The organism is Curtobacterium sp. RIT-PI-V (assembly GCF_025642935.1).
GTDB lineage: Bacteria > Actinomycetota > Actinomycetes > Actinomycetales > Microbacteriaceae > Curtobacterium.
Window position 1 is genome coordinate 55,279 of sequence record NZ_JANZKM010000001.1, and the last position, 113,282, is coordinate 168,560.

The following is a 113,282-nucleotide window of genomic DNA, read 5'->3' on the forward strand; positions in this document are numbered from 1 at the left end:
GTCGGCCACTCGCTCGCGGTGATCATCGCGCAGGCCGACTCGGTGCCGTTCCTGGCCGACGAGGCCCGCATCCGCGAGGTCAGCGCGACCATCGCCAGCACCGCCCGCAGCTCGCTGCTCGAGGTCCGGCAGGTCCTGGGGCACATCGACGGGTCCGGGGAGACGACCGATCCCGGCTCGCTCGAGGAGATCGTGCAGGGCATCCGCGACGCCGGAGTCGACGTCGACCGCACGGTGCGGGGCGTCCCGGTCCCGCTCCGCCCGGACACCGGCACGGCAGCACGGCGCGTGCTGCAGGAGATGCTGACGAACGCGCTCCGGCACGGTGCACCGGGGCTGCCCGTCGTGGTCCGTGAGACCTGGCGGAGCGCCGACGTCGTACTCGAGGTCGAGAACGTCGTCGGTGACCGTACCACCGGTGGCTCCGGGCGGGGGATCGACGGCATGCACACCCGCCTCACCGCACTCGGCGGGTCGTTCGACGCCGCCGCGCTGGACGACGTGTTCGCCGCACGCGCCCGCATCCCGTTCGACGTCCAAGGGCGACCCGTCCGATGACCGAACCGATCAAGATCCTGCTCACCGACGACCAGGCGCTGTTCCGCGCCGGTCTGCGCGTGGTGCTCGACGCCCAGGACGACATGCAGGTGGTGGGCGAGGCCGCGGACGGCGCCGAGGCCCTCGCCCGCATCCGGGAACTCCGACCCGACGTGATGCTGCTCGACATGCGCATGGCCGGCATGGACGGCGTCGAGACCGTCCGCCAGCTGTTCTCCGGCGCCGTCGAGGGCCCGCTCCCCCGTGTCGTCGTGCTCACCACGTTCGGCCTCGACCCCGCCGCCGCGACCGCGATCCGGCTCGGTGCGAGCGGGTTCCTGCTCAAGGACGCCACCCCGACGTTCCTGTTCGCGGCGGTCCGGGCGGTCCACGAGGGCAGTTCCGTCATCGCGCCGAACGACCTCGCGCAGCTGTTCGGGGCCGACGTCGCGAGGGCACCGGCGCCGCAGCCACCCGAGTTCCAGGCGCTGACCGAGCGGGAGCGGGTGGTGTTCGGCTGGGCGTCGCGCGGGCTCTCGAACGCCGAGATCGCGACGAAGGAGTACGTCACCGAGTCGACCGTGAAGACCCAGATCTCGAGCATCCTCGGCAAGCTCTCGCTCCGTGACCGCGTGCAGCTCGTGGTCTACGCGCACGACCACGGGCTGGCGGGCACCCGCGACGGGTCCTAGCCCGCGGCGACCTCGTCGAGGATCGCCTCGACCGCAGCCGGGTCGTGCGCGAACCGACCGAGGAACAGGCCGCCGATCCGCCCTTGCCCACGGGTGAGCAGACCGGGTCCGGCGCTGCCCCCGTACAGCACGGTGCTCCCGCGCAGCTCGGGTCGCGTGGCGAGGTACTGCTCGATCCCCCCGAGCACCGCCACGATGTGGTCGTCCGGCGCCGGCGCGGGCGCACCGATCGCCCACACCGGCTCGTAGGCGACGGTCAGCGCCCCGGCCAGACCGTCCGCGACGGCCGTCGAGACACCACGGTCGAGCTGCGCGGTCACCTCCGCCACCGCTTCCGCTGCACCCGACCTGGGCCCACGCGAGCCGGTTCCGGCACGCTGCGGAGCTTGCGGAGCGGCGTGACGGCCGAGCTCGTGGGGAGAGGCCCGGGTCGTGTCCCCGACGCAGAGGAGCGGACGCAGGTGGTTGCGGAAGGCCGCGTGCACCTTCGCGGTGACGGTCGCGTCGTCCTCGTGGAACAGGGAGCGTCGTTCCGCGTGCCCGATCTCGACCAGGTCGACCCCGATCTCCCGCAGTTCGGCGCCCGAGACCTCGCCGGTGAACGCGCCTTCGTCGGCCCACGACAGGTCCTGCGCGGCGAGGAGCACCCCCGACCCGGCCAGCACGTCGCGCACGGGGACGAGCGCCGGGAACGTCGGCGCCACGAACAGCGTTGCCGCTCCCGACCGCGTCGCGGGGTGCCGCCGGGCGATCTCGGCGACGGCCGCCGCCCACTCCAGGGTCCGAGCATGCGAGAAGTACGTCTTCAGCGACACCCCGATGGTGATCACGGTGCGAGGGTCTCCACGATGAGCGCGAACGACACCGCTCCGGGGTCCGGTGTGCCGACGGCCTGCTCGGCGTGGGTGCGTGCGCGGCCCATCTTCGGCACGAGCGACGCGGTGGCGTCGGCGGCCTCGCGGGCGGCGCTGACGGCGTCGGCCCAGGCGTCCGCGAGCGACGCCCCCGCGTCGACCCGGGTGCGGAGCACCTCGTCGAACGGCACGAGCGCGTCGACCATGGTCTTGTCGCCGACGGTCGCGCCGAACGCGAGGACGGCGTCGGTGGCGGCGTGCACCGCGCGCTGGACCGTGGCGGCTGTCGGACGCTCCTCGTCCCCGAGGACGCGACCCAGTGCCTCCAGGGCGGCTCCCCAGATCGCACCGGACGTTCCACCGGCCTTGTCGGACCACGCGTCTGCAGCGATCCGCAGGACGGAACCCACACCTGCTCGGGCGGTTACTGCGTCCGTGGCTGCGGCCTCTGCGGCGTGCGCGCCGCGCTGCATGCCGATGCCGTGGTCGCCGTCACCCGCGACGGCGTCGATCCGGCCGAGCTCGTCGGCGTGCTCGTCGAGGAGCGCGCGAACGGCGGCGAAGCCGGCCGCAGCCTGCTCGCCGACCGCGCGCGAGTCGTCGCTCGCCGCGCCGATGGCGACACCCTCGACGTCCGCTTCCACGGTGGAGGGGTCGACGCGTTCCTGCGGGACGGCGCCGCCCTTGCGGTACGCGGGGGTGTCCGCGGGCGCTGCCCAGAGTTCCTCGAGTTCGGCGTCGAGCCAGAACAGGGTGAGCGAGACGCCGGCCATGTCGAAGCTCGTGACGAGTTCGCCGACCTCGGGCTCGACGATGACGACCCCTGCGTCGGCGAGCCGCTGCTGCACCGAGCGGTAGACGACGAAGAGCTCCTCGTACTTGACGCTGCCCAGCCCGTTCAGGATCGGGACGACGCGCGCACCGTCGGGTGTCATGCCGTCGGGCAGTTCGTCGAGCAGACGGGACACCAGCAGTTCGGCCAGGCCGTGCGCGGTGGGGACGTCCGTCTCGCTGATCCCCCGTTCGCCGTGGATGCCCATGCCGATGGCCATCCGCCCCTCGGGCACCGTGAACAGGGGTTCGTCGGCGCCGGGCAGCGAGCACCCGGAGAACGCGACGCCGAACGACCGGGTGCGGTCGTTGGCGCGCTCGGCGACGGCCGTGACCTCGTCGAGGCTGCGGCCCTGCTCGGCGGCGGCACCGGCGACCTTGAAGACGCAGAGGTCACCCGCGATGCCACGCCGTTCCTGGGCGCGGTCCGCGGGCGCACTCACCACGTCGTCGGTGACCCGGACCGTGCGGACCGGGATGCCGTCGGCCTCGAGCGTGCGGGCCGCGGCGTCGAAGTTCAGGACGTCACCGGCGTAGTTGCCGTAGCTCAGCAGCACCCCGCCACCGTGCTCGGCGGCCCGCGCGACACCGGCCACCTGCTGGGCGCTGGGACTGGCGAACAGGTTGCCCATCGCGGCACCGGCGGCCAGGCCGGGTCCGACGAGTCCACCGAACGCCGGGTAGTGGCCCGAGCCGCCGCCGATCACGACGGCGACCGTGCCGTCGGGGCTGGTGGTGGCGCGGGCGACTCCGCCGTGCACCTTCCGCACCCATCGCTCGTTCGCGGCGACGAAGCCGTCGGTCGCCTCGTCAGCGAAGTCCGCCGGGTCGTTGAACAGTCTGGTCACGCGTTCGTCTCCTTCGACGTCGTGGTGCGGACATGCGAGGTGTCGAGGAGATCATCCGCCTTCGACCCCCGGAAGAACTTCGTGCAGGAGATCATCACGGCCGCGACGAACGCCAGGACCCCGAGCGAGACGATCCCGAACGCACCGCTGTCGGTCGGCACCACCTCGTTGATCGCCGTGCGCATGATCGGGGCGACGAACCCGCCGAGGTTGCCGAGCGAGTTGATGAGGCCGATGCCCGCGGCCGCGGCGGCTCCGGTGAGGAACGCCGTCGGGTACGCCCACGTGATCGGGCCGACGGCCAGGAAGCTCGCGACCGCCAGCGTGATGAACACGATGCCCAGGATCGGTTGCCCGTTCGCACCGGCCCAGGCCGACCCGAGGATCGAGAGTCCGGTCGTGATGTAGAACATGGTCCCCCAGCGACGGCGGCGACCGACGGAGTCCGCCTTCGAGCCGACCAGGTAGCAGGCGACGAGTCCGACGAGCCACGGGATCGCGGACACCAGGCCGACCTGCCAGCCGACGTCCTGCCCGAGCAGTGAGGACACCTGCTGCGGCAGGTAGAACGTCGTGCCGTACACGGCGACCTGCAGGCAGAAGTAGATGATCGTGAAGTACCAGACCCGGCCGCTCGCCATGGCCTTCCAGATGCCCGTCGGACCGTCCGCGCTGCGGGCGGTGTCCTCGCGCTCCATGGCCGCCGTGAGCGACTGCTTCTCGCCCGGCTCGAGCCACTTCGCCTGCTGCGGACTGTTCGTCAGGAACACCAGGGCCGCGATACCGGCGAGCACCGCGAGGATCCCCTCACCGAAGAACATGACCTGCCAGCCGTGGAAGGGGGTCGCCTGGTCGCCGAAGCTCAGCAGTCCGCCGGACAGCGGGGCGCCGATCATCTGCGAGAACGGCTGCGCCAGGTAGAAGATCGCGAACATCCGCACGCGCACCTTGTTCGGGAACCACTCCGACAGGTACATGATCACGCCCGGGAACAGCCCCGCCTCGGTCACCCCGAGGATGAAGCGGAGGACGATGAACATGGTGTCGTTCGTCGTGAAGGCGAACAGCGCGGCGACGATGCCCCACGTGACCGCGATGCGGGCGAGCCAGAACCGGGCACCGAAGCGCTTGAGCAGCAGGTTCGACGGGATCTCGAAGATCGCGTAGCCGATGAAGAAGATGCCGGCGCCGAGCGCGAACGCCGCGTCGGAGATGCCGCGGTCGACGCTCAGGGCCTCTTCGGCGAACCCGACGTTGGTGCGGTCGAGGAACGCGACGAAGTACAGGATGACGAGCATCGGCATGAGGTGCTTCGTCGCCTTGCCGATGGCGGACTTGAGGCCGGGGTCGTTCGTCGACCCGAGCGCGGGGGCAGGGGGAAGTGACACGGGTTCGCTCCTTTGCGAGCACGGTGCGGTCGTTCTGGCGTCCGGCGGTCGGTTCGGTCGTCCGGACGGGAGGCACGGATCGCGTCGCGTGGTCGGCGCGCGTTCCGTGGGCGGCTGGCCCTAGTGCATGTACAGGCCGCCGTCGACGTTGAGCGTCTGGCCCGTGACGAAGCCGGCGTCCTCGCTGATCAGGTAGGCGATCGCCGCGGCGATGTCCCGCGGGGTGCCGATGCGCGGCAGCACGCCGTCCGCTGCCATCTCGGCCTTCCGTTCCTCGGAGAGGGTGCCGCCCATGATGTCGGTGTCGATCGGACCGGGGGCGATGGCGTTGACCGTGACGCCGCGCGGACCGAGCTCGCGGGCCAGGCCACGGGTCAGGCCGATCACGCCGGCCTTCGCCACCGTGTACGGGGTCTTGCTGAAGGTGCCGCCGCCGCGCTGCGCCGAGACCGACGACAGGTTCACGATGCGCCCGTAGCCGTGCTGCACCATCGACTCCGCTGCCCGCAGGCTGGCGAAGTGCACGCCGTCGAGGTTGATCGACAGCACCCGGTGCCACTCCCCCTCGGGCAGGTCGAGGTAGGCGTGCGCGGACGAGACCCCGGCCAGGTTCACCAGTGCGGTGACCGGACGGAGTTCGGTCTCGATCGTGTCGAAGGCCGCCCGGACCGCGGTCTCGTCGGCGACGTTGGCGCCGACGCCGACGGCCCGCACGCCGTGCTGTTCGCGGATCTCGGTGGCGACCTGCTCGCTGGCGGTCTGGTCGAGGTCGATGATCCCGACGTTCCAGCCCGCCGCGGCGAGGTGGTGTGCGGTCGCCCGGCCGATGCCCCGAGGCGAGGCCGCTCCGGTGAGGACGACGGTGTGGTCCTGGTTCTGCGTGTTCGTGGTCATGGTCGTTCCCGTCAGTGGATCGGTGCCGGGCCGAGCTCGTCGAGGAGCTTCTGCATCGCGACGTACGCCTTGTTGCGATAGGCGACGAGCTCCGGCGTCCGGTCGGCGGGCACTTCGAGGTACCCCGCGCCGGACTTCGTGCCGAGTTCGCCCGCGTCGACGTGCTGCTGCAGCGACGGCGGGGTGGCGAAGCGCTCCGGCCAGCGGGTCTGCAGCGACTCGAAGCAGAACGCGTAGACGTCGAGACCGGCCATGTCGGCGATCGCGAACGGGCCGAAGAACGGCAGGCGGAACCCGAACGTGGTCCGCACGATGGTGTCGATGTCGTCGGGGGTGGCGATGCCCTCGTCGGCGATCTTCGTGGCCTCCTCGAACAGCGCGTACTGCAGGCGGTTCAGCACGAACCCCGTCGAGTCCTTCACCCGCGCCGACTGCTTGCCGGTCGCGGCGACGACGGTCTCACCGACCGCGATCGCGTGCTCGTTCGTGGTCGGGTGCGGGATGAGCTCGACACCGGGGATGAACGGTGCCGGGTTCGAGAAGTGCACGCCGAGGAACCGTTCCGGGCCGACGACCGCCTCGGCGAGCGACTCGATCAGGATCGTCGAGGTGTTCGAGCCGATGATCGCGTCGGGGCGGGCGGCTTCGCTGATGCGACGGAGCGTCGCGTGCTTGATCTCGATCTTCTCGGGGACGGCCTCCTCGATGAAGTCGGCCGCGGCGACCGCTTCCTCGATGGAGGCGGCTGCGCTGAGGTGCGCGTCGACGCGTGCCACGGCGTCCGCGGGGAACAGGCCGTCCGCGACGAACTGCTCGGTCTCTGCGATGAGCCGGGCGCGGTTGGACGCGGCGATCTCGGCCGAGACGTCGGCGATCCGGACGGTGTGGCCGGCGAGGGCGAGGACCTGGGCGATACCGCCGCCCATGTAGCCGGATCCGACGACGGCGATGTCGAGGGTGCTCATCGGGTTGCTCCTTCGGTGCTGGTTGCTGCAGTCGTGGTCGCCGTCACCGTCGCGTCGAGCTTCGTCGTCGCGAGGACGGATCGGATGTACTGCTGGTTCGTGGCGCAGACGCCGAGGCTGTCCCCGCCGTACTGCTCGGTCATGACGATCCCGCGGAACCCGTCGGCGACGGCGTCGCGCAGGACCTGGCGGTAGTTGATGAGGCCCGTCTCCATGGTGCTCGGCGCGCTCGTCGCCCAGCTGCCGTCGCCGGCCTCGTCACGCGTGTAGTTCTTCACGTGCAGGTAGTTCGTGTGCGGCATGGTCTTCGCGAAGAGCTCCCGCCAGTCCTCGATCGGCCGGTGCAGGCGGATGAGGTTCGCGACGTCCGCGTTCAGGCCGACGTTGTCGAGCCCGATCTCCTCGACCAGGCGGACCGCGCTGTCGGCGGTACCGAGGTACGTGTCCTCGTACAGTTCGAGCGCCATCGGCAGTCCGACGCTCGCAGCGTGCTCACCGAGCTCCCGCAGGCGCTTGACCGCCGCGTTCCAGACCTCGGGGTCGTCCGGGTCCTTCGGGCCCTGCGCGGTCCAGAACCACAGCGCGCGCTTCTGGGCCTCGGTGAACGGCTGGTGCAGGCCCGTCGAGAACACCTGCATGCCCCACTCGGCCGCCGCGTCGATGGTGCGGTGGGCGTAGGCGAGGTTGTCCTCCTCGTGCCCGGGCTGGATGACGCTCTTGCGCTGCAGGTGCACCGAGGGGATCCCGATGCCGTGCGCCTTGGCGACGGCGAACAGCTCGTCGCGACGGGAGCGCTCGAGGTCCGCGGGGCGGATGTGGCTGTCGGCGAGTTCGGCGAGCGAGAACCCGGCGGCGGCGATCTGTGCGAACACGTCGTCCCATACCTCGGCCGGGGCATCGTGGAACGCGGTGCCGTCGCGAGTGACCTGGGCGAAACCGTGCAGACAGGCGGCGATCGGCCAGGTGTCCGACGTCCAGGTGGTGGGGTCCCAATCCTGGTCGACCCAATCCTGCGGTGTGCTCACGGAATGCTCCTTCGCATGTCGGGGTTCGGCAGTGAACCTCTTTCCTATAGGAAAGATACTCGCACCTCGACAGAGCGCAACCCCGGCGGGATCAGCTCGTGTGCGAAGCGTCCTCGCGCGACCGGAGCCGGACGGCGTCGATGTGGTGCCGCATCGCCGCGACCGCTTCGGCCGGCCCGACCGCGAGGGCATCGACCACCGCTCGGTGCTCGTGCACGGCGCGGTCGGTGTCGTCCCCGCCACCCTCGACGATCTGCCGCATACGGTGCACACGGGTCGTGATGATCTCGGACATCTCCTCGAGGAACGGGTTCCGCGTGGCATCGAAGATCAGCTGGTGGAACTGCCAGTCACTCCGGAAGAACCGGGCCATGAGTTCCTCGGAGGCCTCAGCCACACCGACCGCCGCGACCTCGTCGGCCACCGCAGCCTGCTCGTCGAGCGCCGTGCTGAGCCGCGCCCGCAGGGCGTCGACGTCACCGCGGGCCGCGAGCTCGACCGCGCCGCTCTCCACGATGAGCCGGGCGTCGAACAGCGCCTCGAGCTGGTCCCCAGCGAGGGGCGGGGACACCCGGTAGCCCTTGTTGGCCTCGCGGGTGACGAGGCCGGTGCGTTCGAGCTGCACCAGGGCTTCGCGCACGGGGGTCGGGGAGACGCCGAGGGTTCGGGCGAGCCCGTCGATCGACAGGCGCATGCCCGGTTCGACGTCGTGGCCCATCAGGACCTCGAGCACCCGGTCGTACACGCGGTCACGCAGGCCGAGCTGCGCGATGCGTTCGGTCCCGAAGCCGGGCATGGTCGTGGACATGGGTCGATCCTAGAGAATCCACGAATCTCAACGCCGTCACCTCCACTCAGTACAGCGCCGCGATCCCCCGCGACCTGCTCCGGGGTGCCCTCGCCGCCTTCTGACGGTCAGGACCGGACGCAGCTCACGGAACGCGCACGAACCGCGGCGCCCCGCGATCCCGCAACCGGAACCCGAGGTGCTGGTACAACCCGATCGCCCCGGTGTTCCCCGCGGCCGCGTGCATCAGAGGAGTCTCGCCACGCTCCCGGATCCCGTGCGCCACCGCGAGCACCAGCCGGCGCCCGAGCCCCTGGCCGCGGTACGCCTCGTCCGTGCACACCGCGCTGATCTCGGTCCACCCCGGCGGGTGCAACCGCTCCCCCGCCATCGCGACGAGCCGGCCGTCGCGCCGGATGCCGAGGTACGTGCCGAGCTCGATCGTGCGCGGCAGGAACGGCCCCGGCTTCGTCCGCTCCACCAGCGCCGTCATCTCCGGCACGTCGTCGGGCGTCAGCACGACGGCCTCGTCGTCGGGCGCCCCCTCGATCGCCTCGCCGGTGAGCTGCACGCCGCCGGCGCCCTCGACCGGCTCCCACCCCGACGGCAGGACGGCAGCGGCGCCGACGCCGAGCATCCCGCCCGACCCGAGCAGCGCCCGGACGTCCTCCCAGTCCTGCGGCGTGGGCTGCGCGGGGATGCCCGTCCACACCGACACGTCGGTCTGGTACCGCACGACCTCGCCACGGCGCTCGGCAAACCGCGCGTGGTGGCTGTTCAGTGCGGCCATCGCGGGCGCGTCGAGCACCCGCGTCGGGGTGCCGTCGTCGGCGATCGTCAGGTCGAGGGTCCGGAGCGCCTCGCCGCGGGCATCACCACCCCGGAACCCGAGGTCCTCGATCCGGCGGCGATCGCCGTCGGCCCACCCGGTGGTGTCCGCGACGACCCCGGAGGCGTAGTTGTTCGTGGCGCGTTGCACGACCTGCTCGACCTCCGCTGCCGAGGCCACGAGGACCTCTCCGGGTCGGGGCAGCGCGGTCGAGGTCGGCGCAGTCGTCGTCATCCCACCATTCTCCGCCGCGCCGAGCGCCGCCGGCGCATCGTTGCACCCCGTGACGGCGCGGTGCGAGCACCCCGCCAGCGCCTCACGCCAAGCGCGACGCCACGAACTCCACCATCCGCCGCACCAGCAGCGCCCGCGACGACGCCCGCCGGTACTCGTGCCCTTCACCCGCGAGCTCCAGGTACTCGACGTCGTGCGCCCGCTCCCGCAGCGCCTCGACCACCTGGTGCGCCTCGCCGATCGGGACGTTCGTGTCGAGCTCACCGTGCACGACGAGCAGCGGCGCCGTGACGTCGTCGATCGCCCGCATCGGCGACAGCGCCGCGAGCAGCGCTTCATCGTCGACGGGGTGCCCGTACTTCGTCGCGGCCGCCGAGGCGATCCACGGTTCAGTGTCCCGGTAGAACGTCGCGAAGTCGCTCATCCCGCACACCGCGACCCCGGCCGCGAACACGTCGGGCGTGAACGCCAGGGACGCGAGGGTCGCGTACCCGCCGTACGAGCGCCCCTCGACGGCGACGCGGGAGCGATCGGCGTACCCGTTGGTCACCAGGAACCGCGCGCAGTCGACGACGTCGGCGAGCGCGTTCCACCGCAACGCCAGGTCGTCGGCGTGCACGAACTCGTGCCCGTAGCCGGACGAACCGCGGATGTTCGGGGCGAACACGGTCACCCCGGCGGCGGCGAGCGCCTGGTGCTGCGGCGAGAACGTGGGTCGCTCCTGCGACTCCGGTCCGCCGTGCAGGTGGACGAGCGCTGCGCGCCGGACGGGAGGAACGTCCCGCGTCACGTCATCGTCATCCGCCACCGACGCGGCCGGCCCCACCGCCCGGTACAGCCAGCCGGTCAGCTCCAGTCCGTCACGGGCGGTGAACCGCTCGAGGGTCGGCTCGACCAGCTGCACGTCCGGCAGTGCGGGGACGTCGGTGACCCGGCTCCAGGTGAGCGCGTTCGTGTCGAGCCGCCAGAGTTCCCGTGGTCGGGTCGGTCCCTCGACGGCGAGCAGGACGCTCCGGCCGTCGCGGCTGAGCACCGGGTCGGTGACGACGTAGCCGGGCAGGTCGGGCACCGGGGTGCGCGAGGCGTCGTGGGTGTTGATGAGGTCGAGTTCGCTGCGCCCGTCGACGTTCCAGACGAGCAGCAGCGTGCGGCCGGCGTCGTCGGCGTCGAGGTACTCGAGTTCGGCGTCGGCGCGCTCGATGATCCGTCGAGACGTGCCACGCCAGCCGTGTGGCCCGACCGGCTGGGCGACGAGTCCGCGGCGGGGCAGGGCGGCCTCGGTGGCGACGTAGGCGACGAGGGGGCTGGTCTCGCTCGCGGGCGAGGGCCGCAGGAACGCGATCTCGGCGGACCCGTCGGGGTCGTCGGCGAACAGGGCGTGGCTCTCGTCGGTCAGCCGGTCGACCACGACGACGAACTCCTGGCCGCGCTGCCCGTCACTGAGCACGACGAGCCGTTCCTCCACCGACAGGTCGAGGATGTGGATGAGTTCGCCGACGGCCAGGTCGTCGCGGTCGCCGGACACCGGGTCGACCAGGTACGAGCGGGCCGGCTGCTCGGCCTCGGTCGAGGGCAGCGTGATGACGACCCGGTGCCCACTGCGGCTCCACGGGCCGAGTTCGGCGTGCTGGTACCGCGAACCGGCGATCTGCGCGGCGTCGGTGCCGTCCGGCCGGACCACCCAGACCTGCTGCTTCACGCCACCGTCGGTCGCGATCGCCACGGCGAGCCACTCCCCGTCGGACGACCACGACACCCGGATCACGGGGTCGTCGGACAGTGCGATCCGGACCGGTTCGGGCAGCTCGCCGTCGACGACGACGTCCTGCACGAACACCTCGGGGGTACCGTGCCGGTCGGACACGAACGCCACGCGCCGGGCGTTCCGGGTCATCGTGGGGCCCCACGACCCCCAGGCGACGGCGAGCCGCTCACCCAGGTCGGCCGCGGCCCTGGTCGTGACCGAGGGACGGACGTCGGCCGACGACGCGACGCTCGCCGAGCCTCCAGTCCGGATCGAACCCACGTTCACCGCACCCCCTGCTGCTGCAGCCACATCTCGATCAGGCCGAGCTGCCAGAGCGCGTTCGCGCCGATCTCGGTCCTGGTGCTGTTCGGGTCCTGGAGCATCCGCTCGACCGTACCCGGGTCGAACAGACCGCGCTCACGTGCTTCCGGCGCGTGCAGTGCCGCGCGCACCCGCTCCAGGTAGGGGCCCTCGAGCTGCCGGATCGCGGGTACCGGGAACGACCCCTTGCTGCGGTCGATGACGCTGTCGGGGACGATGCCGCGCGACGCCCGCTTCATCACGCCCTTGCCGCCGTCCGACAGCTTGAGCGCGGGCGGGATCGCACCGGCGAGCTCGACGAACTCGTGGTCCAGGAACGGCACGCGGGCCTCGAGCCCCCACGCCATCGTCATGTTGTCGACGCGCTTGACCGGGTCGTCGACGAGCATCGTCATCGTGTCGCTGCGGAGTGCGGCGTCGACGCTCGTCTCCGCACCCGGAACCGCGAACGCAGCGTCCACGAACGCCGACGGGGTGTCGTCGTCGCTCTTCCAGCGCTCCCCGAGCAGCCCCTGCAGCGCGGGCCAGCGGCGGTCCATGAACACGGAGCGGTAGGCCTCGGCCGCCTGGTCGCGGGGGACGCCCGCGAGCGGCGGGTACCAGTCGTAACCGGCGAGCACCTCGTCGGCACCCTGGCCGGACTGCACGACCTTGACGTGCTGCGAGACCTCCTGCGACAGCAGGTAGAACGCGACGCAGTCGTGGCTGACCATCGGCTCGCTCATCGCGGCGACCGCACCGTCGATGCCGTCGAGCAGGCGCGTCGAGGGGATGTGGATGCGGTGGTGGTCGGTGCCGAAGTGCTCCGCGACCTGGTCCGAGTACTCGAACTCGTCGCCGGACTCACCGCCCGCCGCCTCGAAGCCGATGCTGAACGTGGCGAGGTCCTGCTGCCCGGCCTCGGCGAGCAGTCCGACGACCAGGGACGAGTCGATGCCTCCGGACAACAGCACGCCGACGGGGACGTCGGCCACCATGCGGCGCTCCACCGCGGTGCGGAGCGACCCGATGAACGCCTGCTCCCAGTCCCGGTCGGTCCAGTCGGCCTTGGCGGGGTCGCGTTCGAACCGCGGCTCCCAGTAGACGGTGTCGCGGGAGGTGCCGTCGCGCTCGACCACCCGGACGGTGGCGGGCGGGAGCTTGCCGACGCCGGACAGGATCGTGCGGGGTGCCGGCACGATCGAGTGGAAGCTCATGTAGGACGCGAAGGCGACGGGGTCGATGGACGTGTCGATGCCGCTGCCGGTCCTGCCCGCGCCGCCGTCCCCCGCCAGGATCGCCGGCAGGGAGCTTGCGAACCGGAGCCCACCGCGGACCTCCGCGACGTACAACGGCTTGATGCCGAGCCGGTCCCGCGCGAGCACGAGCCGGCCGCTGGCGTGCTCCCAGATCGCGATGGCGAACATGCCGATCAGGTGCTCGACGAAGGCCGCGCCCCACTCGGCGTAGGCGACGGCGATGACCTCGGTGTCCGACGTCGAGAAGAACTCGTGACCCTTGCCGCGCAGCTCGTCACGCAGCTGCTCGTAGTTGTAGACCATGCCGTTGTAGGCGATCGTCAGTCCGGCCCGGGGCAGCACCATCGGCTGCGCACCGGCGGTGGACAGGTCGACGATCGACAGCCGTCGGTGCCCGAGCGCGACCGGTCCGCGCGCCCACAGTCCGTCGCCGTCGGGGCCGCGGTGCACCATGCACCCCGTCATCCGTGCCACTGCTCCGACGTCCGGGGCCGTGCCGTCGAACCGGATCTCACCCGCGAGTCCACACATCAGCGCTCTCCCTCGGCCGCCGTCGTAGCGGCGGATCCCACGATCCACGTGTCCTTCGCGCCGCCGCCGCGCGACGAGTTCACGACCATGCTGCCCTCGGGTGCGACCCGGGTCAGCGCGACCTCGGCCAGGTGCGCGTCGTCCGCGCCCGTCCCGGTCAGGTAGACGAACGCGCGCAGGTCGACGTGCCGTGGGTCGAGGCCCGCCGGTCCGATGGTCGGGTGCGACGACAGCTGCACGACCTCCTGCCCGACCCAACCGGCAGGATCCGCGGCGATCGCACGCCGTCGCTCGGCGACCTCGGGGGCGCTCGCGCTCGGCCCGATCAGGACCCCGCGACCGCCTTCGCCGTCGACCGGCTTCGTCACGAGTTCACCCACGCGGTCGAGGACCGACAGGCGTTCACCCTCGATGCTCGTACGGTACGTCGGCACCGACTCGAGCAACGGCTTCTCGTCCAGGTAGTACCAGATCAGGTCCGGCACGTTGACGTACATCGCCTTGTCGTCGACGAGCGCGTTGCCGGGGGCGTTCGCCAGGTGGACGCGGCCGGCCTCGGCGGCGTCCAGGATCCCCGGCCCCGCGTCGAGGGCGCTGACGTCGCGGTCGATCCGCAGGTACAGCCCGTCGAGCACGTCGCCGGTCGTCGCGTCGACCACGCGTCCGTCACGGACGTCCAGGTCGGACCCGGCCAGGAGGCGCAGCCCGGCTCCGTCGGCCAGCCTGCGGTGCTCGAACCACGCGCCGGCGGCGGGGCCGTCGCTGACGAGCGCGAGCACCGGGTCCGGGTTGCCGGTCACCGCGGTCGCGTTCGTGCGGAGCGTCTCGCGTAGCCGGTCGGTCACGCCGTGCGGGTCGCGCAGGAGTGCCGGACGGGGCGCGTCGGGCACGACGTCGTCCATGAGCTCGCGGAGTGCGATGCCGTACGCCACCCCTGAGGGCGAGCGCACGTTGTCCTCGAGCACACGCCAGCCACCGAACTCGTTGCGCACCAGGTCGAAGCCGAGCACGGGTGCGCGCACCGCGTGACCGGGCAGGCGCGCAGCATCGGGGTCCCAGCCGTTCGCCCCGACGAACTGGTGCTCGTCCATCACCCCGTCGGCCACGATCCGCCGCTCGCCGTACACGTCGCGCAGGAACAGCTCGATCGCCCGTGCTCGCTGCCCGAGGCCGCGCTCCAGCTGCGACCACTCGTACGCGCTGATCGTGCGCGGCACCAGGTCGCACCCGAACGCCTGCACCCCGCCGTCCACGACGAAGCCGACCTCGTGCTCGCGGGTCCAGGCGTCGCGCGCGGCGCAGTGCTCGTTCGTGGTGTCGGCGTTCCAGGCGGTGAAGTACGTCGCCAGGTCGCGGAACGCCGGACGGGGGCGCGCACCGGGTCCCACCGCTTCGTCGCCGGCACGCACGCGGTACCCGGGGACCGCGACCGCAGGGCCCTCGTCGCGGCCGGACGGGGTGCCGGCGGTGTCCTCGACCACCAGGGCGACGACGTCGTCGAGCTCGCCGCGCTCGGCGTACGCGGTGCGCTGCCGATCGGTGGAGTTACCGCGGGCCAGGGTGTCCTCGAGCAGGTCCGTGACGGTGCCCCAGTCGCCGAGCTCCTCGAGTTCCGGACGCAGGCGGGACACCAGTTGCCGGACGGCGACCTCGGCGGGCAGGCGGTCCGGGTGCTGCCCGAGGCCGAGCAGTTCGCCGCTCAGCCCGGTGCGCGCCGCCTGCCACATCGCCGCACGGTGCAGGGGTTCGCTGCGGGGGTGCCACTCGGAGCCGGACTCGACGGCGATCTCGGCCTTCCGCACCGCGGCCCGGAACAGGCCGGCGATCAGGACCGCGTCGTCGACGATCGGGGTGGCGTCGCAGACCCGGAGTTCGAGCGTCGGGGCGTGCGACGACGGCCGCACGTCGAAGTACGCCATCTTCTTGTCGGCGATCACCCCCGAGGCGATCAGGTCGTCGAGCACCTTGTCGTACTCGGCCGCGTTCGACACCCGACCGAAGCTGCCGGCCGACGGCCACCGCTGCCAGATGATGCTGCGGAACGACGAGTAGCCCGTGTCCTGCCCGTTCCAGAACGGACTCGACGCGCTGAGGGCCAGCAGCACCGGCAGGACCGGGGCGACGCGCTGCGCGATCTGCACCGCCAGGTCACGGTCGCTCACACCGACGTGCACCTGCAGGCCGCAGATGAGCTGCTCGTCGACGAGCATCCGGTACTGCTCCTGCATCCGGCCGTAGCGCCCGCCGCTGGTCAGTTCGAAATCGGCGTACTCGGACCGCGGCGCGGTGCCCACCGATGCGATGGTCACCCCGGCCGGTGCGATCGCGGCGCTGAGCTCCCGGCGCAGGTCGACGATCACCCGCCGCAGGTCGTCGAGGGTGCGCACCACGGGGGTGTTCGTCTCGATGGTCGTGCGCTGCAGTTCCGCGCCGAAGCGGTCGGCGGGCAGCTTGGGCAGAAGGCGCGGGGCCTTCGCGGAAAGTCGGCCGGACTCGAGGTCGATGAGGTGCAGCTCTTCCTCGGCGCCGAGCGTCAGCTCTGCACTCATGGCTGGAACCTACGCGCGGCGGCTGTGGCGCGCGCCGCGGCACACCGCCCGACTCGCGTCCGTAACACGCCCGTCAATCGAGCGTCACGAGCACTGGTAGAGCACGACGTCACCCCGTGCGAGGTTGCACACTCCGTGCCTGGTTACGAGCGCGCACCGAGTGGCCAACCTCGCACCAGCCGCGAACCGTCAGCCCCGTGTCCGAGCCAGGCGGCGGTTCAGCGCACCGTTCAGCAGCGCCACGAGCAACCCCACCGCGAACACCAGCGTCCCGAAGCACAGCACCTGCGGCGGCATCCCGGCCTTCGCGGCGCCGTAGACGAACAGGGGGAACGTGACCGCGGGCCCGGCGACGAACGAGGTGATGACGTAGTCGTCGATCGACATCGCGAGCGCCAGCAGCCCGGCCGCGAGCATGCCCGGCGCGAGCAACGGCAGCGTCACGAGCCGGAAGGCCTGGAACGGCGTCGCGCCGAGGTCGCTCGCGGCCTCTTCGAGCACCCGCGACGTGCCGGAGATCCGGGCGCGGAGCACCACCACGACGTACGCGACGTCGAACGCCACGTGGGTGATGAGCACGGTCAGGAACCCGGTGCCGAGCCCCACCGACAGGAAGAACGACAGCGACGCCGACCCGACCACGATGGACGGCGCCGCGATGTCCGCGAACACCACGGCGTTCACGGCACCGCGACCGGGGAACCGGTACCGCTCGAGTGCCAGGGCCAGCGGCAGGCCGATCGCGACCGAGATGATCGCGGCCAGGAACGCGACGACGACCGAGGTGACGAACGCGGCGCCGAGCCCGGACACGTTGACCAGGTTCGCGTACCAGTACGTCGTGAAGCCGTTCCACGCGAACGACAGCCGGTTCGTCGGGGCGTCGTTGAACGAGTACACGATCATGTAGACGATCGGCACGAGCGTGATCGCGATGGTGACCCAGTAGACGATCGCGAGCCAGGGCCCGCGGCGGTTCACGCCGTGGCGGTGGACGACGGGCGACGAGGTGGTCACGGTGGACGGACGAGACGGTGCGACGGCGGTCATACGAGGTCCTCGAGGTCGTCGGTGCCGGAGACGCGGGCGTAGATGAACAGGATGATGCCGAGCACGACCATGAGCACGGTCGACAGTGCCGCGGCGACGTTGTACTGCTGGTTGCCGGAGTAGGCGTCCTGGATCGCCTGGCCGATCGTGTACGTGTTCGTGCCGCCGAGCAGCGCCGAGTTCACCGGGTCGCCGACGCTGTCGATGAACACGAGCAGGACGCCGGCGAAGATGCCCGAGCGGGACAGCGGCAGCGTGGTGTGCCAGAACGCCCGGAACTTGCCGGCGTACAGGTCGTTGGCGGCTTCGCCGAGTCGCGGGTCGATGCGTTCGAGTGCGGCGTAGATCGGCAGGACCATGAACGCCAGGTCGTTGTAGGCGTCACCGAAGATCACCGCGCCACCGGTGCCGAGGATGTGGAAGTCCTTGCCCGCCAGACCGATCGTCTGCAGGAACGTGACGACCGGGCCCTGCGACGCGAGCACGAACGCCCACATGTCGGTGCGGATGATGAACGACACCAGGAAGCTCACGAACACGAGCATGAGCAGCGGGTTCTTCCACCGCGGCGACACCCGGAACGCGATGAAGTACGCCACCGGGTACCCCACGATGATGGTCACGACTGTGGCAGCGGCGCCGTACCAGAGCGACCGGAGCAGGAACGTCAGGTAGGGCACCTGCGGGTCGATGAACAGGGAGCCGTAGATCCCCCAGTTCCACGTGAAGGTGTACCCGTCGTCCGGGTTGCCCGACATGAGCGAGACGATGAGCCCGGACACGAGCGGGATGACGAAGAACACGCAGAGGTACGCGGTCCCGACCAGCGCGAGCAGGAAGGGCGTACTGCGACGGCGCCCCCGACGGACCGGAGCCGGACCGGCGCCCGGTGTCGGTGCGGCGCCCGGGCCGGCGACCCCGACGGCCGTCACGACTGCACCACCGCGTTGAAGATGCCGTTCCACTCCGAGTACTCGTCGTAGTTCTCGAACACCCGGAACTCGTGCGACCGGTCCAGCACGTCGGAGTCCGGGAACACCAGCGGACTGTCCGCCACCGTCGCGTCGTCGAGCTCGTCGCGGACGTAGGCCTCGGCGCCGGGGACCGGGCACACGTAGTTGACCCAGTCCTCGACGATGCCGGCGATCTTCGGCGTGTAGTAGAAGTCCATCCACTCGAGGGCGGCCACCGGGTTCGCTGCCTGCCGGGGGATCATGAGGTTGTCGTGCCACATCATCTGGCCCTCCTCCGGCGTGACGAACTGCAGGTCCTCGAACCCGGACTGCTGCGCCTGGAAGACGTCGCCGGACCAGGCCTGGGTGATCCAGGTGTCGCCGTTCTCGAGCTTGTTGATGTAGCTCTGGTCGTAGAAGCCGGTCACGCTGGGGCGCAGTTTCCGCAACCAGGCCTGCGCTCTCCGCCAGTCCGCCGGGGTCGACGTCTCCGGGGCGATGCCGTTCGCGAGCAGTCCGAGGGAACCGAGCTCGGTGTTGTCGCTCATCAACCCGACGCGGCCCGCGAACGCCGGGTCGAGCAGGTCCTGGAACGACGTGATCTCGCGGTCGATGTACTTCGGGTTGTAGGCGATCCCGGTGAACCCGGTCTGCCAGACGACGGAGTGCTTGTTGCCGGGGTCGTAGGTCGGGTCCTTCACCGAGTCACCCGCGTTCGCCGCGAAGTTCGGCAGCCGCGAGTGGTCGAGCTCGCACACGAAGCCGTTCTTGATCATCTGCGTCAGTTCGAACCCGTTGGTCATCACGACCAGGTCGTAGCCGGTGGCGCCCTGCGCCCGCAGGATCGGCGAGACGGTCGCGTAGAACGTCGCGTTGTCCTGGATCACCGCCTGGTAGTCGACACTGATGCCGGTGGCCTTCTGGAACAGCGCGAGGGACTCGGACTTGCCGTGGTCGGAGTCGATGTAGAGCGGCCAGTTCGCGAAGTTCAGCTGCTTCGTCGCCTTGGCGTCCTTCCAGAACGCGGTCCAGTCGACGGCGTTCTCGGCGCCGGAGGCGGCTGAGCCCTTGATGCTGCACCCCGTGAGCAGCGCCGCGAGCGCGGCGGCTCCACCGCCGGCCAGCAGGCCGCGTCGGCTGACGCGCGCGGACGTCAGTCCGCGCAGCAGGTCCGGGCCGGGTCCCCCGCCGGTCACGCGAGCGATCCTGCCGTGGCGGGTGCGGACTGGAGGCCCGTGGCGGCGTGGGTGGTGACGGTCCGGTCGGACGCGGGGTGCGCCTCCAGGCCGAAACCGTGGTCGACGCCCCACGTGAGCCAGACCTCGGTGCCGGCCGGGATCCGCGGTCCGCCCTTGGAGTTCTGCGCGAAGACGGAGACGCGGCCGGCACCGGGGACGTCCACCAGGTACTGGGTGCTGACGCCGGAGAACGAGACGTCGACCACGCGGCCGGGCCCGAGGATGCTGCGGCCGGCTTCGGGGGTGGGCTCCGAGGTGCGGATCTTGAGCTTCTCCGGACGGACGCCGACGACGACGCTGCCCGTGGTCCGGACGGCGCGGTCGGCCGGGACGGCGATGGTGCCCGCCGGGGTCGCGACCACGAGCAGCGGGCCGTCGGCGCCGCGGACCTCGCCCTCGAGCAGGTTCGACTGGCCGAGGAAGTTCGCGACGAACGCGGTGCGGGGCAGTTCGTACAGGTCCTGGGGGCTGCCCATCTGCTCGATCCGACCACCGTTCATGACGGCGACCGTGTCGGCCATCGTCATCGCTTCTTCCTGGTCGTGCGTGACGTGCAGGAAGGTGAGCCCGACCTCGGCCTGGATCGTCTTGAGTTCGAGCTGCATCTGGTGCCGGAGCTTCAGGTCCAGCGCACCGAGCGGCTCGTCGAGCAGCAGGAGTGCCGGCCGGTTCACGATCGCGCGGGCCAGGGCGACGCGCTGCTGCATGCCGCCGGACAGGGAAGCAGGGCGCTTGTCGGCCGAGGCATCGAGCTCGACCAGGTGCAGGGCCTCGCGCGCCTTCGTCATCGGGTCCGGGATCCGTCGCCGCTTCAGGCCGAACGCGACGTTGTCGAGCACGCTCATGTGCGGGAACAGCGCGTAGTTCTGGAACACCGTGTTGACGGGCCGCTGGTACGGCTTCGTGTCGGTGACGTCCTCGCCGCCGATCGTGATGGTGCCGCTCGTGGGCTCCTCGAGCCCGGCGACCAGTCGCAGGGTCGTGGTCTTGCCGCAGCCCGAGGGGCCGAGCAGGGCGAAGAACGAGCCGGCCGGCACCGTCAGGTCGAGCGCGTCGACCGCGGTGTGCCCGGGGAACGACTTGGTGATCTGCTCGAGCCGGAGATCGGCTCCGGATTCGGCGAACGTGCCGGTCATTGCCATGGTGCCTCCTGCTGCTTCGGAAGGATCGGGGTCAGCCGATGTAGGACATGACGTGCTTGATGCGGGTGTAGTCGTCGAACCCGTACTGGGACAGGTCCTTGCCGTAGCCGGAGTGCTTGAAGCCGCCGTGCGGCATCTCGGCGACGATCGGGATGTGGGTGTTGATCCACACGCACCCGAAGTCCAGGTCGCGGGCGAAGCGCATCGCCCGCGAGTGGTCGGTCGTCCACACCGAGCTCGCGAGCCCGTACTCGACGTCGTTCGCGGCGCGCAGCGCTTCGTCCTCGGTCGTGAAGCGCTGCACGGTCTGCACCGGGCCGAACACCTCCTGCTGCACGATGCGGTCGTCCTGGCGCAGGCCGGACACGATCGTGGCCTGGTGGAAGTAGCCGACGTCGCCCTGCCGCCCGCCGCCGAGCTCGATCGTGGCGTGGTCGGGCAGGGTGTCGACGAAGGACCGGACCTGGGCGAGCTGGTTCGCGTTGTTCACCGGGCCGAAGTACGGGGTGGCCGTGTCGGCGCCGGTGGTCGCGGTCGCACGTGCTGAGGCGGCGAGCGCCGCCACGAACTCGTCGTGGATGCCGTCCTGCACGAGCACCCGGGTGGCGGCGGTGCAGTCCTGCCCGGCGTTGAAGAACCCCGCGGCGACGATGCCGGCGACGGCGGACGGGATGTCGGCGTCGTCGAACACGATCACCGGGGCCTTGCCGCCGAGCTCGAGGTGGGTGCGCTTCAGGTCGCCGGCGGCGGCGCGGGCGACCTCCGTGCCGGCGCGGACGGACCCGGTGATGGACACGAGCTGCGGGGTCGGGTGGTCGATCATCGCGGCGCCGGTGGTGCGGTCCCCGACCACGACGTTGAGCACGCCGGGCGGCAGGAACTCGGCGGCGACCTCGGCGAGCAGCAGGGTGGAGAGCGGGGTGGTGTCGCTCGGTTTGAGCACGGTGGTGTTCCCCGCGGCGAGCGCCGGGGCGAACTTCCACACCGCCATGTTGAGCGGGTAGTTCCACGGGGTGACCTGGGCGACGACGCCGATGGGCTCGCGCCGGACGAACGAGGTGTGGTCGGCCATGTACTCGCCGGCGCTGCGGCCCTCGAGGTTGCGGGCGGCGCCGGCGAAGAAGCGGATCTGGTCGACGGACAGCAGGATCTCGTCCTCGACCAGGGTGGCTCGGGGCTTGCCGGTGTCGAGGGACTCGAGGTCGGCGAACTCCGATGCCCGCTCTTCCATGGCGTCCGCGATCCGGTACAGCGCGAGCTGTCGTTCGCCGGGGGTCGTGCGGCGCCAGGTCGCGAAGGCGGTGCTCGCGCTCGTGAACGCGGCGTCGACGTCGGCAGCCGTGGACACGGGGGACGTGCCGTAGACCTGCTCGGTGGTGGGGTCGACCAGGTCGAACCGGGTGTCCGCGCCCGACTCGACGAAGGACCCACCGACGAAGTTGCGCACCTCGTGCGTCGTGGTCACCGTTTCCGTCGTGTCCAGCATGGCGGTGATCCTGACACGGATTCCGGCGGTTCGGAAGAAGGATCCGGAGGTTGTGGAGAACCGTAACAACGGAAATCGTCGCGAAACACGGTGTTCACAACGGAATCCCTTGCGCGGTCCGGACCTCGCTGCCATGCTGTCCGGCATGGCGGCAGCACCACGACGTCCGGGACCGATCGACGACACCTCGAAGCGGATCATCGAACAACTCCAGGCGGACGGCCGCCGTCCGTACGGCGAGATCGGCAAGGCCGTCGGTCTCAGCGAGGCGGCGGTCCGGCAGCGCGTCCAGAAGCTCACCGAGACCGGCGTCATGCAGATCGTCGCGGTCACCGACCCGATGCAGCTCGGCTTCCACCGGCAGGCGATGATCGGCATCCGGGTCAGCGGCGACACCCGAACAGTCGCCGATGCCCTCGAACAGCTGCCGGCGGTCGACTACCTCGTCATGACCGCCGGCAGCTTCGACCTGATGGTCGAGGTCGTCTGCGAGGACGACGACGACCTGATCGAACTGCTCAACGGCACGATCCGGGCCATCCCGGGCGTCGCCGGCACCGAGACCTTCGTCTACCTGCAACTCCGCAAACAGCTCTACGACTGGGGAACGCGATGACCATCTCCGAAACGACCAGCGGCCAGGCCACCGGCCAGTCCACCCGCCTCGGGTCCTACGACCCGTTCGCCCCGGTCGACGACGCCGACCTGCAGCGGAAGTCCCGGGACCACCTGTGGATGCACTTCGCCCGACACGGTGCGAACCAGGCCGGTGCCGACGTGCCGATCATGGTGCGCGGCGAGGGCCACCACGTCTACGACAGCCACGGCAAGGGCTACATCGACGGGCTGTCCGGCCTGTTCGTCGTCGCCGCCGGCCACGGTCGGAAGCGCCTGGCCGAGATGGCGGCGAAGCAGGCGGAGACGCTGAGCTTCTTCCCGATCTGGTCCTACGCGCACCCGGCGGCCATCGAGCTCGCCGACCGTCTGGCCGAGCACGCCCCCGGCGACCTCAACAAGGTCTTCTACTCGACGGGCGGCGGCGAAGCGGTGGAGACCGCCTTCAAGCTCGCGAAGTACTACTGGAAGCTCCAGGGCAAGCCCATGAAGCACAAGGTCATCTCGCGCGCGGTCGCCTACCACGGCACTCCGCAGGGTGCCCTGGCGATCACCGGCATCCCGGCGATGAAGCAGATGTTCGAGCCCCTGACGCCCGGCGGCTTCCGGGTGCCGAACACGAACTACTACCGCGCCGAGGAGATGGGCTTCCCTGGCGGTACCGAAGAGCAGTTCGGCTTCTGGGCGGCCGAGCGCATCCGCGAGATGATCGAGTTCGAGGGCCCTGACACCGTCGCGGCGGTGTTCCTCGAGCCGGTGCAGAACTCCGGCGGCTGCTTCACCCCGCCGCCCGGGTACTTCCAGCGGGTGCGCGAGATCTGTGACGAGTACGACGTCCTGCTCGTCTCGGACGAGGTGATCTGCGCCTTCGGACGGATCGGCACCATGTTCGCCTGCGACACCTACGACTTCGTGCCGGACATGATCACGTGCGCGAAGGCGATGACCTCGGGCTACTCCCCCATCGGCGCGACCATCATCAGCGACAAGCTCTTCGAGCCGTTCGCCAAGGGCGACACGACCTTCTACCACGGGTACACGTTCGGCGGGCACCCGGTGTCGGCCGCCGTCGCGATGGAGAACCTCGACATCTTCGAGGAAGAGGGCCTGCTCGCGAACGTGCGACAGAACGCGCCGCTGTTCAAGGCCGAGCTCGACACCCTGAAGGACCTGCCGATCGTCGGTGACGTCCGCGGTGACGGCTACTTCTACGGCATCGAGCTCGTCAAGGACAAGGCCACCAAGACGACCTTCGACGACGACGAGTCCGAGCGGCTGCTGCGCGGGTTCCTGTCGAAGGCACTGTTCGACGCCGGGCTGTACTGCCGGGCCGACGACCGTGGCGACCCGGTCGTGCAGCTCGCTCCGCCGCTGACCATCGGGCAGCCGGAGTTCCGCGAGATCACCTCGATCCTGCGGAGCGTCCTGTCCGAGGCCTCGTCGAAGATCTGATCGTGAGCGGCTACCGGGGCGTCTCGTTCTGGCTCGACCAGCTCGCGTCCACCGGACGCGACGACCTGGCGCCCCGACCGCCGCTCGACGGCGACACGACCGCGGACGTCGCGATCGTCGGCGGTGGACTGACGGGTCTCTGGACCGCTTGGTACCTGCACCAGGCCGACCCGGGCCTCCAGATCGTCGTCCTGGAACGCGAGATCGCCGGGTTCGGTGCCTCCGGTCGCAACGGGGGCTGGTGCTCGGCGCTGTTCCCGCGATCCGCCGAGTCCGTCGCGCGGGAGCACGGCCGCGACGCCGCACTCGCGCTGCGCCGAGCGATGCGCGACACCGTCGACGAGGTCGGCCGCGCAGCGGCCGAAGCCGGGGTCGACTGCGACTACGTGAAGGGCGGCACCGTCCTCTACGCGCGCTCGGCCGTGCAGGAACGCGCGGCCCACGACGAGGTCGCCTCGTCGGCCGAGTGGGGCGACGCCATGACCTGGCGCGCGGCCCGGCCCGGCGACGCCGCCGGATCCGCGGGGGTCGCGTGGACCCCGGACTGCGCGCGGGTGCAGCCCGCCGCGCTGGTGCGTGGCCTGGCGGCCGCCCTGGAGGCCCGGGGCGTCCGGATCGCGGAGCACACGCCCGCCTCGTCGTGGGACCACGGGCGTGTGGTCACGTCGCGTGGGACCGTCACGACCGGCGCGGTCGTCATCGCGGTCGAGGGGTACGGCGCACAGCTCGAACAGACGAAGCGGCGGATCCTGCCGCTCTACTCGCTCATGATCGCCACGGCTCCGCTGCCCGCGGCGGTGTGGGACCGCATCGGCCTGGAGCACGGGCAGACGTTCTCCGACTACCGGCACCTGCTCGTGTACGGCCAGCGCACGGCGGACGACCGACTGGCGTTCGGCGGACGCGGAGCCCGCTACCACTGGGGGTCCGCGATCACCCCCGGCTACGACCGGGTCCCACGTGTGTTCGAGCACCTGCGGCGGTCGCTGGTGGAGTTGTTCCCCGCCGTCGCCGACGCCCCGGTCACCCACACGTGGGGCGGCCCGCTCGGGGTGCCGCGCGACTGGTGCGCGTCGGTCACCTGGGACGGGCACGTCGGCACCGCCGGCGGCTACGTCGGCGACGGACTCTCCACGACGAACCTCGCCGGGCGGACGCTCGCCGACCTCGTGCGCGGAGTCGCGTCGCCGCTCACCGCGCTGCCGTGGGTGAACCACCGATCGCCCGACTGGGAGCCCGAGCCGCTCCGGTTCCTCGGGGCGAACGCCGGGCTCGTGGCGACCGACCTGGCCGACCGCGAAGAAGCCCTGACCGGACGGCCGAGCCTGGCGGCGAGGCTGATGGCACCCCTGACCGGAGGCCACTGATGGCTGCGCTCGATGCCGACGTCGTCGTCGTCGGGGCCGGGGTCGCCGGGCTCGCCGCTGCCCGGGCGCTCGCACTCGACGGCCAGCGGGTGGTCGTGCTCGAGGCCCGCGACCGGATCGGCGGCCGCACCTGGACCGACACCGAGCTCGGCGTGCCCGTGGACCTCGGCGCCTCGTGGATCCACGGCGTCGACGGCAACCCGCTCTGGGCCCTGGCTCCCCGGTTCGGCATCGAGACCGTCGAGTTCACCGTCGGGAGCTTCCAGTTCGACGGCCGGCCGATCGCGTGGCACGGGCCCTCCGGCGCGCCGCTGTCCGAGGCGTCGGCCTCGGCGTTCGTCGCGGACCTGCACACCGTCGACGTCGCCCTGGACACCGTCGTCGCACACGCTCCACCGCCCTCGACGTACGCGGCCGCCGTCGACACCGTGCTGCGGTCCCTGCAGTGGCAGGGCGACCGGGCCGCGCGGGTCCGCGAGTACACGGCGCACCGCTCCGAGGACCTCTGCGGCGCACCCGTGACCGTCCTCGACGCCCGCGGCCTCGAAGAGGAACACGTCCCCGGCGACGAGGTGGTGTTCCCCGGCGGCTACGCCCAGTACGCCGCCGCCCTGGCCGAGGGGCTGGACGTCCGACTGTCCGCGGTCGTGCGGTCGGTGACGCAGTCCGCGACGGGTGTCGTGGTCGGACTCGCGGACGGTTCGTCGGTCACGGCGGACGACGTCGTCGTGACCGTCCCACTCGGGGTGCTGCAGGCCGGTGACGTGACGTTCGACCCACCGCTCGCCGAGACGGTCACCGGTGCGATGCGCCGGCTCGGGATGGGCGTCTACGACAAGGTGTTCCTGCGGTTCCCGGAGCGGTTCTGGGGCGAGTCGTGGGTGGTCCGCCAGCAGGGGTCGGCCGGTGTCGACTGGCACTCCTGGTACGACATGTCCCGCGTGACCGGAGCGCCCGTACTGGCCGCACTGGTCGGTGGGACCGGGGCCCGACGAATCGAGACCCTGCCGGACGCCATGATCGTGGAAGAGGGCATCGGCGGCCTGCGGCGGATGTTCGGCCCCTCGGTCCCCGAACCCGAGGCGTTCCGGATCACCCGGTGGGCCGACGACCCGTTCGCACGCGGCTCCTACTCGTACCTGCACGTCGGGGCGTCACCGGACGACCACGACCTGCTCGGCACGGTGTCCGGCCGGGTGCAGCTCGCCGGCGAAGCCACGTGGGGCGACGACCCGGCGACCGTGCACGGCGCCCTGCTGTCCGGACTGCGGGCGGCCGGGCGGTTGCTCGGCTCCGAGGTCGACCCGCTCGTGCTCGCGACGCCCGTCGGCGGCTGATCCGCTCAGTCGAACGCCGGGGTGTCGACCGAGCACGTCACGGGTTGCCCCGCGGCCGCGGTCTCCGTGGCGATCTCGCGCTTGCCGTCGAGCAGGATCCGGCAGGTCGCCGTCGCACCCCGCGCCGGGGTCGCCCGGACCGAGGCGCGTTGCTCGGCGAGGACGATCGACTCGTGCTCCCAGGTGCCCGTCCTCTGCGTGCCCGTCTTCTGGGTGCCCGTCTCCTGCGTCCCGAGTCGGTGCACCTCCGGGGCGTCTCCTCGCTTCTCGGCGCCCTCGACGCGCACGTCGGTGAGCGCGGCCCCGCTCGGCTGGTCGACGCTGACCTCGTAGGTCACGGACCAGGCATCGCCCGTCTGCTGCTGGACGAAGCTGCACCCGGTCGCGAGCACCGCGACGGAGCTGGCGACCACAACGGCGGCGAGGAGACGGACGGTGGGACGGTTGCGTTCGGACATGCCATCAGCCTGCGCACCGAGCGCCCGCGGATCGTCCCCCGGGCGACGCGTCCCCGTGCGACGACGGATCGATCCCGGGTCCTCCGAGCGGTTGACATCGGCTCCGTCCGCCCTGGCGGTCAGTACCGTCGACCCGGCGTCCGCGCAGGTCCTGTTCAACGTGCTGCTCTTCGTGCCCCTCGGTGCTCTCGCCCGGCGCGCGCCTCGCTCCGCTCGTGGGACTGCTCGCCGGGTCGGGCGGGCCACCGACGCGGACGCCCCGCGCCCGGTCACCGCGGTGTGGGCGACCCGCGGCCGGCGCGGGTTCGCGCTCGCGGTGATCCGGGCGGACGTCGAGGACGACCGGGTGCCGGCGCGCGTCGACTGAGCGGCTCCCGACGGGTGCCCCGCGCCGGCAAGAGCGCGGGACACCCTGAGCTCAACCCTTGCGCCACACGTCGTGCAGGAACCGGGCCAGGGTCACGAGCAACGTCGCGATCCCCAACCACGGCACCTGACGGCGTCGACGCGGTTCGTCGTCGGAGGACATCCGAACCACCTTCCGTGTCAGCGCCGGCGGACACGAAGAGCAGGGGCCGAGGGACGTGCGACCCGACGGTGATCGAGTTACACTGGTTCCGAGTTCAAGCTCGGGACGCGTTCTGTCCCTCGTTCTCCACTCGGAGAGCAAATCGAAGCCCATCGCTGTTGTCCCAGCGGTGGGCTTCATCCTTACTCGGGCCACGCTCCGGCGGTGACGCGGCCCACCACCAGCCTACTGATGTTCCAGGTGCCGGTGAGAGCGTCACGGGTGTCCTACTGACCGGACACTCACGGATCGTACGGGCCCGGAACGACGTTCGAGTGCCACACTCGGAGCCGTGACGACGACGCGGACCGCACCCCGGCACGAGCACCGCGCGCCGGTGGCGATCGCCGTCCTGGTGAACCTCGGGCTCAGCCTGTTCCTGCCGAGCGAGGTGCTGTTCTTCCCGTCGTGGGTGGTCCCGGTGCTCGGCGTCCTGCTGCTGATCCCGCTCGTCGTCTTCAACCCGCGACGCCTGACCCGCGAGACGACCTGGTCGCGGTGGGTGTCCTTCTCGTTGGCGATCCTGATCACCGTCGCGAACCAGCTGACCGTGGTCCGGACGATCGAGGTGCTCCTCGGTGGCCACGCCGACGGCGGTGCCGTCCTGCTCACCGCCCTGCAGGTGTGGGTGAGCACGATCATCGCGTTCGGGCTCGTGTACTGGGAGCTCGACCGGGGCGGGCCGGTGGCTCGTCGCCGGCCGGAGCTGTGGACGAGCGACGAGGCCGACTTCCAGTTCCCGCAGGAGACGGACCCGAAGACCGCTGCGTGGCGACCGGTCTACCTCGACTACCTCTACGTCGCGATGACGAACATGGTCGCGTTCAGCCCGACGGACACGATGCCGATGACCGTGCGCGCGAAGATGATCATGGCCTACCAGGCACTCGGCGGGTTCATCCTGCTGGCGCTCGTGATCTCTCGCGCGGTGAACATCATCAGCTGACCGCACTCCCGACGAGTGATTCCGACACGTCCCAGAGGCGAGCGGCGTCGTCACCGCGGAGCAACGGCGCCCACGGCTTCCGACGGCCGGCCGGTCCGCCGAGCTGACCGGGTCCGGTCGGACCGACGAAGCACCCGTCGAGGTCCGTGTCGGTCGCCGCGAGCAGGGCCGGCTCCGCCGCCGAGGCGGGCGTCCCGACGAGGAGCCGGCGCGCCGACAGCCAGCGGATCAGCCGGACGGCCACGGTGTCGCCCGAGCGTCCGATCTCCGGGCGTGCGGCGAGCAGGCTCGTCGGAGCGACACCCGGGTGGCTGACCGCACTCGTGATCCCCCACCCACCGGCCCGGCTCCTCCGACCGAGCTCGAGGGCGAAGAGCGCGCACGCGAGCTTCGACTGCCCGTACGCCCGCGCGACGTCGTAGTCCCGCTCGGACTGCAGGTCGTCCCACCGGATCGAGGCCCGCTGCGCCGCCACGCTCGACTGCATCACGACCCGACCGTCGGCGGCACGGAGCAGGGGGAGCAGGGCGCCGACGAGTGCGACGTGCCCGAGGTGGTTCGTGCCGAACTGCAGCTCGAAGCCGTCCTGGGTCGTCTGCCGCTCCGGCGGGTTCATCACGCCGGCGTTCCCCACGAAGACGTCGATCGGCGTGCCCCCGGACCGCAACCGCTCCCCGAGCGTCGACACGGACTCCAACGAGGAGAGGTCCAGGTCCTCGAGCAGCACGGAGGCATCCGGGTGCTGCGCGGTGATCCGGGCGACGGCCGCCGCTCCCTTGTCGCGGTTGCGCACCGGTACGACCACCTCGGCCCCGGCGCCGGCGAAGCGCGCGGCGATCTCCAGTCCGATGCCGTCGCTCGCCCCGGTCACCAGGACCCGGCGTCCGCTGAGGTCCGGGAGGGTGAGTGGTTCGTTCCGTGCCATGGTCGGCCTCTTCCGTCGTGGTGAGCACCCGATCCGGCACCCGAGACGATCGTTGCGGTGCCGTGCACACGGAACCACGGCCTGACGATCCGTGGCTGCGGTCGACGCCCCGGGAGAGGATGGGGCGCATGATCGACCGAGCGTCCCTGGCGGACTTCCTCCGCAGCCGTCGGACGGCCCTGCAGCCGGAGGACGTCGGGCTGCCCCGGGGCCAGCGCCGTCGCACGAGCGGGCTGCGGCGCGAGGAGGCGGCGCTGCTGAGCAACATGTCCGTCGACTACTACGCGCGGTTGGAGCGGGAGCGCGGCCCGCAGCCGTCCGACCAGATGCTCGCGTCCATCGCGCAGGGACTGCGGCTCACGATCGCCGAGCGCGACCACCTCTTCCGCCTCGCCGGACACGAGCCACCGGCGGCCGCCTCCGGCGGGGACCACGTCAGCCCGGGGATGATGCGCATCTTCGACCGGCTGGCCGACAGCCCTGCCGAGATCGTCACCGAGCTGGGCGAGACACTGCAACAGACGCCGCTCGCCGTCGAGCTGACCGGTGACGCCCGCGGCCGACGAGGCGACGACCGGAGCATCGGCCACCGATGGTTCGCCGACCCGGGGTCCCGCGACGTGCACCCGGTCGAGGACCATGCGTTCCTGTCGCGGATGTACGCCTCGGGGCTCCGGGGCGTCCTCGCACGCCGAGGCCCCGGTTCCCGAGCAGCGCGCCTGGCCGACCACCTGCTCGGGACGAGTGCGGAGTTCCGCGACGTCTGGGCACGTCACGAGGTCGGCGTGCGACCCCGTGACGTGAAGCGGTACCGCCACCCGGAGGTCGGCCTGCTCACGCTGCAGTGTCAGGTGCTGAACGACCCCGAGAGTTCCCAGACGCTGCTGGTCCACACCGCGGAGCCCGGCAGCGAGAGCGCGGAGCGGCTCCGGCTGCTGTCCGTGATCGGCGCGACGAGCACGCGACGCTGACCGCCGGGCCGTCAGGAGCCGTGTGCCTCCTCCGACACCGGCTGCCACTCGCGCCAGGTCGCCAGGCGGGACTCGTAGTCCTGCTCCGCGATGCCGAGCGGCGCCTTGCCGAAGAAGACCCGCAGGGGCGGCTGCTCGGCGTCGACGACCTTCAGGATCGCCGAGCGGGTCGCCTCGGGCTTGCCGGGGTCGGCGGCCGACGGGCGCTTCGACGCGGCTTCGCGGACGTCGGCGTACGCGGCGATCTGGGCGCTCTTCTTCGACGACGGCCCGGACCAGTCGGTCGAGAAGCCGCCCGGCTCGATGAGCGTCACGTGGATGCCGAAGCCTGCGACCTCCTGCGACAGGGACTGCGACAGCCCCTCGAGCGCCCACTTGGACGCGTGGTAGGCGCCGACCGTCGGGAACGCGCTGATCCCGCCGATGCTCGACACCTGGATGACGTGCCCGGAACCCTGCTCGCGCATGATCGGCAGCGCGGCCTGGGTCACCCAGAGCGCCCCGAACAGGTTCGTCTCGAGCTGGGCGCGGACCTCGTCCTCGGTGAGTTCCTCGACCATGCCGAAGTGGCCGTAGCCGGCGTTGTTCACGACGACGTCGAGCGAGCCGAAGTGCTCCGCCGCACGCTGCACGGCCGCGAAGTCCGCGGCACGGTCGGTCACGTCGAGCTGCAGTCCGAGGAACGTGTCCGGGTACTGGTCGACGAGTGCCTGCACGTCGTCGGTGTTGCGGGCCGTACCGGCGACGGAGTCTCCACGTTCGAGGGCGGCTTCCGCCCACTCGCGGCCGAAGCCCTTCGACGCTCCGGTGATGAACCAGGTCTTGCTCATGCTGTCTCCTCCTGAGATCTGACGCGATCAGGCAACGCTCCCCGCTTCCGTGGCACCTGGAGGTCCGGGTGACGGACGCGGCAAGCGGACACCGGCGCACCGTGCTCAGGGCCGCGGTGCCGCGAACTCCAGGTTGACGTCGTCGGGGTCCTGCACGGACAGGATCACCAGGCCGAACGGCGGCAGGTCGGTGACGTCGCCGTGTTCGATGCCGGCGGCGTCCAGTCGCTCGACGGCGGCGTGCAGGTCGTCGACGGACCCGACGCGGAACGACACGTGGTCGAGGCCGACTCGGTCGGGATCGAACCGGTCCTCGGCGGGGGCGACCGGTCGCAGGCCGAGCGTCTGCCCGCCGAACGTGAACGAACAGCCGCCGTAGGTCCGCCACGGGTCGTCGTGGATCGTCGGGTCGTCGATCTGGTCGCTGAAGTCGCTGCCGGGCGGCATGCCGAACAGCTGCTCGTAGAAGGCCTTGCTGCGGCGGATGTCGGTGACCGTGAGGCGCACGTGCGAGAAGCCGAGCGGCGTGACGATGGGTTCGCTCATCACCCCACCCAACTCCCCCTGGGCCTTGCGCTCGTTGACCACACGATCAACAATGGCGGGATGGACGTCGTCATCGCTCCCCCGCACCCGTCTCCGCTCCACCAGGACACCGGCACCCCCCGCCGCACGACCCGCGTCGCCCTCGTGCAGATGCGTTGGCTCGAGGACCCCGCTGCCCACCGCGCACAGCTCGCCGACGGCATCGCCACCGCCGCGGCCAACGGCGCCACGGCCGTGTTCCTCCCCGAGCTCACCCTGCGCCGCTACCCCGGCGACACCCCTGCCAGTGGTGTCCCGAAGGACCTCGCCGAGTCGCTCGAGGGCGGCCCGACGGTGGCCCTCGCCCGGGCACAGGCGATCGAGCACGGGGTCTTCGTGCACGCATCGCTGTACGAGCGGCCTGCCGACGACGACCAGCCCGACGACCCCCGCGGCTACAACACCGCTGTCCTCGTCGCCCCCGACGGCACCCTGGTCGGCCGGACCCGCAAGACCCACATCCCGATCAGCGCCGGCTACTACGAGGACACGTACTTCCGCCCGGGAACGGACGACGACGCCTTCCCGGTGTACGAGCCGGCGGGACTCGGCGCGCGCCTCGGGCTGCCGACCTGCTGGGACGAGTGGTTCCCCGAGGTCGCCCGGTCCTACGGCCTCGCCGGGTCCGAGGTCCTGGTGTACCCGACGGCGATCGGCTCCGAGCCGACGTTCCCGGACTTCGACACCGCGCCGATCTGGCGGCAGGTCATCGTCGCGAACGGCATCACCGCCGGCCAGTTCATGGTCGTGCCGAACCGGTGGGGTGACGAGGGCGACATCACCTTCTACGGGTCGTCGTTCATCTCGGACCCGTTCGGCCGCGTGCTCGCCGAGGCGCCGCGTGACGCCGACGCCGTGCTCGTGGCGGACCTCGACCTCGACGCCCGGACGGAGTGGCTCCGACTGTTCCCCTTCTACGTGACCCGACGACCGGACCTCTACGCGGGGCTCGTCGACCCGGTGGACGAGGACCGCCACGCGTTCGGCGCACGAGACGCGATCGACGCGGCCATCGGGGTGGCGGCGACCGACGAGATCGACGCGGCCGAGGCCGTGGCGGCGACCGACGCCGGACCGGAGGCGCGCGCATGACGTGGGTGATGCCTCCCGAGACGGCTCCGCAGGAACGCACCTGGATGGCGTTCCCACGCCCCGGCCTGACGCTCGGCGACGACGCGGCGAGCGCCGAGGCGGCGCGACGGACGTGGGCGGCCACGGCCAACACGATCAGCGAGCACCAGCCCGTCACGATCGTCGTGGACCCGGTCGCGCGAGCCGACGCGCGTCGCCTGCTGTCGACCGCGGTCCAGGTGCTCGAAGCGCCCCTCGACGACTTCTGGATGCGCGACATCGGGCCGACGTTCGTCGTCGACGACGTGACCGGTGAGCTCGGCGCCGTGGACTGGGTCTTCAACGGCTGGGGCGCGAACTCCTGGTCGACGTGGACCCGCGACGGCGAGGTCGCCACCATGGTCGCGGCCGCCGCCGGTGCGCATCGGATCCCCTCGCTGCTCGTGAACGAGGGCGGAGCGATCCACGTCGACGGCACGGGCACGGTCCTGGTGACGGAGACCGTGCAGCTCGATCCGCGACGGAACCCGTACGCCGACCGCGAGCGCGTCGAACTCGAGCTGGCCCGGACGATCGGCGCGACGGACGTGGTCTGGCTGCCCCGCGGCCTGACCCGTGACTACGACGGGTTCGGCACCCGGGGCCACGTCGACATGGTCGCGACGTTCGCGGGCGCGTCGAGTGACACCAGCGACATCAGCGCCACCAGCGACACCAGCGACACCAGCGCCACCAGCGCCACCACGACGTCCCGCACGATCCTGCTGCACGCGCAGCCCGACGCCGGCCACCCGGACCACCTGGTGATGCCGCAGATCCGTCGGGCGCTCGAGCAGGCCACTGACGCCACCATCGTCGAACTGCCGGCCCCGTCGACCCTGACCGACGACGACGGCCCGGTCGACTGGAACTACGTCAACCACGTGGTGGTGAACGACGCTGTGATCGCTTGCGCGTTCGGTGACGCCGTTGCCGACGATCGCGCCCGCGGCATCCTCGCCGACGTGTACCCGGGTCGTCAGGTGCGCTCGATCGACGCTCGTCAGGTCTTCGCGCGCGGCGGCGGGCTGCACTGCATCACGCAGCAACAGCCAGCGGTCTGAGCCATCGCCGCGGTGTACAGCGGCTGCCCGACGCCTGTACACCGCGGCCGGTCCGCACGGCGCCAGAGCGTCGGTATGGTGCTCCGAACCAGCCCGGGCGACGCTGCCCAGCCGAGCTCCGGCGCTGCCCGCCCCCGACCCAGCAGGGAAGTCAACGCACATGGCATCACCGACCGCGGTCCCCGCACCGACAGCCTCAGCAGCACCTGCGCGCGGCGGTTCCCTGAAGCGGAGCCTCGGACTCTGGGCGATCGTCGGCCTGGGCCTCGGCTACATGACCCCGACGGTGGTGTTCGACACCTTCGGCATCGTCTCCGGGCAGACCGACGGCGCCGTGCCGAGCGCGTACCTGATCGCGCTGGTCATCATGGCCCTGACGGCGATCAGCTACGGGAAGATGGTCCGGGTCTACCCGGCGGCCGGCTCCGCGTACACGTACGTGCGGGAGTCGATGCACCCGAACCTCGGGTTCATGGTCGGCTGGGCGTCCCTGCTCGACTACCTGCTCCTGCCGATGGTGAACGCCCTGATCATCCGGCTCTACCTGGAGCAGGTGTTCCCGGCGCTGCCGTCGTGGGTGACGGTCGTCGTCTACACGGTGTTCGTGACGACGGTGATCTGCCTGTCGATGCGCGGCACGTCGAACCTCAACATGGTGCTGCTCATCGGCGCGATCCTGGCGATGATCGCGTTCGTGGTCTTCACCGTCATCGAACTCGTCCACGGTGCCGGAGCCGGCACGATCGCGAGCACCGAGCCGTTCGTGCACGACGGTGTGACGATGTCCGCCCTGCTCACCGGCGCGACGGTGGTCTGCTTCTCGTTCATCGGCTTCGACGCCGTGACGATGTACACCGAAGAGGCGAAGTCGATCCGGATCATGCCGAAGGCGATCATGCTGACGGTGCTGCTCGGCGGCGCGATCTTCCTGGTGTCCGCCTACTTCGCGCAGCTGCGGTTCCCGACGAACACCCCGTTCGGCGAGTTCACCGACGACCCGCTGCCCCAGATCGGCCTGCTCGTCGGTGGCCCGGTGTTCCAGGCGGTCCTGGTGTCGGCCGGGTTCGTCGCCGCGCTGGCGTCGGGGCTCGCATCGCACGCGAGCGTCGCCCGCATGCTCATGGTGATGGGCCGGAACAACGTCCTACCGAAGCGGGTGTTCGGGTACGTCAACCCGCGCACGCACACCCCGGTCTTCAACGTCGTGTTCGTCGGCGCGGTCACGCTGCTCGCGATGAGCTTCTCGCTCGACACCATCTCGTCGTACATCAACTTCGGCGCCCTCGTCGCCTTCACCTTCGTCAACGCGAGCGTCATCGTGCACTTCGCCGTCCGGCAGGGCCGCCGCCACACCGCGGCTGACCGGTGGAGGTACATCGTCCTGCCCGGCCTCGCGATGGTCCTGACAGGGGTGCTCTGGTCGCAGCTCCACGCCGACGCACTGATCGCAGGAGGAGTGTGGGCTGCGATCGGCTTCGCCTACCTGCTCGTCATCACGAAGGGCTTCCGGGTGCTGCCGAAGAGCTTCGACGAGAACCAGCCGGTCACCGGCGTGAACAAGCAGCTGACCGACCAGGCCTGACCCACCGAGAGAGGACGCCATGTACGCCGTCACCGACCCCACCACGGGCACGACCCTCGAGACGTTCCCGACCATCACCGACGACGAGCTCCGGGCGACGATCGCTGCCGCGGACCGCGCCCACCGCGAGCGCACCAGCTCCGTCGCCGACCGCGCGGCCCTGCTCCACCGCGTCGCGGACCTGTACCGGGAGCGTCACGCCGACCTCGCCGCCACGATCGTGCGCGAGATGGCGAAGCCGATCGACCAGGCCGAGGGCGAGGTGGACTTCTGCGCCGACATCTACGACTACTACGCGGATCACGCCGAGGAGTTCCTCGCCGACCAGCCGATCACCCTGGCCGACGGCTCCGAGGGCAGCGCCTTCATCCGGAAGTCGTCGATCGGCGTGCTGCTCGGCATCATGCCGTGGAACTTCCCCGCCTACCAGATCGCCCGGTTCGCCGGTCCGAACCTGCTCATCGGCAACACGGTCCTGCTCAAGCACGCACCGCAGTGCCCCGAGTCGGCCCTGGCGATCGAGCGGATCTTCCACGACGCCGGGTTCCCCGAGGGCGCGTACACGAACGTCTTCGCGACGAACGACCAGGCCGCCGACGTCATCGCCGACCCGCGCGTGCAGGGCGTCTCGCTGACCGGGTCGGCCCGCGCCGGTGCCGCGGTCGCCGAGATCGCGGGCCGGAACCTCACGAAGGTCGTGCTCGAGCTCGGTGGTTCGGACCCCTTCATCGTGCTGTCCACCGACGACCTCGACTCCGTCGTCGAGTCAGCCGTCACCACTCGCCTCGAGGGGAACGGGCAGGTATGCAACGCCCCGAAGCGCTTCCTGGTGGTGGACGACCTGTACGACGACTTCCTGGCGAAGTTCACGACGGCCATGTCGGCGGTGTCGCCGACCGACCCGTCCGTGCCCGGCACCGAGCTCGGCCCGTTGTCGTCGCCGGCCGCCGCGGACCGCCTGCAGGAGCAGCTCGCGTCCGCCGTCGCGCAGGGTGCGACCGTCGTCACGGGCGGCGACCGCCAGGGCAACGCCTTCGTGCCGACGATCCTGACCGACGTCACGCCGGACAACGACGCGTACCGCGAGGAGTTCTTCGGCCCCGTCGCCGCCGTGTACCGGGTCGCCGACGAGGACGCCGCCGTCGCACTCGCCAACGACACCCCGTACGGCCTCGGCTCGTACCTGTTCACGACCGACGCCGACCAGGCACTCCGCGTCGCGGACCGGCTCGAGGCCGGCATGGTCTACGTCAACATCGTCGGCGCGGACAGCCCCGAACTGCCGTTCGGTGGCGTCAAGGCGAGCGGCTTCGGCCGTGAGCTCGGCCCCCTGGGGGCCGACGAGTTCGTCAACGAGAAGCTGATCCGCATCGGCTGACGGACGCTCTGGACCCGGCCCCACGACGGACGGGAGGCGCGGTGCAAGCTGGCACCGCGCCTCCCGTCTGCTCGTCGGTCGCCGCTACTGCTGCGGCTCGGCGGGCTCGCCGCCGGAGTCGGTGTCGCTGTCCTGCGCGGGGTCCTTCGTCGCGTCGCCCGTGGGCGACCCGTCCGGCAGGTCCTCGGTGTACTGCGCTTCCGCCTCGCTGGGGTCGCTGGATCCGTTCGCCGTCGTGTCGCTCATGGCCCGGATGCTACGCGCGGACGGCGCTGCGCTCGCTCAGACGGACGAGGCGGCAGCGCCGGAGCCGGCGGCGACCGGGGTCACGGCCAGGATCTCGTCGGCGACCTCGCGCCCGATCCGCACCGCACCGTCGACGTGCTGGTACCCCTGCCCGGCCAGGTCGCTCGACGCGAACCGGATCGGACCGACGGCTGCACGCTGGTCGGCGCCGTACCGGACGAGCCCGCCCAGGTCGAAGCTCGCCGCGTAGGCGCCGCGGGTCCACTCCTCGGTGCCCCAGTCGCTCTCGTAGTACACGACCGGGCGCAGGGCCTCGTCGCCGTAGTAGTGGGCGAGCGAAGCGAGCACGCGGGCCTTCCGTTCCTCGGCCGACAGCGCGAACAGGTCGTCGGCGTGCTGGTCGGAGACGAACCCGACCAACGTGCCCTGTTCCGATCCGTGCTCGGTGTTGTCGTACGCCTCGTGCACGACCTCGTACGGGCTGAACGCCGTGCCGGAGAGCCCGGCACCGCGCCAGAACGGCCGGTCGTAGACGGCGTGCACCTTGATGACGAAGCCCATCGACAGGTGCTGGTGCAGCTGGTGCTGGCGACGGGGCAGCGGGGGTTCGTACGAGATCCGCGAGTACAGGGGCGGCGGCACGGCGACGAGCGCCTGCCGGGCGTAGACCTCGAGGCCGCCGTCGGCGAGCGCGACGACCCCGTCGTCGGTCCAGCGCAGGGTGCGCACCGGCGCGTTCAGGTGCACGGCGTCACCGAGGCGCTCGGCGAGCCGCTCCGACACCTGCTGCATCCCGCCGACGACGCGCTTGTCCAGGATGAAGTCGGCGTCGACCAGGTTCGTGAAGCTCCCCGCCGAGGCGGCCATCAGCAGGGCCTGCAGGGCGGAGAACGCGTGTGCCGGCTTCGTGAGCATGGCGCCGGCGATGAACAGTTCGACGTTGTCGGTGGCGACGCGGTCGTCGCTCAGCGTGTGGAGCCAGGCGCGGAAGGTGACCTCGTCGAGTGCCGCCGCGTGCGGGGACTCCCAGGGGCGGGCGGGATCGACCGCCGCGACGTACTCGTCGACGACCGACACGAGTCGCTCGATCTCGTTCGCCGTCGCCTCGGGCAGCGGGAAGATGTCGCCGGTGTACTCGGTGCGGGTGCCCTCGGCGTCGACGTAGACGCTCGAGCCCTCGCGGTACCGGTCGTACGTGTCGAGTCCGAGTTCGTCGAGGGTCTCGAGCAGTGCGGTCTGGTCGGGCGAGACCCACTGGCCACCGATCTCGAGGGTGACCCCGTCGATGTCGTTCGTCCAGGTGCGGCCGCCCACGCGATCGCGCGCCTCGAGCACCGTGACGGTCAGTCCCGCGGCGCGCAGGCGGTTCGCGGCGGTCAGGCCGGTGACACCGGCTCCGATGACGACGACGTCGCTCTCGATCATCGTGCTGCTCCTTCGGTGGTGGTGCTCCGGAACGGGTCCGGGGTCAGCGTGTACATGGTCTCGAGGTACTCGGCGATGCCCTCGCCGCCGCCCTCGCGGCCGAGGCCGGACTGCTTCACCCCGCCGAACGGGGCCGACGCGTTCGAGACGACCCCGGTGTTGAGTCCGAGCATGCCGGTCTCGAGCCGCTCCATCAGGCGCTGCCCGCGGGCCGGGTCCTCGGTGAACGCGTAGCCGACCAGACCGTACTCGGTGTCGTTGGCGGCGGCCACGGCCTCGTCCTCGGTCCGGAACGTCCGGATCGCCAGGACGGGTCCGAAGATCTCGTCGCGGAGCAGGTCGCTGCCGGGCTGCACGTCGGTCAGGACCGTGGGTGCGTAGAAGGTGCCGGGGCCGTCGACCGGGTGTCCGCCGGTGCGGAGCGTCGCCCCGCGGTCGAGCGCGTCGGTGACCAGGCGGTGCGCCTTGTCGACGGCGCGGTCGTCGATGAGCGGTCCGATGGCGACGTCGTCCTCCGTGCCGCGTCCGACCCGCATGGCCTCGACGCGTGCGGTGACCCGGCGCGTGAACTCGTCGACGATGTCCTCGTGCACCAGGAACCGGTTCGCGGCGGTGCAGGCCTGCCCGGTGTTGCGGAACTTGGCGGCGAGCGCACCCTCCACGGCCAGGTCGAGGTCGGCGTCGGCGAACACCAGGAACGGGGCGTTGCCGCCGAGCTCCATGCTCGTCCGGAGCACGTTCTGCGCCGCCTGGGCGAGCAGCGTGCGTCCGACCGGCGTCGAGCCCGTGAAGGACAGCTTCCGGAGCCGGGGGTCGGCGATCACGGGCGCGGAGACGTCGGCGGCCCGCGTGGTCGGGACCACGTTGACCACGCCGGCGGGCAGTCCGACCTCGCGCAGCAGGTCGACGAACAGCAGGGTCGTGAGCGGCGTCAGTTCGGCCGGCTTCACGACGACCGTGCACCCGGCGGCGAGCGCCGGTGCGATCTTCCGGGTCGCCATCGCCAGCGGGAAGTTCCACGGCGTGATGAGGAACGCGGGACCGACGGGCTTGTGCGAGACGGTGGCACGGCCGGTGCCCTCCGGGTTGGTGCCGTACGAGCCGCCGATCCGGACCGCTTCCTCCGAGAACCAGCGCAGGAACTCCCCGCCGTACGCGACCTCGCCGCGGGCCTCGGCGAGCGGCTTGCCCATCTCGAGCGTCATGAGCAGCGCGAAGTCCTCGCGTCGTTCCTGCAGCAGGTCGAACGCGCGGCGGAGCAGCTCGGCGCGGTGCCGCGGCGGCGTGGTCGCCCAGCCCGTCTTCGCTGCTTCGGCGGCGTCGAGGGCTCGGACACCGTCCTCGGCGGTTGCGTCGGCGATGTCGAGCAGCGTCTCGCCGGTGGCGGGGTCGACGACGGCGAAGGTACGGCCGTCGGCCGACGGCTGCCAGGCACCGTCGACCAGGAGGCCCGTGGGGACGCGGGCGAGCAGCTCGCGTTCGGCGTCGGTGCGGTCGGCCGCAGGGGCGGTGGTGGTGGCGTTGGTCTCGGTGGTCATGCTGTTGCGAGTCCTTCCAGGACGACGTCGAGTCCCTCGTGGAGCAGGGCGTCGTCGATCGACAGTGGGGGCAGGAACCGGACGACGTTGCCGTACGTGCCGGCGGTCAGCGCGATGACGCCGTGCTCGAACGCGGACCGCACCACCTTCCCGGTCAGTGCTGCGTCCGGTTCGCCGGTCGCGGGGTCCACGAGTTCCATCGCGACCATCGCGCCGCGTCCGCGGACGTCGCCGATCCGCGGGTCGGTCGTCTGCGCGGCACGGAGTCGTCCGAGCAGCACGTCCCCGAGCTCGCGGGCTCGGTCGATCAGCCCGTCGTGCTCGAACGCGTCGATCGCGGCGAGGGCGGCGGCGCAGGCGATCGGGTTGCCGCCGTAGGTGCCGCCGAGCCCGCCGACGTGTGCGGAGTCCATGATCTCGGCGCGACCGGTCACGGCGGAGAGGGGCAGACCGCCGGCCATGCCCTTCGCGGTCGTGACGACGTCCGGCACGATCCCCTCGTGCTCGCTCGCGAACATCGACCCGGTGCGCGCGAAGCCGGTCTGGACCTCGTCGGCGATGAGCACGACGCCGTTCGCCGTGGTCCACTCGGACAGCGCGGCGAGGAACCCGGGCGCTGGCACGACGAAACCGCCCTCCCCCTGGATCGGCTCGATGAGCAGCGCCGCGGTGTTCGCCGCGCCGACCTGCTTCTCGATCTGGCTGATCGCGCGCTTCGCCGCCTCGGGTCCGGAGAGTCCGTCGTGGAACGGGTAGGACATCGGCACCCGGTAGACCTCGGGGGCGAACGGGCCGAAGCCGTCCTTGTACGGCTGGTTCTTCGCGGTGAGCGCCATCGTGAGGTTCGTCCGGCCGTGGTACGCGTGGTCGAACACCACGACGGCCTGCCGACCGGTGTGCTTGCGCGCGATCTTCACCGCGTTCTCGACGGCTTCTGCGCCGGAGTTGAACAGTGCCGTGCGCTTGTCGTGGTCACCGGGGGTCAGCCGGTTGAGCGCCTCGGCGACCGCGACGTACCCGTCGTAGGCGGCGATCGTGAAGCACGTGTGGGTGAAGGCAGCGACCTGCTCGGTGACCGCGGCGACGACGGCGGGGTGCGCGTTGCCGACGCTGGTCACGGCGATCCCGGACCCCAGGTCGACGAACGAGTTGTCGTCCGCGTCCACGACGACCCCGCCACCGGCCGCGACGACGGCGATCGGCACGGCGACCCCGACCCCGGCCGCGACGGCTCCGGCCTTCCGCGCCATGAGCTCGCGTGATCGCGGGCCGGGGACGGCCGTGACGAGCCGTCGTTCCTGGGGCAGCGAGGGGCCGCCGGTGGGCGCACTGATCGAGGGTGCTGCGGTGGAGGACATGCGGCGATGGTAGGAGCCTGCGGCGACCACGGCGGCTGTCCACCGTGTACATCGAGGCCCGGTCCGATCGCCCCGGTGGATAAGGTGCTCGCATGCCCGCGACGCTGCGTTCCCTGTTGCACCGTGCCGACCTCCGCCTCCGCCCACTGACCGGCGCGGACACGGGCGCCCTCGACGCCCCGCTGTCGTGGCTGCACAGCTCCGACCTCGAGGACCCGACGCCGTTCCTGGCCGACGGGCAGGGACTGCTGACGACGGGCACGCAGTTCGGTGCCGAGGCCGAGGTCCCGGAGGACGTCGCCGGCCCCTACGTCCGCCGACTCGTCGAGCGGGGCGTCGTCGCACTCGGGTTCGGCACGGAGGTCGTCCGCGCCGGCACCCCGGACGCCCTCGTCGCCGCCTGCGAGCAGTACGGACTCCCCTTGTTCGAGGTGCCCTACGAGACCTCGTTCATCGCGGTCGCGCAGGCGAACGCCGAAGCGGTCGCCCGCGACGCGAACGCCCGGAACGCCTGGGCCCTCGCCGCACAGCGGGCGATCTCGCTCGCGGCGATGCGCCCGGACGGGCTCGGGGCCACGATCGCGGAGCTCTCCGGGCAGCTCGACGGCTGGGTCGGGCTCTTCGACGTGTCCGGGCGGCTGGACCGCGGGCACCCGACGGACGGCGTGCCCGCCCAGGACCTCGAGCTGCTCCGGACCGAGGCGCTGCGCCTGCTGCGGGCCGGACAGCGGGCGAGCCTGCCGGTGACCACCGAGCACCACACCGGGTTCACCCTGCAGACCCTCGGCAGCGGGGGCCACCTGAGCGGTGTGCTCGCGATCGCGAACGGCGGTGCGCTCGACCGCGCCGGCCGCGAGGTGGTGACGTCCGTCATCGCCCTCGCCGGACTCGCGTTGCAGCAGAACCGTGAGCTGGCCAGAGCGCGCGGGCTCCTGCGCACCGGCCTGCTCACCATGCTCTCGGTCGGCGATCCGGAGGTGGTCCAGTCGACGTCGCGCGAGGTGTGGGGGCCCCTGCCCGCCGAACCCGTCCGGATCGCGGCCCTCGAGGTCGACGACCACGACGTCGACACCGTCGTCGACCTGCTCGAACTGTGGGTGCAGGACCGGCCCGGACAGCTCTTCTTCGCCGTCGACGACGCCCTCTTCCTGTGCGTGAGCGCCGACGACACCGCGATCGTCGAGGAACTGGTCGGACGCTTCGACCTGCGGGCCGGCCTGTCGGACGGTGCCGCGTACCGGTCGTTCGGCCGTGCCCGCACCGAGGCCGTGCAGGCCCTCGACCGTCGGCGGGAAGGGCGACCGGGCACCACCGAGTTCGGCGACCTCGCCCGCGAAGGCGTCCTCGCACACCTGGCCCACGTGGACGTCGACGCCGGAGCCGTCGCCCGCGCGTTCCTCGCTCCCCTGCTCGAACACGACCGGTCGGCGGGCACCGAGCTCACCCGCACCGTCCGCGCCTGGCTCGAGCAGAACTGCGAGTACGACCGCGCCGCCCAGGTGCTCGGCATCCACCGTCACACCGCACGCTCCCGGGTCGAGCACGCCGGCCGGCTCCTCGACCGCGACCTCGCCGTCTTCGCGACCCGTGCCGACCTGTGGGCGGCCTTCGTCGTCGAGGGCGCGTGACGCGCGGATACGGTGGGACGATGCCGACGACACCGGCCCGCCGGCGCCTGAGCCCGGCCGAACGCGGATCCCAGATCACGGCGGCCGCCGTCGACCTGGCGCGTGCCGAGGGCCTCGCGGCGGTGACGCTCCGCGGGATCGCCGCCGTGATCGGGGTCGCGCCGTCGCTCGTCGCCCACTACCGCCCGAACATGGAGGACCTGGTCGGCGAGACGTTCCGCACCGTCGCGGCAGCCGAGGTCGCCGAGGTCCGCGCGATCGTCGCCGCTGCGCCCGACCCGGTCTCGGGTCTCCGCACCCTGCTCGGCTGCATCGCCGATCCCGCGCGCGACGACGTCGCCACCCTGTGGGCCGACGCGTGGAGCATCGGCCGCACGAACGCGGCACTGGCGACCGCGGCACGGGACGTCATGGACGACTGGCAGCTCCTCGCGACCACGGTCGTCGTCGACGGGGTGCGCGGGGGCGTGCTGCGGACCGACGACCCGGACGGCGTGGGACGCCTGCTCTTCGCGCTCGTCGACGCCACCAACGGGTACGCCCTGGTCGACTACCTCGACCGACCGACCCGCGAGGGCCTGGTGCGCACGACGATCGCCCGAGCGGTGGGCCTGGACGGGTCAGCCCTGTCGGGGTGACACCCGCCGCAGTGCCACCCACTGCAGCAGCATGATCGTCTTGCCGTCGGCGATCCGGCCGTCCTCGACCATCGCGAGCGCCTCGTCGAGTGCCAGCTCGAGCACCTCGATGTCCTCGCCCTCGTCCTCGACCCCGCCGCCCGCCTCGACCCGGTCCGCCGGTGTGTACGCACCGACGTAGAAGTGGACGCGTTCGGTCACCGAACCGGGGCTCATGAAGACGTCGCCGACGCGCACCAGGTCGCCCAGCCGGATGCCGAGCTCCTCGGCGGCCTCGCGTCGGACGGCGGTCTCGGGGTCGTCCTCGTCGAGCAGCCCCGCCGCCGCCTCGATCAGCATCCCGTCCGGATGCCCGTTCACGTACGCCGGCCACCGGAACTGCCGCGTGAGCAGGACGGTACGGCGCTCGGCGTCGTACGGCAGCACGGTTGCACCGTTCCCGCGGTCGTAGGTCTCGCGCTGCTGCCGGTCCCACCGGCCGTCCCGGCGCCGGACGTCGAGCGTGGTGCGACGGAGCACGTGCCACCCGTCCGACACGACCTCGACGTCCCGCACGACGACGTCGGGGTTGCGGTCGAGGTCACGGCCGACGGCGTCGAGTCCGGTCCGCCCACGGGCATCGGGGACGTCGACGCCGGGACGAGGGGCTGCTGCACGATCATCGGTCACCTGGTCACGCTAGCGGGGCGGCCGCTTGCACGACCCGACCGCCCGGTACCGTGCAGCCATGACCAGGACACCGTTCACCCGTCGCCCGGATCGACCGCAGGTCGTCACGGTGTCGATCGTGCTCTGGCTCCTCTGGGTCGCGGTCTGCCTGGTGGCGACCGTCCTGCAGTTCGTGGCGGGCGCGGACGGGAACGCCCTCGGCACGGTCCTGACGGTGCTCGTCGCGGTCGCGGTCTGGGGACTCGTCGGGTGGGCGGTCGTCCGCACGGCCACCGGATCGCGGGTGGCACGCATCGTGCTGGTCGTCGTCGCCGTGGCCCGTGCCGTGCTCAGCATCACGAGCGGCGAAGTCGGACTCCTGACGATCGCGCTGTCGGTCGTCGCCGCGGTCCTCCTCTTCCTGCCCAGCGCGCGCCCGTTCTTCGCCCGCAGCGATGCGGGAAGAACCGACCACGGGTTCTCCGGACCCGGCGTGTCGGGGTCGAGCCGGGCCTCCTGGCCGGATCCCGACCACCCGACGGACGCCGATCGGACCTGATCCGCCATCCGGCGACGGCCGCTCCGGGACGCCCCGGAAGAACACGAAAGGCCCCGGATTGCTCCGGGGCCTTTCGCTGTTTCGCCTGGTGCGCGAGGGGGGACTTGAACCCCCACGCCGTTTCCAGCACACGGACCTGAACCGTGCGCGTCTACCAATTCCGCCACTCGCGCCAGCCCCAAAACACTACCACGCACAGACTGCCCCCTGCGCCAACCACTACCATGCAGTGGTTGACGACCGACGACTCTGGAGACACATGGGCCTGCTGGACAACTTCGAGCGAGGGCTGGAGCGCGCCGTGAACGGCGCGTTCGCGAAGACCTTCCGCTCCGGTGTGCAGCCGGTCGAGATCTCCAGCGCCCTGCGCCGTGAGCTCGACACGAAGGCCGCCGTGGTGTCGCGAGAGCGCATCCTGGTGCCGAACGAGTTCACCGTGCGCCTCGCGCCGCCGGACTTCACGCGCATGAACGACGTCGGCCGTCCGCTCATCGACGAACTCACGCAGATGGCCCACCAGCACGCCGTCGCGCAGAACTACTCGTTCTCCGGTCCGGTCACCATCCGGCTGCAGCAGGACGGCACGTTGTCGACGGGCATCCTGCAGATCGACTCCACCACGGTGCAGCGCGACGTCGCGTGGATCGCCGTGCTCGACATCGGCTCGCAGCGGCACCGCCTGCAGCGCGGACGCACCGTGATCGGCCGTGGCAGCGACGCCGACATCACCATCGCGGACACCGGGACGAGCCGGAAGCACGTCGAGGTCCTGTGGGACGGCAAGCACGCCCAGGCCACGGATCTGGGCTCGACGAACGGCTCGAAGCTGAACGGACAGCACTTCCAACAGGCGATCGTGGAGCCGGACTCCACCATCGAGATCGGTCGTACCCGTATGGTGTTCCGGGTGATCCCGGAGAACGACGGAGGTGCTCGATGACCACAGGCCTGACCCTGCTCGTCCTGCGCTTCGCGTTCCTCGCGGTGCTCTGGCTGTTCGTCTTCGTGATCGTCTTCGCCCTGCGCAGTGATCTCTTCGGCCAGCGCGTGCGCACGATCCCCACGGATTCCAAGTCGGCTCCCTCCGGACCGACGACCCCGACGATCCCCGCAGCGGCGGCGCCGGCAGCGGCCTCGGGTGGCGCGTTCACCGACCTGATCGGGCAACCGACCCAGGCGACGCAGTCCGCATCGCCAGCCGCGACCCGCCTCGTGATCACCGAGGGCGCGCGTGAGGGCATGGAGATGCCGCTCGGCGGAGGACCGATCACGATCGGTCGCTCCAGCGAGTCCAACGTCGTGATCCGCGACGACTACACCTCGACCAACCACGCCCGGCTCGACCTGCGCGCCGACGGCTGGCTCCTCACCGACCTCGAGTCCACGAACGGCACCTTCGTCAACGGTCAGAAGGTGAGCGCTCCCCTGATCGTCGCGGAGCGCACGCCGATCACGATCGGGACGACGACGTTCGAGCTGCGGCGGTAACCCGGCATGACCGCTCGCACGTTGAGCGCCGCTGTGTCCCACGTGGGCCGCATCCGCGCGAACAACCAGGACTCCGGCTACGCCGGGGCGCACCTGTTCGCGGTCGCGGACGGCATGGGTGGGCACGCTGGCGGCGACGTCGCCTCGGCGATCGCGATCCGGCGCATCAGGGAGGTGGACCGCGAGTTCCCCTCGGCCCACGACGCCGAGTTCGCGTTGCAGTCGGCCCTGATCGCCGCGAACCAGCTCATCACCGAGACGGTCTTCGAGCACCAGGAACTGACCGGTATGGGCACCACGGTGTCCGCGATGATCCGGGTCGGCGAGCAGATCGCGATCGCGCACATCGGTGACTCGCGCATCTACCGCCACCGTGACGGCGAGCTGCAGCAGATAACGTCGGACCACACCTTCGTGCAGCGCCTGGTCGACAGCGGCCGGATCACCCCGGAGGAAGCCGCGGTCCACCCCCGTCGCTCGGTGCTCATGCGGGTGCTCGGCGACGTCGATGCCGCACCCGAGGTCGACACCGCGATCATGGACATCCAGCCGGGCGACCGCTGGCTGCTGTGCTCCGACGGCCTGTCGTCGTACCTGGCCGAAGAGCGCATCCGGCACGCCCTGGCGTCGAACATGGACGCCAACCAGGTCACGCAGCGCCTGGTCAAGGAGACCCTCGACCACGGCGCCCCCGACAACGTCACCGTCGTCGTCATGGACGTCACCGCGGACGAGGTCGACGACGACGATGACGCGGCCACCACCGTCGGGTCCGCGGCCGCTCCCCTGACCTTCGAGGCGTCGACCGGTCGCAAGCCGATCCGCCTCCCCACGATCCTGCTGCACCCCCTCAAGGTCACCACGGCTCCGGAGGACTCGCACTTCGAGCCCGAGTCCGACCAGTTCTTCGCGGAGCTCATCGCCGAGGACCGCCGACGCCGCATCCGACGTCGGGTCTCGTGGACGGTCGCGCTCGTGGTGGCCGTCGCCGCCCTGGTGGGGGCCGTGTTCCTCGGCTGGCGGATCACCCAGGACCACTACTACGTCGGCACCGACCGCGGCACGGTCGCCATCTACAAGGGCGTGCAGCAGTCGATCGGACCACTGGCGCTGTCGGACGTCTACGAGGACACCGACATCACGGTGTCGATGCTGCCGGACTACACCCGCGAGAACGTCCGCTCGACGATCAACGCGCAGTCGCTCGGTGACGCGCGCGACATCGTCGACCGACTGCGCAAGGCCGCCGAGACCGGGCAGGACCAAGCCGGTACCGGCGGTGACGGCGGATCCACCTCGTCACCCTCGCCGTCGCCGACCCGGTCGTCGACGCCCACGCCGACCCCGACCCGGGGCTCGCGATGAGCAACGCCACCGCCCAGTCGTTCACGCAGGCGATCACGATCAAGCTCCGTGAACCCGCACGTGCTCGGAACCTCGAGCTCGTGCTGCTCGTCATCGCCTGCGGCATCTGCGCCGGCGCGATGGTCCTCGTGCAGCTCGGCACCAAGGGGCGGCTGTTCGACACCTCGGTGCTGTGGGTCGGCGCGGGCATCCTCGGGCTCGGGCTCGTGATGCACGTCGTGCTGCGGGTCGTCGCGAAGAACGCCGACCCCTTCGTCCTGCCGATCGCACTCGTGCTGAACGGCATCGGCATCGCGGAGATCTACCGCATCGACGTCCACAACGGCCTGACCGGCTGGGACGCCATCGGTGTGAAGCAGATCGTCTGGACGATGCTCGCGATGGTCCTGGCGATCACCACGCTGCTGCTGGTGCGGAACCACCGGTTCCTGCAGCGGTACCGCTACATCTTCATGTTCCTGACGATCGCGCTGCTGCTGTTGCCGATCCTGCCCGGCATCGGCCAGAACATCGGTGGCGCACGCGTCTGGATCAAGATCGGGCCGTTCTCCTTCCAGCCCGGTGAGCTCGCGAAGATCACCATGGCCCTGTTCTTCGCCGGCTACCTGGTGACCGCCCGCGACTCCCTGTCGATCGTCGGCAAGAAGTTCCTCGGCATGACGTTCCCGCGCGCCCGTGACCTCGGCCCGATCCTGGTGATGTGGGGCGCCGCGATGGCGGTCCTCGTCTTCCAGCGCGACCTCGGCACGGCGCTGCTGTACTTCGGCCTGTTCCTCGTGATGATCTACGTCGCGACCGCGCGCATCAGCTGGGTCGTCATCGGCCTCGCGCTGTTCGTCGGCGGCGCCCTCGTCGCGCAGAGCGCCCTCGAGTACGTGCACGGCCGGTTCGAGCAGTGGCTCGACCCGTTCAACCAAGAGGTCTTCAGCCGCGACACCCAGGCCAGCTACCAGCTCGTGCAGGGGCTCTTCGGCTTCGCGAACGGCGGCATCACCGGCACCGGCCTCGGCCAGGGGCGCCCGTACATCACACCGGTCGCCAACGCGGACTACATCATCGCCTCGCTCGGTGAAGAACTCGGCCTGATCGGCGTCTTCGCGATCCTGGCGCTGTTCATCGTGCTGGCCTCGCGCGGCATCCGCGTCGGGTTCATGGCGCAGGACGACTTCGGCAAGCTGCTCGGCGTCGGCTTCGGCTTCGTGATCGCCCTGCAGGTGTTCGTCGTCGTCGGCGGCATCACCCGCGTGATCCCGGTGACCGGCCTGACCACACCGTTCATGGCCGCGGGTGGTTCCTCGCTCATCGCCAACTGGATCATCGCCGCGATGCTGCTGCGACTCACCGATTCCATCCCCGCCGAACAACGCGTCCAGCAGGGCGCGATCCCCGCCGCGAGCGGGCGGTCTGCGCGCGCGACCAGGAAGGAGCGTCGTCGATGAACCGACAGCTCCGCGGTGTCTCGACCGTCATCGTGCTCATGTTCGTCGCACTCTTCGTGTCGACGACGTCCATCCAGTTCTTCTCGGCGGACTCCCTCCGCGCCGACTCCCGCAATTCACGCACCATCTTGGACAGTTACTCGACCAAGCGCGGTGCGATCCTGGTCGGCGGCAGCCCGATCGCCGAGTCGACCCCGGTGGACGACCAGTACGAGTACCAGCGCAAGTACACCAACGGCGAGCTGTACTCCGCCGTCACCGGGTACTTCACCATCGGCCAGGGCAACACCGGCATCGAGAGCGCGGAGAACACCGTGCTGTCCGGCAACTCGGACGCCTCGTTCTTCCAGAACCTCAACTCGATCCTCACCGGCCAGGACGTCCAGGGCGACAACGTCAACCTGACGATCGACCCCGCCGTGCAGCAGGCCGCGTACGAAGCCCTCGGCACGAACAGCGGCGCCGTCGTCGCCATCCAGCCGAAGACCGGCAAGATCCTCGCGATGGTCTCGAAGCCGAGCTACGACCCGAACACCCTCACCTCGCACGACACCGCGAAGGTCAAGGAGCAGTACGACGCCCTGCTCGGCGCCTCGTCGTCCCCGCTGCAGAACCGCGCGATCGGCGGCGACCTGTACACGCCCGGATCCGTCTTCAAGCTGGTCGTGGCATCCGCGGCGCTCGAGGGCGGCAAGTACAACCTCGACTCGACGTTCCCGAACCCGTCGCGCCTGCAGCTCCCCGGCACGAGCTCGTACATCAACAACGCCGAGGGCGGCACGTGCGGCGGCGGCGACAAGGTCAAGCTCCGCACGGCCATCCAGTACTCGTGCAACATCCCGTTCGCCGAGCTCGGACAGAAGCTCGGGTACGACGCGATCAAGAGCATGGCCGACAAGTACGGCTTCGGTGACGCCATCGAGGTCCCGATGTCCGCGACCGCCAGCCAGTACCCCGAGGTCGACTCCACCGCGCAGCTCATGCTCAGCGCCTTCGGCCAGGCGAGCGTCCGGGTGTCCCCGCTGCAGATGGCCATGGTGTCGGCCGGCATCGCGAACGGCGGCAAGGTCATGCAGCCCTCGCTCGTCGACTCGATCACCACGAGCGACCTGAAGACGGTCGAGTCCTTCTCCCCGAAGCAGTACAGTGATCCGCTGTCCTCCTCCGAGTCCGCTGACCTCACCGAGGCCATGCAGAGCGTCGTGAACGCCGGGACCGGAACGAATGCCAAGATCGACGGTGTCGACGTCGCAGGGAAGACGGGCACGGCCGAGGGCGGAACAGGCGATCCCTACACGCTCTGGTTCACCGGGTTCGCGCCCGCGAAGGACCCGGAGGTCGCCGTGGCGGTCGTCGTCGGAGACGGCGGCGGGCTCGGTCAGTCGGGAGTCGGCAACACGGTCGCGGCCCCGGTCGCGAAGAAAGTCATGGAGGCGGTGCTGAACAAATGAGACCCACCAGCGGACTCACCTTCGGTGGGCGGTACCAGCTCTCGTCCCGGGTCGCCATCGGCGGCATGGGAGAGGTGTGGCAGGCCACCGACCTCGTCATCGGCCGAACCGTCGCACTCAAGATCCTCAAGGACGAGTACCTCGGCGATCCCGGGTTCCTCGAGCGCTTCCGCGCCGAGGCCCGGCACGCTGCGCTCGTCAACCACGAGGGCATCGCCAACGTCTTCGACTACGGCGAAGAGGACGGCAGCGCCTACCTCGTGATGGAGCTCGTCCCCGGCGAAGCGCTGTCGACCATGATCGAGCGCGAGCACACGCTGCCCGTCGACAAGGTCCTGGACATCGTCGCGCAGACCGCGAACGCCCTGCAGGCCGCACACGCGGTCGGCCTGGTGCACCGTGACATCAAGCCCGGCAACCTGCTCATCACGCCGGATGGCCGGGTCAAGATCACCGACTTCGGCATCGCGCGCATCGCCGACCAGGTCCCGCTCACCGCGACCGGGCAGGTCATGGGCACCGTGCAGTACCTCTCGCCCGAGCAGGCGAGCGGGCATCCGGCGTCGCCGTCGACCGACATCTACTCGCTCGGCATCGTCGCGTACGAGGCCCTCGCAGGTCGTCGTCCCTTCACGGGCGAGTCGCAGGTCGCGATCGCGATGGCGCACATCAACGAGCAGCCGCCGGCGTTGCCCGGGGACATCCCCGAGCCCGTCGCCGCCCTCGTGATCTCGTGCATCGCGAAGAAGCCCGCCGACCGTCCCGCCACCGCCGCCAACCTGGCGCGCGCCGCGCAGGCGCTCCGCCGTGGTGACGTCGCAGCGGCCACCGTCGCCGTCCCCGCCATCGCGCAGGGCGGCACCGTCGCGTTCAACCCGCCGCAGGGTCAGGGCAACGACGCCGCCACGGCACTGCTCGGCACCCAGTCCGGCGCGGCAGCCGCGGGCGCCGGCGGACCCGGCGCACCGGTGTCCCCGGCGGACGACGCGGCCGAGGAACCGAAGAAGAAGCGCGCCTGGATCTGGTGGGTCGTGGGTGTCGTCGTGGTGCTCGCGATCGCCGCCGTCATCGGCGCGTTCGCGCTGAACGGGTCCCCCGATCCGAGTCCGTCGCCGTCCAGGTCCGTCTCGAAGAGCCCCCGCCCCTCGCAGACGCCGACCCCGACTCCGACGCCCTCGCCCACCGAGACCCGCGTCACGCTGAGCAACGACGAGTACGTCGGCATGTCCACCGCCGAGGCCGAGTCACAGCTCCAGAACCTCGGCTTCCAGACGGCGGTCGAGGACGGCGACGCCGCACCGAACGCCGACCAGGCGAACACGGTGCAGTCGATCACGCCGACGGGCAGCGTCCTGCAGGGCTCGCTGGTGACCATCCGGCAGTACACGACGCCGCCGTCGGTGGCCAAGCCCGCCGCGGCGAAGGCCGGCACCGTGTCGTCCGACGGCTCGGTCCTGTTCAGCTGGCAGGCGTCCGAGTGCCCCGTCGGGTACACGGTCTCGACGTACACCTGGGTCGCGAAGAACGGCAAGGACGCGTCCGGTGCGACCTCGGGCACGATCTCGTCGACGGCGGTGACCATCCAGGCAGACGCCGTGGACACCCCGGTCACCTTCGTGTACTCGGTCACGTGCGGCTCCAACGGCAACACCCTGCCGAAGTCGCCCGGCTCGGACGCTGCGACGGCGACCTGGACCGCGGACGAGACGGATCCGGGCGACACCACGGACCCCACCGACGGGACCAACCCCACCGAGACCCCGATGGACGGCAACTGAACGACCCCCGGACGGGGACTGTCGACACCGTTCGGTAACGGTTCGGTCGACCCCTCGCTGACCAGCGTCTCACCAGGTGGTGCTGCCGTACACTAGCCCGGACGGACAGACGGAGGAGTACGTGCCAGAAGGTGTGACCGCGGGGATCACCCTCCTCGCCAACCGTTACGAGATCGGTGATGTCATCGGCCGAGGCGGCATGGCAACCGTGCACCTCGGCAACGACACCCGTCTCGGTCGCAAGGTCGCGGTGAAGCTCCTGAAGCCGAGCCTGGCCAACGACCCGGCGTTCCGCACCCGGTTCCGGCAGGAAGCCCAGGCCGCTGCACGCATGGCCCACCCGACGGTCGTCCGGGTGTACGACGCCGGCGAGGAGACCGTGACCGAGACCTCGGGCGCCGAGGTGCAGGTCCCCTTCATCGTGATGGAGTACGTCGAGGGCCGTCCGCTCTCCGACATCATCGCCGAGGGTGCCGTCGCTCCGGCCGAGGCCGTCCGCATCACCGAGGGCATCCTCACCGCGCTCGAATACTCGCACCGCGCCGGCGTCGTGCACCGCGACATCAAGCCCGCCAACGTCATGGTCACGCACAACGGCCAGGTCAAGGTCATGGACTTCGGCATCGCCCGCGCCATCACCGACACCTCCGCCACGGTCGCGCAGACCACGTCGATCCTCGGTACTGCGTCGTACTTCTCGCCGGAGCAGGCCCGCGGCGAGACCGTCGACGCCCGCACGGACATCTACTCCACCGGTGTCGTGCTGTTCGAGCTCCTCACCGGCCGTGCGCCCTTCCTCGGCGACACCCCGGTGGCAGTGGCCTACCAGCACGTCAGCGAACAGCCCGTCGCCCCGTCCTCGATCACGCCCGAGGTCTCTCCGGCACTCGACGCCGTGACCCTGCACGCCCTGGTCAAGGACCGCACGCGCCGCTTCCAGAACGCCGCCGAGTTCCGCTCGGACCTGCAGCAAGCCGCTTCGGGCCGGGTTCCGGCGTCCACCAAGAAGATCCAGCAGAACGCGGCGAACGACGCCTCGACGGTGCTGTTCGGGGTCGACCCGCGCACCACGTCGAACCCCGCCGCGGCCTTCCGTGAGCTCGACGACGACACCGCCGAGCACCGCCCGCAGCGCACCCAGAACCGTCCACCGGTGGCGTGGATCTGGGTCGGCATCCTGCTGACGGTGGCGGTCATCGTCGGGGTCGTGTTCTTCGTCGCCAACCTGCAGCCGGGCAAGCCGCCGGTCTCGTCGTCCGTGAGCGTGCCGAACGTGACCGGGTCGACCTACAGCGCAGCGGTCAGCGCCCTCGAGAAGAAGGACCTCACACCGGTCAAGGTCGAGGAGAACTCCGACGACGTCGACAAGGGCATGGTCATCCGCACCGACCCGGGCTCCGGGATCAACGTGGGCCGGAAGTCCAACGTCGACGTGGTCGTGTCCCTCGGCCCCCAGCGGCTCCCGGTCCCCGAGTTGAACGGGCAGTCCCAGGCAGCCGCGCAGCAGACGCTGGAAGACGCCGGCTTCCGCGTCGGCGCGATCAGTTCCGACTACTCGTCCGACCTGCCAGAGGGCACCGTGATGAGTTCCGACCCCGAGTCCGGTTCGCTCCACACCAAGGGCATCGTGATCAACCTGACGGTCTCCAACGGCAAGGTGCAGCTGCCGAACGTCACGAACCAGCAGTTCGCCGATGCCAAGGCGTCGCTCGAGCAGCTCGGTCTCACCGTGACACCGTCACCGTCGGACTCGTGCACGGGTGGCCTCGTCACGCAGCAGGACACCCCCCAGGGCGACGTCGCCCAGGGAAGCGCGGTCGCCCTGACCTACTGCGCCGCGTCGAGCCAGCCGACCAAGGCCCCGTCCTCCGACGACGGGAACGACAAGGGTGACAACGGGGACAACGGCGGCGACAACGGCGACGGTCGCTGAACGTCCCGATCCGGAACGACGCCACTGCGGCCGTCGAGCCGGCCACACGGACACGCGTGCGGCCTGACGGACCGGTGACGGGCCTCCCGTCGGCACGCTGACGGCCAGGAGGCCCGGCGCCTCCCCGCCACGCGTCCGTGCGCCCGTCGGGTCGTCTCGTCCACTGCTCCAGGTGCGTCGCCGCGAGACACCGCCGGCCGCGCCCTCCTGACGCGTCAGGCGCGGTGCGTCGCGATGAGCGGGCCGAGCCCGTCGGCGCGCTCGGCAGCACCGGACAGGCCGGTGGTCTCGAGCCAGTTGCCGACCATGCGGTAGCCGCCCTCGGTCAGGACCGACTCGGGGTGGAACTGCACGCCGTAGAGGGGGTGGTCGCGGTGCTGGACGCCCATGATGACGCCACCGCCGGTCCGGGCCGTCACGGTCAGTTCGTCGGGGACCGTACCGTCGACGATCGCGAGGGAGTGGTACCGCGTCGCCGTGAAGGGGTGCGGGACTCCGGCGAAGAGCGTGCTGTCGTCGTGGTCGACCTGCGAGGTCTTGCCGTGCATGAGCTCGTCGGCGTGCGTGACCGTGGCGCCGAGGGCTTCTGCGATCGCCTGGTGGCCGAGGCACACCCCGAGCAGCGGGGTGCCGGACGCGATCGCCGAGTGCACCGTCGGGATCGAGACCCCGGCGTCGGCCGGGGTGCCCGGGCCGGGCGACAGCAGCACGCCGTCGTAGTCGGCGATGCGGTCGGCGATCTCCGACTCGGGGAAGGCGTCGTTGCGCACCACGTCCGTGTCGGCCCCGAGCTGCTGGACGTACCCGTTCAGCGTGTAGACGAAGCTGTCGTAGTTGTCGACGACGAGGATCCTGGTCATGGCGGTTCACCGTACTCGTGGGGGATGTGTGCAGCGGTCTGCGGGCCGATCCACACACGTGGTCACGGTAGGATACCGGCCATGGCCAGTGACAAGGACCGCACCAAGCCCGCCCGGACGACCCGAGCCGACTCGGTCGACACCGCGGGGGACGCCCCGAACCCGGTGTGGTTCAAGCCGGTCATGTTCGGCTTCATGATCATCGGCCTCGTCTGGGTGATCGTCTTCTACATCTCGAACGCGACCCTGCCGGTGCCGAGCCTCGGCTCGTGGAACATCCTGGTCGGCTTCGGCATCATGTTCATCGGCTTCCTCATGACCACCCGCTGGCGCTGATCCGCAGCCTCGAGACACTCCGACGCCCGTCGCACCACTTGGTGCGGCGGGCGTTGTCGTTCTCCACAGGACTTGCTGCCGCTGATCCCCAGATCATCGAGGATCCGGCCGGTTCTCCACACTTCTCCACACTCTCCACATCGTCATCCACACCCCGACCCCGGAGTTATCCACAGCCGAGTCCACAATGGGGATAATCACACGCGTGTAACTCACTGGTTTCTCCACACCTGTGGATAACTCGGCAGACGCCTTGTGGACGAGGACTTGTCGAGCCCGGGTCGCGCCACGAGGGGACGGTGGGACGACGAACGCCCCGCCGCGGATGCGACGGGGCGTTCGGTGACGTGTGTCCGGATCGGGTCAGCTGATGGTGACCGCGTACCCGACTGCGGTGAGGACGATGCCCACCAGCGCAGAGGCGACGAGCAGGCCGATCTGCAGCGGCCGCTGCCGGATGTTCCGGGTCTTGGCGAACACGAAGCCCACCAAGAAGCCGCCGATGATCCCGCCGACGTGCGCCTGCCACGAGATGTTCGTCCCCGGGAGGAACCCGACGACCAGGTTGAGGCCCATGATCACGAGGAGCTGTACGGCGTTCTGCCCGAGGCTCCGCTGCAGCACGAAGAACGCCGCGAAGAGCCCGAAGATCGCACCGGACGCCCCGACCACCCAGGTACCGGGGGCGAGGAACGTGACGAGCATCGAACCGAAGATCCCGGTGATGAAGTACAGCGCCACGAATCGCCAGGCACCGAGCATGTTCTCGAGCATCCGGCCGAAGATCCACAGCGCCCACATGTTGAACAGGATGTGGAGGATGCCCGAGTGGACGAAGAGCACGGTCACGACCCGCCACGGCTGCGTGGGCAGCAGCAGCGAGTTGTAGGCGAGCAGGCTGGTGAAGAAGCCCCCACTGACCTGGTCGAGCAGCCAGACGGCGACCGTGATCGCCACGATGACGACCGTCGCCTTCTGGTCGAGCATCGCGAAACGCCGCCGCGCGACCGTCAGCCCGCTGGGGGCTCCGGACGCACGGCGGTTCGCGGCGAACTGCGCGCGCTGTTCACGCACGCACTCCGGGCAGTGCACCCCGACTGCCGCCGGCGTCTGGCACTCCGGGCAGATCGTCCGCCCACAGCGCTGGCAGAGCACGAAGCTCTGCCGGTCCGGATGCCGGTAGCAGGTGTTGTTCGGGTTGTACGCCTGGTCGGTCACGTGAGGATCAGACGCCTTCGACGTCGATGCTCTGGATGACCACGTCCTCGACGGGCTTGTCACGGCCGTCGGTGGGGACACCCTCGATGGCGTCGACGACGGCACGCGACTCGTCGTCGGCGACCTCACCGAAGATGGTGTGCTTGCCCTGCAGCCACGGCGTCGCCACCGTGGTGATGAAGAACTGCGAGCCGTTGGTGCCACGGCCACCCTGGATGCCGGCGTTGGCCATGGCGAAGATGTAGGGGTTCTGGAACGTGAGCTCGGGGGAGATCTCGTCGTCGAAGCGGTACCCCGGGCCACCGATGCCCTGGCCGAGCGGGTCACCGCCCTGGATCATGAAGTCCTTGATGATGCGGTGGAACACGACGCCGTCGTAGAGCTTGTCGGTGGAGACCTTGCCCGTACCCGGGTGGGTCCACTCCTGCTTGCCCGTGGCGAGGTCGACAAAGTTCTTGACGGTCTTCGGTGCGTGGTTGCCGAACAGGTTGACGCGGATGTCGCCCTTGTTGGTGTGGATCGTTGCGACAGCGGTGTGCAGAGACATGTTCCGATTCTCGCATGCACCGGCTGCGTACGGACCGGACCCACAGGTGAGGCTCCGTGACCTGTCAGGGACTCTGGTGGCAGGATGGGGTCACGCCGATCCGATGGAGGTACCAGATGACGACGATCGAGATCCCGCGCAAGCGTCGGAAGCAGATCAAGAAGCTCAAGGGCCAGACCGCCTCGCTCCTCGGAGAGCAGCGCAAGGTCCTCGAGCACGCGAACGCGATCCTGGCGGAAGCCCGGTCGAACGCAGCCGACGCAGCCCGTAAGGACATCGCCCCTCGTGTGCAGAACGCGATCGACAACGGGATCCGTCCCGCGGTCGCGACCGGGGTCCACGCTGCGACGTCCGCAGCACAGAACGCTTCGCACAAGTTCCAGTCCGAGGTCATCCCCGGACTGGTGTCGACCGCCGGCTCCGTGCTGAGCGTGACCGACCTCGCGAAGGACCCCCGGGTGAAGAAGATCGTGAAGAACGCCCAGAAGAAGGGCAAGAAGGCCAAGAAGGCTGCTGTGAAGTACGTGCCGTCACAGCAGAAGAAGGGCATCGGCTTCGGTGGTGTCGCACTCATCATCGTCGGCGTCGTCGCCGTTGCTGGTGCTGCGTACGCCGCGTACCAGACGCTCCGCGCCGACGACGACCTGTGGGTTGCCGACGACGCTGACACGGCGGAGAAGCCTGCCGCCTGACCTCCACGGTTCGTACGAAGGGCCCCGGCACTCCGCCGGGGCCCTTCGTCGTTCCGGGCGCGGCGCTGCGAGGACGCGCTCGTGTTCCCGGGTCCGGCGCTGCGAAGACACGCCCGTCGGCCGGCGCCGAGGACGCGCCCGTCGCCGAGGTTCCACAACACGCCGCCCGTTGCCCGCCGAGGTTCCACGGAAGGCCTCAGGAGCGCTCGAGATCCCAAGATCTCGGAACATCGGCGCACCCGCACCCGCCCGACCCGAGCACGCACGACGACGCGCCGCAGGGGCGGCGGCGCGGATGAGCAGAGAACGAAGCCCCTGGGCAGACGACGAAGTCGTCAACCAGGGGCTTCCGCGAGTGGAGCCTGGGAGAATCGAACTCCCGACATCCTGCTTGCAAAGCAGGCGCTCTACCAACTGAGCTAAGGCCCCGAGTGCCACCGAGGTGATCGGCGGCGGGATGGAATTGTCGTGTGTTCCGAAGAACTGGTGGGGCTACAAGGACTTGAACCTTGGACCTCTTCGTTATCAGCGAAGCGCTCTAACCGCCTGAGCTATAGCCCCTCAGACCGGATGAAAGCCTACCCCACGGATCTCGCAGAACGAAATCGAGCGATCAGCTCACCCGGCCCGGGTGTGTCAGTTGTTCGTGAAGCCGACGAGCAAGCCGCCGGTGATGCGGACACTGAGGTTGTAGAGGACGCTCACGATGGCGCCGAGCACGGTGCCGACGACCACGTTGAGGATGCCCACGACGATGGAGAACCCGAGCACCTGACCCAGTGAGAACTGGTCCATGATCGAGTAACTGTTCTGACCGGTGACATCCTTCAACAAGGCGTCCACCTGCGTGAACACGCCCGTCTGGTTGAGGATGACCCACACCAGCGCCGTGGCGACCACGAGCACGATGCTGCCGGCCAGGGCGATGAGGAAGCTGAGCTTCACCATCGACCAGAAGTCGACGTAGACCAGCCGCAGCCGCACTTGGCGGGTGCCGACGGGTCGCTTCGCCTTCTTCTGGAGCTTCTCGGCGACACTACTCATTGCTTGACTGGTCCTCTCCGGCCTCGTCCGCGACGGGCTCGGTGTCGATGGGATCAGTGGAGTCCGGGGCCGCTTCGGAAGGGCTGACCGTCTCCACCGGGCCCGCTGGCTCGATCTCGGCGTCGTCCTGGTCGACCAGGTTCCGCTCGGTGTTCTGGGCCACTGCGATGATCTTGTCGTTCGCCGCGAACCTGGCGAAGACGACACCCATGGTGTCGCGACCCTTGGCAGGGACCTCGGCCACGGCAGACCTTACCACCTTGCCCGATTGCAGCACGACGAGCACTTCGTCGTCCTCACCGACGATGAGAGCACCCACAAGGTCGCCTCGGTCGGTCGCCAACTTCGCCACCTTGATGCCGAGACCACCGCGTCCCTGGATGCGGTACTGGTCGACGGCGGTGCGCTTGGCGTACCCGCCCTCGGTCATCACCCAGACGAAACCGTCGTCCGCCACCACGCGTGCGGCCAGGAGCGAGTCGCCGTCGCGGAAGGACATGCCCTTCACACCCGAGGTCGACCGACCCATCGGCCGCAGGGTGTCGTTCGTCGCGGTGAACCGGAGCGACATGCCCTGTCGGGAGACGAGCAGCAGGTCGTCGTGCTCGTCGACGAGCAGCGCCTGGCGGAGCTTGTCGCCGTCGCGCAGGTTGATCGCGATGATGCCACCGGTGCGGTTGGTGTCGTACTCGGTGAGCGCGGTCTTCTTCACCAGCCCGTGCTCGGTCGCGAGGACGAGGTACTGCGCGACCTCGTAGTCACGGATGTCGAGCACCTGCTGGATCTGCTCGTCCGGCTGCATCGCGAGCAGGTTCGCCACGTGCTGGCCCTTGGCGTCGCGGCCGGCTTCCTGCAGCTCGTACGCCTTGGCACGGTAGACCCGGCCCTGGTCGGTCAGGAAGAGCAGCCAGTGGTGCGTCGTCGTGACGAAGAAGTGCTCGACGATGTCGTCCGCACGGAGCTGGGCGCCACGGACACCCCTGCCGCCGCGGTGCTGCGAGCGGTACTGGTCGCTGCGCGTGCGCTTGACGTACCCGCCGCGGGTGATGGTGACGACCATCTCCTCTTCGGGGATGAGGTCTTCCATCGACATGTCGCCGTCGTAACCGAGCATGATCTCGGTGCGGCGGTCGTCGCCGAAGCGGTCGACGATCTCCTCGAGCTCGTCGCGGATGATCGTGCGCTGCCGGGTCTCCGACGCCAGGATGTCCTGGAAGTCGGCGATCTTGCGCTCGAGCTCTTCGGCCTCGTCGTGGATCTTCTGTCGCTCGAGGGCGGCCAGTCGACGGAGCTGGAGCTCGAGGATCGCGCGTGCCTGGATCTCGTCGACGGACAGCAGGTCCATCAGGCCGGACCGGGCCTCTTCGACGTCGGGCGACCGACGGATGAGCGCGATGACCTCGTCGAGGGCGTCGAGCGCTGCGAGGTAGCCGCGCAGGATGTGCGCGCGCTTCTCGGCCTCGCGCAGGCGGAACTGGGTGCGGCGGACGATGACGTCGACCTGGTGCGCGACCCACGCCGAGATGAACCCGTCGAGCGGCAGGGTGCGAGGGACACCGTCGACGATCGCGAGCATGTTCGCGCCGAAGTTCTCCTGCAGCTGCGTGTGCTTGTACAGGTTGTTCAGCACGACCTTGGCCACGGCGTCGCGCTTGAGCACGATCACCAGGCGCTGGCCGGTGCGACCCGAGGTCTCGTCGCGGATGTCCGCGACGCCGGCGAGCTTGCCGTCCTTGACCAGGTCGGCGATCTTGATCGCGAGGTTGTCCGGGTTGACCTGGTACGGCAGCTCGGTGACCACGAGGCAGGTGCGACCCTGGATCTCCTCGACGTTGACGACGGCACGCATCGTGATCGAACCACGACCGGTGAGGTAGGCGTCCTGGATGCCCTTGGTGCCCAGGATCTGCGCACCGGTCGGGAAGTCCGGCCCCTTGATGCGCTGCATGAGCGCGGCGAGGAGCTCTTCGCGCGTCGCCTCGGGGTTGTCGAGGGCCCACTTCGCTCCCTCGGCGACCTCGCGCAGGTTGTGCGGCGGGATGTTCGTCGCCATGCCGACGGCGATGCCGACGGAGCCGTTGACCAGCAGGTTCGGGAACCGGGCCGGCAGGATCGCGGGCTCCTGCGTGCGACCGTCGTAGTTGTCCTGGAAGTCGACGGTGTCCTCGTCGATGTCCCGGACCATCTCCATGGCGAGCGGCGCCATCTTGGTCTCGGTGTACCGCGGCGCTGCTGCACCGTCGTTGCCCGGCGAGCCGAAGTTGCCCTGACCGAGGGCGAGCGGGTACCGGAGCGACCACGGCTGCACCAGTCGGACGAGCGCGTCGTAGATCGCCGAGTCGCCGTGCGGGTGGAACTGCCCCATGACGTCACCGACGACGCGGGAGCACTTCGAGAACGCGCGGTCCGGGCGGTAGCCGCCGTCGAACATCGCGTAGATCACGCGACGGTGCACCGGCTTCAGGCCGTCGCGGACCTCGGGCAGCGCACGGCCGACGATGACCGACATCGCGTAGTCGAGGTAGGAACGCTGCATCTCGAGCTGCAGGTCGACCTGCGAGATGCGGTCACCGGAGACGACGATGTCCCCGCTGTCGCCGTGGACGATCTCGGGCTGCTCGTCGGGGGCGTTCTCGTTGTCGTCAGCCATTGGCTTGCGTTACCTTTCTGACGGCCGGGAGGCCGTGGTGACGTTCGTCGCGGTGGACGCGACCACAGGTGGTCCGGACCAGAGCGCGCGGCTGGCACCGCGCCTCCAGGCCAGGGTCTAGATGTCCAAGAAGCGGACGTCCTTCGCGTTCTGCTGGATGAACTGGCGACGTGCGTCGACGTCTTCACCCATCAGCGTCGAGAAGGTGCTGTCCACTGCGGCCGCGTCCTCGAGCGTGACCTGCAGGAGCGTGCGGGTGTCCGGGTTCATCGTGGTGTCCCAGAGCTCCTTGTAGTCCATCTCGCCGAGGCCCTTGTAGCGCTGGATGCCGTTGTCCTTCGGGATCCGCTTGCCGGCGGCGATGCCCGACTGCATCAGGGCGTCGCGCTCCCGGTCGCTGAACACGTACTCGTGTGCGGCGTTCGACCACTTCAGCCGGTACAGCGGCGGCTGCGCGAGGTACACGTAGCCGCGCTCGATGAGCGGACGCATGTAGCGGAACAGCAGGGTCAGCAGCAGCGTGGTGATGTGCTGGCCGTCGACGTCGGCATCGGCCATCAGCACGATCTTGTGGTACCGGGCCTTGTCCGGGTCGAAGTCCTCACCGATGCCGGCGCCGAACGCCGTGATCATCGACTGGATCTCCTGGTTGGCGAGCGCCCGGTCGAGGCGTGCCTTCTCGACGTTCAGGATCTTGCCGCGCAGGGGCAGGATCGCCTGGGTCATCGGGTTGCGACCCTGCACGGCGGAACCGCCGGCGGAGTCGCCCTCGACCATGAAGATCTCCGACAGGGTCGGGTCCTTGGACTGGCAGTCCTTCAGCTTGCCGGGCATGCCACCCGACTCGAGCAGCCCCTTGCGGCGCGTGGTCTCGCGGGCCTTGCGGGCGGCGAGTCGCGCCTGCGACGCCTGGATCGCCTTGCGGACGACATCGCGGGCCTGGGTCGGGTTGCTCTCGAACCAGTGCGTGAGCTCGGCGCCGACGACACGCTGCACGAAGCCCTTCGCCTCGGTGTTGCCGAGCTTCGTCTTCGTCTGGCCCTCGAACTGCGGTTCGCCGAGCTTCACGGAGATGACGGCCGTCAGCCCTTCACGGATGTCGTCACCCGTCAGGTTGTCGTCCTTCTCCTTGATGATCTTCGTCTCGCGCGCGTACTTGTTCACCAGGTACGTGAGCGCCGCGCGGAAGCCCTCTTCGTGGGTGCCGCCCTCGTGCGTGTTGATCGTGTTCGCGAAGGTGTGGACGCTCTCCTGGTACGAGGTGTTCCACTGCATCGCGACCTCGAGCGCGATCTTGCGCTCGGTGTCCTCGGACTCGAAGCCGATGACGTCCGGGTGGACGAGGTCGGCCTTCTTCTGCGCGTTGATGTACTCGACGTAGTCGGCGAGACCGCGCTCGTACATGAAGGAGTCGTTCCGCGCCTCTTCCCCGTCTTCCGGGGTGCGCTCGTCGCGCAGGTTGATCCGCAGGCCCTTGTTGAGGAAGGCCATCTGCTGGAACCGGGTGCGCAGGGTCTCGTAGTCGAAGACGACGGTCTCGAAGATCTCGGCGTTCGGCCAGAAGGTGATCGTGGTGCCGTGCTCGTCGGACGGTTCGTCCTTGGTCAGCGGTGCGACGGGGACGCCGTCGGTGTAGCTCTGGCGCCAGACGTGGCCCTGCTGTCGGACCTCGACGTCGAGCTCGGAGCTCAGCGCGTTCACGACGGAGGAACCGACACCGTGCAGACCACCGGACACCGCGTACGCGCCGCCGCCGAACTTGCCGCCGGCGTGCAGGACGGTCAGGACGACCTGGACGGTCGAGACGCCCTCGGCCGCGTGGATGCCGACCGGGATGCCACGGCCGTTGTCGACCACGCGGACGCCGCCGTCTTCACGGATGGTGACGTCGATGGTGTCGCAGTACCCGGCGAGGGCTTCGTCGACGGAGTTGTCGACGATCTCCTGGACCAGGTGGTGCAGACCGCGGGGCCCCGTCGAACCGATGTACATACCGGGACGCTTGCGGACCGCCTCGAGCCCCTCGAGCACCTGAATCTGGTCTGCTCCGTAGGACGGTTCGCTCTGCGGGGTCTCCGCGTCGAGCGGGTTCTGCGGGTCGTCTTCAGATTCTGATGCCATGTCGAGCGTGCTCCTGCCTGCGCGCGGAACGCCCGCGCACTGCACCTCCCAGTCTACCGCAGAGGCCCCTCTTTCGAGGGCTCATCCGGCCCACAGGCGGGCTTTTTTGGCACCACAGGATGATTTCGTCGGCTCAACCGTAGGTGTCGCGAGGACCGCGCCCCTGGACCGTCCTGGGGCCGCGTTTCCAGGTGGGGACGTCCGGCCCCGAAACCCGGATCGACTCGACCCCGGCTTCCGGGTGCCGCTCGGCGATGGTCGTCGTGACGCTGGCACGCATGAGTCGGAGCTGTGTCGCCCAGGCCGTCGAGTCGCACCGGATGACCAGCGCACCGTCGTCGATGGTGACCGGGGTGGAGTGCTTGGCGAGTTCTTCACCGACGACGCTCGGCCAGTCCACGAACAGCTCCGAGCGGGCCAGGGGTTCGGTCCACCCGAGCTCGTTGGCCAGCGATCCGACGACGTCGCCGAGCCCTCGGGGTTCACGGCCTCGGCCGTAGGGGACGGTGTCGGCGTCGAACTCGCGGGAGCGCCGCCGGCGGGCGTCGACCCCGCGCTTCGACGGGTCGCCGAAGACGGCTCGGAGGTGTCGGTACAGTCGCGACGGCTCCGTCGGCTTCCACGGGCGGGGCATCAGGCGTCGGCTTCCGGCGGGATTGCGTCGGTGTCGTCCGTGTCGTCCGTCGCGTCGGTCGCATCGGTCGCGTCGGTCGCGTCGGTCGCGTCGGTCGCGTCGGTCGCGTCGGTCGCGTCGGTCGCGTCGGTCGCGTCCGTGGTCGACCTGGAGGCCCGGCTCGCGTCCGCCTCGTCGGTCACGATCGTGCCCCCCTCGATCCGCACCGTGTGCGCGGCCAGCTGCGCGGGCACGTCCCCGAACACCGCTGCCGTGATGAGCACCTGCTCGTAGTCGGCCACGGCGTTCCCGAGGCGTTCCCGCCGGGATTCGTCGAGCTCGGCGAACACGTCGTCGAGGATGATGATCGGGTCGCCGAGGTTGGACTCCGCCCGCAGGATCGACGCGCTCGCCAGCTGGATCGCCAGCGCGAAGGACCACGACTCGCCGTGACTGGCGTACCCGCGGGCAGGTAACCCGTTGAGCTGGAACAAGACGTCGTCCCGGTGCGGCCCGACGAGGGTCAGCCCGCGGTCGAGCTCGTCGCGACGACGCCGCTCGAGGGCAGCTGCGAACGCCTCTGCCGCAGCGGTCATGCTCACCGGCTCGTCGGGGGTGCCGAGGACGGGGTCCGTCGCAGCCGCGGCCTCCGGGTCACCGCCACGGATCGAGAGCACACCGGCGATCGAGGCATCGTGGTCCTCGCCGGCGACGGTGGCGTACGCCTCGGCGACGAACGGTGCGAGCCGGCGGGTCAGGTGGTCGCGCGCGGCGACGATCTCGGCACCGAGTCCGACCAGGCGGTCGTCCCAGACGTCGAGCGTCGACAGCGCGTTCGCCTTGGCGCCGGTGGCACGGGCCGACTTGAGCAGGGTGTTCCGCTGGCGGAGCGTGCGGTCGTAGTCGGCCAGGACCCCCTGCATCCGCGGTGCGATCTGGCCGAGCAGTTCGTCGAGCATGCGGCGGCGACCGGCCGGCTCGCCACGGACCAGGGCGAGGTCCTCGGGAGCGAAGAGGACGGAGGTGCAGTAGCGCGGGAGTTCACGGGGCTTGATCGCCGACCGGTTCACCTGCGCACGGTTCGCCCCGGTGCGGTTGATCTGCACCTCGGCGAGGATGCTGCGGTCCTCGTGCGCCAGGCGGGCGCGGACGATCGCGGCGTCGCAACCCTGGCGGACGAGCGCGGCATCCGTCGGGACCCGGTGGGACCCGAGCGTCGACAGGTAGCCGATCGCCTCGACCAGGTTGGTCTTGCCCTGCCCGTTCCGCCCGACGAACAGGTTCGGCCCGCGTGCGAGGTCGACGTCCGCCTCCCGGTAGTTCCGGAAGTCGGTGAGTTGGAGATGGTCGACGTGCACGCGGGCCGAGTCCGGGTTTCCCCGGGTGGTCCTAGGACTTCTTGACGGCGTGACCGCCGAACTGGTTGCGGAGCGCCGCGACGGCCTTCATCGTCGGGGACGCGCTGCCCTGACGCGAGACGAAGCGCGCGAAGATCGACGCCGACAGCGCCGGCATCGGAACGGCGAGCTCGATGCCCTCTTCCAGCGTCCAGCGACCCTCGCCCGAGTCCTCGACGTAGCCCTCGAGCTCGTCGAGCTTCGGGTCTTCGTTCAGGGCCAGGACCATGAGGTCGAGCAGCCAGGAACGGACGACCGTCCCGCGCTGCCACCCGGCGAACACGGCGGGGACGTCGGTGATCAGGTCCTTGGCCTCGAGGAGCTCGTAGCCCTCGCCGTAGGCCTGCATGATCGCGTACTCGATGCCGTTGTGGACCATCTTGGCGTAGTGACCCGCGCCGATCGGGCCGGCGTGCGAGAAGCCCTCTTCGCGCGGGCCCTCGGGGCGCAGTGCGTCGAAGACCGGCATGGCGAACTCGACGTCCTTGACGTCACCGCCGACCATGAGGCCGTAGCCGTTGTCCTTGCCCCACACGCCACCGGAGACACCGGCGTCCATGTAACGGATGCCGCGCGCACCGAGCTGCTCGGCGTGCGTGGTGTCGTCGAGCCACTTCGAGTTGCCACCGTCGATGACGAGGTCGCCCTCGTTCAGGACGCCGGCGAGCTCGGTGATGACGTCGTCGGTGATCTTGCCGTGCGGCACCATCACCCAGACGAGTCGCTGACCCTCGGGCAGGGCGCCCGCCAGGTCTGCGAGGCTCGCGACGTCGGAGACGGCGGGGTTCGCGTCGTAACCGGTGACCTCGATCCCTGCGTTGCGGAGACGGGCACGCATGTTGTTGCCCATGCGACCAAGGCCGACAAGACCGATGTGCATGATTTCCTCTTCTGTTTCGTCGTCGCGCTGAGTCCGCAGGTGGTGCGTCAGCGCAGTGTTCCTGTTGCGCCTATCGCAGCAGCAGGTTGGGCTGCAGCAGGTACCGGTATCCATCGGTCGCGGCAGCCTCTTGCGAAGTCTGGCCGGTGATCAGCACCGGGCCCGGCTTGTTGGGGTTCTCCGTCTTGGTGAAGGAGATGCGGACGAACTCGGAGTGCACCGCGTTCAGTCCGTCGAGGAGGAAGGCGGGCTTCAGCGAGACCACCGTTTCCTCTCCGGTCAGCAACGCACTGATCGACTCTGACGCCTGCGCTTGTTCGGATCCGATCGCCTCGAGCGTGAGCCCGTCGACCGTGAAGGAGAACCGGAGCGCTGCTTCGCGCTCCAGGACGAGTGAGACCCGTCGGACGGCTTCGACCAGCTCGGCGGTGTTGATCACCGCGTGGTCGTTGACGTTCTCGGGGAAGAGCCGGCGGACCGGCGGGTAGTTGCCCTTGATGAGCAGGGAGGTCACCGTCTTGTCGTCGGCGTGGAACGCGATGAGCTCACGGTCCGAGTTGCCGCTGATCGAGACCGAGACGGTGGACGCCGACCCGAAGGTGCGACCGACCTCCTGCAGGGTGCGGGCGGGGACGAGCGCGTGCAACGGGTCCGAGCCGACGCGGCCGGAGTCCCACGCGATGGTGCGGACGGCCACGCGGTACCGGTCCGTGGCGATGAGCGACAGGTCGTTGTCACCGACCTCGAGCTGGACACCGGTGATGACGGGGGTGACGTCGTCGCGGCTCGCGGCGACGGCGACCTGCGAGACGGCCTCGGAGAAGGCGTCGCCGGGGATGACACCGGTCTGCGGACCGATCTCGGGCAGCGTCGGGTACTCCTCGACCGGCATGGACAGCAGCGTGAAGTGCGCCGATCCGCAGGAGACCGAGATCTTGGAGTCCTCGGTCGTGAAGGTCACCGGAGCGTTCGGCAGTCGGCTCGCGATGTCGTTCAGCAGGCGACCACTGACCAGGACCGTGCCCGGGTCGTCGATCTGCGCCGAGATGGACGTCTGCGCGGAGACCTCGTAGTCGAACGACGAGAGCGTCAGACGATCGCCGTCGGCGTGGATCAGGACGCCCGACAGGATCGGGAGGGTCGTGCGCTGTGGGAGGAGTTTCACCGCGAAGGAGACGGCTTCGGAGAAGACGTCCCGGTTGACCTCGAACTTCACAGCTGGAACCCCTGTCGATCGGCTTGGACTGTCCGGCCGCCCCATTCTGGCACAGGCGGACGTGGGCCGGATTTCTTGTCATGCCGCCGTCCACAAGGTTGTCCCGCGGAGATGGATCGTTAACCAGGAGTAATGGTGTTAACGCCTGTGCACACTGTGGATAACCCTGTGCATGCCGGTCGGCCGTACGGAACTACACGGTTGTGACTTGTGGGCGGTCTGTGGGCGACGTCGGGATGAATGAATCTCATCTATCCACTTCCATCCCCAGTTTCCACAGGAGGCCCCCTCGCTGTGAACAACCGGGCGGCGTGTCCTCCACAGTTATCCACAGGCTATCCACACTGTGAGAACTCCGGCCCATGGAACCGTCTCAGATGGTGGATGCGCCCGGAGGCGTACCGATCTCAGCGGTAGCGGCGGTCCTGCTTGATGCGGCTCGTGAGCTCGGTGACCTGGTTGTAGATCGACCGCCGCTCCTTCATGAGCTCGGTGATCTTCTTGTTCGCGTACATGACCGTGGTGTGGTCGCGGTTGCCGAACAGCTGCCCGATCTTCGGGAGCGACAGGCTCGTGAGCTCGCGGCACAGGTACATCGCGATCTGCCGGGCGGTGGCGATCGCCTGCGAGCGGGACGAGCCGTACAGGTCGTCGACGGAGAGCTTGAAGTACTCCGCGGTGTGGTTGATGATGTCCGTCGGCGCGACGACGTTGTCCTCGTCGAGGGTGATCAGGTCCTTGAGGACGGTCTGCACCAGGGCCATGTCGACGGCCGTCCGGTTCAGGCTCGCGAACGCCGTGACGCGGATGAGCGTCCCCTCGAGCTCGCGGATGTTGCTCGACACCTTCGAGGCCATGAACTCGAGGATGTCGTCCGGCACCTGCAGGTGGTCGGACTGCGCCTTCTTGCGCAGGATCGCGATGCGCGTCTCGAGCTCGGGCGCCTGGACGTCGGTGATCAGACCCCACTCGAAGCGGGAGCGCATGCGGTCCTCGAAGCCGGTCAGGTGCTTCGGTGCGACGTCGGACGTGATGACGACCTGCTTGTTGTGGTCGTGCAGCGTGTTGAACGTGTGGAAGAAGGCCTCCTGCGTGGAGTCCTTCCCCTGCAGGAACTGGATGTCGTCGATCAGCAGGATGTCGATGTCGCGGTAGCGCTGCTGGAACTGGTTCGAGCGGTTGTTCGCGATCGAGTTGATGAAGTCGTTGGTGAACTCCTCACTCGACACGTACCGGACGCGGATCCCCGGGTAGAGGCTCTCGGCGTAGTGCCCGATGGCGTGGAGCAGGTGGGTCTTGCCCAGACCGGAGTCGCCGTAGATGAAGAGCGGGTTGTAGGCCTTCGCCGGAGCCTCGGCCACCGCGACCGCTGCGGCGTGGGCGAAGCGGTTCGACGAGCCGATGACGAAGTTGTCGAAGTTGTACTTCGGGTTGAGCCGCGACTCCGGCCGGCCGCTCGTGCCCGGGGAGTCGATCTGGCTCGGCACGAAGGGTGCCTCGATGTACTGGCGGGGTGCAGCGCTCTGCTCCACCGCTTCCTGGACGGGCTCGGCGTACTCCGGCACGTTCGGGTCGACGCGCGGCTCGGACGCCATGTCGGGGTTCACCGTGATGGCGAAGTTCGCGACCGAGTCGTCACCGATGCGGGCGACGGCCTCGGTGATCGGGATGCGGATCCGCTGCTCGAGCATGCCGCGGGTCAGGTCGTTGGGGACCTCGAGGTACAGGGTGCCGGCGAGGACGCCCTTCGGTTCGACCAGGTTGAGGAACCCGTGGAGCTGCGGCGTGATGCGGGGGTCTTCGCTGAGGATTCCGAGTACGGATGACCAGAGGTCCTCGACGGGGTCGGCCGGCATCGTCATGTCGCGCTCGTCTCCAGGTGTGTGTCGTGCGTTCGGTGCCGGACCGGGGTGCGTCCTGCTGGGTCGGACGTGCCGGAGTGCCGCGGGGTGTGGCGCTCAGCGGACCGTGTCGTGCGCCGGCGGTTCGTCGGGGTCTCGGGGGCTTCGTCGACGCCTCGTACCGCGCGTGTTCCCACAGGGTTGTCCACAGTGTTGTCCACGACCGCCCGGATCCGTCGGACAGGAGTACTTCCCTGTCGTACCGGGGTGCGGGGCCGATCGATGACCCCACTGTAAAGGACCGGGCCGGGTGGCACCGAACGGAAGTTGTCCCCAATGTGGAGAATGGACCGCAGCGGTGTCGTCGACGCCTCCGGCACCGAGGCCGGCCCGATCGGCGTTTGACCTGCTCGCTGCTGTCACGTACCGTTAACCAGTTGACTGCGGCCGATTGGTCGCGCCCATCTGCGTCGTTCGACACCGAGCGATGACACATACATACGTGACGGCTCGCCGCGAGCAGCCGTGTGGAGAGATCATGAGCAAGCGCACCTTCCAGCCGAACAACCGTCGCCGCGCCAAGAAGCACGGCTTCCGCCTCCGCATGCGGACGCGTGCCGGCCGCGCCATCCTGTCGGCGCGTCGCGCCAAGGGCCGCACCGAGCTCTCGGCCTGATCAGGCTCACCGCCTGATCCGGTCCTCGGTCTGACCCCGGCATCGCAGTGTTGGCCAGCGCCAACCGCATCGTCCGCGGGGACGACTACCGGAACGTCGTGCGTCGTGGTCGCAAGAGCGCCACGGCGCACGTCGTCGTGTCCGTGGTCCGTCGCTCGACGGACCCCACCGGACCGTCGCGGTTCGGGTTCATCGTCGCCAAGACGGTGGGCAACGCCGTGACCCGGAACCTGATCAGGCGGCGGCTCAAGGCGATCGCGCACGGCATCCTCGCCGACTCCCCCGTGGGGTACGACGTGGTGGTGCGCGCACTGCCAGCCGCATCGCAGGCCGGATGGCCTACCCTGCTCGAAGACGTCGTGCGCTCCTTCGCGCGCGGGGTGGAGAAGGCAGCATGAACCGCACTCTGTGGACCCGGCTGGCCTGGGTCGCCGCGTTGCTCCCACGCAACGCGTGCGTCGTCGTGCTCCGCGCCTACCGTGCAGTGATCTCCCCGCTGTACGGCAACGTCTGCCGGTACCACCCGTCGTGCTCCCGGTACGCCCTCGAAGCGATCCAGCAGTACGGCGTCGTCCGCGGATCCGCGATGGGCGCCTGGCGCATCGCTCGCTGCAACCCCTGGGCTGCAGGCGGGATCGACGACGTCACGGAACGTCGTCGCCCGTTCGTCGTCAACCGGTTCGGGTTCGTCCTCGCGCCGATCCCGCAGCAGCCGCACCCCGCGGTCGGAACGGCCCGGCCGGTCCTGCTCCCCCAGCGCACTCGAAAGGCGTAGTCGTCCCCATGGACATCATCGGTACGATCCTCTGGCCGCTCAAATGGGTGGTCTCCGCCATCCTCGTCGGCTTCCACTGGATCTTCGAGAGCATCGGCATGGACCCGGGCGCGGGTATCACCTGGGTCCTCTCCATCATCTTCCTGACCTTCGTGGTCCGCGCCGCGCTGATCCCGATCTTCGTGCGGCAGATCAAGTCGCAGCGCCGTATGCTCGAGGTCGCGCCGCAGCTGAAGAAGATCCAGGACAAGTACAAGGGCAAGAAGGACCAGTTCTCGCGTGAGGCCATGAGCCGCGAGACCATGGCGCTCTACAAGGAGACGGGCACCAACCCGCTGAGCTCCTGCCTGCCGCTGCTGCTGCAGATGCCGATCTTCTTCTCGCTGTACTCCGTGCTGCACGAAGCGCAGATCAACAAGACGGGCATCGGCCTGCTCACGAACGACCTCGCGGCATCGTTCGGCAACGCGGCCCTGTTCGGTGCTCCTCTGCACGAGACGTTCACGAACGCCTCCGGGTGGGAGGTCCGTGCGATCGCCGGCTTCATGATCGTGGTCATGACGGCCTCGCAGTTCATCACGCAGCTGCAGCTCGTCGCCAAGAACATGTCGCCGGAGACCAAGGCGTCGCCGATGTACCGCCAGCAGAAGATGATGCTGTACATCCTCCCGCTGGTCTTCGTGATCTCGGGTCTGAGCTTCCCGCTCGGCGTCATGTTCTACTGGCTCGCCTCGAACGTCTGGACGATGGCGCAGCAGTACTTCGTCATCCGCAGCATGCCGACGCCCGGTTCCGAGGCGGCCCTGGCACGAGAGGCACGCCTGGCCAAGAAGGCCCAGCGTCGCGGGATCGCGAACCCGGTGCTCGCCGAGGCCGGTGCCGGTGCTGGCGCCGCCGAGATCGAGGCCGTGCGCGTCACCACCCAGCGTTCGCAGCCGGTCGGCAAGCAGCGCTCGAAGAAGAACGGGAAGAAGTAAGTGACCGAGCAGGACACCGCCGCAGCCGTCGACACCACCGCGGTCCCGGACGAGGACGGCCGTGACGAGGCCGACATCGCGGCGGACTACATCGAGGAACTCCTCGACATCTGCGACCTCGACGGAGACATCGAGATCGAGGAGCGCGCCGGTCGCGTCTACCTGTCGGTCACCGACGACGGCGAGGCGCTCCGAGTCCTCTCGAAGCCGGACACCGTCACGGCCCTGCAGGAACTCACCCGCATCGCCGTCCAGGCCGAGACGGGCGAGTTCAGTCGGCTCATCCTCGACGTGGGCGGTTCCCGTGATGCTCGTGCCGACGAGCTGCAGCGACTGGTCGACACCGCCGTCGAGCGCATCGAAGCCGGATCGTCGTCCGCAGCACTCCCCCCGATGTCATCGTACGAGCGCAAGCTGGTCCACGACCTCGTCGCTGAGAAGGGCTTCCACTCGGAGTCCGAGGGTGAGGGTCGGGACCGCCACACGGTCGTCACCCGATGACGGACGAGTCGGTGTCCTCGGCCTCCGTTCCCGCACCTTCGGACGCTGCTCCGGTGCTCGAGGCTGAGCCTGCAGCTGCGTCCGCGCTCTTCGGCGATCAGATCGAGACGGCTCGGTCGTTCACGAACGAGCTGGCTCGCCGGGGCGAGGAGCTGGGCCTGATCGGCCCGCTCGAGTTGCCTCGACTCTGGACTCGACATATCCTCAACTCTGCATTGCTTGCGCCCCTCCTGGAGGCCCGTGGCCGGGTTGCCGACGTCGGCTCGGGTGCAGGACTGCCCGGTCTCGTGCTCGCGATCGCCCGTCCGGACGTGCACTTCACGCTCATCGAGCCGATGGAGCGTCGAGTGGACTGGCTCACCAGTGAGGCGAGCCGGCTCGGACTGTCGAACGTGACGGTGGTCCGCGGCCGCGCCGAGGACGTCTCTGACGACATCGTGGTCGATCAGGTCACGGCGCGCGCCGTCAGTGCATTGTCGAAGCTCGTCCCGATGACGGTTCCACTCGTCCGCTCGGGCGGGCAGCTCATCCTGATGAAGGGTGCGCGAGTCGACGACGAGATCGACAAGGCACGCAAGGTCATCCTGCGCCAGCACCTCTCGGACGTCGAGGTCCTCGAGCTCGGGGACGGTGTGGTCGCAGAGACCACGCGCGTCTTCCGGGCTACAGTTGACTGACCCTGCGGCTCGGATCGGGACGACTGATCCCTTGCTGCTCCACGTTTCACGTGAAACATCGAACCGGGGAAGAGGCACTCGTTGAGCTCATCGACCGATTACGACGCGTCGACTCCGCTTGCTCGCGAGATCGCCGATCTCAACCGCCGGCGCCGTGCGATCGCGACGCAGCAGTTCCCGTTGCCCCCGAAGACGCGGATCATCACCGTGTCGAACCAGAAAGGCGGCGTCGGGAAGACCACGACGACCGTCAACTTGGCCGCCGGGCTCGCCCACGGTGGCGCACGGGTGCTCGTGATCGACCTCGACCCACAGGGCAACGCGTCGACGGCCCTGGGCGTCGACCACCAGGCTGAAGTCGCGAGCATCTACGACGTCATCGTCGACGAGGCTGCGATGGCCGACACCGTTCAGCGGTCCCCCGAGTCCGACACCCTCTGGTGCGTCCCGGCGACGATCCACCTGGCGGGTGCTGAGATCGAGCTCGTCTCCTTGGTCGCGCGAGAGCAGCGGCTGCGTACGGCGCTCGACCTGTACCTCCAGTCGCTGGACGAGCCGTACCACTACGTCTTCATCGACTGCCCGCCGTCCCTTGGTCTCCTGACGATCAACGCGTTCGTGGCGGCGCAGGAAGTCCTGATCCCCATCCAGTGCGAGTACTACGCGCTCGAGGGACTCAGCCAGCTGTTGCGCAACATCGAGCTCATCGAGCGGCATCTCAACCCGAACCTCCGGGTCTCGACGATCCTGCTCACCATGTACGACGGTCGGACCAACCTGGCGAACCAGGTGGCGAACGACGTGCGTGAGCACTTCGGTGACCAGGTCTTGAAGGCGATGATCCCCCGGTCCGTTCGGGTGAGTGAAGCGCCGAGTTACGGACAGAGCGTCGTCGCGTACGACGTGAACTCCACCGGGTCGCTCTCCTACTTGGAAGCGGCCGCCGAGATCGCAGCACGAGGAGCGCAAGACTGATGGCACCCAAGCGAACCGGACTCGGCCGCGGCATCGGCGCGCTCATCCCCACGGCGACGGACCAGCAGGACCGCCCCGTCGATGTGTTCTTCCCGACCGGTGGGTCGCCGGCGTCGGCACCCACCGCGGACGAACTCGTCGCCGTTCCGGGAGCCCGACTCGCGAACCTCAACCCGCTGGACGTGATCCCGAACGGGCAGCAGCCCCGCAAGGAGTTCCGCGAAGAAGAGTTGCAGGAGCTCGTCCACTCCATCCGTGAGATCGGTGTGCTGCAGCCCATCGTGGTCCGCCCGATCCCCGGGGCTGTGGGGACGGAGCCGCAGTACGAGCTCATCATGGGTGAGCGGCGCCTCCGGGCGACCAAGGAGCTCGGGCTCACAACGATTCCGGCGATCGTCAAGGAGACGCCGGACGACGCGATGCTCCGGGACGCCCTGCTCGAGAACCTGCACCGGGCGCAGCTCAACCCGCTCGAAGAAGCTTCGGCGTACCAGCAGCTCCTGGCGGACTTCGGGATCACGCAGGAACAGCTCGGTCAGCGCATCGGCCGATCGCGTCCCCAGATCACCAACACCATCCGTCTGCTGCGGCTCCCCTCCCCCGTGCAGCGACGAGTCGCCGCCGGCGTACTCTCGGCCGGTCACGCCCGCGCGATCCTTGCTGCGCCCGACGCCGAGGCGATGGAGTACCTCGCCGAGAAGATCGTCAACGAGGACCTGTCCGTTCGTGCTGCCGAAGCGATCGCGCAGCAGTTGGCCACGAAGACTCCGCCGAAGACCGCGCCGCAGCCCTCCAAGAACCAGGCGCACTTCAACGACCTTGCTGAGCGCATCGGTGACCGCCTGAACACACGGGTCAAGATCGCTGTGGGTGCCCGGAAGAGCTCCGTGACCATCGACTTCGCGAACGGCGACGACCTCAATCGCATCCTGTCGGAGCTCGGGATCAGCGACGTCTCGTCCTGACGGCTCGCCGACGGCGCTGTGCGGCCCGTAGGGGGCTTCGCAGGCCCGGTACGGGTGTCGGTGCCACCGAGGGAGAATTCGACCCGATACGGGGCGCGGAGCGGTTCGACTGATCGAAGTTCACGAGCAGCGAACGGGAAGGCCGGACGTTTCACGTGGAACACTGCAAAGCTCAAATCATGAGATTCCGGAATCCCGAGCCGCTCTGGCGTGACGTCGTCGGTCAAGAACTCCGCGCTCGTCGCCGTGGCCGCGGGGACACCCTGCACGACGTCGCTCGCCGTGCAGGGGTGTCGCCGCAGTACTTGTCGGAGATGGAACGGGGGCGGAAGGAGCCTTCGAGCGAGATGCTGGCAGCCGTGGCGGGCGCACTCGAGAGCTCGTTGCTGGACTTGACCGCATCGGCAGCAGAACAGCTTCGCGAGCGAGCACGTTCGGCAGGTACCGGTGGCGAACAAGTGCGGAGCGCGTTCGTTCTCGCAGCGTGACGCTTCGCCAGTCAGCGTCGAGTGATCACGTGGTCCACGAGCCCGTACTGCTGGGCCTGACGGGCCGTGAAGACGCGATCGTGATCCGTGTCGGCTCGGAGTCGGTCGACACTCTGGCCGCTGTGCTGGGTGAGTAAGTCCTCGATCTCGGCCCGGATCCGGACGACCTCGTCGGCCTGCAGGATGAGCTCGGGAATTGCCCCCTGTCCCTGAGCAGCGGGCTGGTGGAGCACCACCCGAGCGTGCGGCAGGGCCGATCGCTTTCCTTCGGCGCCCGCGGCGAGCAGGACGGCTCCGACACCGATTGCCTGTCCGACGCAGGTGGTCGCGACGGCGGGGCGGATGAACCGCATGGTGTCGTAGACGGCGAGCATGGCACTCGGGTCGCCGCCGTCGCAGTTGACGTAGAGCTGGACGTCCGAGTCCGGGTTGTCTGACTCGAGGAACAGGAGTTGCGCGATGAGGGCATTGGCGACGCCAGCATCGATCGCGGTACCGACGTAGATGATCCGCTCGGTGAGCAGGTGCGAGTAGACGTCCAGGACCCGGTCGCCGCGAGCATCCCGCGCGATGACGTTCGGGATCGTGTACGCGCTCAACGGTCTCCCTCCCCTGCCGCGGATCCGCCGAAGCCCGTCACCGTGGAGCGGGGCTGCTGGGGCCGGATCACCGAGAAGTCCTCGACGATCACGTCGACGAACCCGTAGTCGAGGGCTTCCTGCGCGGAGTACCAGTGGTCGTGCAGCGAGTCCTCGAAGATGCGGTCGACCGTCTGCCCGGTGTCCGCTGCGATGAGTCCCAGCACGGTGTCGCGGGTGTCACGGAGGTGGTCTGCCTGCAGCGCCACGTCCACCGCACTCCCCCCGATCCCCGCTGATCCTTGGTGCATCAGGATCCGGCTGTGTGGCAGTGCTCGCCGTTTGCCAGGAGTACCCGAGGACAGCAGGAACTGGCCCGCACTGCAGGCGATCCCGAACGCGAGCGTGCTGACGTCGTTGGGGATCACTCTCATGAGGTCCCGCAGTGCGAGCATCGCCGGGACCGAGCCTCCGGGCGAATGGGTCCAGAGCGCGATGTCGTTCCAGGGGTCCGCCGTCGCGAGCTGTACCAGCTGCGTCATGAGGACGGTGCCGTTGTCGTCGTCGAGTGGGCCGTCGAGTACGAGCACGCGTTGGTCGAGAAGGGCACGCCGGTGCTCGGTCGTGAAGGCTGCGGGGGGTGGTGTATCGGTCATGCGTCCACCGTGCGCCGGCAGATGATCAGACGCATCCGATGCTGCTCAGAGCAGATCAGCTCTCAGCAGCGAAGCGCGGGTGTCGACGTTCCACGTGGAACATCGACGCTTGCGAACGCACGTGTTCCACGTGGAACACGGAACGTGGGAGCGTACGGATCAGGCGTGGTGGTCGCGGATCGCCTGTTCGGCGAGCTCTGCGTACGTCCACCCGAGATCGAAACCGGATGCGGAGAGTGCCTGCGGCAGCAGGGATGTCTCGGTCAGACCCGGGAGCACGTTGGCTTCGAGGAACCACGGCGTTCCGGCGCCGTCGATGATGAGGTCCACACGGGACAGGTGGCGGAGGCCGAGGGCTGCGTGTGCCGCAACGGCGGCGTCGGCTGCAGCGGTCGCGAACTTGTCAGACAGTCGAGCGGGCGTGTAGAACGTCGTCTCCCCCGCGTTGTACCGCGCCTCGAACCCGTAGATGCCGTTCCGCGGAACGATCTCGACGGCGGAGAGCGCCACCGGCCCGTCGCCCGTGTCGATGATGCCGACAGCGACCTCGGTACCGCGGATGAGCTGCTCGACCACAACGTCGTCGCAGTACGTGTAGGCCGTGACCATGGCACGCGGCAGGTCGTTGACGTCATCGACGAGTGTCACGCCCTGCGCGCTGCCGCCGCGTGCCGGCTTCACGGCGAGCGGGACCGGGTGCTCCCCCGCGATGGCCTTGAGCACCCCGACGGCGCCGAGTTCACGGAACACGTCGTGGGACAGCGTGACGGATCGAGGAGTGCGGACGCCTGCCCGCGCGACCAGCGCTGACGCCGTGGGCTTGTCCCATGCCAACCGGGCCGACGTGGAACGTGAGCCGACGAACGGGATGTCCACCGCCTCCAGGATGCCCCGCAGGGCCCCGTCTTCACCGGAGGCGCCGTGCAGAGCCGGCCACACGACATCCGGGCGGGACTCGGCGAGGGCCGGCAGCAGCAGCGCGTCGGCGTCGCGGAGGTCGACCTGCCAGCCGTACCCGGTCAGCGAGTCGGCGACTCGTCGCCCGGAGCGCAGGGAGACGTCACGTTCGTGTGAGATCCCTCCGGCGACGACGACGACGTGACGACGAGTGAGCTCAGCCATGGGGATCCTCCGGTGTGGAACGACGGTGCTGGTAGGCCACGCACCGCGGAAAAGCGCTGATCAGGAGATGTTCGGCGGCGGAGCGCTGACCGAGGACGTCTCGCGGACGACGCTGTTCGGCCGAGTCGTCGGGCCGAACGTCTCGATCAGCTCGAGTTCGTCGTTGACGACGTTGGCGAGCCGCTTCACGCCGACGCGGATCTGCTCGGGGGTCGGGTAGCAGAACGACAGACGGATGTGCCCGCCGCCACGGCCGTCCGCGTAGAAGGCCGTCCCCGGCGTGTAGGCGACGAGCTCCTTCACGGCGCGTGGCAGCATGCCCTTCGAATCGAGGGACTCAGGGAGCGTCAGCCAGACGAAGAAGCCACCGTTCGGCTTCGTCCAGGACAGGTCCGGCAGGAACTCCCCCAGTGCGGACAGCATGGCGTCACGGCGCTCTGCGTAGATGCCCCGGAAGGTGTCGACCTGACCCTTCCAGTCCGCGGCGTCCAGGTACGCGTTCACGACGTACTGCCCGAAGGAGTTCGGGGCGAGGACGGCGGACTCGTTGGCGAGCACGAGCTTCTCGCGGATGGCGTGCGGTGCGAGCGCCCAACCGACGCGGAAGCCGGGTGCGAGGGTCTTCGAGAAGGACCCCAGGTACACGACACCCTCTTCGTCGATGGAACGGATCGCCTGCGGTGCCGGCTCGTCGAACCAGAGCAGCCCGTAGGGGTTGTCCTCGAGCACCAGGATGTTGTTGGACCGGCAGATGTCGAGCACCTCGATGCGGCGCTCCCGGCTCATGGTGACGCCGGCCGGGTTGTGGAAGTTCGGGATCGTGTAGAGGAACTTGATCCGCTTGCCCTGCGTCCGGAGGTTTGCGATCGCCTCGCGCAGCGCCTCGGGCACCAGACCGAGTTCGTCGGTCGTCACGTGGACGGTCTCGGCCTGGTACGACCGGAACACACCGATCGCACCGACGTAGGACGGGGACTCGGCGAGGACGACGTCGCCCGGATCGATGAACAGCCGCGTGACGAGGTCCAGCGCGTGCTGCGAACCCGTCGTCACGACGACGTCCTCGGCACTGGCACGGATGCCCTCGAGGCTCATGACGTCCACGATGTGCTCGCGGAGGGACCGCAGACCCTGCCCGCCGCCGTACTGGAGCGCCATGGCCGCGTGCTCGTTCATGACGCGGTCCAGGGAGCCCGTGACGAGCTCTCTGGGCAGTGCGGAGACGAACGGCATGCCGCCGGCCAGCGAGACCACCTCGGGGCGCGAGGCGACGGCGAACAGGGCTCGGACCTCGGAGGCGCTCAGCCCGGCGGTGCGCTGGGCGTAGGAGTCGTACCAGGGGTCGAGGCTGTTGCCGTTCGTCATACCGTGCTCCGATCAGTGAGACATTCCCGCCACACTACGACATCGACCCCGGAAACCCGGGCTCCGCGGCGGGGGCCGATCCGCAACGGGTGGCATGCGAACGCCCCGCCCGCGTCTGCTGAGCAGGACGAGGACGGGGCGTTCGGTGGTGCTGGTGCGACCTACGCGAGGAACTCGGCGAGGTCGGCCTCGAGCGCGGGCTTCGGCTTGGCGCCGATGACGGTCTTGACGACCTCGCCGCCCTTGAAGACCTTCATCGCCGGGATCGAGGTGATCTGGTAGTTCATGGCCGACTGGGGGTTGTCGTCCACGTTGAGCTTCACGATCTCGATCTTGCCGGCGTGCTCTTCGGCGATCTGGTCGAGGATCGGCGAGACGGCGCGACACGGGCCGCACCACTCGGCCCAGAAGTCGACCAGGATCGTCTTGTCGGACTTGAGGACCTCGTCCGAGAAGGTGGCATCGGTGACAGCCTTTGCGTTGGACATGGGTGTCCTTTCGTGAGAAGTCGGTACTGGGTGTGGAACCGCGGACGGGCCCCCGGCATTCCGGGGCCGTACGGGTCAGGCGGAGATGGTGACCGGCTCGACCGGGGTCTCGCCCGCAGCAGCGTCGGTCAGCGTGTCCTCGAGGTCGGCGAGGTACTTCTCGGCGTCGAGCGCGGCGACCGCACCGGAACCGGCGGCCGTGATGGCCTGGCGGTAGGTGTGGTCGAGCACGTCGCCGGCGACGAAGACCCCGGGAACGCCGACGGCCTTGGACGTGCGGCCCTCGACGGCGATGGTGCCCTCGGGAGCGAGCTCGAGCTGACCGTGCACGAGGTGCACGCGGGGGTCGTTGCCGATCGCGATGAACAGACCGTCGAGGGCGAGTTCGCTCTCGGTGCCGTCCACGGTGTCCTTGAGGGTCACGCCGGTCACTGCGGAGTCACCCTGGATGCCGATGACCTCCTTGTTCCACGCGAACTCGATCTTCGGGTCGTTGTGGGCACGGTCCTGCATGATCTTCGACGCGCGGAGGGTGTCCCCCCGGTGGATCACGGTGACCTTGTCGGCGAAGCGGGTGAGGAACGTCGCTTCTTCCATCGCGGAGTCGCCGCCGCCGACCACGGCGATGTTCTTCTGGCGGAAGAAGAAGCCGTCGCAGGTCGCGCACCACGAGACACCGTGGCCCGAGAGGCGCTCTTCGTCGGCGATGCCGAGGTGGCGGTACGCCGAACCGGTCGCGTAGATGACCGCGAGGGCTTCGTAGGTCTCGCCGGAGCCGACGGTGACCTTCTTCACGTCGCCGGCGAGGTCGACGGAGACGGCGTCGTCGTACAGGACCTCAGCGCCGAACTTCTCGGCCTGCTCCTGCATCTTGATCATGAGGTCGGGTCCCTGGATCCCCTCGGGGAAGCCCGGGAAGTTCTCGACCTCGGTGGTCTTGGTGAGTTCCCCGCCCGTCTCGACGCTGGAGGCGACGATGAGCGGCTTGAGCTCTGCGCGCGCGGCGTAGATGCCGGCGGTGAACCCGGCCGGACCGGAACCGATGATGATGAGCTGGCGCATGCCTGATTGCCCTTCCGTTGCGTGCTGACCGGGTCAACACATGGTACCGGCGCGGCATTCCGCGACGTCCGGGAAGCGTGCGGTCAGCGACCGAGCTTGCTCTTCACCATGCCGACGGCGTTCTTGATCTCGCCGTTCTTCGTGACGACGAGCGCCCCGAAGTACACGAGGACCATGACGGCGCCGGTCAGGACGATGGTGATGAGTGCCCCGGTGCGGTCGGACATCGCGAACCCGGCCGCGGAGAACGCCCCGAAGAAGTTGACGACCAACAGGCCGACCACGCCGGCGATCAGCGCTGCGATGACGAACTGCACGTGTGAGCGGGTCACGACGGGGCCCTCGATGCTGCCGAGCTTCCGACGCACCAGGACGAGGGCGACGATCGTCTGCGCGGTCCCGGCGAGGGTGGTGCACGCGGCCACACCGATGCCGATGACGGAAGACGGGAACGTCGACACCGCGAGGGCGCCGATGACGAACAGGACCGACTGGATGCACTGCATCAGGAACGGCGTCCGGTGGTCGTGCATGGCCCAGAACACGCGCTGGATGATGAACAACATGCTGAACAGCACCAGGCCCGGCATGTAGGCGACCAGGACGGCGCCCACCTGCAGGGCACTCTCGAACGTGCCCTCGTACAGGCGACCGAACGGCACCGCGACGACCACCAGCGCCACCGACGCGAAGACCGTGAAGAGTCCGACGATGCGCAGGGACAGCGACAGGTTGCGTCGAACGGATGCCAGGTCACCGCGTTCGGCGTCGTGGCTCATCCGGGTGAAGTACGCCGTGGCGATGGAGACCGTGATGATCGAGTGCGGCAGCATGAAGATGAGCCACGCGTTGCCGAGCACCGCGTTGCCGGGTCCGTCGCCCTGACCCTTCCACGCGACCGATGACTGCACGATGCCGGCGACCTGCGTCACCAGGATCATCGCGAAGAGCCATCCGGCAGCGGTGCCCGTGGACTTGAGGCCGACGCCGCGCCACCGGAAGTCCGGTCGGAACGACAGCCCTGCACGCTTCCAGAACAGCGGGAGGAACGCCGCCTGGGCGAACACACCGAGCGAGGCGCTGCCGGCGAGGAGCGCGATCTTCGCCGGCGTCCAGTCGTCGACGGCGCTGCCGCCGCTGCCGTAGAGGGCGATGAACACCACGAGCCCGGCGATGGCGATGACGTTGTTGAGCAGCGGCGCCCAGGTGAACGGTCCGAAGACCTGCTTGGCGTTGAGCACCTCCCCCAGCAGCGAGTACATCGCGTAGAAGAGGATCTGCGGCAGGCACCAGAACGCGAAGGCGACGGCGAGGTCGGTCGCAGCAGGACCCCTGGTGTCCGAGGACGTCGTGTACAGGCGGACCAGGAGCGGTGCCAGTGCGGTCGCGACGATCGTGATGACGATGAAGACCGACCCGCCGAGCGTCACGATCTTGTTGACGTAGGCCTGCCCGCCGTCGGTGCCGTTCTTCATGGCGCGGACGATCTGCGGGATGAGCACGGCCGACAGCAGGCCACCCGCGATGAGCGCGTAGATGTTGTTCGGCAGCTGGTTCGCGACGGCGAACGCGTTCGCAGAGGGACTCGCGTTCTGCCCGATGGCGTAGGCGAGCACGAAGGTCTTGGCGAAACCGAGGATCCGGCTCACCATCGTCCCCGCCGCGAGCATCGCACTCGCACGCCCCAGGTTGCGCTCGGCGACCGGTTCCGCGTCGACGTCGGGCTGGGGCTGGGTGGCGCTGATGGTCGGCTCCTCGGGGTCGCGGGCGTCCGCGACGCGGCTGGTACGGGCGTCGGACGGGAGGCCCGGTTCGGCCCCGGCACGGGCGATCGCGTCCTGCAGGCGGTCGCCACCAGGAGCCGCGACAGCGGCCGTGCCGGAGCCGGCCACGGCGAACGCGGTGGGTGCCTCGGCGCGGTGATCCGTGCCTCCCGGTCCGGCGACCGATCCCGCGGGCGAGGCGGGCGCGCCGGGCGCACCCGGCTGCACGGCGAGCGGGCGGTTGGGGTCGTCGTCGTCCTCGTCGTCGAGTTCGCCGTTGCGACGACGGATGCGCTTCCGGATGCTGCGGAAGATGCCGAAGCCGAAGATCGCGATCAGGGCGACCGCTGCGGCGGCGGTGATGACCGTCTCCCACTGCGCCTGGACGTTGAGTTCGACGGTGGCCGGCTGGGCGATCGCGACGCCGGTCGGGCTCGACAGGGACATGGTCAGCTCGACCTTGCCGTTCGCGACGGACTGCACGGGGACGGTCGCTCGGGTCGACGAGTCCGGTTGGATCTCGACGACGATGTCGTTGCGGACCACCCGGAGGGCGGAGTTCGACGGCTGGACGGCCAGGTGCACCGTCACCGGGTAGTCGGAGCTGTTGCGGATGGAGACCGGCAGCGAGGACCGGTCGCCGAGCAGGGTCAGGCTGCTCGAGTCGACGATCCCGACCTCGGTGGTCTGCTTCGCCCAGGCGGCCGTGCGGGCGTCGACGGCGGCCGTCAGCCCGTCGTTGTCCCCCCGCCACGCGTTCGACGCGATGGCGAGCAGCCGGAGGCGCGCGGGTGCGGTCAGTTCGGCGGGGGTGTCGAGGATCGTGGCGAACGCGGAGAGCCCCTGTTCGCCCTGCACCAGGCGCTTGAGCTGTGCGATGCGGCCGGCCCCGGTGGACGCGCTGTTGAGCGTGAGTGACCCGGCGACGGCGTTCGACGCCGTGGAGAGGTCGGAGGGCGCCACCCAGGCGGTGCCCTCGAGGGCGTCGAGGGTCTGGCTGAGGCGTGCGGAGTCCGAGGGCCAGTCGCGACCGAGGGTCAGCAGGATCGGCCCCGTGGCGGTGCCGTCGCGCGCCGAGGTGGCGAGCGTCGCCGTGAGTTCGGACATCGCCGACGACCAGCTCTGGCGGTCCGGTGCGGTCGCGGCGTCACGCAGCAGGGACGACATCGACTGGTCGGACACCAGGACGTGGTCGTCACCGATCTTCTCCGACGCCGAGACCGTGGCGTTCGCGCCGGCGGAGGTGTTCCCGCTCGAGACGATGGTGGTGTCCTTGTCGGCCCGCTGCAGTGCCGTGAGATCGGCCGCGGTCACGGTGCCCTCTGCCGGCCACGCGATGGAGTCCATCGAGTAGGGGAAGTCCAGCAGCTGCTCGGTCGTGGGCAGCGTCTCCGTGGTCTCGCCCGAGCCGGCGTCGGTGGTGGCGTCGTCGCTCGGGGACGCGGTGCTGCTCGGGGTCGTCGTCTGGCCGGGCGTCGCGGTCGGGGTCGGTGCGGGGGTCTCGGCGCCGGGGAAGTTCTCGGTCTTCACGGACTGGTCGAGCGAGATCGGAGCGAGGATGCCGTCCGACCCGGCCTGGCGCAGCCCGGTGACGTCGGCGTCGGCGTACGACAGCGCGAAGGTCTCGTTGCGCAGGGACTCGAGGCGCTGGAGCCATGCGGTCGCCGCGGACGGCGCGTTCTCGCCGAGGATCCGGATCGAGGCGATGATGCGGGGGTCGACCGCGACGGCGACGTTGTGGTCCTCGGCGGCGTCGAGCTGCTGCGTGAGGGTGCCGTCCACCGAGGTCGCGGCGGCCAGGACAGCCGCGCTGAGGATGCCGTCCGTGGACTTCGGGACCGTCACCGGCATCGCCACCGAGACGCTGACCGGCACCTGCTCGAAGTCCGGGTACCAGGTGATCGCGGAGCGGGCGACGGCGAAGGTCTCACCGGCCGTGTACTCGGCCGCGATGCGTCGCGCACCGAACGAGGAGTACCCGCCGAGTGCCACGTTGCCCGAGACGATCTCGACCGAGTCGATGGTGACCGATCGGTGCGCCGGGACCTCCGGGATGTCCACCGAGTCCATCGGGGCGCCGAGGTAACCGGTCGTGGTGGTGTCGGCAAGCCAGTCGGCGAGGACGTCCCGCGTGCTCACGGAACGGAAGATGTCGAACTCGGCGGTGCCGGCGGGCAGCGCGGTGTCGGTGTCGTTCGTGACGGTCACCGAGAGGGTGAGGTCTTGGTCGCGCTGCACGATCCCACGGTTGGCGGGGGCGACCGAGATCGTGGCCTTGCCCGCATCGGCAGCAGCCGGATCAGCGAGGTGGGTCTTGGCCGACGAGACCGTCGCAGCATCGGCGTGCGGGGCGCTGACGGGCGCGACGACCAGGCCGAGCGCGACGAGGGTCGACGCGGCTGCGGCGAGCGTGGTGCGGAGGATGTGCATACGGAAGCGGGCCACGGGGTCGGTTCGGGCCGAGCACGAGTGTATGAGGCTCGACCATGAACAGGTCCCGTGCGCGCGGGGTTGTGGAGAACTCGGGGCCTCGATCTGGGAGGATGAGCACCGTCATGCAGTCCGTTGCCCAGGCCGTCGAACGACTCGACGCACTCGCCACCACCGAGCCCGTCGACCTCCTCGCTCGGGCCTTCGCCGACGCCGGACACGAGCTGGCCCTGGTCGGCGGACCCGTGCGGGACGCCTTCCTCGGTCGCCCCGTCACCGATCTCGACTTCACGACGAGCGCCCGTCCGGACGACATCCTGCGCATCGTCGAACCGATCGCGAGCGCCACGTGGGACGTCGGCCGCCAGTTCGGAACCATCGCCGCGCGGGTCGGCGGCGAGCAGGTCGAGATCACCACCTACCGCAGCGACGTGTACGACGGCGAGACCCGCAAGCCCGAGGTCGCGTTCGGCGACACGATCGAGGACGACCTGCTCCGCCGCGACTTCACCGTCAACGCGATGGCGCTCCGGCTGCCGGCGCGCGAGCTCGTCGACGTGCACGGCGGTGTCGAGGACCTGCTGGCCGCACGACTCCGCACCCCGCAGGCCGCCGTGGTGTCGTTCCGCGACGACCCGCTCCGGATGATGCGGGCAGCGCGGTTCACCTCGCAGCTCGGGTTCACCGTCGACGACGACGTCCGCGCCGCGATGGAGGACCTCGTCGACTCCATCGACATCGTGTCCGCCGAGCGGGTGCGCGACGAGCTCGTCAAGCTGCTCAACACGAGCGACCCCGTGCCGGGCATCCGACTGCTCGTGGACACCGGCCTCGCCGAGCGGTTCCTTCCCGAGCTGCCCGAGATGCGGCTCGAGATCGACGAGCACCACCACCACAAGGACGTCTACGAGCACTCCTTGACGGTGCTCGAACAGGCGATCGGGTACGAGGCCGAGCGGCACGCGGGCGAGGCCCCGGACACCGTGCTGCGGCTCGCGGCACTGCTGCACGACATCGGCAAGCCGGCCACGCGCAAGCTCGAGCCCGGCGGCGCCGTCAGCTTCCACCACCACGACCTGGTCGGCTCGAAGCTCGCGAAGAAGCGGCTCCGGGCCCTGCGCTTCGACAACGACACGATCGCCGCGGTGTCCCGCCTGATCGAGCTGCACCTGCGGTTCTTCGGGTACACCGAGGGCGCCTGGACCGACTCAGCCGTCCGCCGTTACGTGCGCGACGCCGGCCCGCAGCTCGAGCGGCTGCACGAGCTGACCCGCTCGGACGTGACAACGCGGAACCGGCGCAAGGCCGACCGGTTGGCGTTCGCGTACGACGACCTGGAGGACCGCATCAAGGTCCTCGCCGAGCAAGAGGAGCTGGAGTCGATCCGGCCCGACCTGACCGGCGACGACATCATGCGGATCCTCGACATCCCGCCGGGGCGCGCCGTGGGTGAGGCCTACCGTTTCCTGCTCGAGGCGCGGATGGACGACGGGCCGCTCGGGGCCGACGCAGCCGAGGCGCGCCTGCGCGACTGGTGGGCCGCGCGGGGCGCGACCGGCTCCTGAGGCGACGCCGGCGCACTGGACGCGACCGCCGGACGGACGCGACGGTTCTGCACAGACCGGTGGCGCGCCTCCAGGCCGTCGGGTAGTCTGTGCAGGTTGCCCGGCGCGTGTCTGCGCGCTGTGGCACATGCATCAACCCTCCTGCCCCGGGAACTGCCCGGGGCCGCTGAGACCAGAGGAGGTGGGTTCCGCATGCACCAGTACGAACTGATGGCGATCCTCGACCCCGAGATCGATGAGCGCACCGTCGCTCCCAGCCTGGACAAGTTCCTCGCTGTCATCCGCAACGACGGTGGCACCGTCGACAACGTGGACGTCTGGGGCCGTCGCCGGCTCGCTTACGAGATCGCCAAGAAGTCCGAGGGCATCTACGCCGTCGTCGACTTCACGTCCTCGCCCGAGGCCGCCAAGGAGCTCGACCGTCAGCTCGGTCTCTCCGAGGCCGTGCTCCGCACGAAGGTCCTCCGCGCCGAAGAGGGCATCGCGCAGGTCGCCGCCCAGAAGCAGCGCGACGAGGCACGTGCGGCCCGCAAGGCCGCCAACGCGTCCCAGGCCGCGACCGCGAGCGCCGAGTAACCCGTGGCCGGCGAAACCGTCATCACGGTGGTGGGCAACCTCACCGCGGACCCCGAGCTGCGCTACACGCAGAACGGGCTCGCCGTGGCGAACTTCACCATCGCCTCCACGCCTCGCACGTTCGACCGTCAGGCGAACGAGTGGAAGGACGGCGACGCGCTGTTCCTCCGCGCGAGTGTGTGGCGGGAGTTCGCCGAGCACGTGGCGGGGTCGCTGACGAAGGGCTCGCGCGTCATCGCGCAGGGCCGTCTGCGTCAGCGTTCCTACCAGGACCGTGAGGGTCAGCAGCGCACGAGCATCGAGCTCGAGGTCGACGAGATCGGCCCGTCGCTCCGGTACGCGACCGCACAGATCACCCGCGCAGCGGGTGGCGGCGGCGGTCGTGGCCAGGTCGGCGGCGGCAACGGCGGCGGTCAGCAGGGCGGCGGCAACGGCGGCTGGAACAACAACGGTGGCGGCAACGCCTCCGCTGGTGGCCAGTCGGACGAGCCGTGGTCCCCGCAGGGTGGCCAGCAGGGCGGCGGCAACGCACAGTCGAACGACGTGTGGAGCACCCCCGGCGGCAACTTCGACGACGAGACCCCGTTCTGATCCTCCTGGTCCCGACGGACACACAACTCTTCTTCTAAGGACAAATCACTATGGCTGGAAAGAGCACCGGCGACCGCCGGAAGCCTCGCGGCAAGGGCGGCAAGAACGCCGCCCCCGCGAAGTCGATCAAGGTCGGCGTCATCGACTACAAGGACGTTGCGACCCTTCGCAAGTTCATCTCGGAGCGTGGAAAGATCCGCGCCCGTCGCATCACCGGCGTCTCCGTCCAGGAGCAGCGCCTCATCGCCCGTGCCGTGAAGAACGCCCGTGAGATGGCGCTCCTCCCCTACGCCGGCTCCGGCCGCTGATCGGAGGTCGACACATGTCGAAGCTCATCCTCACCCACGAGGTCTCCGGCCTCGGTTCCGCTGGTGACGTCGTCGACGTCAAGAACGGCTACGCCCGCAACTACCTCATCCCCCAGGGCTTCGCTGTCGCGTGGTCCAAGGGCGGCGAGAAGCAGGTCGAGTCGATCCGTGCCGCGCGCACCGCGCGTGAGCTCGCCACCATCGAAGAGGCACAGGACCTCAAGATGAAGCTCGAGAACGCGACCATCTCGCTGGCGGTCAAGGCCGGCAAGGACGGTCGTCTGTTCGGCTCGGTCCGTCCGGGCGACGTCGCTGACGCCGTCCAGGCGCAGGGCGTCGGCTCGCTCGACAAGCGCAAGGTCGAGGTCCCCGCGACCATCAAGACCGTCGGTGACCACGAGGCCACCGTGCGTCTGCGCGAGGACATCACTGCCGTGATCTCGCTCAAGGTCGTCGCTGCCAAGTAGCACTGACGTTCCGCTCCACGACGGGCGGGTCTCCTTCGGGAGGCCCGCCCGTCGTTGCGTTGGCGGGCTCGGCTTGGCTGGCTGGTTACCTCTCAGGCGCGGTCCGGCTTGCTGGGAACGAACCGAGAACACTTCCCACAGGAGGGGCACTTGTCAAGTCGTTTTACACAGTGGAAACGTGTCAAATCGGAACCTTCAAGGCGTACTTGAACCCCACTTTTCCACACATGGTGTGAACGAGAAAACCCCTGGTCAAGCGGTCGAAAGTGTGTTCCCATGCCTCGCTTTCCACAGGTTCATCCACAGTTCTCCACACAGCATCCCGGCGTGTTCCGCAGTTCGTCCACAGAGTTATCCACAGGGCCGTTTGTTGGGGATAACTCTGCGGCCGTAGCTTGGCCCAGCGACTCGGGGATGTCGGTCGCTGGGGGTAGAAAGTCGTTGCGGGTGTCGGACCATCGTGTCCGGCCCTGCGTCGTTCAACAGAGGAGAGAGTGTGTCGATCGCGCATCTTGAGCCCGCACCGCAGGAGTACGCGGAGCGCGGCATGGAACGCACCCCGCCGCACGACCTGTTGGCCGAGCAGTCGACCATCGGCGGCATGCTGCTGTCGAAGGACGCCGTCGCCGACGTCATCGAGACCGCTCGTGGTGTGGACTTCTACGTCCCCAAGCACGAGGTCATCTTCGACGCGATCCTGTCGCTCTACTCGCACGGCGAGCCCACCGACGTCATCGCGGTCACCGACGAGCTGACCAAGACCGGACTGCTGTCCCGCGGTGGCGGCGCCGAGTACCTGCACAGCGTGACGAGCATGGTGCCGACCGCGGCGAACGCCGGGTACTACGCCGGCATCGTCGCCGAGAAGGCAGTCCTCCGTCGCCTCGTCGACGCCGGTACCCGCATCGTGCAGATGGGCTACGCGTCCGAGGGTGAGGTCACCGACCTCGTCAACAGCGCCCAGGCCGAGGTCTACAACGTCGCCGGCGGCGTGCAGACCGAGGACTACGTCCCCCTGACCGATGCCATCTCCGCCGCCCTCGACGAGATCGAGGCCGCCAAGGGGCGCGACGGCCAGATGACCGGTGTTCCGACCGGGTTCGCACAGCTCGACGGCCTGACGAACGGCTTCCACCCCGGACAGCTGATCATCGTCGCCGCTCGACCCGCCCTCGGTAAGTCCACGCTCGCGCTCGACCTGTGCCGCGCCGCCGCGATCAAGCACGACCAGACCGCCGCCTTCTTCTCGCTCGAGATGGGTCGCGCCGAGATCGCCATGCGTCTGTTGTCCGCCGAGACCAGCGTGCCGCTGCAGAACATGCGCAAGGGCACCGTGGACTCCCGCGACTGGACCACCATCGCGCAGACCCGTGGGCGCATCAACGACGCCCCGTTCTTCATCGACGACTCCCCCAACATGACGCTGGTCGAGATCCGCGCCAAGTGCCGTCGACTCAAGCAGCAGCACAACCTCAAGCTCGTCGTCATCGACTACCTGCAGCTGATGACCTCGGGCAAGAAGGTCGAGAGCCGCCAGCAAGAGGTCTCCGAGTTCTCGCGTGCACTGAAGCTCATGGCGAAGGAACTGCAGGTCCCCGTCATCGCGCTGTCGCAGCTGAACCGTGGCCCCGAGCAGCGCGCCGACAAGAAGCCGGCGATCTCCGACCTGCGTGAGTCCGGGTCGATCGAGCAGGACGCCGACATGGTCATCCTGCTGCACCGCGAGTCGGCGTACGAGAAGGACAACCCGCGGCAGGGTGAGGCCGACCTGATCGTGGCGAAGCACCGGAACGGGCCGACGGACACCATCACCGTGGCGTTCCACGGGATGTTCTCGCGGTTCGTGGACATGCCGCAGTAGGGTCTAGCTGTGTGAAGTCCTGGCTCCTCTTGTCCATGCCGACGACCTTTCGTCCACAGGGCTGATGCCGACGTCCGTCCGAAAAGAGCTCTGAGCCCTGCTCCATGACTTGTACGAGCCGGAGGCGTTTACTGCCGCCCTCGAGCCCGCGGCGCGCGATGGTCGTGTGCCCGTCGCCTGCCCAATGACGTGGGCGCGTCCTTCCTGATCATGACGCTGCAGGCAGTTCTTCCGTCCTTCGCGGCGCCCGCCGTCAAGCCGCGGTCGGTGGGCCTCGACCTCAATGACCCATTGTCCGAAGTGCTCCTGGCGGTGATTGAGGAGAGCACAGGTGACTCGCGTCGCCCGACGGAGCTACCGGTGGCGCCGGTCACCCCATTCGCTGGCCACCGCGACGCTCTGGTTGCTCGTTCGACACGCCGATCGTGGTGGGTGCACACCGGTGGAACGAGTCGTCCACATGGTGTGGAGAAGTGTCGGCGCATAGACGAGAATTGGCGGAAATCCGGGGTACACAGACATGTCGGCACTGTGGAGGACGTTGTGGAGAACTACACGGCTGTAACACTTTCTCTTGTGGTCGCCGCTGATGTCGGACACAAGATGTAGCGTTGTTGACGTGAGGGCTTCCACAGCCCGCACACGAACAAACCCCCGACCGGGGCTTCCGGTCGAGGGCTGTCACTGCACACGATGCGCGCCCAAGTTTCCAAGGCCGAAGCGCTCACCGTGTCTCGCGAACCAGATTGGAGTCACCAGATGGCTACCCGCACCGGTTGAGCCTCACTGTACCCACGGCAGCGAGAAACGCGTCGCGCACCGCATCATGTTGCGGGTTTCGCTTCGCCTGGTGGGCGTGTCGAACATTCGCACCCTCCGCTCCGCTGCCCTCCGGCTTTCCGCCGAATGACAGTCACATGCACCGTGACTGTTTCTCCTCCGCCGTCGGCATGACGGCGCTCTTCGCAGGGCTTCTCATGCCTGCACACGTTGAAAGGAGAGGGCACAGTGACCCTCCGCTTTACGATCAACACCACTCGGAACGGCCAGTGGTCCTGGTGGCTGTACGCCGCGAACAACGAGATGGTCGCATGGGCCGGAGAGACGTTCGTCTCCGCGCCGAACGCGCAGCGCGCGGCCTCTTCGTTCAAGGTCGGCGCTTCGACCGCCCGCTACGACGTGTACCTCGACACGGCAGGCAAGTGGCGGTGGCGGGCGTCGCGCTCCAGCGACAAGGTCGCCGCGTCCGGCGAAGCATTCGCATCCCACGCCAACGCGCAACGCGCGGCCGTGAACGTGCAGATGAACGCCGGCACCGCCACCGGAGCCTGAGCACCAAACCCATTCCCGGTGGTCGGCGGGTCATCACGCCCGCCGACCACCGCACCCGCCGCACCCTGCGGCAGAACAGGAGACCAGCACCATGACGAACAGCAACGACCGGAACGTCGTCCCCAACCCGAAGGGCGGCTGGGACGTGAAGGCCGCTGGCGCGAGCCGTTCCTCCGCGCACGCCGACACGCAGGCTGAGGCCATCGACCGCGGCCGGCAGATCATCGGCAACGCTGGCGGAGGCGAGCTGAACATTCACGGCCGGAACGGTCAGATCCGCGCAAAGGACACCATCGCCCCTGGCAACGACCCGCGCAACGTCCGGGGCTGACGTTCACCCGAAGGTGCCGGGCGGATCCACTGATGTGGACCCGTCCGGCACCTTGATTCTTCGAGGACGCGATGCGCTCTGAACGGACGGGGATTTTGGTTAGCCGCGCACCATTCGAAGGATCAGTTCGGCCCCCGCTGTAGCCGAGCCTGAGCCTCGGAATGATCCCGAGGAGGATTACGGGCGATGGCCGGCAGCGCGTTCCACCTGTTGAGTCCGAGGCCGCAGCCACTGCGGGTCGGGCTGCTCTCGACGCCTTTCGCGCCCCAGCGAACCCCTCGTGCACGTCCTCGACGTCAGCGAAGACTCGCACGCGTAGTACGTCCGCCCGAAGCCTCCGAGGGAGCTCGAAATCCACCCGTCGGTCGAACCAGCCGAGGGTCAGGTCGTGCTGGCACCGAAGGCCCTTGTAGGACTGTCGGGGCTGGTGACCTCTCTGCTCAACCTGCCGCGCCACGATGGTCGCCGGTGTCCTCGCGCGACGCATTGACGCCAAGTCGGTCTGCCAACCAGTTCAAGGCTCCACGCCTGTACTCCCGCGCGACCGGTGCGTTCGGCACGACCGACTCGAACGCATGCGGTGCGCCCGCGACGGCCTCGAACGTCGTCTCGACTCCGGCCGACTGCAGAGCGTCCGCGTACGCCTTGTCCTCGGCGAAGAACAACTCGATGTCGCCCGCGCCGATCCAGGCCGGGGGAAGCCCGCTGAGGTCCGTGCGTCGCGCGGGTGATGCGTACGGCGGGAGGTCCTGTCGACCGGGGTGTTTCCCGAGGTAGGCGCTCCAGCCGATCCGGTTCGACCGGTTGTTCCAGAGGAAGTGGCCGAGCGCGTCCAGGCTGCGATCGGCCGCGGTCCGGTCGTCGAGCATCGGGCAGAAGAGCCACTGCGCTGCAGGCTGCACGGGCAGTTCGTCGCGGATGCGCTGGGCGAGCGACGCGGCGAGGCCGCCGCCGGCGCTCTGCCCGCCGACAGCCACACGGCCGGGGTCGATGCCCCGGTCGGCCGCATGCTGCTGCACCCACTGCCACGCCTCGAAGCAGTCGTCGAGGTGCGCCGGGAACCGGTGCTCCGGCGCGAGCCGGTGTTCGACCGAGACGGTGACGATGCCGAGATCGTGTGCGATGCCAGCGAGACGCGCGTCTTCCTGCGCGGCGTTCCCGATCACCATGCCACCCCCGTGGACGAACAGGAGCGCTGCGCCGGTGCCGCCGCCTGCGGGCGTGAAGACCCGCACTCCTCCGCCTGCTGGGAAGTCGAAGCGCTCGCGTGTGACGCCGTCCGGGAGCTTCGCCTCCGGCAGTGCCGCCAGCACCCTCCGGACCAGCCGGATCCGCCACGGTCGCCCGATGGGCGGGTTCGGAGCGAACCGGAACACCGAGCGGAGCTGCGGGTTCAGCGCGGAAGCCTTCATGGTCGGGGTCCTCTCGAGCGGTCGCGACGCGGCGTCGTGATCCTCCCGAGCGTACCGCCGCCAACCGAGACGGTCGCGAGCGATCACACGGTGCTCGGGCTGGGATCGACCGCGAGCGCACGGAAGGCGTTCGCAACCTCCGTCGGCGCCTCGTGCATCGCCGAGTGACCGGCGTCGACCATGGTGAGGCGGGCAGCGGGGATCAGTGCTGCGAGCTCGCGAGCGTCGGCGATTGAGCGGGCCCGGTCGTGGACACCGTGCACCACATGTGTGGGGACGGCGAGGTCTGCGAGACGGGGCCGGAAGTCGACCGCGGCCTGGCTGGCGAGCACGGTCGCGACGGCGTCCTGACGAACCGCGTCCGACCATGTGAGCCAACGGCGCCGCAGTTCCGGCGGGAGCGGCTCCGCGAACGAGCGGTCCAGGACGTCGGCACGCAGGGATGCTCCCCAGTCGACGTCGACCCGACGGATGATCGCGTCGACATCGCCGTGTCCGGTCATGCTCGCACCCGTTCCGATGAGCAGGAGCCCCGCCACGAGATCGGGACGCTCGAGCGCGAGTTCGAGGGCGATGGCGCCCCCGGTGGAGTGCCCGCACAGGTACACCGGACCGAGGGCTCGGGATTCGATCCGGCCGGCGACGGTCCGGGCGATGTCCGACACCGTCCACGGGCCGGGACCGGTCAGCCACGGAACGACGTCGACGTCGACCGCATCGCCGAGTTCACGGTCGAGCAGATCGAAGATCTCCGGCGGGCAGAGCGTTCCGGGCAGCGCGACGACGGTGGCGACCATTCGTCCATCTTCGCTGATGTCCCGATCCGGGGAACCGGTGTTCAGCTCCTCACCGCTCCATGGCACGCTCGACCGCGCGCATTCCCTGGTCGAGCGCGCGGAGGTCGTCGAGCGCGAGTCGTTCGATGACGGCGACGCCGTACTCGGGGCGGCGGGCCATCAGTCGCTGCACGGCCTCCCGGCCACGACCGGTCGCGCGGAGCCGTCGTACGCGCTGGTCGTCGGTGTCCGTCACCCGCTCGGTGACGCCCTGCGCGACGAGGCGGTCGACGATGCCCGACATCGATGCGAGCGACACGTCGAACGACGACGCCAGCGCCGTCAGCGTCGTGCCGGTGTCAGCGGTGACGAGGACGGTGAGGACCTTGAGCTGCTGGATCGTCAGCTCGAGCGACAGCAGCGGCTCGACGATCGCAGCGAGGGCACCGTTCTCGAACCGGGACGTCATCGTCGCGATCCGTCGCTCGAGCACCGCGCGCTCGTCGTCCGTCTGGGCCACCTCCTCAGGGTACGGCGGACGCTGCCAGGTTTCACCGAGCGCGGGTACTTAGCGTTGGGTTAAGTAATCGAGAGGACTCCATGACCGACTCCACCACCGCTGTCCAGACCGAAGCCGACCGGCTCGCCGAGCAGATCGACGTCGACGCGCTCCGAGCGAAGTACCGCCAGGAGCGCGATCGTCGCATCCGCCCGGACGGCGCTTCGCAGTACCGCCGGGCGGCCGGCTCGTTCGGCTACTACGCCAAGGACCCCTACACGGCGCGCGTCGACCGTGTGCCGATCACCACCGACGTCGAGGTGCTCGTCATCGGTGGTGGCTTCGGTGGGCTCGTCACCGCGGCACGGCTCCGCGAGTCCGGCGTCGAGGACATCCGGATCATGGACGAGGCCGGCGACTTCGGCGGCACCTGGTACTGGAACCGCTACCCCGGCATCCACTGCGACATCGAATCCTACGTGTACATGCCGCTGCTCGAGGAGGTCGGCACCGTCCCGAAGTGGCGGTACGCCCCGGGAGAGGAGATCCGCCAGCACGCGATGGCGATCGGACGCACGTTCGACCTCTACCGCGACACCCTGTTCCAGACCCGCGCGACCGAGCTCCGCTGGGACGAGGAGACGTCGGTCTGGGACGTCTCGACGGACCGCGGCGACCGGTTCCGCGCGCGCTTCGTGATCACCTCCTCGGGCACGCTGACCGAGCCGAAGCTCCCCGGCATCCCCGGGATCGAGACGTTCCAGGGGCACACCTTCCACACCAGCCGCTGGGACTACGGCTACACGGGCGGGAACGCCGACGGCGGACTCAGCGGGCTCGCCGACAAGCGGGTCGCCGTGGTCGGCACCGGTGCGACGGGCATCCAGGTCGTCCCGCACGTCGCGCGCGACGCGGAGCACCTGTTCGTGTTCCAGCGCACCCCGTCGACGATCGGCGTCCGCGACAACCGGCCGACCGACCCGGAGTGGGCGGCCTCGCTGCGCCCCGGGTGGCAGCGGGAACGCCAGGAGAACTTCATCCGCACGATCTCCGGCGCCCCGGTCGACGAGGACCTCACCCAGGACGGCTGGACCGAGACGGCACGCATCCAGCGCACCATGATCACGGGCACGGTCGACGAGTCCGTCGAACCGGCCGAGCGAGAGCGTCTGGACGAGCTGCTCGACTTCCAGAAGATGAACGAGCTCCGTGCGCGCGTCGACGAGGTCGTCGAGGACCCGGCGACCGCCGAGGCCCTCAAGCCCTGGTACCGGTACATGTGCAAGCGGCCCGGGTTCAGCGACCTGTACCTGCAGGCGTTCAACGAACCGAACGTCACGCTCGTCGACACCGCCGACGCCGGCGGCATCACGCGCATGACCGAGACGGGCGTCGTGGTCGGCGACACCGAGTACGCCGTCGACTGCGTCGTCTTCGCGACCGGGTTCGAGGTCGGCGTCTCCGGCGTGCTGTCCGGCACGCTCCCCGTGTACGGGCGGGACGGCACGACGCTGCTTGAGGCGTGGGCGCGCGGCCCTCGGACGCTGCACGGCTTCACGACACACGGGTTCCCGAACCTGTTCCAGCTCGGTCCCCTGCAGAACGCCAACTCGGTCAACTTCGTGCACATCCTGCAGGACCAGGCCGAACACATCGCGGAACTCGTCCGCATCGCCCGTGCCGAGGGCGCCCGGTACGTCGAACCGACGGAAGCGGCGCAGGAGGCGTGGGTCCGGGTGATCGCCGACCGCGCGATCGACAACGACGACTTCCGCGCCGAGTGCACGCCCGGCTACTACAACCGCGAGGGCAGCGCGACGTCCGGCAACACCTCCTTCGGTCCCGGCCCCGTCGTCTTCCGGGACGTCCTCCAGCAGTGGCGCGCGCGCCACGTCGACGAGGTGATGGTCGCCTGACGACGTGACCAGCTGACGGACTGGAGGCGCGGTGCGGCCTGGCACCGCGCCTCCAGTGCGTCCTTCATGCATTCCTGCATCACGGCCGGTTCCCGATTCCAGCTGCTGCTGGCAGCATGGCGACGTGCCTACTTACCAGCTCATCGCCGCCCTCGGCAGCTCGTTCGCAGCCGGTCCGAACATCGAACCGGTCGTCGACCGAGCGGCCATGCGATCCGGGAACAACTACGCGCACCAGCTCGCGGATCTCTTGGACGCGGAACTGGTGGACCTCACGGTGTCCGGCGCGACGACCGCGAACGTCATCGACACCCCGCAGCAGGTCGCGGAGGGCGTCTCGTTCCCGCCGCAGATCGACGGGGTGCCCGCAGATGCGGACGTCGTCACCATCACCGCAGGGGGGAACGACCTGCAGTTCGCCGGGGCCATGCTGTACAGCGCGTGGTCGCACGCCGAGCCCGACGGCCAGATGGCCTCGCTGCTCGGGCAGATGTTCACCGACGGGATCCCTGCTCCGACTCCGGCGGCCGTCGAGCAGGCCACCTCGGGCCTCGTGTCGGTCATCGAGCGTGTCCGTCAGGCGGCCCCGGCCGCGCGGATCGTCCTCGTGGACTACCTCACCGTCCTCGACCGAGACGTCACCCCCGCCGCCACGACGTTCACCGCCGACGAGCTGGACCGGTTCTTCAAGATCCAGGACGCGATCGTCCGGGTGTTCGCCGACGCCGCGGCCAGGACCGGCGCGGAGCTCGTCCGCGCGTCGGCGATCAGCACCGCGCACGCCCTCGGGTCGGTCGCACCGTGGGTGCAGCCATTCCACCAGGACATGCAGCGCACCGGCGGGTCGTTCCACCCGAACGGCGCGGGGATGGCTGCGATCGCGGTCGAGATCGAGCGGCTCCTCAACGCCTGAGGACTCGTCAGCCGAGGACGTCTGCCCATCCCGGGTACTTCGCCGACACCGTCTCCGCGTGCCGGATGAGGTCCCGCCCGTCGTCGGGGAGCCGGTGCGGGTCCCATGCCAACCCGAACGACCGCGACGCGTCATCGGATCGGATCAGCACCGACTTCGTCCGCGCACTCGGCGTCGCATCGGCGGGGAGCACGGCGATGCCCATGCCGGCTGCGACGTAGTCGCGGACAGTGAGCAGGTTGTCCGCCTCGAGCACGATGCGCGCTGCGAACCCCGCCGATGCGCAGAGTGCGTCGGCTCGGCGACGGGCATCGAACCGACGGTCGAGCGCGAGGAATGCCTCACCGCGCACGTCGGCGAGGGCGACGTCCTCCCGCCCCGCTGCCCAGTGACCGGCGGGCACGACGAGCACCAGGGCCTGCCGACCGAGCGGCATCCACCCGAGGCGTTCCGGCGGCCGGGGCGCTGTGATGGTGATGTCCATCCGACCCTCCGCCAGCGCGTCGGCGAGTTCCGCACTGGAGCCCTCCCGGTGGACGACGACCACGTCGGGTCGGCCACGCAGGAAGGACGTGATGAGCTCGCCGGCGACCGTGGGACCGAGCGATCGGAGGAACCCCACGGTCAACGTCGGCCGGGCCGACTCGCCGCGCACCTGTCGCAGGGCATCGTCGATGGTGTCCAGCGCGTCAGCTGCAGCGGCGGCGAGCACCCGGCCCTGCTCGCTGAGCGCGACGCGACGGCCGGACCGTGTCACGATCGGGAACCCCAGATCGCGTTCCCACGCCGCGATCGCCCGGCTCAGCGTGGGCTGACTCGTGCCGCTGCGCGCGGCCGCGTTCGTCACCGTACCCTCGACGGCCAACGCAGCCAGCTGCGCCAGCGCCGGGGCGAGCGAGCTCGCTCGTCCTTCATTCATGAATGAATGAGACATCGTTGCCGGGGGTGGACGCAACCCGGCCTCCGCCCCAGGCTGGATCCATGACCGATTCGCGCCCTCAGTGGTCCACCCGCCGGGCAGAGAAGCAGCTCCGACTCGCGCAGCTCGGACTCGGCGCCGGGACGAAGTTCGTCGATGCCGGCAGGATCGACGACGTCCTGACGACCCTGATCCGGCCGCACGACCGGGTGTCGCTCGAAGGCGACAACCAGAAGCAGGCCGACTTCCTCGCACAGTCACTCGCCGAGGTGGACCCCGCTCGCCTCCACGACCTGCACCTGCTGATCTCGTCGGTCAGTCTCCCCGCCCACCTCGACGTCTTCGAGCGCGGCATCGCGTCTCGGCTCGACCTCGCCTTCGCCGGACCACAGAGCCTCCGGCTCGCACAGCTCGTCGAGGACCGTGTGGTCTCGATCGGTGCGATCCACACGTACGTCGAGCTGTACGCGCGCATGTTCGTCGACCTGGCGCCGCGGGTCGCGCTCATCTGCGCGGAAGCGGCCGACGCAGCGGGCAACCTGTACACCGGCGCCAACACCGAGGACACCCCGACGATCGTCGAGGCCACCGCGTTCCACGACGGCATCGTCATCGTGCAGGTCAACCGCATCGTCGACGAGCTCCCCCGGGTGGACATCCCGGGCGGCTGGGTCGACGTTGTCATCCAGAGCCCTCGGCCGTACAAGCTCGAGCCGCTGTTCACACGTGACCCGGCGAAGATCGGCCGCGTCGAGATCCTCAAGGCGATGATCGCGATCCGCGGCGTCTACGAGCGGCACGAGGTCGCGTCCCTGAACCACGGCATCGGATTCGACACCGCGGCGATCGAACTCGTGCTCCCGACGTACGGCGAGGAACTCGGGCTCCGTGGCCGGATCGCGAAGCACTGGGTCCTGAACCCGCACCCCACGTTGATCCCGGCGATCGAGAGCGGATGGGTCGAATCCGTCCACTGCTTCGGTGGCGAACCCGGGATGGAGCGCTACGTCGCGGCACGACCCGACGTGTTCTACACCGGCAGCGACGGCAGCCTCCGCTCGAACCGGGTGCTCGCCCAACTCGCCGGCCAGTACGCGATCGACATGTTCATCGGCTCGTCGCTCCAGATCGACGGCGACGGGAACTCGTCGACGGTGACGGCGGGTCGGCTCGCCGGGTTCGGCGGTGCGCCGAACATGGGTCACGACCCGCACGGGCGACGCCACGGCAGCGCCGCATGGCTGGACCTCGCGTCGGGCGACGGTGCGAACCGCCGAGGGCAGAAGCTCGTCGTGCAGCTGGTCGAGACCTTCAAGGCCGGCGGCACCCCGACGTTCGTCGATCGTCTCGACGCCGTCGACGTGGGCGCGCAGGCGGGCATGCCGCTGGCACCGGTGATGATCTACGGCGACGACGTCAGCCACGTCGTGACCGAGGAGGGGGTCGCGTACCTCTACAAGGCGGCGAGCGTCGCCGAACGTCGCGAGGCGATCTCCGCAGTGGCCGGTGCTACGCCGATCGGACTCCGGGCCGATCCGGACGTCACGGAACGTCTCCGCCGTGACGGCGTCGTCGCGTTCCCGGAGGACCTCGACGTCGACGTCCGCCGAGCAGACCGGTCGCTCCTCGCCGCGAAGAGCATCGGCGACCTCGAGGCGTGGTCCGGTGGACTGTACGATCCGCCCGCCCGCTTCCGGAACTTCTGAACCGATGACCCGACCGTTGACGCCGACGATGATCGCGACCGCCGCAGTCGAAGCGATCATGACCGAGGCGCTCCTGACACCGAAGCCCGGACTCGTGGACCGCAGAGGAACCGGCGGGCACACCGACATGGACCTGGCGATGCTCCTGCGCTCCGCCGAGAGCCTGTTCGACACGTTCGAGGCCCTGGCCCACGCCGGATCCGGTTCGGCGCCCGGGCAGCTGCTCCGCGACGAGGTCGGCGCGCTCGGACGGGAGGGCGAGCGCGTGATGCTCGAGACCACCGGGGGCGTGAACACGCACCGCGGCGCACTCTGGACGATCGGCCTGCTGGCCACCGGCGCGGGCGCCACCGGTTCGGCGTCGGGCGCAGTCGCGTTCGCCGCGGAGCTCGCACGACGCCCCGACAGTGCCGGCCCACCGCGCGCCTCCTCGCACGGGCAACGAGCGGTCCGACGGTACGGGGTGGGCGGTGCCGTCGGTGAAGCCGTCGCGGGGTTCCCGCACATCGTCCACGTCGCGCTCCCGATGCTCCGCGGTGCTCGCGCAGGCGGGGCCACCGACGAGACCGCACGGCTGCGCGCGCTGCTCGCGCTCATCGCCACGGTCGATGACACCTGCATCCTCCACCGGGGCGGTGCCGACGGTCTGCGGTGGATGCAACGTCTCGCGCGACGCACGCTCGACGCACCACGGTTCGGCGTCGCGTTGCACCGCTTCGCCGACGAAGCAGATCGTCGACGCCTCTCACCGGGCGGGAGCGCAGACCTGCTCGCCGGGGCCATGTTCGTCGACTCCCTGTCCCGTCCGTCCATCTCGACTTCGTCCGCCAACCTGGAGCTCGCCAATGCGCACCTTTGAATTCGAATTCCCCGGCGACCGCCCGGCGACCCGTCGGGCCCATGTCGGCGTCGTCGGCTCCGGAGACCTCGAGGTCCTCGTCGTCCCGGGCCCCACGGCCGCCGCAACGGTGCAGGTGCGCACCAGCGTCGACGGTTTCGACGACGTCTGGCGCAACGTGCTGCACCGGTTCTTCGCCCGCTACCGGTTGACGGGCACCATCGAGATCAACGACTTCGGGGCAACTCCCGCGATGGTCTCGATCCGCCTCCTGCAGGCGCTCGACCAAGCCACCGGTGATCAGGAGGTCGACGCATGAACGACGTCATGCAGTACGTGCAGCGCGACAGTTTCATCGAACGGGATGCCCGATCGCGGGCCTTCGCCCTCCTCGATCGAGGATCTGCACGCGAGATCCTCGACCCGTTCGACCACCTCGAGTCTCCGTGGTTGGAACGGCAAGGAGTCGTTCCCGCCGCCGACGACGGCGTCGTCGTCGCCCTCGGGACGCTCGAGGGATCCCGCACGGTCGTCATCGCCATCGAGCAGGCGTTCCAGGGTGGGGGCATCGGCGAGGTCTCCGGGGCGAAGATCACCGCCGCCCTCACGAAGGCCGCGTCGGAGAGCCGCGCGGGCCGGCCGACAGCAGCCGTGCTGCTCCTCGAGACCGGCGGCGTCCGCCTGCAGGAGGCGAACCTCGGTCTCGCCGCGGTCGCCGAGGCCTGCGCCGCGGTGCTCGAGCTCCGCGCCGAGCAGCCGGTGGTGGCGGTCATCGCCGGAGGCCTCGGGAGCTTCGGCGGGATGAGCATCGTCGGCGGCCTGTGCTCCACCGTCATCATGACGCGTGAAGCCCGGCTCGGACTGAACGGCCCCGAGGTCATCGAATCCGAGGGCGGAATCGCAGAGTTCGATGCGTCCGACCGCGCCCTGGTGTGGTCGATCGACGGTGGCGCGCAGCGACACGCGCTCGGCCAAGCCGACGAACTCATCGCCGACGACACGGAGACGATCCGCCGGGCAGTGGCCTCGGCGATCGCCGCGGGACCCGTCGACGTCCCCGCCTCGCGAGCCCTCGACGTCCTCCGCGACCGCCTGGCCGCCGTGGACCCGACGGACCCGCCGTTCCCGGCCGCGCTTCCCGACCGCTTCCGGGACGCCCCGAGGGCGAGCCGCCCGTCCGCGGCGCCGGACGTGGAACCTGTGCAGCACCGGAGTCGTGGACACCGCTGGCTCACGGCCCTGGCCACGAGCGCGCCGGACCGGATCGCACCGACGGTCCTCGAAGCGCAGGCCCGCTTCGGCGGAGGCGATGCGACCCTCCTGTCCGTGGTGCCCGACCCGACGAGCCCCTTCCTCCGAGCGCGTCACGGCGAGGTCGGCCTCGTCGAGAGCCTCGCCCTCGCCGAGCGGGTCACGTCGATCGTCGCAGCGGCGGGAGCGCTCCCCGCTACGCAGAAGCGGCCGATCATCGCGGTCGTCGACCTCCCGAGTCAGGCCTACGGCCGACTGGAGGAGATGGTCGGGCTCCACCTGCACCTCGCCGCGGCCGTCGACGCGTACGCCACGGCGAGAGCTGCGGGCCATCCCGTCGTCGCGCTCGTCGTCGGGACCGCACTCTCCGGCGGGTTCCTCGCGCACGGTCTGCAGGCCAACCAGATCCTCGCCCTCGACGATCCCGGCGTCGAGATCCATGCCATGCACAAGCCGGCGGCAGCGCGGATCACCCGACGGAGCATCGAGGAACTGGACGCGCTCGCCCTCGACGTACCGCCGCTGTCGTACGACGTCCGGGACTGGGCGACGCTGGGGCTCTGCGACGACCTGATCGCGGTCGCTGATGCCGACGACCCTTCGGACGACGACGTGACGGTCGTCCGGGCACGCCTGGACAACGCCGTCGAGCGCGCACGCGACGGAAACCGTTCGCTGGAGGCCCGCTGGTCGGTGCAGCAGGCGGGTGACCGACGCGCAGCGACCCGCGCCGTGTGGGCGGCGATGACCGAGCAATGGCGCTGAGCACGGGACCCGACCTGCGGACGCACGACCTCGTCCTGTTCCGTGCGGACGACCACCGGCTCCCCGCCTGGGCCGACCGCAGCGACGGGCATGCGTGGGGCGTCGTACGGCGAGCGGACACACCGCCGGGGACGATCCCGCTGGGGGTGCGCGGTCGGACACGAGACGAACGACGAGCGCTCGACATCCGGTCGTCCGACGTCGTCCGGAGCGTGGCGCCGGAGACGCTCATCGACGGCGCACCGCTCATGGCGACCAACCCAGCCCTCGCACAGACGATCTCCGCCGTCGCCCGGGCCGCGCAGACCCTGCTTGATCACCGCGCATGGGGTCCCACCGGGTCCGCGGGGTTCGAACTCGCCACCGGCGTGCCCGTCGTTCACCGGACCAGTGACCTGGACATGGTCGTTCGCACCCCGGACCCGATGCCCCGCGCCGAAGCAGTGGAGATCGCCGCTTTCCTCACCGCGCTCCCGTCCCGAGTGGACTGCCTCCTCGAGACAGGAGCCGGCGCCGTCGCACTCACCGAATGGGCGGACAGGAGCCTCGCACAGGTGGTCGTCCGGACCCCGGCGGGCCCGATCCTGACCGCGGACCCGTGGTCTCCGGCGAGGTCGGCATGATCGTTTTCCTGTTCCCAGGCCAAGGGTCGCAGCGGGCAGGCATGATCGCTGCGCTCCCCGACGAACCGGTCGTCCGCTCGACACTCGACACGATCAGCGACACGATCGGCCAAGACGTCCACGACCTCGACTCGGCCCAGGCGCTGACGTCGACGTACGCGGCACAGGTCGGGCTGTTCGCCGTCGGTGTCGCCACCGATCGGTTGCTCGACCAAGCGGGCATCCGAGCCGACGTCGTGGCAGGTCACTCGATCGGCGCATTCGGCGCAGCCGTCAGCAGCGGCGTCCTGACTGTGTCGGAAGGTGCCCGCGCGGTTGCCGTCCGAGCGCGCCGGATGCAGGAGCTCCACCCGTCCGGGTACGGGCTCATGGCGGTCATCGGACTCACACGCCGGAGCGCGGACGACCTGGTCGCGGCGGTCCGTGCCGAGGATGCACTGTTCGTCGCGATGGAGAACTCCGCCGACCAGATCGTCCTCGCGGGCAGCGACGAGGCACTCGCCCGTGCGGCGACGCGGGCACCGGGGTTCGGCGCGCGCGAAGCACGCCGGCTCGACGTCGCGGTGCCGTCCCACTGCGCCCTCATGCATCCGGTGTCGGAAGCCGTCGCCGCCGTCCTCGGGACCGTCCCTGATCGGCGGCCCCGGTCGCGCTACATCGCGGCATCGACCGCCCGGGTCGCTGTCTCCGGCGCTCGAGTCCGTGCGGACCTCGCCGCCGGTGTCGCCGAGATGGTGCTGTGGCGGGACTCGACCGACCTGCTCGCCGAACTCGGGACGACGCTGACCCTGCAACTCCCGCCGGGGCACACGACCGGCGCGCTCTTCGCGGCGGCGCACCCAGACATCCCGACGGTCTCGCTCGACGACTCGACCTTCGACGACGCGGTCCTGCGCGTGCGACGCTTCCGCGAACGCGGTCCGGAGTGAACCGACCGGAAGGCACCCCGACGGGGTGTGTCTGCCAGGATCGCAGTCATGGCAGTCGGTCGCGCACGGAGCGAAGCATCTCGGAGAGCCATCCTGCTGGCCACGAGGGACGATCTCACCGAGCACGGCTACGACCGACTCTCGATCGATCGCATCGCGACGGCGGCCGGCGTGGGGAAGCAGACGATCTACCGGTGGTACCCGTCGAAGAGCGAACTCGTCGCGGACTGCCTCGTCGAGGGCTACATCGTCCGCCCGGTCCTCACCACCTCCGACACCGGTGACGTCCGTCGCGACATCACCGCATGGATCCGAGCGTTCGCCGAGCAGAGCCGGGTGCCGGCCGCAGCGTCGCTGACGCGGGCGATCACGGCCGCGGCGGCGGAGAACACCGCCGTCGCCGCGCACTACCAGGAGCAGGCCCGAGCGACCCAGGAAGCGCTCGTCGGACGGCTGGAGGCAGCCGTCCGGGCCGGTCAGGTCCGACCCGGCTCCGGTGTCGAGACCGTCGCGGAGACGATCGTCGGCGGCTTGCTGTACCGGATCCTGACGCGGCAGGAACTGGACGACACCTTCGTCGTCGAACTCGCAGAGCTCGTGTTCCGCGGAGTGCTCGAGCCAGCGGACTGACGAGGGAACACTCGCGCCGTGGACCACAGTGGACTACCAGCCAGTTTCGAGACTTTTTGTCTCGTTGAGTGCGAGACTCGATGCGCGATCGCACCGCTCGAGGACGGCATCCGCGGGCACAGGGCGATCGCACCGGGCCGGCAACCTCCGACCCCCGATCGAACGAAGGAACAGGTCATGACCCCTCGACTCGCAGGACGAACCGCACTCGTCACCGGTAGCGGGAACGGCATCGGCAAGGAAGTCGCGCTCCGCTTGGCAGCCGAGGGGGCGAACGTCGTCGTGAACGACCTCGGTACGAGCGCCTTCGGTGAGGGCGTCAGCTCGCAGGCCGCTGACGACACCGTCGCCCAGATCCTCGCCGCCGGCGGGTCAGCCGTCGCCAACTACGACTCCATCGCCGATCCGCAGGGATGCGAACAGGTCGTGGCCACCGCGGTCGACACGTTCGGCGCCTGCGACATCGTCGTCGCGAACGCGGGCGCGCTCGTCAAGGGAGCACTGTCGGGCATCCAGGCTGACGACGCGTCGTGGCGCAAGATGGTCGACCTCTACCTCGGTCAGAAGTTCTGGTTGGCCCGTGCGGCTGTCCCGGCGATGGTCGAGCGCGGCTGGGGGCGCATGCTCTTCGCGACGTCGGAGATCGCGCGCGGGACCCAGACGAGCCCGCTCGGTGCCGTCGTCATGAACGGCAGCATCGGCTTCTCGCACGACCTGGCGAACACGTACCGCGGCACCGGCGTGACGTTCAACTCGTACGCGCCGTCGGCGGGGACGCGCACGTTCGACCTGTACAAGGACGACATGGAGGACGCGCTCCGGGCTCAGGGGGTCCCGGAGGACGAGATGGGTAGCTTCCACCTCCCGCCGGCCGAGCTCATCGCGCCGATGCTCGCATGGCTCTGCTCGGACGCCGCGGCGGACGTCACCGGTGAGGTCTTCGGTGTCACGGGGTCGAAGGTGACCCGGTGGACCGACCCGGTGGACGGTGCGTCGATCCTGAAGGACGACGACCTCCGTGCGCTGTGGACGCTCGACGAGCTCGACCAGGCCGTGCCGGCGGGACTGCTCACCGAGGGCTGAGGCAGGTCCGGACGCCACGACGACGGCCGGGCGGCGAGGAACGGTTCGTTCCTCGCCGCCCGGCCGTCTTCTGTCAGTCCAGACGCAGGACGTCGGTTCAGACGTTGAACAGATGCCCAGCGGCCGACTCCATGGCGCCGAAGCCGCCGTCGACGACGAGGTCGGTGCCGTTGACGTAGGAGGCAGCCGAGCTGTTGAGGAAGAGCAACGGCGGGACCTGCTCCTCGGCGGTCGACTCACGACCGATCGGCTGCGCCGTCGCGGCCGACAGCTCCTTCGGGTAGGTCTCCTCGATGACGTCGAGCATGGGTGTTCGGACGGCGCCCGGGGTGGTGGTGTTCACCCGGATCCCGCGAGCGATGAGCGTCGTCGACTGCTGCATCGACCAGAGGTTGAGCGCTTCCTTCCCGAAGGCGTACGCGTGGCCGGCTCGTTCCTCGTGTTCCGTGTACCAGGCCGCGCCGGCTTCGAACGAGTCGATCGCGACGAACTCCGAGAGCAACGGCAGCCGCTTCCGCCACGCGGCGCCGCCGTCGGAAGAGGTGCTGACGACGGCGGATCCCGCAGGCATCCGCTCGACGACGAGTTCGGTGAGGAGTCGTGTCCCGAGGAAGTTGACCCGCAGCACGTCGTGCGCTGGGAACATCGGCGCGAGTCCGGCGCAGTTGAAGAGTGCGTCGACCGGCGCGTCCTGGTCCGCGAAGGCCCTCCGGATCGCGTCCGGGTCGCCGAGGTCCACCGAGTCGAACGCGGCAAGTTCGAGGTCGGGCTTCCGGCGGCTCACGCCGTGCACCTCTGCGCCCAGTCCGACGAGCGCTCGCGCCGTTGCCAGACCGATGCCGGACGAGCAGCCCGTGACGATGACCCGTTTGCCGTTGTACTCCGAGAAGTCCATCTGTATTCCTCTTCGAATTCGAGCGACGAGACGGTCGTCTCGCCGACGTGGGTGTCGCGTGCGCTGTGGGGCGAGCCGCCCATGACGGGGTCCGTCGACCCGGATCGGCCGACGGGCCCCGGCGTGTCAGTGCTGTGCGGTGTGGCGTGTCAGGAACCGCTGGAGTTCCGCGTCGAGTTCCTGGTCTTCCGGCGCGCCGCCGAACCCACCGTGTGGCATCGCTTCGCCGACGTGCAGCTCTGCTTCGACGCCCGCGTTGCGGAGCTTGCGGTGCATGCGGACCGTGTTCGAGAGGAACAGGTCGCGGGTACCGGTCTTGAGGAACGTGGGCGGGAAGCCGGTGACGTCGCCGAAGAGCGGGGAGAGGTACGGCTCGTCGAGCGCCTGCCCGGCCGCGTAGAGCTCGTTCACCTCGCGGAGTGAACTGAGCAGGTTGTCGTACGCCGCATTGGTGACGAAGGAGTCACCGGACTCGGTCAGGTCGAGCTCCGGGGTGTTGAGCACGAGCGCTGCCGGCATGGGGAGGCCCTCGTCCTTGGCGCGGAGCAGGAGCGCGGCGGCGATGTTCCCGCCGGCGGACCCACCCGCGACGACGATCTCGTGCGGCTCCCGGATCTCGAGCGCCGCACGGTAGACGGCCATCGCGTCGTCGAGGGCGGCGGGGAACGGGTGCAGGGGCGGCATTCGGTAGTCGACACCCCACGTGCGCAGGCCGGCGGAGAGTGCGGAGATCCCGGTCATCGCACGGCAGACGGCGCCACCACCCATGAACAGTCCGCCGCCGTGGAAGTTGATGTGGATCCGACGGTCGTCATCAGCGACGCCGGGGCCGGTGACGACGAAGACCGGCACGCCGGCGATCGTCTCGTCCTCGGTGGACACGGGCAGTGGCTGACTGGTGAACTGCGTTGCGATGGCGGAGTCGGCCTGCTCGATCATCGCGAGCCACCCTGCGGTGTCGTCCTGCGCCGGGTAGGTGGACTCCGCCTTCGGGATCGAGAGCCACTGCTGTGCGTGCGGGCTCACCGAGGCGGGGACGGGGACTGCTTGACCCGTGGTCATCTGTTCTTCTCCTTGTTCGCGTGGTCGTGGAGCGCTGCGGCGGCTCGCGTCACCGGAGCGCGCTGATCGCATCGATCAGCATCGACGGCGGGTTGGTCGTCACGGCACCGATGACGCCGCCGTCGACGAGGAGGTCCGTCCCGGAGACGTACGACGCCTCCGGGCTCAGCAGGAAGGCCACCGCGTTCGAGATGTCCGTCGGGGTCCCGATCCGGCCGGTGCCGGAGGCGTCGATCATCGCCCGCATGTACAGGCCGGATTCACCGTCGAGCTCCTGCTGGCCCATCGCGGTCGAGATCACGCCGGGGCTGACGCTGTTGACACGTCCGCCGCGTGCACCCCACGCCTGGCTCGCATGCCGCACACGCAGCTGGTTCGCCCGCTTGGCGAGTCCGTACGCCGCGCCCGGGTCCGGAACGGCATCGCCGGACGTGAACGGCAGCTGCAGCAGCTCGTCCGCGCCGACCGTCGCCAGTGCGTACTCCTGCTCGGGGGTCAGCCCTGGGTAGGTGAAGCCGGCCATGCTCGCGATCACCACACCGGCGCCCCCGTCCGCGATGACCGACCCGAATTCCTCGAGGACGAGTGCGACACCGAGGAGGTCCACCGCGAGGATCGCGCCGATCGGGGCCTGCGTGGGCGAGAGCCCGGCGGTGTGGATGACCTGGGTCACCGGCCCGAGGGCGCTGATCGCGGCGGCGAGCTCGTGGACGGACGCACGGGACGAGACATCGACCGTGAGCCCGCGGACGTCGAACCCGTCGCTCTGCAGTGCTGCGACCTTGCTGTTGAGGAGTTCCTCGTTGAAGTCAGCGAGGACGAGGGTCTTGCCCGCTCCCTGACGTCGGGCGATCGACTCGCCCATCCCACCGGCACCGATGACGGCGACAACCTGCTTGGACATGCTTGTGTGCTCCAAAGGAATCTGAATGAGACGAGACGGTCCGTCTCGTCAGTTGAACGATACGCTTCCCGTACCGTGAGTCAAGCGACAGAACCCGAACCCCGCCGACGCAGCGAGCGCGCTCGCTCCGCGATCTTGATGGCCACCCGGGACCTGCTGGCCGAGGGAGGTTGGGAGCGCGTCACCGTCGAGGGGATCGCCGGCCGCGCGCACGTCGGGAAACAGACGGTGTACCGCTGGTGGCGCTCCAAGAGCGCGATCCTCGCGGACTGCCTGCTCGAAGGGTTGATCCTGCCGCCCCAGACCGCACTGCCGCCGAGCGGGGACATCCGCGTCGTGATGACTGCGTGGTTGCGGGGAGCCCTGGCGTACATCGGTGACCCCGAACACGAGGGTCTGGTTCGTGGTCTCATCTCGGCGGCGGCGGATGATCCTGAGCTCGCGGCGACCCTGTACTCCCGGCTCACCGGTCCCTACGAGTCCGGGATCGCAGCACGTCTGGACGAAGCCCGCGACGCTGGCGAACTCCGCCCCGACCTGTCCTCGGCCGAGATCATCGAGATGCTCTTCGGCATGATCGTGTACCGATTGCTGAGTCGCCTCGACGTTCGCCCACGTCTTGCCGACGACCTGGTGAGCGCCCTGTTCGACGGCATCGCGCCGAACTGAGCCGCGGAGCGACTCGGTTGATCACACCGCGTCGCCGCCGTCGTCACGAGACCGGAGCGGGCGTTCGTTCAGCACGCGCGACGCGGACCTTCTGCCCCTGTCGGCGCATCACAGCCGTTCGCACACGCGCCAGGAACCGGTTGGACGGCACGAACACCTGCCCCTTGATGTGGGCCCCGAACTGGTGCTTCTTGATGAATGGTCGAAGGCCGGCTTCCCACTCCGTGAGGGCGGATTCGATCGACGCCGGGTTCGCCTCCAGTGCGGCGCCGAGCGCATCCGCTCCCATCAGGCCCGCCGTTGCCCCCATGCCCGAGTAGAGCGTGAGACACCAGGCGGAATCACCGAGCAGGACGACTCGCCCTTGGTGCCAACTCGGCATCTTGACCTGGTGCACCGAGTCGAAGAGGAAGTCTGGCGCGCTCTCGAGCTCGTCGAGCACATGCGCCACGGCTCCGTCACCATCGACACCCGCATACCGCGCACGAAGCGTCTCGATGGGAGGTCGACGGAACTCGGCGTCCTCGTCCGTGGTCCGGTACGTGAGCAGGGCGGTGGGAGTCCTGTCCCCGAACGGGAACACCCAGAGCGACCGACCGGGCTCGGCGAGGACGAGGCCGTCCCGCTCCGCGAACTGCGGGACCTGGCTGTCGAGTGCGAAGGCGCAGATGATCGCGTTGAACGGCTTCATGAACTGCTCGTTCGGACCGAACACGAGCTGTCGAACGGTCGAACGGAGGCCGTCTGCCCCGATCACCAGGTCGTACGACTCCTCGGTGAGCGTCCCGTCCTGCATGTTGCGGAGGACCACGTGTGCGCGGTCGGACATGGAACGGATCGCCTCCGGCGTCACGGAGTAGCGCACCTCGATCTCATCGCGGACCCGTTCCCACAGCGCCGCCTCGATGTCGCCGCGCAGCACCCCCCGAGGATGCCCCGGCTGATCCAGGAACCCGATGCTGAGCGTGCGGTCCCCGTCGGAGTCGACCTCCCACGTCTTGCTCCCTACAGGGTTCTCGCGCGTGATGTTGCCGAGCACGCCCAAACGCTCGGCAGCCTCGCGCCCCTCGGCGAAGAGGCCGATGAAGTACCCGCCTGACCGACGCTCCGGCGCCCGCTCGATGATCACGGGCTCCCATCCCGCGTCCTTCAATCGGACTGCGGTGGCCATCCCTGCGATGCCCAGACCGACGACGAGGACCCGCTTGCTCGACTGCATGATCAAACCCTTCATGTTTGCGACGTTGTGTCGTGAAAACTTTACGACGCCGCGTCGCGAAAAGGTTGAGAGTTCGCTGCTAACCGATGGATACTGGGGAACATGCCCAAGATCCTCGCCGGCAACCTGGCCGACCACCGCAGGAAGGTGCACGACGGGTTGCTGGATGCACTCGATGCCCTGCTCGACGAGCGTGACTACGACCGGATCACGCTCAAGGACATCGCGAGCAGGGCCGGAGTCGCGCGGAACACCGTCTACAACTACGCCCCCGACAAGGCGACCCTGCTGCTCGCTGCAGTCCGCCGATCGACCGTCGGCGTCAGCGACGCCGTCGACGAGCTGGTCAACTCGACCGACCTCGATGCCCCGCAGCGCCTCGCCGCCGTGATCGACTTCCTGCTCACGTCGTTCACCCGCGGCACCCATCGCGTCTTCGTGCTCCAGGCGCAGGTCGGCTCGCTCGAGGTCGAGGACCAGGCGATCGCGGCGGAGTCCATCGACGCCGTGCAGTCGAGCATCGGACGCGTCCTCGAAGCTGGCGCACGTTCCGGCGAGTTCGCGCCGGTGGCGAGCATCGAACGGACGCTCGCGTTCATCAGCGGCGTCATGGCTGCTGCGGTGCGGCAGATCGCGCACGAAGAGTCCGCACCCGGCCCAATCGTCGACGAGGCCACGACCTTCATCCTGCGCGCCGTCGGCGCGCACCAGCCGCACATCGCCGTCGATATCCAGCCAGGTCGACCCGCAGTGGTTGAAGAGGCCGCCGAGCCGTGACATAGTGCGCCTCTGGGTTGTCCGTCGACACGACGTGGCTTCCATCCTCCGGGTCCACAGACCGGGACCATCTGCTCGCGAAGTGCCTCCACCCGGCGCTTGAGTGTTCCAGATCCCTCCCCGACCCGAAGGCGACCACCTTGGCGCAACTCCGTTTTCGCGACTTCCATCCCGACGACATCGACGGCATCCCGCACCTGTGGGAAGAGCTCCGGGCGACTGGCGTCGAGCCGGTGTACGGGCTCTCGGAAGTACTCGCTTCCTGCCAGCAGGACCACGCCGTCGTCGCGGTTCTCGACGATGTCGTCATCGGCGCGGCGGTCGGACGCGCCGCACATGCCCAGGGCTGGATCGTGTTCCTCTCCACGGCGTCAGCACACCAGCACCAGGGCATCGGCGGCCGTATGCTGGCTGCCCTCGAGAAGCGCATGGCGCCGATCGGGCTCTCGAAGTTGTCCGTGCTCCTCCCGGACACCGCACTGCGGGTCGACGCGTTCAAGAACCAGGGATTCGAGGCGAAGAAGAACCTCGTCTACTTCGAACGGCAGATCCCCGTCCAGCGCAACGAACTGTCAGCCCTGCGCGAGCTGGGCGGACGCCTCATGCCCCGAGGTCTCTGGGACTCCATCGGCGGAATGCAGCACGAGAAGGACCTCCTCGAACGCCGGTTGGTCATGCCCCTGGCGCGCCCCGACCTCGCGGAACGGTTTGGAGTCGTCCCACCCAGCGCA

106 protein-coding genes and 3 tRNA genes (2 of these 109 only partly in view) are annotated in these 113,282 nt (G+C 69.6%); 55 read left to right on the forward strand and 54 right to left on the reverse strand.

Features of this window, described 5'->3' with window-relative positions; all coding sequences use genetic code 11:
- Positions 1–558: the 3' portion of a sensor histidine kinase gene (locus OGL88_RS17945; RefSeq protein WP_263054903.1), read on the forward strand. It extends 654 nt beyond the left edge of the window; 558 of the gene's 1,212 nt are visible here — the last part of the coding sequence; the start codon falls outside the window, past its left edge; it ends in the stop codon at positions 556–558.
- Complete coding sequence (locus OGL88_RS00295; protein ID WP_263054904.1) at positions 555–1,229, forward strand: response regulator; 675 nt, start codon at positions 555–557, stop codon at positions 1,227–1,229. Before OGL88_RS17945 ends, OGL88_RS00295 begins: the two co-directional genes overlap by 4 nt.
- Here the strand turns inward: OGL88_RS00295 and OGL88_RS00300 are convergent.
- The 16 genes from OGL88_RS00300 to OGL88_RS00375 form a co-directional block, all read right to left on the reverse strand.
- On the reverse strand, positions 1,226–2,059 hold the full coding sequence (locus OGL88_RS00300; RefSeq protein ID WP_263054905.1) for a triose-phosphate isomerase family protein: 834 nt from the start codon (positions 2,057–2,059) through the stop codon (positions 1,226–1,228). The genes OGL88_RS00295 and OGL88_RS00300 overlap by 4 nt on opposite strands.
- Positions 2,056–3,762 (reverse strand): dihydroxyacetone kinase family protein, encoded by a 1,707-nt coding sequence (locus tag OGL88_RS00305; protein ID WP_263054906.1) that lies wholly within the window; start codon positions 3,760–3,762, stop codon positions 2,056–2,058. Before OGL88_RS00305 ends, OGL88_RS00300 begins: the two co-directional genes overlap by 4 nt.
- The gene (locus OGL88_RS00310; RefSeq protein ID WP_263054907.1) at positions 3,759–5,150 is read right to left on the reverse strand and encodes an MFS transporter; all 1,392 of its coding nucleotides are present in this window, start codon (positions 5,148–5,150) and stop codon (positions 3,759–3,761) included. Before OGL88_RS00310 ends, OGL88_RS00305 begins: the two co-directional genes overlap by 4 nt.
- Before the next feature lie 120 nt (positions 5,151–5,270).
- Positions 5,271–6,044: an SDR family NAD(P)-dependent oxidoreductase gene (locus OGL88_RS00315; RefSeq protein ID WP_263054908.1), complete on the reverse strand. Its 774-nt coding sequence runs from the start codon at positions 6,042–6,044 to the stop codon at positions 5,271–5,273.
- Positions 6,045–6,055: 11 nt separating this feature from the next.
- Complete coding sequence (locus OGL88_RS00320; protein WP_263054909.1) at positions 6,056–7,009, reverse strand: 3-hydroxyacyl-CoA dehydrogenase family protein; 954 nt, start codon at positions 7,007–7,009, stop codon at positions 6,056–6,058.
- On the reverse strand, positions 7,006–8,034 hold the full coding sequence (locus OGL88_RS00325; RefSeq protein ID WP_263054910.1) for a sugar phosphate isomerase/epimerase family protein: 1,029 nt from the start codon (positions 8,032–8,034) through the stop codon (positions 7,006–7,008). Before OGL88_RS00325 ends, OGL88_RS00320 begins: the two co-directional genes overlap by 4 nt.
- 91 nt (positions 8,035–8,125) lie before the next feature.
- Positions 8,126–8,842 (reverse strand): GntR family transcriptional regulator, encoded by a 717-nt coding sequence (locus OGL88_RS00330; protein ID WP_263054911.1) that lies wholly within the window; start codon positions 8,840–8,842, stop codon positions 8,126–8,128.
- 124 nt (positions 8,843–8,966) lie between these two features.
- Positions 8,967–9,884: a GNAT family N-acetyltransferase gene (locus tag OGL88_RS00335; protein ID WP_263054912.1), complete on the reverse strand. Its 918-nt coding sequence runs from the start codon at positions 9,882–9,884 to the stop codon at positions 8,967–8,969.
- Positions 9,885–9,966: 82 nt separating this feature from the next.
- Complete coding sequence (locus OGL88_RS00340; RefSeq protein ID WP_263089311.1) at positions 9,967–11,916, reverse strand: S9 family peptidase; 1,950 nt, start codon at positions 11,914–11,916, stop codon at positions 9,967–9,969.
- Positions 11,913–13,721: an N-acetylglutaminylglutamine amidotransferase gene (locus OGL88_RS00345; protein WP_263054914.1), complete on the reverse strand. Its 1,809-nt coding sequence runs from the start codon at positions 13,719–13,721 to the stop codon at positions 11,913–11,915. The genes OGL88_RS00340 and OGL88_RS00345 overlap by 4 nt, the downstream gene beginning before the upstream one ends.
- The gene (locus OGL88_RS00350; protein ID WP_263054915.1) at positions 13,721–16,270 is read right to left on the reverse strand and encodes a carboxylate--amine ligase/circularly permuted type 2 ATP-grasp protein; all 2,550 of its coding nucleotides are present in this window, start codon (positions 16,268–16,270) and stop codon (positions 13,721–13,723) included. Before OGL88_RS00350 ends, OGL88_RS00345 begins: the two co-directional genes overlap by 1 nt.
- Positions 16,271–16,459: 189 nt before the next feature.
- Positions 16,460–17,320, reverse strand: a complete 861-nt coding sequence (locus tag OGL88_RS00355; protein WP_123671284.1) for an ABC transporter permease — start codon at positions 17,318–17,320, stop codon at positions 16,460–16,462.
- Positions 17,317–18,252 (reverse strand): ABC transporter permease, encoded by a 936-nt coding sequence (locus tag OGL88_RS00360; protein ID WP_263054916.1) that lies wholly within the window; start codon positions 18,250–18,252, stop codon positions 17,317–17,319. The genes OGL88_RS00355 and OGL88_RS00360 overlap by 4 nt, the downstream gene beginning before the upstream one ends.
- A complete protein-coding gene (locus OGL88_RS00365; protein WP_263054917.1) occupies positions 18,249–19,469 on the reverse strand; it encodes an ABC transporter substrate-binding protein in 1,221 nt (406 codons plus the stop codon). Before OGL88_RS00365 ends, OGL88_RS00360 begins: the two co-directional genes overlap by 4 nt.
- A complete protein-coding gene (locus OGL88_RS00370; RefSeq protein ID WP_263054918.1) occupies positions 19,466–20,653 on the reverse strand; it encodes an ABC transporter ATP-binding protein in 1,188 nt (395 codons plus the stop codon). Before OGL88_RS00370 ends, OGL88_RS00365 begins: the two co-directional genes overlap by 4 nt.
- Before the next feature lie 31 nt (positions 20,654–20,684).
- The gene (locus OGL88_RS00375; RefSeq protein WP_263054919.1) at positions 20,685–22,139 is read right to left on the reverse strand and encodes a gamma-aminobutyraldehyde dehydrogenase; all 1,455 of its coding nucleotides are present in this window, start codon (positions 22,137–22,139) and stop codon (positions 20,685–20,687) included.
- Between the two features lie 133 nt (positions 22,140–22,272).
- On the opposite strand from OGL88_RS00375, the gene OGL88_RS00380 reads away from it, so the two are divergent.
- From OGL88_RS00380 to OGL88_RS00395, 4 genes are all read left to right on the forward strand, one after another.
- Positions 22,273–22,755: an Lrp/AsnC family transcriptional regulator gene (locus tag OGL88_RS00380; protein ID WP_035809531.1), complete on the forward strand. Its 483-nt coding sequence runs from the start codon at positions 22,273–22,275 to the stop codon at positions 22,753–22,755.
- Between the two features lie 119 nt (positions 22,756–22,874).
- Entirely contained in the window at positions 22,875–24,206 is a 1,332-nt protein-coding gene (locus tag OGL88_RS00385) for an aspartate aminotransferase family protein (protein ID WP_240347678.1), read from the forward strand.
- Between the two features lie 2 nt (positions 24,207–24,208).
- Positions 24,209–25,573 (forward strand): NAD(P)/FAD-dependent oxidoreductase, encoded by a 1,365-nt coding sequence (locus tag OGL88_RS00390; RefSeq protein WP_263054921.1) that lies wholly within the window; start codon positions 24,209–24,211, stop codon positions 25,571–25,573.
- Positions 25,573–26,910: a flavin monoamine oxidase family protein gene (locus OGL88_RS00395; protein WP_263054922.1), complete on the forward strand. Its 1,338-nt coding sequence runs from the start codon at positions 25,573–25,575 to the stop codon at positions 26,908–26,910. Before OGL88_RS00390 ends, OGL88_RS00395 begins: the two co-directional genes overlap by 1 nt.
- Positions 26,911–26,915: 5 nt before the next feature.
- Here OGL88_RS00395 and OGL88_RS00400 read toward each other — a convergent pair whose 3' ends face one another.
- Complete coding sequence (locus OGL88_RS00400) at positions 26,916–27,368, reverse strand: hypothetical protein (protein WP_263054923.1); 453 nt, start codon at positions 27,366–27,368, stop codon at positions 26,916–26,918.
- Between the two features lie 55 nt (positions 27,369–27,423).
- Between OGL88_RS00400 and OGL88_RS00405 the strand changes: the two genes are divergently transcribed.
- Together OGL88_RS00405 and OGL88_RS00410 are read left to right on the forward strand one after the other, a co-directional pair.
- Positions 27,424–27,735 (forward strand): hypothetical protein, encoded by a 312-nt coding sequence (locus OGL88_RS00405; protein ID WP_263089312.1) that lies wholly within the window; start codon positions 27,424–27,426, stop codon positions 27,733–27,735.
- A gap of 493 nt (positions 27,736–28,228) precedes the next feature.
- On the forward strand, positions 28,229–28,882 hold the full coding sequence (locus OGL88_RS00410; protein WP_263054924.1) for a DUF1345 domain-containing protein: 654 nt from the start codon (positions 28,229–28,231) through the stop codon (positions 28,880–28,882).
- Here OGL88_RS00410 and OGL88_RS00415 read toward each other — a convergent pair.
- Complete coding sequence (locus tag OGL88_RS00415) at positions 28,875–29,807, reverse strand: SDR family oxidoreductase (RefSeq protein ID WP_263054925.1); 933 nt, start codon at positions 29,805–29,807, stop codon at positions 28,875–28,877. The two genes, OGL88_RS00410 and OGL88_RS00415, sit on opposite strands and share 8 nt — an antisense overlap.
- A gap of 128 nt (positions 29,808–29,935) precedes the next feature.
- Between OGL88_RS00415 and OGL88_RS00420 the strand changes: the two genes are divergently transcribed.
- Complete coding sequence (locus OGL88_RS00420) at positions 29,936–30,778, forward strand: helix-turn-helix transcriptional regulator (RefSeq protein WP_263054926.1); 843 nt, start codon at positions 29,936–29,938, stop codon at positions 30,776–30,778.
- Between the two features lie 11 nt (positions 30,779–30,789).
- Here OGL88_RS00420 and OGL88_RS00425 read toward each other — a convergent pair whose 3' ends face one another.
- Positions 30,790–31,608 (reverse strand): SDR family oxidoreductase, encoded by an 819-nt coding sequence (locus tag OGL88_RS00425; RefSeq protein ID WP_263054927.1) that lies wholly within the window; start codon positions 31,606–31,608, stop codon positions 30,790–30,792.
- A 105-nt stretch (positions 31,609–31,713) separates the two neighbouring features.
- On the reverse strand, positions 31,714–32,154 hold the full coding sequence (locus tag OGL88_RS00430) for a VOC family protein (protein ID WP_214546051.1): 441 nt from the start codon (positions 32,152–32,154) through the stop codon (positions 31,714–31,716).
- A 60-nt stretch (positions 32,155–32,214) separates the two neighbouring features.
- Between OGL88_RS00430 and OGL88_RS00435 the strand changes: the two genes are divergently transcribed.
- The 4 genes from OGL88_RS00435 (at position 32,215) to OGL88_RS00450 (ending at position 37,327) form a co-directional block, all read left to right on the forward strand.
- Complete coding sequence (locus tag OGL88_RS00435; RefSeq protein WP_263054928.1) at positions 32,215–33,285, forward strand: nitrilase-related carbon-nitrogen hydrolase; 1,071 nt, start codon at positions 32,215–32,217, stop codon at positions 33,283–33,285.
- Positions 33,282–34,367, forward strand: coding sequence for an agmatine deiminase family protein (locus OGL88_RS00440; protein WP_263054929.1), 1,086 nt, complete (start codon positions 33,282–33,284; stop codon positions 34,365–34,367). The genes OGL88_RS00435 and OGL88_RS00440 overlap by 4 nt, the downstream gene beginning before the upstream one ends.
- 160 nt (positions 34,368–34,527) lie before the next feature.
- Positions 34,528–35,949 carry an APC family permease gene (locus OGL88_RS00445; protein ID WP_263054930.1) on the forward strand — a complete coding sequence of 474 codons (1,422 nt, stop codon included), beginning with the start codon at positions 34,528–34,530 and terminating at the stop codon, positions 35,947–35,949.
- A 19-nt stretch (positions 35,950–35,968) separates the two neighbouring features.
- Positions 35,969–37,327, forward strand: coding sequence for an NAD-dependent succinate-semialdehyde dehydrogenase (locus OGL88_RS00450; RefSeq protein ID WP_263054931.1), 1,359 nt, complete (start codon positions 35,969–35,971; stop codon positions 37,325–37,327).
- 84 nt (positions 37,328–37,411) lie between these two features.
- Here OGL88_RS00450 and OGL88_RS00455 read toward each other — a convergent pair whose 3' ends face one another.
- Genes OGL88_RS00455 through gabT form a run of 4 tightly spaced genes read right to left on the reverse strand, consistent with a single transcriptional unit; the run spans position 37,412 to position 41,894 of the window.
- Positions 37,412–37,573, reverse strand: coding sequence for a hypothetical protein (locus tag OGL88_RS00455; protein ID WP_166673220.1), 162 nt, complete (start codon positions 37,571–37,573; stop codon positions 37,412–37,414).
- 36 nt (positions 37,574–37,609) lie between these two features.
- Positions 37,610–38,998 carry a flavin monoamine oxidase family protein gene (locus OGL88_RS00460; RefSeq protein WP_263054932.1) on the reverse strand — a complete coding sequence of 463 codons (1,389 nt, stop codon included), beginning with the start codon at positions 38,996–38,998 and terminating at the stop codon, positions 37,610–37,612.
- Positions 38,995–40,536, reverse strand: coding sequence for an NAD-dependent succinate-semialdehyde dehydrogenase (locus OGL88_RS00465; RefSeq protein ID WP_263054933.1), 1,542 nt, complete (start codon positions 40,534–40,536; stop codon positions 38,995–38,997). The genes OGL88_RS00460 and OGL88_RS00465 overlap by 4 nt, the downstream gene beginning before the upstream one ends.
- Complete coding sequence (gabT, locus tag OGL88_RS00470) at positions 40,533–41,894, reverse strand: 4-aminobutyrate--2-oxoglutarate transaminase (RefSeq protein WP_263054934.1); 1,362 nt, start codon at positions 41,892–41,894, stop codon at positions 40,533–40,535. The genes OGL88_RS00465 and gabT overlap by 4 nt, the downstream gene beginning before the upstream one ends.
- 92 nt (positions 41,895–41,986) lie before the next feature.
- Between gabT and OGL88_RS00475 the strand changes: the two genes are divergently transcribed.
- Both OGL88_RS00475 and OGL88_RS00480 read left to right on the forward strand, forming a co-directional pair.
- Entirely contained in the window at positions 41,987–43,522 is a 1,536-nt protein-coding gene (locus OGL88_RS00475; protein ID WP_263054935.1) for a PucR family transcriptional regulator, read from the forward strand.
- Between the two features lie 20 nt (positions 43,523–43,542).
- Entirely contained in the window at positions 43,543–44,160 is a 618-nt protein-coding gene (locus OGL88_RS00480; protein WP_263054936.1) for a TetR/AcrR family transcriptional regulator, read from the forward strand.
- Here the strand turns inward: OGL88_RS00480 and OGL88_RS00485 are convergent.
- Positions 44,143–44,829, reverse strand: coding sequence for an NUDIX domain-containing protein (locus tag OGL88_RS00485; RefSeq protein ID WP_263089313.1), 687 nt, complete (start codon positions 44,827–44,829; stop codon positions 44,143–44,145). The two genes, OGL88_RS00480 and OGL88_RS00485, sit on opposite strands and share 18 nt — an antisense overlap.
- 58 nt (positions 44,830–44,887) lie before the next feature.
- Between OGL88_RS00485 and OGL88_RS00490 the strand changes: the two genes are divergently transcribed.
- A complete protein-coding gene (locus tag OGL88_RS00490) occupies positions 44,888–45,367 on the forward strand; it encodes a hypothetical protein (protein ID WP_263054937.1) in 480 nt (159 codons plus the stop codon).
- 86 nt (positions 45,368–45,453) lie between these two features.
- Here the strand turns inward: OGL88_RS00490 and OGL88_RS00495 are convergent.
- Positions 45,454–45,540: transfer RNA gene (locus tag OGL88_RS00495), tRNA-Leu, on the reverse strand.
- Between the two features lie 86 nt (positions 45,541–45,626).
- On the opposite strand from OGL88_RS00495, the gene OGL88_RS00500 reads away from it, so the two are divergent.
- The 7 genes from OGL88_RS00500 to pknB all read left to right on the forward strand — a co-directional run bounded on the left by OGL88_RS00500 (position 45,627) and on the right by pknB (position 54,821).
- Positions 45,627–46,307, forward strand: a complete 681-nt coding sequence (locus tag OGL88_RS00500; RefSeq protein ID WP_123292929.1) for an FhaA domain-containing protein — start codon at positions 45,627–45,629, stop codon at positions 46,305–46,307.
- Positions 46,304–46,855 (forward strand): FHA domain-containing protein FhaB/FipA, encoded by a 552-nt coding sequence (locus tag OGL88_RS00505; protein WP_263054938.1) that lies wholly within the window; start codon positions 46,304–46,306, stop codon positions 46,853–46,855. The genes OGL88_RS00500 and OGL88_RS00505 overlap by 4 nt, the downstream gene beginning before the upstream one ends.
- 6 nt (positions 46,856–46,861) lie before the next feature.
- Positions 46,862–48,220, forward strand: a complete 1,359-nt coding sequence (locus tag OGL88_RS00510; RefSeq protein ID WP_159572928.1) for a Stp1/IreP family PP2C-type Ser/Thr phosphatase — start codon at positions 46,862–46,864, stop codon at positions 48,218–48,220.
- Entirely contained in the window at positions 48,217–49,659 is a 1,443-nt protein-coding gene (locus OGL88_RS00515; protein ID WP_263054939.1) for an FtsW/RodA/SpoVE family cell cycle protein, read from the forward strand. Before OGL88_RS00510 ends, OGL88_RS00515 begins: the two co-directional genes overlap by 4 nt.
- Entirely contained in the window at positions 49,656–51,110 is a 1,455-nt protein-coding gene (locus OGL88_RS00520; RefSeq protein WP_263054940.1) for a peptidoglycan D,D-transpeptidase FtsI family protein, read from the forward strand. Before OGL88_RS00515 ends, OGL88_RS00520 begins: the two co-directional genes overlap by 4 nt.
- Entirely contained in the window at positions 51,107–52,888 is a 1,782-nt protein-coding gene (locus tag OGL88_RS00525) for a serine/threonine-protein kinase (RefSeq protein ID WP_263054941.1), read from the forward strand. Before OGL88_RS00520 ends, OGL88_RS00525 begins: the two co-directional genes overlap by 4 nt.
- Positions 52,889–53,021: 133 nt before the next feature.
- Positions 53,022–54,821, forward strand: a complete 1,800-nt coding sequence (pknB, locus tag OGL88_RS00530) for a Stk1 family PASTA domain-containing Ser/Thr kinase (RefSeq protein WP_263089378.1) — start codon at positions 53,022–53,024, stop codon at positions 54,819–54,821.
- A 215-nt stretch (positions 54,822–55,036) separates the two neighbouring features.
- On the opposite strand, the gene OGL88_RS00535 is transcribed toward pknB, so the two are convergent.
- The gene (locus OGL88_RS00535) at positions 55,037–55,681 is read right to left on the reverse strand and encodes an anthranilate synthase component II (protein ID WP_263054943.1); all 645 of its coding nucleotides are present in this window, start codon (positions 55,679–55,681) and stop codon (positions 55,037–55,039) included.
- Between the two features lie 81 nt (positions 55,682–55,762).
- On the opposite strand from OGL88_RS00535, the gene OGL88_RS00540 reads away from it, so the two are divergent.
- Entirely contained in the window at positions 55,763–56,017 is a 255-nt protein-coding gene (locus OGL88_RS00540) for a cell division protein CrgA (protein WP_263054944.1), read from the forward strand.
- Positions 56,018–56,380: 363 nt separating this feature from the next.
- Here OGL88_RS00540 and OGL88_RS00545 read toward each other — a convergent pair whose 3' ends face one another.
- Together OGL88_RS00545 and OGL88_RS00550 are read right to left on the reverse strand one after the other, a co-directional pair.
- On the reverse strand, positions 56,381–57,235 hold the full coding sequence (locus tag OGL88_RS00545) for a rhomboid family intramembrane serine protease (protein WP_263054945.1): 855 nt from the start codon (positions 57,233–57,235) through the stop codon (positions 56,381–56,383).
- 7 nt (positions 57,236–57,242) lie between these two features.
- A complete protein-coding gene (locus OGL88_RS00550; RefSeq protein ID WP_111083688.1) occupies positions 57,243–57,782 on the reverse strand; it encodes a peptidylprolyl isomerase in 540 nt (179 codons plus the stop codon).
- A gap of 116 nt (positions 57,783–57,898) precedes the next feature.
- Here OGL88_RS00550 and OGL88_RS00555 point away from each other — a divergent pair, with 116 nt between their 5' ends.
- Positions 57,899–58,474 (forward strand): hypothetical protein, encoded by a 576-nt coding sequence (locus OGL88_RS00555; protein ID WP_111083687.1) that lies wholly within the window; start codon positions 57,899–57,901, stop codon positions 58,472–58,474.
- Between the two features lie 356 nt (positions 58,475–58,830).
- Here the strand turns inward: OGL88_RS00555 and OGL88_RS00560 are convergent.
- The 10 genes from OGL88_RS00560 to dnaA form a co-directional block, all read right to left on the reverse strand.
- Positions 58,831–58,903 (reverse strand) — tRNA-Ala (locus OGL88_RS00560).
- A 55-nt stretch (positions 58,904–58,958) separates the two neighbouring features.
- Positions 58,959–59,035: transfer RNA gene (locus OGL88_RS00565), tRNA-Ile, on the reverse strand.
- A gap of 75 nt (positions 59,036–59,110) precedes the next feature.
- Positions 59,111–59,518 carry a DUF3566 domain-containing protein gene (locus tag OGL88_RS00570; RefSeq protein WP_263054946.1) on the reverse strand — a complete coding sequence of 136 codons (408 nt, stop codon included), beginning with the start codon at positions 59,516–59,518 and terminating at the stop codon, positions 59,111–59,113.
- On the reverse strand, positions 59,511–62,168 hold the full coding sequence (gene gyrA, locus OGL88_RS00575; protein ID WP_216834274.1) for a DNA gyrase subunit A: 2,658 nt from the start codon (positions 62,166–62,168) through the stop codon (positions 59,511–59,513). Before gyrA ends, OGL88_RS00570 begins: the two co-directional genes overlap by 8 nt.
- 117 nt (positions 62,169–62,285) lie before the next feature.
- Positions 62,286–64,289: a DNA topoisomerase (ATP-hydrolyzing) subunit B gene (gene gyrB / locus OGL88_RS00580; RefSeq protein WP_131845069.1), complete on the reverse strand. Its 2,004-nt coding sequence runs from the start codon at positions 64,287–64,289 to the stop codon at positions 62,286–62,288.
- A gap of 133 nt (positions 64,290–64,422) precedes the next feature.
- Positions 64,423–64,923 carry a DUF721 domain-containing protein gene (locus tag OGL88_RS00585; RefSeq protein WP_111083686.1) on the reverse strand — a complete coding sequence of 167 codons (501 nt, stop codon included), beginning with the start codon at positions 64,921–64,923 and terminating at the stop codon, positions 64,423–64,425.
- Positions 64,923–66,260 carry a DNA replication/repair protein RecF gene (gene recF / locus OGL88_RS00590; RefSeq protein ID WP_263054947.1) on the reverse strand — a complete coding sequence of 446 codons (1,338 nt, stop codon included), beginning with the start codon at positions 66,258–66,260 and terminating at the stop codon, positions 64,923–64,925. Before recF ends, OGL88_RS00585 begins: the two co-directional genes overlap by 1 nt.
- Before the next feature lie 31 nt (positions 66,261–66,291).
- The gene (gnd, locus tag OGL88_RS00595; RefSeq protein ID WP_123292939.1) at positions 66,292–67,179 is read right to left on the reverse strand and encodes a phosphogluconate dehydrogenase (NAD(+)-dependent, decarboxylating); all 888 of its coding nucleotides are present in this window, start codon (positions 67,177–67,179) and stop codon (positions 66,292–66,294) included.
- Between the two features lie 70 nt (positions 67,180–67,249).
- Positions 67,250–68,395 (reverse strand): DNA polymerase III subunit beta, encoded by a 1,146-nt coding sequence (dnaN, locus tag OGL88_RS00600; protein ID WP_111083683.1) that lies wholly within the window; start codon positions 68,393–68,395, stop codon positions 67,250–67,252.
- A gap of 407 nt (positions 68,396–68,802) precedes the next feature.
- Positions 68,803–70,257, reverse strand: a complete 1,455-nt coding sequence (gene dnaA, locus OGL88_RS00605) for a chromosomal replication initiator protein DnaA (RefSeq protein WP_111083682.1) — start codon at positions 70,255–70,257, stop codon at positions 68,803–68,805.
- Positions 70,258–70,774: 517 nt separating this feature from the next.
- Here dnaA and rpmH point away from each other — a divergent pair.
- From rpmH to OGL88_RS00650, 9 genes are all read left to right on the forward strand, one after another.
- Positions 70,775–70,912, forward strand: a complete 138-nt coding sequence (gene rpmH, locus OGL88_RS00610) for a 50S ribosomal protein L34 (RefSeq protein ID WP_022889115.1) — start codon at positions 70,775–70,777, stop codon at positions 70,910–70,912.
- Positions 70,913–70,959: 47 nt separating this feature from the next.
- Positions 70,960–71,310 carry a ribonuclease P protein component gene (rnpA, locus tag OGL88_RS00615; RefSeq protein WP_123937122.1) on the forward strand — a complete coding sequence of 117 codons (351 nt, stop codon included), beginning with the start codon at positions 70,960–70,962 and terminating at the stop codon, positions 71,308–71,310.
- Positions 71,307–71,687, forward strand: coding sequence for a membrane protein insertion efficiency factor YidD (gene yidD, locus OGL88_RS00620; protein ID WP_165901008.1), 381 nt, complete (start codon positions 71,307–71,309; stop codon positions 71,685–71,687). The genes rnpA and yidD overlap by 4 nt, the downstream gene beginning before the upstream one ends.
- Before the next feature lie 8 nt (positions 71,688–71,695).
- A complete protein-coding gene (yidC, locus tag OGL88_RS00625) occupies positions 71,696–72,664 on the forward strand; it encodes a membrane protein insertase YidC (protein WP_123292941.1) in 969 nt (322 codons plus the stop codon).
- Complete coding sequence (locus OGL88_RS00630) at positions 72,665–73,165, forward strand: Jag family protein (RefSeq protein WP_263054948.1); 501 nt, start codon at positions 72,665–72,667, stop codon at positions 73,163–73,165. It begins immediately after the preceding gene.
- Positions 73,162–73,842, forward strand: a complete 681-nt coding sequence (rsmG, locus tag OGL88_RS00635; RefSeq protein WP_263054949.1) for a 16S rRNA (guanine(527)-N(7))-methyltransferase RsmG — start codon at positions 73,162–73,164, stop codon at positions 73,840–73,842. Before OGL88_RS00630 ends, rsmG begins: the two co-directional genes overlap by 4 nt.
- Before the next feature lie 81 nt (positions 73,843–73,923).
- Positions 73,924–74,817, forward strand: coding sequence for a ParA family protein (locus OGL88_RS00640; protein WP_276582658.1), 894 nt, complete (start codon positions 73,924–73,926; stop codon positions 74,815–74,817).
- Positions 74,817–75,782 (forward strand): ParB/RepB/Spo0J family partition protein, encoded by a 966-nt coding sequence (locus tag OGL88_RS00645; protein WP_111083675.1) that lies wholly within the window; start codon positions 74,817–74,819, stop codon positions 75,780–75,782. Before OGL88_RS00640 ends, OGL88_RS00645 begins: the two co-directional genes overlap by 1 nt.
- Positions 75,783–75,961: 179 nt before the next feature.
- On the forward strand, positions 75,962–76,270 hold the full coding sequence (locus tag OGL88_RS00650; protein WP_263089314.1) for a helix-turn-helix domain-containing protein: 309 nt from the start codon (positions 75,962–75,964) through the stop codon (positions 76,268–76,270).
- An 11-nt stretch (positions 76,271–76,281) separates the two neighbouring features.
- On the opposite strand, the gene OGL88_RS00655 is transcribed toward OGL88_RS00650, so the two are convergent.
- From OGL88_RS00655 to OGL88_RS00685, 7 genes are all read right to left on the reverse strand, one after another.
- On the reverse strand, positions 76,282–76,869 hold the full coding sequence (locus tag OGL88_RS00655; RefSeq protein ID WP_263054950.1) for a ClpP family protease: 588 nt from the start codon (positions 76,867–76,869) through the stop codon (positions 76,282–76,284).
- Positions 76,866–77,504: a ClpP family protease gene (locus OGL88_RS00660; protein WP_263054951.1), complete on the reverse strand. Its 639-nt coding sequence runs from the start codon at positions 77,502–77,504 to the stop codon at positions 76,866–76,868. Before OGL88_RS00660 ends, OGL88_RS00655 begins: the two co-directional genes overlap by 4 nt.
- 159 nt (positions 77,505–77,663) lie before the next feature.
- A complete protein-coding gene (locus OGL88_RS00665) occupies positions 77,664–78,626 on the reverse strand; it encodes a D-alanine--D-alanine ligase family protein (RefSeq protein WP_263054952.1) in 963 nt (320 codons plus the stop codon).
- 60 nt (positions 78,627–78,686) lie between these two features.
- Entirely contained in the window at positions 78,687–79,991 is a 1,305-nt protein-coding gene (locus tag OGL88_RS00670) for an aminotransferase-like domain-containing protein (RefSeq protein ID WP_123339332.1), read from the reverse strand.
- A 161-nt stretch (positions 79,992–80,152) separates the two neighbouring features.
- A complete protein-coding gene (gene trxA, locus OGL88_RS00675) occupies positions 80,153–80,479 on the reverse strand; it encodes a thioredoxin (RefSeq protein WP_017887828.1) in 327 nt (108 codons plus the stop codon).
- A gap of 75 nt (positions 80,480–80,554) precedes the next feature.
- Complete coding sequence (trxB, locus tag OGL88_RS00680; protein WP_263054953.1) at positions 80,555–81,541, reverse strand: thioredoxin-disulfide reductase; 987 nt, start codon at positions 81,539–81,541, stop codon at positions 80,555–80,557.
- A gap of 83 nt (positions 81,542–81,624) precedes the next feature.
- Positions 81,625–85,749, reverse strand: coding sequence for a DUF6049 family protein (locus tag OGL88_RS00685; RefSeq protein ID WP_263089315.1), 4,125 nt, complete (start codon positions 85,747–85,749; stop codon positions 81,625–81,627).
- Positions 85,750–85,859: 110 nt separating this feature from the next.
- Here OGL88_RS00685 and OGL88_RS00690 point away from each other — a divergent pair, with 110 nt between their 5' ends.
- The 8 genes from OGL88_RS00690 to OGL88_RS00725 all read left to right on the forward strand — a co-directional run bounded on the left by OGL88_RS00690 (position 85,860) and on the right by OGL88_RS00725 (position 92,765).
- Entirely contained in the window at positions 85,860–87,299 is a 1,440-nt protein-coding gene (locus OGL88_RS00690; RefSeq protein WP_263055260.1) for a CCA tRNA nucleotidyltransferase, read from the forward strand.
- 192 nt (positions 87,300–87,491) lie between these two features.
- Positions 87,492–87,875 (forward strand): 30S ribosomal protein S6, encoded by a 384-nt coding sequence (gene rpsF, locus OGL88_RS00695; RefSeq protein ID WP_205463471.1) that lies wholly within the window; start codon positions 87,492–87,494, stop codon positions 87,873–87,875.
- Between the two features lie 3 nt (positions 87,876–87,878).
- A complete protein-coding gene (locus OGL88_RS00700; RefSeq protein ID WP_123311310.1) occupies positions 87,879–88,466 on the forward strand; it encodes a single-stranded DNA-binding protein in 588 nt (195 codons plus the stop codon).
- 50 nt (positions 88,467–88,516) lie between these two features.
- Positions 88,517–88,774, forward strand: coding sequence for a 30S ribosomal protein S18 (gene rpsR, locus OGL88_RS00705; protein ID WP_017887834.1), 258 nt, complete (start codon positions 88,517–88,519; stop codon positions 88,772–88,774).
- Positions 88,775–88,788: 14 nt separating this feature from the next.
- The gene (rplI, locus tag OGL88_RS00710) at positions 88,789–89,241 is read left to right on the forward strand and encodes a 50S ribosomal protein L9 (protein WP_111083665.1); all 453 of its coding nucleotides are present in this window, start codon (positions 88,789–88,791) and stop codon (positions 89,239–89,241) included.
- Between the two features lie 496 nt (positions 89,242–89,737).
- Entirely contained in the window at positions 89,738–91,102 is a 1,365-nt protein-coding gene (gene dnaB, locus OGL88_RS00715) for a replicative DNA helicase (RefSeq protein ID WP_111083664.1), read from the forward strand.
- A gap of 1,008 nt (positions 91,103–92,110) precedes the next feature.
- On the forward strand, positions 92,111–92,434 hold the full coding sequence (locus OGL88_RS00720; RefSeq protein ID WP_263055259.1) for a DUF1508 domain-containing protein: 324 nt from the start codon (positions 92,111–92,113) through the stop codon (positions 92,432–92,434).
- Positions 92,435–92,525: 91 nt separating this feature from the next.
- The gene (locus tag OGL88_RS00725; RefSeq protein WP_263055258.1) at positions 92,526–92,765 is read left to right on the forward strand and encodes a DUF2188 domain-containing protein; all 240 of its coding nucleotides are present in this window, start codon (positions 92,526–92,528) and stop codon (positions 92,763–92,765) included.
- Positions 92,766–93,205: 440 nt separating this feature from the next.
- Here the strand turns inward: OGL88_RS00725 and OGL88_RS00730 are convergent, their stop codons facing one another.
- The 3 genes from OGL88_RS00730 to OGL88_RS00740 all read right to left on the reverse strand — a co-directional run bounded on the left by OGL88_RS00730 (position 93,206) and on the right by OGL88_RS00740 (position 95,473).
- The gene (locus tag OGL88_RS00730) at positions 93,206–94,177 is read right to left on the reverse strand and encodes an alpha/beta hydrolase (protein WP_263055257.1); all 972 of its coding nucleotides are present in this window, start codon (positions 94,175–94,177) and stop codon (positions 93,206–93,208) included.
- A gap of 83 nt (positions 94,178–94,260) precedes the next feature.
- Positions 94,261–94,974, reverse strand: coding sequence for an alpha/beta fold hydrolase (locus OGL88_RS00735; protein WP_263055256.1), 714 nt, complete (start codon positions 94,972–94,974; stop codon positions 94,261–94,263).
- 49 nt (positions 94,975–95,023) lie between these two features.
- A complete protein-coding gene (locus tag OGL88_RS00740; protein WP_263055255.1) occupies positions 95,024–95,473 on the reverse strand; it encodes a MarR family transcriptional regulator in 450 nt (149 codons plus the stop codon).
- A gap of 80 nt (positions 95,474–95,553) precedes the next feature.
- On the opposite strand from OGL88_RS00740, the gene OGL88_RS00745 reads away from it, so the two are divergent.
- Positions 95,554–97,368: a flavin-containing monooxygenase gene (locus OGL88_RS00745; protein WP_263055254.1), complete on the forward strand. Its 1,815-nt coding sequence runs from the start codon at positions 95,554–95,556 to the stop codon at positions 97,366–97,368.
- Positions 97,369–97,492: 124 nt separating this feature from the next.
- A complete protein-coding gene (locus OGL88_RS00750) occupies positions 97,493–98,281 on the forward strand; it encodes an SGNH/GDSL hydrolase family protein (RefSeq protein WP_263055253.1) in 789 nt (262 codons plus the stop codon).
- A 7-nt stretch (positions 98,282–98,288) separates the two neighbouring features.
- Here the strand turns inward: OGL88_RS00750 and OGL88_RS00755 are convergent, their stop codons facing one another.
- The gene (locus OGL88_RS00755) at positions 98,289–99,200 is read right to left on the reverse strand and encodes a LysR family transcriptional regulator (RefSeq protein WP_263055252.1); all 912 of its coding nucleotides are present in this window, start codon (positions 99,198–99,200) and stop codon (positions 98,289–98,291) included.
- Between the two features lie 62 nt (positions 99,201–99,262).
- Between OGL88_RS00755 and mdcA the strand changes: the two genes are divergently transcribed.
- The 8 genes from mdcA (at position 99,263) to OGL88_RS00795 (ending at position 107,025) form a co-directional block, all read left to right on the forward strand.
- Positions 99,263–100,906 carry a malonate decarboxylase subunit alpha gene (mdcA, locus tag OGL88_RS00760; protein WP_263055251.1) on the forward strand — a complete coding sequence of 548 codons (1,644 nt, stop codon included), beginning with the start codon at positions 99,263–99,265 and terminating at the stop codon, positions 100,904–100,906.
- A gap of 4 nt (positions 100,907–100,910) precedes the next feature.
- Positions 100,911–101,765: a triphosphoribosyl-dephospho-CoA synthase MdcB gene (gene mdcB, locus OGL88_RS00765; RefSeq protein ID WP_263055250.1), complete on the forward strand. Its 855-nt coding sequence runs from the start codon at positions 100,911–100,913 to the stop codon at positions 101,763–101,765.
- Complete coding sequence (locus tag OGL88_RS00770) at positions 101,752–102,063, forward strand: malonate decarboxylase subunit delta (RefSeq protein WP_263055249.1); 312 nt, start codon at positions 101,752–101,754, stop codon at positions 102,061–102,063. The genes mdcB and OGL88_RS00770 overlap by 14 nt, the downstream gene beginning before the upstream one ends.
- Positions 102,060–103,760, forward strand: a complete 1,701-nt coding sequence (locus OGL88_RS00775) for a biotin-independent malonate decarboxylase subunit beta (protein ID WP_263089316.1) — start codon at positions 102,060–102,062, stop codon at positions 103,758–103,760. The genes OGL88_RS00770 and OGL88_RS00775 overlap by 4 nt, the downstream gene beginning before the upstream one ends.
- Positions 103,751–104,383 carry a malonate decarboxylase holo-ACP synthase gene (locus tag OGL88_RS00780; protein ID WP_263055248.1) on the forward strand — a complete coding sequence of 211 codons (633 nt, stop codon included), beginning with the start codon at positions 103,751–103,753 and terminating at the stop codon, positions 104,381–104,383. The genes OGL88_RS00775 and OGL88_RS00780 overlap by 10 nt, the downstream gene beginning before the upstream one ends.
- Positions 104,380–105,312, forward strand: a complete 933-nt coding sequence (locus tag OGL88_RS00785; RefSeq protein ID WP_263055247.1) for an ACP S-malonyltransferase — start codon at positions 104,380–104,382, stop codon at positions 105,310–105,312. Before OGL88_RS00780 ends, OGL88_RS00785 begins: the two co-directional genes overlap by 4 nt.
- A 48-nt stretch (positions 105,313–105,360) precedes the next feature.
- Complete coding sequence (locus OGL88_RS00790; RefSeq protein WP_263055246.1) at positions 105,361–105,942, forward strand: TetR/AcrR family transcriptional regulator; 582 nt, start codon at positions 105,361–105,363, stop codon at positions 105,940–105,942.
- Between the two features lie 177 nt (positions 105,943–106,119).
- Positions 106,120–107,025 carry an SDR family NAD(P)-dependent oxidoreductase gene (locus tag OGL88_RS00795; RefSeq protein WP_263055245.1) on the forward strand — a complete coding sequence of 302 codons (906 nt, stop codon included), beginning with the start codon at positions 106,120–106,122 and terminating at the stop codon, positions 107,023–107,025.
- 97 nt (positions 107,026–107,122) lie between these two features.
- On the opposite strand, the gene OGL88_RS00800 is transcribed toward OGL88_RS00795, so the two are convergent.
- The 3 genes from OGL88_RS00800 to OGL88_RS00810 form a co-directional block, all read right to left on the reverse strand.
- Complete coding sequence (locus OGL88_RS00800; RefSeq protein WP_263055244.1) at positions 107,123–107,920, reverse strand: coniferyl-alcohol dehydrogenase; 798 nt, start codon at positions 107,918–107,920, stop codon at positions 107,123–107,125.
- Between the two features lie 126 nt (positions 107,921–108,046).
- Positions 108,047–108,982: an alpha/beta hydrolase gene (locus OGL88_RS00805; RefSeq protein WP_263055243.1), complete on the reverse strand. Its 936-nt coding sequence runs from the start codon at positions 108,980–108,982 to the stop codon at positions 108,047–108,049.
- 49 nt (positions 108,983–109,031) lie between these two features.
- Positions 109,032–109,886 carry an SDR family oxidoreductase gene (locus OGL88_RS00810; protein WP_263055242.1) on the reverse strand — a complete coding sequence of 285 codons (855 nt, stop codon included), beginning with the start codon at positions 109,884–109,886 and terminating at the stop codon, positions 109,032–109,034.
- Between the two features lie 138 nt (positions 109,887–110,024).
- Between OGL88_RS00810 and OGL88_RS00815 the strand changes: the two genes are divergently transcribed.
- Positions 110,025–110,555: a TetR/AcrR family transcriptional regulator gene (locus OGL88_RS00815; protein ID WP_263055241.1), complete on the forward strand. Its 531-nt coding sequence runs from the start codon at positions 110,025–110,027 to the stop codon at positions 110,553–110,555.
- A 43-nt stretch (positions 110,556–110,598) separates the two neighbouring features.
- Here OGL88_RS00815 and OGL88_RS00820 read toward each other — a convergent pair whose 3' ends face one another.
- Entirely contained in the window at positions 110,599–111,912 is a 1,314-nt protein-coding gene (locus tag OGL88_RS00820; RefSeq protein WP_263089317.1) for an FAD-dependent monooxygenase, read from the reverse strand.
- Here OGL88_RS00820 and OGL88_RS00825 point away from each other — a divergent pair.
- Together OGL88_RS00825 and OGL88_RS00830 are read left to right on the forward strand one after the other, a co-directional pair.
- A complete protein-coding gene (locus OGL88_RS00825) occupies positions 111,877–112,551 on the forward strand; it encodes a TetR/AcrR family transcriptional regulator (protein ID WP_263055239.1) in 675 nt (224 codons plus the stop codon). The genes OGL88_RS00820 and OGL88_RS00825 overlap by 36 nt on opposite strands.
- Before the next feature lie 140 nt (positions 112,552–112,691).
- Positions 112,692–113,282, forward strand: partial view of an ATP-binding protein gene (locus OGL88_RS00830; protein ID WP_263055238.1) — the start only. It continues 696 nt past the right edge of the window; 591 of the gene's 1,287 nt are visible here — the first part of the coding sequence; the start codon lies at positions 112,692–112,694; its stop codon lies off the right edge, out of view.

Excerpts from the sequence above, each read along its gene's own strand:
- OGL88_RS00755 (WP_263055252.1), bottom strand. The coding sequence starts at position 99,200 with ATGAATGAAGGACGAGCGAGCTCGCTCGCCCCGGCGCTGGCGCAGCTG.
- OGL88_RS00690 (WP_263055260.1), top strand. The coding sequence starts at position 85,860 with ATGCAGTCCGTTGCCCAGGCCGTCGAACGACTCGACGCACTCGCCACC.
- OGL88_RS00735 (WP_263055256.1), bottom strand. The coding sequence starts at position 94,974 with ATGGTCGCCACCGTCGTCGCGCTGCCCGGAACGCTCTGCCCGCCGGAG.
- OGL88_RS00745 (WP_263055254.1), top strand. The coding sequence starts at position 95,554 with ATGACCGACTCCACCACCGCTGTCCAGACCGAAGCCGACCGGCTCGCC.
- OGL88_RS00505 (WP_263054938.1), top strand. The coding sequence starts at position 46,304 with ATGACCACAGGCCTGACCCTGCTCGTCCTGCGCTTCGCGTTCCTCGCG.
- OGL88_RS00490 (WP_263054937.1), top strand. The coding sequence starts at position 44,888 with ATGACCAGGACACCGTTCACCCGTCGCCCGGATCGACCGCAGGTCGTC.
- OGL88_RS00810 (WP_263055242.1), bottom strand. The coding sequence starts at position 109,886 with ATGTCCAAGCAGGTTGTCGCCGTCATCGGTGCCGGTGGGATGGGCGAG.
- OGL88_RS00475 (WP_263054935.1), top strand. The coding sequence starts at position 41,987 with ATGCCCGCGACGCTGCGTTCCCTGTTGCACCGTGCCGACCTCCGCCTC.
- OGL88_RS00515 (WP_263054939.1), top strand. The coding sequence starts at position 48,217 with ATGAGCAACGCCACCGCCCAGTCGTTCACGCAGGCGATCACGATCAAG.
- OGL88_RS00295 (WP_263054904.1), top strand. The coding sequence starts at position 555 with ATGACCGAACCGATCAAGATCCTGCTCACCGACGACCAGGCGCTGTTC.
- OGL88_RS00400 (WP_263054923.1), bottom strand. The coding sequence starts at position 27,368 with ATGTCCGAACGCAACCGTCCCACCGTCCGTCTCCTCGCCGCCGTTGTG.
- OGL88_RS00350 (WP_263054915.1), bottom strand. The coding sequence starts at position 16,270 with ATGAGTGCAGAGCTGACGCTCGGCGCCGAGGAAGAGCTGCACCTCATC.
- OGL88_RS00385 (WP_240347678.1), top strand. The coding sequence starts at position 22,875 with ATGCACTTCGCCCGACACGGTGCGAACCAGGCCGGTGCCGACGTGCCG.
- OGL88_RS00430 (WP_214546051.1), bottom strand. The coding sequence starts at position 32,154 with ATGAGCGAACCCATCGTCACGCCGCTCGGCTTCTCGCACGTGCGCCTC.
- OGL88_RS00465 (WP_263054933.1), bottom strand. The coding sequence starts at position 40,536 with ATGACCACCGAGACCAACGCCACCACCACCGCCCCTGCGGCCGACCGC.
- rplI (WP_111083665.1), top strand. The coding sequence starts at position 88,789 with ATGTCGAAGCTCATCCTCACCCACGAGGTCTCCGGCCTCGGTTCCGCT.
- mdcA (WP_263055251.1), top strand. The coding sequence starts at position 99,263 with ATGACCGATTCGCGCCCTCAGTGGTCCACCCGCCGGGCAGAGAAGCAG.
- OGL88_RS00555 (WP_111083687.1), top strand. The coding sequence starts at position 57,899 with ATGACGACGATCGAGATCCCGCGCAAGCGTCGGAAGCAGATCAAGAAG.
- gyrA (WP_216834274.1), bottom strand. The coding sequence starts at position 62,168 with ATGGCTGACGACAACGAGAACGCCCCCGACGAGCAGCCCGAGATCGTC.
- OGL88_RS00790 (WP_263055246.1), top strand. The coding sequence starts at position 105,361 with ATGGCAGTCGGTCGCGCACGGAGCGAAGCATCTCGGAGAGCCATCCTG.
- OGL88_RS00375 (WP_263054919.1), bottom strand. The coding sequence starts at position 22,139 with ATGCTGGACACGACGGAAACGGTGACCACGACGCACGAGGTGCGCAAC.
- OGL88_RS00645 (WP_111083675.1), top strand. The coding sequence starts at position 74,817 with ATGGCACCCAAGCGAACCGGACTCGGCCGCGGCATCGGCGCGCTCATC.
- OGL88_RS00370 (WP_263054918.1), bottom strand. The coding sequence starts at position 20,653 with ATGGCAATGACCGGCACGTTCGCCGAATCCGGAGCCGATCTCCGGCTC.
- OGL88_RS00440 (WP_263054929.1), top strand. The coding sequence starts at position 33,282 with ATGACGTGGGTGATGCCTCCCGAGACGGCTCCGCAGGAACGCACCTGG.
- dnaA (WP_111083682.1), bottom strand. The coding sequence starts at position 70,257 with ATGACGATGCCGGCCGACCCCGTCGAGGACCTCTGGTCATCCGTACTC.
- OGL88_RS00320 (WP_263054909.1), bottom strand. The coding sequence starts at position 7,009 with ATGAGCACCCTCGACATCGCCGTCGTCGGATCCGGCTACATGGGCGGC.
- OGL88_RS00665 (WP_263054952.1), bottom strand. The coding sequence starts at position 78,626 with ATGGCTGAGCTCACTCGTCGTCACGTCGTCGTCGTCGCCGGAGGGATC.
- OGL88_RS00550 (WP_111083688.1), bottom strand. The coding sequence starts at position 57,782 with ATGTCTCTGCACACCGCTGTCGCAACGATCCACACCAACAAGGGCGAC.
- OGL88_RS00815 (WP_263055241.1), top strand. The coding sequence starts at position 110,025 with ATGGCCACCCGGGACCTGCTGGCCGAGGGAGGTTGGGAGCGCGTCACC.
- OGL88_RS00825 (WP_263055239.1), top strand. The coding sequence starts at position 111,877 with ATGCCCAAGATCCTCGCCGGCAACCTGGCCGACCACCGCAGGAAGGTG.
- OGL88_RS00780 (WP_263055248.1), top strand. The coding sequence starts at position 103,751 with ATGGCGCTGAGCACGGGACCCGACCTGCGGACGCACGACCTCGTCCTG.
- OGL88_RS00520 (WP_263054940.1), top strand. The coding sequence starts at position 49,656 with ATGAACCGACAGCTCCGCGGTGTCTCGACCGTCATCGTGCTCATGTTC.
- OGL88_RS00445 (WP_263054930.1), top strand. The coding sequence starts at position 34,528 with ATGGCATCACCGACCGCGGTCCCCGCACCGACAGCCTCAGCAGCACCT.
- mdcB (WP_263055250.1), top strand. The coding sequence starts at position 100,911 with ATGACCCGACCGTTGACGCCGACGATGATCGCGACCGCCGCAGTCGAA.
- OGL88_RS00540 (WP_263054944.1), top strand. The coding sequence starts at position 55,763 with ATGGCCAGTGACAAGGACCGCACCAAGCCCGCCCGGACGACCCGAGCC.
- gnd (WP_123292939.1), bottom strand. The coding sequence starts at position 67,179 with ATGCACATCGGTCTTGTCGGCCTTGGTCGCATGGGCAACAACATGCGT.
- OGL88_RS00585 (WP_111083686.1), bottom strand. The coding sequence starts at position 64,923 with ATGCCCCGCCCGTGGAAGCCGACGGAGCCGTCGCGACTGTACCGACAC.
- OGL88_RS00380 (WP_035809531.1), top strand. The coding sequence starts at position 22,273 with ATGCTGTCCGGCATGGCGGCAGCACCACGACGTCCGGGACCGATCGAC.
- OGL88_RS00795 (WP_263055245.1), top strand. The coding sequence starts at position 106,120 with ATGACCCCTCGACTCGCAGGACGAACCGCACTCGTCACCGGTAGCGGG.
- OGL88_RS00435 (WP_263054928.1), top strand. The coding sequence starts at position 32,215 with ATGGACGTCGTCATCGCTCCCCCGCACCCGTCTCCGCTCCACCAGGAC.
- OGL88_RS00770 (WP_263055249.1), top strand. The coding sequence starts at position 101,752 with ATGCGCACCTTTGAATTCGAATTCCCCGGCGACCGCCCGGCGACCCGT.
- OGL88_RS00525 (WP_263054941.1), top strand. The coding sequence starts at position 51,107 with ATGAGACCCACCAGCGGACTCACCTTCGGTGGGCGGTACCAGCTCTCG.
- OGL88_RS00455 (WP_166673220.1), bottom strand. The coding sequence starts at position 37,573 with ATGAGCGACACGACGGCGAACGGATCCAGCGACCCCAGCGAGGCGGAA.
- rpsF (WP_205463471.1), top strand. The coding sequence starts at position 87,492 with ATGCACCAGTACGAACTGATGGCGATCCTCGACCCCGAGATCGATGAG.
- OGL88_RS00395 (WP_263054922.1), top strand. The coding sequence starts at position 25,573 with ATGGCTGCGCTCGATGCCGACGTCGTCGTCGTCGGGGCCGGGGTCGCC.
- rpmH (WP_022889115.1), top strand. The coding sequence starts at position 70,775 with ATGAGCAAGCGCACCTTCCAGCCGAACAACCGTCGCCGCGCCAAGAAG.
- gyrB (WP_131845069.1), bottom strand. The coding sequence starts at position 64,289 with ATGGCATCAGAATCTGAAGACGACCCGCAGAACCCGCTCGACGCGGAG.
- rpsR (WP_017887834.1), top strand. The coding sequence starts at position 88,517 with ATGGCTGGAAAGAGCACCGGCGACCGCCGGAAGCCTCGCGGCAAGGGC.
- trxB (WP_263054953.1), bottom strand. The coding sequence starts at position 81,541 with ATGCGCCAGCTCATCATCATCGGTTCCGGTCCGGCCGGGTTCACCGCC.
- OGL88_RS00355 (WP_123671284.1), bottom strand. The coding sequence starts at position 17,320 with ATGACCGCCGTCGCACCGTCTCGTCCGTCCACCGTGACCACCTCGTCG.
- OGL88_RS00415 (WP_263054925.1), bottom strand. The coding sequence starts at position 29,807 with ATGGCACGGAACGAACCACTCACCCTCCCGGACCTCAGCGGACGCCGG.
- OGL88_RS00660 (WP_263054951.1), bottom strand. The coding sequence starts at position 77,504 with ATGACCGATACACCACCCCCCGCAGCCTTCACGACCGAGCACCGGCGT.
- OGL88_RS00535 (WP_263054943.1), bottom strand. The coding sequence starts at position 55,681 with ATGACCAGGATCCTCGTCGTCGACAACTACGACAGCTTCGTCTACACG.
- yidC (WP_123292941.1), top strand. The coding sequence starts at position 71,696 with ATGGACATCATCGGTACGATCCTCTGGCCGCTCAAATGGGTGGTCTCC.
- OGL88_RS00330 (WP_263054911.1), bottom strand. The coding sequence starts at position 8,842 with ATGTCCACGACCATGCCCGGCTTCGGGACCGAACGCATCGCGCAGCTC.
- OGL88_RS00775 (WP_263089316.1), top strand. The coding sequence starts at position 102,060 with ATGAACGACGTCATGCAGTACGTGCAGCGCGACAGTTTCATCGAACGG.
- OGL88_RS00730 (WP_263055257.1), bottom strand. The coding sequence starts at position 94,177 with ATGAAGGCTTCCGCGCTGAACCCGCAGCTCCGCTCGGTGTTCCGGTTC.
- OGL88_RS00425 (WP_263054927.1), bottom strand. The coding sequence starts at position 31,608 with ATGAGCAAGACCTGGTTCATCACCGGAGCGTCGAAGGGCTTCGGCCGC.
- OGL88_RS00450 (WP_263054931.1), top strand. The coding sequence starts at position 35,969 with ATGTACGCCGTCACCGACCCCACCACGGGCACGACCCTCGAGACGTTC.
- OGL88_RS00335 (WP_263054912.1), bottom strand. The coding sequence starts at position 9,884 with ATGACGACGACTGCGCCGACCTCGACCGCGCTGCCCCGACCCGGAGAG.
- OGL88_RS00420 (WP_263054926.1), top strand. The coding sequence starts at position 29,936 with ATGATCGACCGAGCGTCCCTGGCGGACTTCCTCCGCAGCCGTCGGACG.
- rsmG (WP_263054949.1), top strand. The coding sequence starts at position 73,162 with ATGACGGACGAGTCGGTGTCCTCGGCCTCCGTTCCCGCACCTTCGGAC.
- OGL88_RS00650 (WP_263089314.1), top strand. The coding sequence starts at position 75,962 with ATGAGATTCCGGAATCCCGAGCCGCTCTGGCGTGACGTCGTCGGTCAA.
- OGL88_RS00805 (WP_263055243.1), bottom strand. The coding sequence starts at position 108,982 with ATGACCACGGGTCAAGCAGTCCCCGTCCCCGCCTCGGTGAGCCCGCAC.
- OGL88_RS00785 (WP_263055247.1), top strand. The coding sequence starts at position 104,380 with ATGATCGTTTTCCTGTTCCCAGGCCAAGGGTCGCAGCGGGCAGGCATG.
- OGL88_RS00670 (WP_123339332.1), bottom strand. The coding sequence starts at position 79,991 with ATGACGAACGGCAACAGCCTCGACCCCTGGTACGACTCCTACGCCCAG.
- OGL88_RS00345 (WP_263054914.1), bottom strand. The coding sequence starts at position 13,721 with ATGTGTGGACTCGCGGGTGAGATCCGGTTCGACGGCACGGCCCCGGAC.
- trxA (WP_017887828.1), bottom strand. The coding sequence starts at position 80,479 with ATGTCCAACGCAAAGGCTGTCACCGATGCCACCTTCTCGGACGAGGTC.
- OGL88_RS00460 (WP_263054932.1), bottom strand. The coding sequence starts at position 38,998 with ATGATCGAGAGCGACGTCGTCGTCATCGGAGCCGGTGTCACCGGCCTG.
- OGL88_RS00510 (WP_159572928.1), top strand. The coding sequence starts at position 46,862 with ATGACCGCTCGCACGTTGAGCGCCGCTGTGTCCCACGTGGGCCGCATC.
- gabT (WP_263054934.1), bottom strand. The coding sequence starts at position 41,894 with ATGTCCTCCACCGCAGCACCCTCGATCAGTGCGCCCACCGGCGGCCCC.
- OGL88_RS00315 (WP_263054908.1), bottom strand. The coding sequence starts at position 6,044 with ATGACCACGAACACGCAGAACCAGGACCACACCGTCGTCCTCACCGGA.
- OGL88_RS00480 (WP_263054936.1), top strand. The coding sequence starts at position 43,543 with ATGCCGACGACACCGGCCCGCCGGCGCCTGAGCCCGGCCGAACGCGGA.
- OGL88_RS00500 (WP_123292929.1), top strand. The coding sequence starts at position 45,627 with ATGGGCCTGCTGGACAACTTCGAGCGAGGGCTGGAGCGCGCCGTGAAC.
- yidD (WP_165901008.1), top strand. The coding sequence starts at position 71,307 with ATGAACCGCACTCTGTGGACCCGGCTGGCCTGGGTCGCCGCGTTGCTC.
- OGL88_RS00800 (WP_263055244.1), bottom strand. The coding sequence starts at position 107,920 with ATGGACTTCTCGGAGTACAACGGCAAACGGGTCATCGTCACGGGCTGC.
- OGL88_RS00570 (WP_263054946.1), bottom strand. The coding sequence starts at position 59,518 with ATGAGTAGTGTCGCCGAGAAGCTCCAGAAGAAGGCGAAGCGACCCGTC.
- OGL88_RS00725 (WP_263055258.1), top strand. The coding sequence starts at position 92,526 with ATGACGAACAGCAACGACCGGAACGTCGTCCCCAACCCGAAGGGCGGC.